Source organism: Pseudomonas sp. NPDC086566, assembly GCF_050280885.1.
GTDB lineage: Bacteria > Pseudomonadota > Gammaproteobacteria > Pseudomonadales > Pseudomonadaceae > Aquipseudomonas > Aquipseudomonas vlassakiae.
In genome coordinates this window covers 338,633-453,975 of sequence record NZ_JBNNWD010000004.1, presented here as the reverse complement: position 1 = coordinate 453,975, position 115,343 = coordinate 338,633, and the positions used below count along the sequence as shown (strand labels likewise).

At 63.0% G+C, this 115,343-nt stretch carries 97 protein-coding genes, 2 tRNA genes, 1 pseudogene and 1 riboswitch (2 of these 101 running past the window's edge); of the genes and pseudogenes, 32 read left to right on the top strand and 68 right to left on the bottom strand.

All coding sequences use genetic code 11. The features are described from left to right. Positions 1-49, top strand: partial view of a TetR family transcriptional regulator gene (locus ACQKPS_RS11985; protein WP_283724831.1) — the 3' end only. It extends 587 nt beyond the left edge of the window; 49 of the gene's 636 nt are visible here — the last part of the coding sequence; its start codon lies beyond the left edge, outside the window; it ends in the stop codon at positions 47-49. Positions 50-92: 43 nt separating this feature from the next. After that, positions 93-1,190: an AGE family epimerase/isomerase gene (locus tag ACQKPS_RS11980; RefSeq protein ID WP_427604164.1), complete on the top strand. Its 1,098-nt coding sequence runs from the start codon at positions 93-95 to the stop codon at positions 1,188-1,190. A gap of 27 nt (positions 1,191-1,217) precedes the next feature. Here ACQKPS_RS11980 and ACQKPS_RS11975 read toward each other — a convergent pair whose 3' ends face one another. The 6 genes from ACQKPS_RS11975 to ACQKPS_RS11950 all read right to left on the bottom strand — a co-directional run bounded on the left by ACQKPS_RS11975 (position 1,218) and on the right by ACQKPS_RS11950 (position 7,676). Then, a complete protein-coding gene (locus ACQKPS_RS11975; RefSeq protein WP_254482926.1) occupies positions 1,218-1,985 on the bottom strand; it encodes an SDR family oxidoreductase in 768 nt (255 codons plus the stop codon). 596 nt (positions 1,986-2,581) lie between these two features. Continuing rightward, positions 2,582-3,298: an ABC transporter ATP-binding protein gene (locus tag ACQKPS_RS11970; RefSeq protein WP_152956977.1), complete on the bottom strand. Its 717-nt coding sequence runs from the start codon at positions 3,296-3,298 to the stop codon at positions 2,582-2,584. Further along, a complete protein-coding gene (locus ACQKPS_RS11965) occupies positions 3,295-4,170 on the bottom strand; it encodes an ATP-binding cassette domain-containing protein (protein WP_427604161.1) in 876 nt (291 codons plus the stop codon). Before ACQKPS_RS11965 ends, ACQKPS_RS11970 begins: the two co-directional genes overlap by 4 nt. Continuing rightward, positions 4,167-5,468, bottom strand: a complete 1,302-nt coding sequence (livM, locus tag ACQKPS_RS11960) for a high-affinity branched-chain amino acid ABC transporter permease LivM (protein WP_254482922.1) — start codon at positions 5,466-5,468, stop codon at positions 4,167-4,169. Before livM ends, ACQKPS_RS11965 begins: the two co-directional genes overlap by 4 nt. 2 nt (positions 5,469-5,470) lie before the next feature. Next, on the bottom strand, positions 5,471-6,385 hold the full coding sequence (locus ACQKPS_RS11955; RefSeq protein ID WP_054887845.1) for an ABC transporter permease subunit: 915 nt from the start codon (positions 6,383-6,385) through the stop codon (positions 5,471-5,473). Between the two features lie 154 nt (positions 6,386-6,539). Further along, positions 6,540-7,676: a branched-chain amino acid ABC transporter substrate-binding protein gene (locus ACQKPS_RS11950; protein ID WP_085676782.1), complete on the bottom strand. Its 1,137-nt coding sequence runs from the start codon at positions 7,674-7,676 to the stop codon at positions 6,540-6,542. Positions 7,677-8,124: 448 nt separating this feature from the next. Between ACQKPS_RS11950 and pncB the strand changes: the two genes are divergently transcribed. After that, complete coding sequence (gene pncB, locus ACQKPS_RS11945) at positions 8,125-9,330, top strand: nicotinate phosphoribosyltransferase (RefSeq protein ID WP_254482920.1); 1,206 nt, start codon at positions 8,125-8,127, stop codon at positions 9,328-9,330. Positions 9,331-9,333: 3 nt separating this feature from the next. Beyond that, on the top strand, positions 9,334-10,161 hold the full coding sequence (nadE, locus tag ACQKPS_RS11940) for an ammonia-dependent NAD(+) synthetase (protein ID WP_176510013.1): 828 nt from the start codon (positions 9,334-9,336) through the stop codon (positions 10,159-10,161). 111 nt (positions 10,162-10,272) lie between these two features. Here the strand turns inward: nadE and azu are convergent, their stop codons facing one another. Continuing rightward, positions 10,273-10,719 (bottom strand): azurin, encoded by a 447-nt coding sequence (gene azu / locus ACQKPS_RS11935; protein WP_054887849.1) that lies wholly within the window; start codon positions 10,717-10,719, stop codon positions 10,273-10,275. A gap of 348 nt (positions 10,720-11,067) precedes the next feature. Here azu and ACQKPS_RS11930 point away from each other — a divergent pair, with 348 nt between their 5' ends. Continuing rightward, complete coding sequence (locus ACQKPS_RS11930) at positions 11,068-11,655, top strand: TIGR00730 family Rossman fold protein (protein WP_427604157.1); 588 nt, start codon at positions 11,068-11,070, stop codon at positions 11,653-11,655. A gap of 123 nt (positions 11,656-11,778) precedes the next feature. Here ACQKPS_RS11930 and ACQKPS_RS11925 read toward each other — a convergent pair whose 3' ends face one another. Further along, complete coding sequence (locus ACQKPS_RS11925; RefSeq protein WP_099814353.1) at positions 11,779-14,082, bottom strand: YgiQ family radical SAM protein; 2,304 nt, start codon at positions 14,080-14,082, stop codon at positions 11,779-11,781. Between the two features lie 573 nt (positions 14,083-14,655). Here ACQKPS_RS11925 and ACQKPS_RS11920 point away from each other — a divergent pair. After that, positions 14,656-15,810 carry a YcaO-like family protein gene (locus ACQKPS_RS11920; protein WP_427604155.1) on the top strand — a complete coding sequence of 385 codons (1,155 nt, stop codon included), beginning with the start codon at positions 14,656-14,658 and terminating at the stop codon, positions 15,808-15,810. Between the two features lies 1 nt (position 15,811). Next, positions 15,812-17,470, top strand: coding sequence for an ATP-binding cassette domain-containing protein (locus tag ACQKPS_RS11915; protein ID WP_427604153.1), 1,659 nt, complete (start codon positions 15,812-15,814; stop codon positions 17,468-17,470). A gap of 30 nt (positions 17,471-17,500) precedes the next feature. Here ACQKPS_RS11915 and dnaB read toward each other — a convergent pair whose 3' ends face one another. The 7 genes from dnaB to rnr all read right to left on the bottom strand — a co-directional run bounded on the left by dnaB (position 17,501) and on the right by rnr (position 24,622). Continuing rightward, complete coding sequence (dnaB, locus tag ACQKPS_RS11910) at positions 17,501-18,898, bottom strand: replicative DNA helicase (RefSeq protein ID WP_054887913.1); 1,398 nt, start codon at positions 18,896-18,898, stop codon at positions 17,501-17,503. Positions 18,899-19,009: 111 nt separating this feature from the next. Next, a complete protein-coding gene (gene rplI, locus ACQKPS_RS11905) occupies positions 19,010-19,456 on the bottom strand; it encodes a 50S ribosomal protein L9 (protein ID WP_054887852.1) in 447 nt (148 codons plus the stop codon). Positions 19,457-19,476: 20 nt separating this feature from the next. Beyond that, a complete protein-coding gene (locus ACQKPS_RS11900) occupies positions 19,477-20,340 on the bottom strand; it encodes a hypothetical protein (protein WP_054887853.1) in 864 nt (287 codons plus the stop codon). A 33-nt stretch (positions 20,341-20,373) separates the two neighbouring features. Beyond that, positions 20,374-20,604, bottom strand: coding sequence for a 30S ribosomal protein S18 (rpsR, locus tag ACQKPS_RS11895; protein ID WP_003249563.1), 231 nt, complete (start codon positions 20,602-20,604; stop codon positions 20,374-20,376). Positions 20,605-20,632: 28 nt separating this feature from the next. Further along, positions 20,633-21,058 (bottom strand): 30S ribosomal protein S6, encoded by a 426-nt coding sequence (rpsF, locus tag ACQKPS_RS11890; protein WP_013974420.1) that lies wholly within the window; start codon positions 21,056-21,058, stop codon positions 20,633-20,635. Between the two features lie 244 nt (positions 21,059-21,302). Beyond that, on the bottom strand, positions 21,303-22,049 hold the full coding sequence (gene rlmB / locus ACQKPS_RS11885; RefSeq protein WP_027920757.1) for a 23S rRNA (guanosine(2251)-2'-O)-methyltransferase RlmB: 747 nt from the start codon (positions 22,047-22,049) through the stop codon (positions 21,303-21,305). Then, positions 22,046-24,622: a ribonuclease R gene (gene rnr / locus ACQKPS_RS11880; RefSeq protein ID WP_254482914.1), complete on the bottom strand. Its 2,577-nt coding sequence runs from the start codon at positions 24,620-24,622 to the stop codon at positions 22,046-22,048. Before rnr ends, rlmB begins: the two co-directional genes overlap by 4 nt. Positions 24,623-24,894: 272 nt before the next feature. Here rnr and ACQKPS_RS11875 point away from each other — a divergent pair. The 4 genes from ACQKPS_RS11875 to ACQKPS_RS11860 all read left to right on the top strand — a co-directional run bounded on the left by ACQKPS_RS11875 (position 24,895) and on the right by ACQKPS_RS11860 (position 28,157). Next, positions 24,895-24,981, top strand: a tRNA-Leu gene (locus ACQKPS_RS11875). A gap of 87 nt (positions 24,982-25,068) precedes the next feature. Next, a tRNA-Leu gene (locus tag ACQKPS_RS11870) sits at positions 25,069-25,155 on the top strand. 423 nt (positions 25,156-25,578) lie between these two features. After that, positions 25,579-26,592, top strand: a complete 1,014-nt coding sequence (locus tag ACQKPS_RS11865) for an extracellular solute-binding protein (protein WP_099814351.1) — start codon at positions 25,579-25,581, stop codon at positions 26,590-26,592. Next, positions 26,592-28,157: an ABC transporter permease gene (locus ACQKPS_RS11860; protein WP_254482913.1), complete on the top strand. Its 1,566-nt coding sequence runs from the start codon at positions 26,592-26,594 to the stop codon at positions 28,155-28,157. Before ACQKPS_RS11865 ends, ACQKPS_RS11860 begins: the two co-directional genes overlap by 1 nt. Here ACQKPS_RS11860 and ACQKPS_RS11855 read toward each other — a convergent pair. From ACQKPS_RS11855 to ACQKPS_RS11750, 22 genes and pseudogenes are all read right to left on the bottom strand, one after another. Continuing rightward, positions 28,079-28,621 carry a hypothetical protein gene (locus tag ACQKPS_RS11855; RefSeq protein ID WP_427604148.1) on the bottom strand — a complete coding sequence of 181 codons (543 nt, stop codon included), beginning with the start codon at positions 28,619-28,621 and terminating at the stop codon, positions 28,079-28,081. The genes ACQKPS_RS11860 and ACQKPS_RS11855 overlap by 79 nt on opposite strands. A gap of 5 nt (positions 28,622-28,626) precedes the next feature. After that, complete coding sequence (locus ACQKPS_RS11850) at positions 28,627-29,364, bottom strand: SDR family NAD(P)-dependent oxidoreductase (protein WP_254482911.1); 738 nt, start codon at positions 29,362-29,364, stop codon at positions 28,627-28,629. A gap of 7 nt (positions 29,365-29,371) precedes the next feature. Continuing rightward, on the bottom strand, positions 29,372-30,145 hold the full coding sequence (locus ACQKPS_RS11845) for an SDR family NAD(P)-dependent oxidoreductase (protein ID WP_254482910.1): 774 nt from the start codon (positions 30,143-30,145) through the stop codon (positions 29,372-29,374). A gap of 10 nt (positions 30,146-30,155) precedes the next feature. After that, positions 30,156-31,295 (bottom strand): NADH:flavin oxidoreductase, encoded by a 1,140-nt coding sequence (locus ACQKPS_RS11840; RefSeq protein ID WP_254482908.1) that lies wholly within the window; start codon positions 31,293-31,295, stop codon positions 30,156-30,158. A 4-nt stretch (positions 31,296-31,299) separates the two neighbouring features. Continuing rightward, the gene (locus ACQKPS_RS11835) at positions 31,300-32,508 is read right to left on the bottom strand and encodes an AfsA-related hotdog domain-containing protein (protein WP_254482907.1); all 1,209 of its coding nucleotides are present in this window, start codon (positions 32,506-32,508) and stop codon (positions 31,300-31,302) included. Between the two features lie 18 nt (positions 32,509-32,526). After that, complete coding sequence (locus ACQKPS_RS11830; RefSeq protein WP_427604145.1) at positions 32,527-33,057, bottom strand: DUF2867 domain-containing protein; 531 nt, start codon at positions 33,055-33,057, stop codon at positions 32,527-32,529. Further along, the gene (locus ACQKPS_RS11825) at positions 33,054-33,650 is read right to left on the bottom strand and encodes an NAD(P)H-dependent oxidoreductase (protein WP_254482905.1); all 597 of its coding nucleotides are present in this window, start codon (positions 33,648-33,650) and stop codon (positions 33,054-33,056) included. Before ACQKPS_RS11825 ends, ACQKPS_RS11830 begins: the two co-directional genes overlap by 4 nt. Positions 33,651-33,688: 38 nt before the next feature. Beyond that, a complete protein-coding gene (locus ACQKPS_RS11820; RefSeq protein WP_254482904.1) occupies positions 33,689-34,309 on the bottom strand; it encodes an acyl-homoserine-lactone synthase in 621 nt (206 codons plus the stop codon). Positions 34,310-34,400: 91 nt separating this feature from the next. After that, positions 34,401-35,111: an autoinducer binding domain-containing protein gene (locus ACQKPS_RS11815; RefSeq protein ID WP_254482903.1), complete on the bottom strand. Its 711-nt coding sequence runs from the start codon at positions 35,109-35,111 to the stop codon at positions 34,401-34,403. A gap of 157 nt (positions 35,112-35,268) precedes the next feature. Beyond that, on the bottom strand, positions 35,269-35,973 hold the full coding sequence (locus ACQKPS_RS11810; RefSeq protein WP_427604265.1) for a methyl-accepting chemotaxis protein: 705 nt from the start codon (positions 35,971-35,973) through the stop codon (positions 35,269-35,271). Between the two features lie 201 nt (positions 35,974-36,174). Then, a pseudogene (locus tag ACQKPS_RS11805) lies at positions 36,175-36,387 on the bottom strand (methyl-accepting chemotaxis protein); the annotation flags it as partial. Between the two features lie 1,003 nt (positions 36,388-37,390). Next, the gene (locus ACQKPS_RS11800; RefSeq protein ID WP_003249542.1) at positions 37,391-38,683 is read right to left on the bottom strand and encodes an adenylosuccinate synthase; all 1,293 of its coding nucleotides are present in this window, start codon (positions 38,681-38,683) and stop codon (positions 37,391-37,393) included. A 56-nt stretch (positions 38,684-38,739) separates the two neighbouring features. Beyond that, entirely contained in the window at positions 38,740-39,927 is a 1,188-nt protein-coding gene (locus ACQKPS_RS11795; protein WP_283724846.1) for an ATP phosphoribosyltransferase regulatory subunit, read from the bottom strand. Between the two features lie 301 nt (positions 39,928-40,228). Further along, positions 40,229-41,098 carry a protease modulator HflC gene (gene hflC, locus ACQKPS_RS11790; protein ID WP_254482899.1) on the bottom strand — a complete coding sequence of 290 codons (870 nt, stop codon included), beginning with the start codon at positions 41,096-41,098 and terminating at the stop codon, positions 40,229-40,231. Beyond that, entirely contained in the window at positions 41,098-42,276 is a 1,179-nt protein-coding gene (gene hflK / locus ACQKPS_RS11785) for an FtsH protease activity modulator HflK (protein WP_254482897.1), read from the bottom strand. The genes hflC and hflK overlap by 1 nt, the downstream gene beginning before the upstream one ends. A 96-nt stretch (positions 42,277-42,372) precedes the next feature. After that, on the bottom strand, positions 42,373-43,674 hold the full coding sequence (gene hflX, locus ACQKPS_RS11780; protein WP_254482895.1) for a ribosome rescue GTPase HflX: 1,302 nt from the start codon (positions 43,672-43,674) through the stop codon (positions 42,373-42,375). Positions 43,675-43,687: 13 nt separating this feature from the next. Further along, positions 43,688-43,948, bottom strand: a complete 261-nt coding sequence (gene hfq, locus ACQKPS_RS11775) for an RNA chaperone Hfq (protein ID WP_027920748.1) — start codon at positions 43,946-43,948, stop codon at positions 43,688-43,690. Between the two features lie 92 nt (positions 43,949-44,040). After that, entirely contained in the window at positions 44,041-45,012 is a 972-nt protein-coding gene (gene miaA, locus ACQKPS_RS11770; RefSeq protein WP_254482893.1) for a tRNA (adenosine(37)-N6)-dimethylallyltransferase MiaA, read from the bottom strand. A gap of 1 nt (position 45,013) precedes the next feature. Continuing rightward, entirely contained in the window at positions 45,014-46,903 is a 1,890-nt protein-coding gene (gene mutL / locus ACQKPS_RS11765; protein WP_254482891.1) for a DNA mismatch repair endonuclease MutL, read from the bottom strand. Continuing rightward, positions 46,900-48,330: an N-acetylmuramoyl-L-alanine amidase gene (locus ACQKPS_RS11760; protein ID WP_254482889.1), complete on the bottom strand. Its 1,431-nt coding sequence runs from the start codon at positions 48,328-48,330 to the stop codon at positions 46,900-46,902. The genes mutL and ACQKPS_RS11760 overlap by 4 nt, the downstream gene beginning before the upstream one ends. Before the next feature lie 11 nt (positions 48,331-48,341). Next, positions 48,342-48,815: a tRNA (adenosine(37)-N6)-threonylcarbamoyltransferase complex ATPase subunit type 1 TsaE gene (tsaE, locus tag ACQKPS_RS11755; protein WP_254482888.1), complete on the bottom strand. Its 474-nt coding sequence runs from the start codon at positions 48,813-48,815 to the stop codon at positions 48,342-48,344. Continuing rightward, entirely contained in the window at positions 48,803-49,663 is an 861-nt protein-coding gene (locus ACQKPS_RS11750) for an NAD(P)H-hydrate dehydratase (RefSeq protein WP_427604139.1), read from the bottom strand. The genes tsaE and ACQKPS_RS11750 overlap by 13 nt, the downstream gene beginning before the upstream one ends. Before the next feature lie 64 nt (positions 49,664-49,727). Between ACQKPS_RS11750 and queG the strand changes: the two genes are divergently transcribed. Next, the gene (queG, locus tag ACQKPS_RS11745) at positions 49,728-50,789 is read left to right on the top strand and encodes a tRNA epoxyqueuosine(34) reductase QueG (protein WP_254482886.1); all 1,062 of its coding nucleotides are present in this window, start codon (positions 49,728-49,730) and stop codon (positions 50,787-50,789) included. A gap of 112 nt (positions 50,790-50,901) precedes the next feature. Here queG and ACQKPS_RS11740 read toward each other — a convergent pair whose 3' ends face one another. Together ACQKPS_RS11740 and orn are read right to left on the bottom strand one after the other, a co-directional pair. Continuing rightward, a complete protein-coding gene (locus ACQKPS_RS11740; RefSeq protein ID WP_054887870.1) occupies positions 50,902-51,513 on the bottom strand; it encodes a trimeric intracellular cation channel family protein in 612 nt (203 codons plus the stop codon). A 91-nt stretch (positions 51,514-51,604) separates the two neighbouring features. Beyond that, positions 51,605-52,147: an oligoribonuclease gene (orn, locus tag ACQKPS_RS11735; RefSeq protein WP_254482885.1), complete on the bottom strand. Its 543-nt coding sequence runs from the start codon at positions 52,145-52,147 to the stop codon at positions 51,605-51,607. 141 nt (positions 52,148-52,288) lie between these two features. Here orn and rsgA point away from each other — a divergent pair, with 141 nt between their 5' ends. Beyond that, on the top strand, positions 52,289-53,320 hold the full coding sequence (gene rsgA / locus ACQKPS_RS11730) for a small ribosomal subunit biogenesis GTPase RsgA (protein WP_054887872.1): 1,032 nt from the start codon (positions 52,289-52,291) through the stop codon (positions 53,318-53,320). 44 nt (positions 53,321-53,364) lie between these two features. Here rsgA and motB read toward each other — a convergent pair whose 3' ends face one another. Together motB and motA are read right to left on the bottom strand one after the other, a co-directional pair. Beyond that, positions 53,365-54,399: a flagellar motor protein MotB gene (gene motB / locus ACQKPS_RS11725; protein WP_254482884.1), complete on the bottom strand. Its 1,035-nt coding sequence runs from the start codon at positions 54,397-54,399 to the stop codon at positions 53,365-53,367. Between the two features lie 3 nt (positions 54,400-54,402). Next, complete coding sequence (motA, locus tag ACQKPS_RS11720; RefSeq protein ID WP_254482883.1) at positions 54,403-55,254, bottom strand: flagellar motor stator protein MotA; 852 nt, start codon at positions 55,252-55,254, stop codon at positions 54,403-54,405. 130 nt (positions 55,255-55,384) lie between these two features. Between motA and ACQKPS_RS11715 the strand changes: the two genes are divergently transcribed. From ACQKPS_RS11715 to asd, 3 genes are read left to right on the top strand one after another with little or no spacing between them, the layout of a single operon-like run. Next, the gene (locus tag ACQKPS_RS11715) at positions 55,385-56,920 is read left to right on the top strand and encodes an HDOD domain-containing protein (protein WP_254482881.1); all 1,536 of its coding nucleotides are present in this window, start codon (positions 55,385-55,387) and stop codon (positions 56,918-56,920) included. A gap of 44 nt (positions 56,921-56,964) precedes the next feature. Continuing rightward, positions 56,965-57,792, top strand: coding sequence for a rhodanese-like domain-containing protein (locus ACQKPS_RS11710; protein ID WP_254482880.1), 828 nt, complete (start codon positions 56,965-56,967; stop codon positions 57,790-57,792). Further along, positions 57,789-58,652 carry an archaetidylserine decarboxylase gene (asd, locus tag ACQKPS_RS11705; RefSeq protein ID WP_313200706.1) on the top strand — a complete coding sequence of 288 codons (864 nt, stop codon included), beginning with the start codon at positions 57,789-57,791 and terminating at the stop codon, positions 58,650-58,652. The genes ACQKPS_RS11710 and asd overlap by 4 nt, the downstream gene beginning before the upstream one ends. A gap of 56 nt (positions 58,653-58,708) precedes the next feature. On the opposite strand, the gene serB is transcribed toward asd, so the two are convergent. Beyond that, positions 58,709-59,923 (bottom strand): phosphoserine phosphatase SerB, encoded by a 1,215-nt coding sequence (gene serB, locus ACQKPS_RS11700; protein ID WP_283724851.1) that lies wholly within the window; start codon positions 59,921-59,923, stop codon positions 58,709-58,711. Positions 59,924-60,058: 135 nt separating this feature from the next. Between serB and ACQKPS_RS11695 the strand changes: the two genes are divergently transcribed. Then, complete coding sequence (locus tag ACQKPS_RS11695; protein WP_283724852.1) at positions 60,059-61,516, top strand: AhpA/YtjB family protein; 1,458 nt, start codon at positions 60,059-60,061, stop codon at positions 61,514-61,516. A gap of 71 nt (positions 61,517-61,587) precedes the next feature. Here the strand turns inward: ACQKPS_RS11695 and ACQKPS_RS11690 are convergent, their stop codons facing one another. The 9 genes from ACQKPS_RS11690 to ACQKPS_RS11650 all read right to left on the bottom strand — a co-directional run bounded on the left by ACQKPS_RS11690 (position 61,588) and on the right by ACQKPS_RS11650 (position 70,885). Beyond that, the gene (locus ACQKPS_RS11690; protein WP_254482875.1) at positions 61,588-62,298 is read right to left on the bottom strand and encodes a PqiC family protein; all 711 of its coding nucleotides are present in this window, start codon (positions 62,296-62,298) and stop codon (positions 61,588-61,590) included. Between the two features lie 175 nt (positions 62,299-62,473). Continuing rightward, positions 62,474-64,732, bottom strand: a complete 2,259-nt coding sequence (gene parC / locus ACQKPS_RS11685; RefSeq protein WP_427604133.1) for a DNA topoisomerase IV subunit A — start codon at positions 64,730-64,732, stop codon at positions 62,474-62,476. Between the two features lie 10 nt (positions 64,733-64,742). After that, positions 64,743-65,261, bottom strand: a complete 519-nt coding sequence (locus ACQKPS_RS11680) for a retropepsin-like aspartic protease family protein (RefSeq protein WP_427604131.1) — start codon at positions 65,259-65,261, stop codon at positions 64,743-64,745. Then, positions 65,258-66,244, bottom strand: coding sequence for an esterase-like activity of phytase family protein (locus ACQKPS_RS11675; protein WP_427604129.1), 987 nt, complete (start codon positions 66,242-66,244; stop codon positions 65,258-65,260). Before ACQKPS_RS11675 ends, ACQKPS_RS11680 begins: the two co-directional genes overlap by 4 nt. Then, positions 66,241-68,145: a DNA topoisomerase IV subunit B gene (gene parE, locus ACQKPS_RS11670; RefSeq protein WP_427604127.1), complete on the bottom strand. Its 1,905-nt coding sequence runs from the start codon at positions 68,143-68,145 to the stop codon at positions 66,241-66,243. Before parE ends, ACQKPS_RS11675 begins: the two co-directional genes overlap by 4 nt. Before the next feature lie 35 nt (positions 68,146-68,180). Further along, the gene (locus ACQKPS_RS11665; protein WP_427604125.1) at positions 68,181-68,789 is read right to left on the bottom strand and encodes a YqiA/YcfP family alpha/beta fold hydrolase; all 609 of its coding nucleotides are present in this window, start codon (positions 68,787-68,789) and stop codon (positions 68,181-68,183) included. A 143-nt stretch (positions 68,790-68,932) separates the two neighbouring features. After that, entirely contained in the window at positions 68,933-69,736 is an 804-nt protein-coding gene (gene cpdA / locus ACQKPS_RS11660) for a 3',5'-cyclic-AMP phosphodiesterase (RefSeq protein ID WP_427604123.1), read from the bottom strand. Positions 69,737-69,821: 85 nt separating this feature from the next. Continuing rightward, on the bottom strand, positions 69,822-70,274 hold the full coding sequence (locus ACQKPS_RS11655; RefSeq protein ID WP_054887887.1) for a DUF1249 domain-containing protein: 453 nt from the start codon (positions 70,272-70,274) through the stop codon (positions 69,822-69,824). Continuing rightward, positions 70,265-70,885 (bottom strand): NUDIX domain-containing protein, encoded by a 621-nt coding sequence (locus ACQKPS_RS11650; RefSeq protein ID WP_283724858.1) that lies wholly within the window; start codon positions 70,883-70,885, stop codon positions 70,265-70,267. The genes ACQKPS_RS11655 and ACQKPS_RS11650 overlap by 10 nt, the downstream gene beginning before the upstream one ends. A gap of 184 nt (positions 70,886-71,069) precedes the next feature. On the opposite strand from ACQKPS_RS11650, the gene ACQKPS_RS11645 reads away from it, so the two are divergent. After that, on the top strand, positions 71,070-71,816 hold the full coding sequence (locus tag ACQKPS_RS11645) for an RsiV family protein (protein ID WP_427604120.1): 747 nt from the start codon (positions 71,070-71,072) through the stop codon (positions 71,814-71,816). Here ACQKPS_RS11645 and cytX read toward each other — a convergent pair. After that, positions 71,785-73,068 carry a putative hydroxymethylpyrimidine transporter CytX gene (cytX, locus tag ACQKPS_RS11640; RefSeq protein ID WP_427604118.1) on the bottom strand — a complete coding sequence of 428 codons (1,284 nt, stop codon included), beginning with the start codon at positions 73,066-73,068 and terminating at the stop codon, positions 71,785-71,787. The genes ACQKPS_RS11645 and cytX overlap by 32 nt on opposite strands. A gap of 144 nt (positions 73,069-73,212) precedes the next feature. After that, positions 73,213-75,093 carry a phosphomethylpyrimidine synthase ThiC gene (thiC, locus tag ACQKPS_RS11635; RefSeq protein WP_427604116.1) on the bottom strand — a complete coding sequence of 627 codons (1,881 nt, stop codon included), beginning with the start codon at positions 75,091-75,093 and terminating at the stop codon, positions 73,213-73,215. Between the two features lie 153 nt (positions 75,094-75,246). Further along, positions 75,247-75,353, bottom strand: a riboswitch (TPP riboswitch). Between the two features lie 161 nt (positions 75,354-75,514). Here thiC and ACQKPS_RS11630 point away from each other — a divergent pair. Next, a complete protein-coding gene (locus tag ACQKPS_RS11630; protein ID WP_427604115.1) occupies positions 75,515-76,948 on the top strand; it encodes a TolC family outer membrane protein in 1,434 nt (477 codons plus the stop codon). 52 nt (positions 76,949-77,000) lie between these two features. Here the strand turns inward: ACQKPS_RS11630 and waaA are convergent, their stop codons facing one another. Next, on the bottom strand, positions 77,001-78,272 hold the full coding sequence (waaA, locus tag ACQKPS_RS11625; RefSeq protein WP_427604113.1) for a lipid IV(A) 3-deoxy-D-manno-octulosonic acid transferase: 1,272 nt from the start codon (positions 78,270-78,272) through the stop codon (positions 77,001-77,003). Between the two features lie 11 nt (positions 78,273-78,283). Next, complete coding sequence (locus ACQKPS_RS11620; RefSeq protein WP_254482853.1) at positions 78,284-79,174, bottom strand: LysR family transcriptional regulator; 891 nt, start codon at positions 79,172-79,174, stop codon at positions 78,284-78,286. Positions 79,175-79,261: 87 nt separating this feature from the next. Between ACQKPS_RS11620 and ACQKPS_RS11615 the strand changes: the two genes are divergently transcribed. Genes ACQKPS_RS11615 through ACQKPS_RS11600 form a run of 4 tightly spaced genes read left to right on the top strand, consistent with a single transcriptional unit; the run spans position 79,262 to position 82,646 of the window. Beyond that, positions 79,262-79,594, top strand: coding sequence for a DMT family transporter (locus tag ACQKPS_RS11615; RefSeq protein WP_054887895.1), 333 nt, complete (start codon positions 79,262-79,264; stop codon positions 79,592-79,594). Between the two features lie 46 nt (positions 79,595-79,640). After that, complete coding sequence (locus ACQKPS_RS11610; protein WP_427604111.1) at positions 79,641-80,816, top strand: NAD(P)/FAD-dependent oxidoreductase; 1,176 nt, start codon at positions 79,641-79,643, stop codon at positions 80,814-80,816. After that, positions 80,813-81,625: an aldo/keto reductase gene (locus ACQKPS_RS11605; protein WP_254482849.1), complete on the top strand. Its 813-nt coding sequence runs from the start codon at positions 80,813-80,815 to the stop codon at positions 81,623-81,625. The genes ACQKPS_RS11610 and ACQKPS_RS11605 overlap by 4 nt, the downstream gene beginning before the upstream one ends. 52 nt (positions 81,626-81,677) lie before the next feature. Beyond that, a complete protein-coding gene (locus ACQKPS_RS11600; protein WP_283724865.1) occupies positions 81,678-82,646 on the top strand; it encodes a metal ABC transporter ATPase in 969 nt (322 codons plus the stop codon). 26 nt (positions 82,647-82,672) lie between these two features. Here ACQKPS_RS11600 and hldE read toward each other — a convergent pair whose 3' ends face one another. From hldE to ACQKPS_RS11585, 3 genes are all read right to left on the bottom strand, one after another. Next, a complete protein-coding gene (gene hldE, locus ACQKPS_RS11595) occupies positions 82,673-84,094 on the bottom strand; it encodes a bifunctional D-glycero-beta-D-manno-heptose-7-phosphate kinase/D-glycero-beta-D-manno-heptose 1-phosphate adenylyltransferase HldE (RefSeq protein WP_283724866.1) in 1,422 nt (473 codons plus the stop codon). Between the two features lie 129 nt (positions 84,095-84,223). After that, the gene (msbA, locus tag ACQKPS_RS11590) at positions 84,224-86,032 is read right to left on the bottom strand and encodes a lipid A export permease/ATP-binding protein MsbA (protein ID WP_427604263.1); all 1,809 of its coding nucleotides are present in this window, start codon (positions 86,030-86,032) and stop codon (positions 84,224-84,226) included. Between the two features lie 15 nt (positions 86,033-86,047). Next, positions 86,048-87,223, bottom strand: a complete 1,176-nt coding sequence (locus ACQKPS_RS11585; protein WP_427604108.1) for an O-antigen ligase family protein — start codon at positions 87,221-87,223, stop codon at positions 86,048-86,050. A 101-nt stretch (positions 87,224-87,324) separates the two neighbouring features. Between ACQKPS_RS11585 and ACQKPS_RS11580 the strand changes: the two genes are divergently transcribed. Next, positions 87,325-87,930, top strand: a complete 606-nt coding sequence (locus tag ACQKPS_RS11580; RefSeq protein ID WP_254482845.1) for a toluene tolerance protein — start codon at positions 87,325-87,327, stop codon at positions 87,928-87,930. 2 nt (positions 87,931-87,932) lie between these two features. Here the strand turns inward: ACQKPS_RS11580 and ACQKPS_RS11575 are convergent, their stop codons facing one another. The 8 genes from ACQKPS_RS11575 to putP form a co-directional block, all read right to left on the bottom strand. Next, positions 87,933-89,024 carry a glycosyltransferase gene (locus tag ACQKPS_RS11575; protein ID WP_427604106.1) on the bottom strand — a complete coding sequence of 364 codons (1,092 nt, stop codon included), beginning with the start codon at positions 89,022-89,024 and terminating at the stop codon, positions 87,933-87,935. A gap of 61 nt (positions 89,025-89,085) precedes the next feature. Then, positions 89,086-90,042: a glycosyltransferase gene (locus ACQKPS_RS11570; RefSeq protein WP_254482843.1), complete on the bottom strand. Its 957-nt coding sequence runs from the start codon at positions 90,040-90,042 to the stop codon at positions 89,086-89,088. A gap of 37 nt (positions 90,043-90,079) precedes the next feature. Then, a complete protein-coding gene (locus ACQKPS_RS11565) occupies positions 90,080-91,483 on the bottom strand; it encodes a PIG-L deacetylase family protein (protein WP_254482842.1) in 1,404 nt (467 codons plus the stop codon). After that, positions 91,480-92,376 (bottom strand): antimicrobial resistance protein Mig-14, encoded by an 897-nt coding sequence (locus ACQKPS_RS11560; RefSeq protein WP_254482841.1) that lies wholly within the window; start codon positions 92,374-92,376, stop codon positions 91,480-91,482. Before ACQKPS_RS11560 ends, ACQKPS_RS11565 begins: the two co-directional genes overlap by 4 nt. After that, positions 92,376-93,506 carry a glycosyltransferase gene (locus ACQKPS_RS11555; protein ID WP_427604103.1) on the bottom strand — a complete coding sequence of 377 codons (1,131 nt, stop codon included), beginning with the start codon at positions 93,504-93,506 and terminating at the stop codon, positions 92,376-92,378. Before ACQKPS_RS11555 ends, ACQKPS_RS11560 begins: the two co-directional genes overlap by 1 nt. Further along, positions 93,490-95,247, bottom strand: coding sequence for a carbamoyltransferase family protein (locus ACQKPS_RS11550; RefSeq protein ID WP_254482838.1), 1,758 nt, complete (start codon positions 95,245-95,247; stop codon positions 93,490-93,492). Before ACQKPS_RS11550 ends, ACQKPS_RS11555 begins: the two co-directional genes overlap by 17 nt. Positions 95,248-95,334: 87 nt before the next feature. Then, the gene (locus tag ACQKPS_RS11545) at positions 95,335-96,171 is read right to left on the bottom strand and encodes a 23S rRNA (adenine(2030)-N(6))-methyltransferase RlmJ (RefSeq protein ID WP_254482836.1); all 837 of its coding nucleotides are present in this window, start codon (positions 96,169-96,171) and stop codon (positions 95,335-95,337) included. 106 nt (positions 96,172-96,277) lie between these two features. Continuing rightward, the gene (gene putP / locus ACQKPS_RS11540) at positions 96,278-97,756 is read right to left on the bottom strand and encodes a sodium/proline symporter PutP (protein ID WP_254482834.1); all 1,479 of its coding nucleotides are present in this window, start codon (positions 97,754-97,756) and stop codon (positions 96,278-96,280) included. A gap of 359 nt (positions 97,757-98,115) precedes the next feature. On the opposite strand from putP, the gene putA reads away from it, so the two are divergent. Next, entirely contained in the window at positions 98,116-102,069 is a 3,954-nt protein-coding gene (gene putA / locus ACQKPS_RS11535; protein ID WP_427604100.1) for a trifunctional transcriptional regulator/proline dehydrogenase/L-glutamate gamma-semialdehyde dehydrogenase, read from the top strand. A gap of 88 nt (positions 102,070-102,157) precedes the next feature. On the opposite strand, the gene ACQKPS_RS11530 is transcribed toward putA, so the two are convergent. Then, a complete protein-coding gene (locus tag ACQKPS_RS11530) occupies positions 102,158-102,550 on the bottom strand; it encodes a hypothetical protein (protein ID WP_427604098.1) in 393 nt (130 codons plus the stop codon). A gap of 953 nt (positions 102,551-103,503) precedes the next feature. Between ACQKPS_RS11530 and ACQKPS_RS11525 the strand changes: the two genes are divergently transcribed. From ACQKPS_RS11525 to yccS, 7 genes are all read left to right on the top strand, one after another. Further along, entirely contained in the window at positions 103,504-105,306 is a 1,803-nt protein-coding gene (locus ACQKPS_RS11525) for an acyl-CoA dehydrogenase (protein WP_427604096.1), read from the top strand. Positions 105,307-105,337: 31 nt separating this feature from the next. Next, entirely contained in the window at positions 105,338-106,780 is a 1,443-nt protein-coding gene (locus ACQKPS_RS11520; RefSeq protein ID WP_427604094.1) for a TldD/PmbA family protein, read from the top strand. Further along, complete coding sequence (locus ACQKPS_RS11515; protein WP_254482827.1) at positions 106,780-108,099, top strand: TldD/PmbA family protein; 1,320 nt, start codon at positions 106,780-106,782, stop codon at positions 108,097-108,099. Before ACQKPS_RS11520 ends, ACQKPS_RS11515 begins: the two co-directional genes overlap by 1 nt. Positions 108,100-108,175: 76 nt before the next feature. Continuing rightward, positions 108,176-109,603, top strand: a complete 1,428-nt coding sequence (gene mdtD / locus ACQKPS_RS11510; protein WP_254482826.1) for a multidrug transporter subunit MdtD — start codon at positions 108,176-108,178, stop codon at positions 109,601-109,603. 112 nt (positions 109,604-109,715) lie between these two features. Continuing rightward, positions 109,716-111,050 (top strand): ATP-dependent RNA helicase DbpA, encoded by a 1,335-nt coding sequence (dbpA, locus tag ACQKPS_RS11505; RefSeq protein ID WP_254485519.1) that lies wholly within the window; start codon positions 109,716-109,718, stop codon positions 111,048-111,050. 134 nt (positions 111,051-111,184) lie between these two features. Next, on the top strand, positions 111,185-112,366 hold the full coding sequence (locus ACQKPS_RS11500; RefSeq protein ID WP_254482825.1) for an NAD(P)/FAD-dependent oxidoreductase: 1,182 nt from the start codon (positions 111,185-111,187) through the stop codon (positions 112,364-112,366). A gap of 83 nt (positions 112,367-112,449) precedes the next feature. Continuing rightward, positions 112,450-114,633, top strand: a complete 2,184-nt coding sequence (gene yccS / locus ACQKPS_RS11495) for a YccS family putative transporter (protein WP_427604091.1) — start codon at positions 112,450-112,452, stop codon at positions 114,631-114,633. 62 nt (positions 114,634-114,695) lie between these two features. Here yccS and ACQKPS_RS11490 read toward each other — a convergent pair whose 3' ends face one another. Next, a protein-coding gene (locus tag ACQKPS_RS11490) for a substrate-binding periplasmic protein (protein WP_427604089.1) crosses the window boundary here: on the bottom strand, positions 114,696-115,343 show its 3' portion. Its footprint extends 90 nt past the window's final position; only the last 648 of its 738 coding nucleotides appear in the window; its start codon lies off the right edge, out of view; its stop codon occupies positions 114,696-114,698.

Sequence of the window (115,343 nt, the reverse complement as noted above, 5' to 3'; positions counted from 1 at the left end):
CTTCGTCGGCGCGCGCCACTGGCAAGGGCTGGGCAACCCGCAAGCCTAGTTCTGCTACCATGGCGCCCTGCCCGAATGCGACGAGCGCCAACATGCCCAACCCCCACCCCAACCAGCCCGAACTGGCCCGCTTCAACCAGCACTTCGCCGAACGCATCGTGCCGCTGTGGCAAGGCCCGGGCTGGAACGCCGACATGGCCCTGCCCTATGAGGCCCTGGACGCCCGGCACCGTCCGTTGCCGGTACAGCGCTACCGGGCCATGGCCTGTGCCCGTCAGCTGTACCTGTTCAGCAGCCGTATCGAGCAACCGGGGGCGGCCGAGCGGGCGGCGGCGCTGTTCCGTTCGTTGCAGAAGCACTTCCACGATGCCGAGCATGGCGGCTGGTTCTACAGCATCGACGCCGAGGGCAATCCGCTGGACCGGCGCAAGGACCTGTACACCCACGCCTTCATCGTGTTCGCCTGCGCGCACTACTGGGGCAAGGTCGGCGAAGGGCTGGTGGAAGCCACCCTCAATGCCGCCCTGGAAGTGATCGACGGGCAGTTCGCCCGGGATGACGGCCTGTATGAGGCCAGCCTTGGCGAAGACTGGGCCGACCTCGGCAGCGGCCCGCTGCAGAACCCGCAGATGCACCTGGCCGAGGCCTTCCTGCAGGTGCTGGCGGTACGCGAGGACGAGCACGTGCAGCAGTCGCTGCTGCAACTGTGCACAGCCCTGCAGGAACACTTCATCGAGCCGCAGCACGGGCTGATGCTGGAGAAGCCACGAGGCGCTGTGGATAACTGGTTCGAGCCGGGGCATCAGTTCGAATGGTTCTACCTGCTGAAAACCTCGCCGCTGCTGCGCGGGACCGCACTTCATGCCTCCATCGAGCGGGCCTTCGGCTATGCGGAGCTGTGCGGGGTCAACAATGCGGCGGTGCTGGCCATGCTCGATGTGGAAGGCAATGTGCTCGATGCGACCCAGCGGATCTGGGCACAGGCGGAATACCTGCGGGCGCTGGTGTTGCGCTCGGGCAATGAGGCGAAACTGCTGGTCCAGTTGAAGGCGATGGAACAGCAGTTTCTGCATGCCGGTGGCTGGTATGAGTGCCGGGATGGTGAAGGGGCGGTGAGCCGGCATGACATGCCTTCGACTACGCCTTATCACCTTGCTACCTGCCTGGAAGGTTTGCAGCGCCTGAGCTGACACCTCCCCTGTCGCAGGGCCCTCGGATCATCCCCTGGTGGAGCGGTCGATCGACAGCCCCGCGAAATCCTGGCGCACCGGCATCAGTTCGAGGCTGTTGATGTTGATGTGCGCCGGCTGATTGAGGATCCAGAAGATGGTCTCGGCGATGTCCTGCGGCTGGATTGGCTCGGCGCCCGCGTAGGTGGCGTCGTACTTGGCCTGGTCACCATTGTTGCGCACCAGCGAGAACTCGCTCTCGCACAGGCCCGGCTCGATGTTGCTCACCCTCACACCCGTGCCGCGCAGGTCGCAGCGCAGGCTCAGCGAGAACTGGCCGACGAAGGCCTTGGTGCCGCCATACACGTTACTGCCCGGGTAGGGGTAGTTGCCCGCCACGGAACCGACGTTGAGGATCGACGCGCCGCGACCATAGGCGATCAGGCGTGGCAGCAGCATATGGGTGGTATACATCAGGCCCTTGATGTTGGTGTCGACCATGGTTTCCCAGTCGTCCAGGCTGCAGTTCTGCGCAGCGTCCACACCCAGCGCCAGGCCGGCGTTGTTGACCAGGCCGCGCAGCTTGTCGAAACCGGCCGGCAGGCTGGCGATGGCCTGCTCCATGGCCTTGCGATCACGCACATCGACGGCCAAGCCGTGCACTTCGGTCTTGGCCGACAGCTCGGCGCACAGGGCATCCAGGCGTTCCTTGCGACGGCCGGTGAGCACCAGCTTCCAGCCGGCCTCGGCGAAACGGCGGGCGGTGGCCTCGCCAAAGCCGGAAGTGGCGCCAGTGATGAATACGGTGGACGTCATGCTCTGTTCCTCACGGTAGGTTGTCATCGACAGCCTTGCAGCATGCCCGCGCCGGACGCTGGCAGCAAGCCGTTCAGGCCGCTGTTCATTTTTTGTTCATATGTGGCAAACCCTTGTGGCAGACGGCTCGGCGCCAGCTATGCGCATGTTATCCACAAGGCTTTCCCCACGGATTGGGGGCAACTTGTCCACTGCGCGGAACCCTTTCAGCGCCTTGCAGTCGGTGGATATCTTTTCGGTGATGGCGCAACGCTTTCAAGCATGCCGTCTGCAGCGGACTGTCCAATGCTTTTTCACAGAGTTATCCACAGGCAATCAAGTGCAGTTTCCAGGGTTTGGCCTGTGGAGAAATGCCGAAAAAAACAGCCACCGAGACTAGCTGATCAAATTATGACCAGAGCCTCGCAGGCCTTGTAAATAAAGGGACTGCGCGAGATGCCACCCTGTTTTCCACAGGCGGTTCCACATTAATCGTGGAAAAAAATCGACCTGTGGAAACAAGGGCTTGCGAGGGGATCGTAGAGTGGCTCGAGAAAGATATGCGACAAGTTGTCCACATTGGAGCTGGGGGCTGCGTTGCAGCCCCCGGTTCCGACTCAGTGCCCGCCCAGGTACGCGTTCCTGACTTCTTCGTTGACCAGCAGCTCCTGCCCCGTCCCGCTCATGCGGATCTGCCCGTTGACCATCACATACGCCCGGTCCGACAACTTCAGCGCATGGTTCGCGTTCTGCTCCACCAGGAAGATGGTCATCCCGCTCTTGGCCAGTTCGCGCAGGGTCGCGAAGATCTGCTTGACCACGATCGGCGCCAGCCCCAACGATGGCTCGTCCAGCAGCAACAGCTTCGGCCGGCTCATCAGCGCCCGGGCAATGGCCAGCATCTGCTGCTCGCCACCGGACATGGTCATGGCCCGCTGGTTGCGCCGCTCCTTCAGGCGCGGGAACAGCTCGAACATGCGCTGCATGTCTTCAGCGGCATATTTGTCGCCGATGGGGATGGTGCCCATCATCAGGTTCTCTTCAACCGTCATGTCGGGAAACACCCGGCGCCCTTCCGGCGATTGGGCGATGCCATTGGAGGCAATGTAGTGCGACGACTTGCGGGTGATGTCGGTGCCCCGGTAGACGATATGCCCCGCCGCTGCCCGCGGCTGGCCGAAGATCGACATCAGCAGGGTCGACTTGCCGGCGCCGTTGGCACCGATCAGGCTCACCGTCTCGCCTTCGTTGATGTGCATCGAGACCTTTTTCAGCGCCTGGATCGGCCCGTAGAAGACGTCCAGTTCCTTCAGTTCGAGAATGGGTGCACTCATACCAGTTCCTCTTCGTCTGCACCCAGATAGGCGGCGATCACCGTCGGGTTGTGGCGGATATCCTGCGGCGCGCCTTCGGCGATCACGTTGCCGTGGTCGAGCACGACGATATGGTCGGAAATGCTCATGACCATGCCCATGTCGTGTTCGATCAGCACCACGGTGATGTCGTGCTCGTCACGCAGCACGCGGATCATCCGGCTCAGGGCTTCGGTTTCCTGCGGGTTGAGGCCGGCAGCCGGCTCGTCCAGGCAGATGATCTTCGGCCGTGTGCACATGGCCCGGGCGATTTCCAGGCGGCGCTGCTGGCCGTACGACAGTTCGCCAGCCAGGCGGTTGGCGCAGTCGACCAGGTCGACCACTTCCAGCCAGTAGAACGCATGGTCCAGGGCGTCGCTTTCGGCCTTGCGATAGGCCTTGGTGTTGAGCACCCCGGCCAGCAAGTTGCGGTTGACCCACATGTGCTGGGCCACCAGCAGGTTTTCCACCACCGACATTTCCTTGAACAGGCGAATGTTCTGGAAGGTCCGTGCCAGGCCGGCGCGGTTGACCAGGTGGGTACCGCCGAACATCTTGTAGTACAGGCGGCTGGCAAAGCGCGCAGGCGATCCGAAATCCGCAGCCTGGAAGCGCTCGCCAAGCAACTGGATGACGTTGGTGCGGCTGCCGCGCACATTCAGCTCGATACGCCCGCCACTGGCCTTGTAGAAGCCGGTCAGGCAGTTGAACACGGTGGTCTTGCCTGCACCGTTGGGGCCGATCAGGGCGAAGATCTGGTTGCGCCTGACCTTGAGGCTGACGTCGCTGAGCGCCTTGATGCCGCCGAACTGCATCATCAGGTTTTCGACCGAGAGAATGATTTCGTCGCTCATGGCGCCACTCCTTTACGCGGGGTCACACCGGTACGGCTGATGCGGATCAGCCCACGCGGTCGCCAGATCATCATCAGCACCATCAGCACGCCGAACAGCAGCACACGGTATTCCGAGAAGCTGCGCAGCAGCTCCGGCGCCACGGTCAGCACGAAGGCGGCGATCACCACACCGACTGTCGAGCCCATACCGCCGAGCACGACGATGGCCAGGATCAGTGCCGATTCGAAGAAGGTGAACGACGACGGGTTGACGAAGCCCTGGTAGGTGGCAAAGAACACCCCCGCAAGGCCCGCGGTGGAAGCACCGAGGGTGAACGCCGAGAGCTTGACCAGCACGTGATTCAGCCCCATCGAACGGCAGGCGATCTCGTCTTCGCGCAGTGCTTCCCAGGCACGGCCCACAGGCATGCGGGTCAACCGGTGCTTGATGTACAGCACCGCCAGCACGACGATGAACAGCACGACGTAGATGAACACGAACTTGAGGTTGGCGTTGTAGTCGATGCCGAGGAACTCATGGATCGGCACCCCTCCGTCCTTGGCCCTGCGGCCAAATTCCAGGCCGAAGAAGGTCGGCGACGGGGCCGGCATGCCGTTCGGGCCACCGGTGAACGACAGCCAGTTGTTCAACACCAGGCGGATGATCTCGCCGAAGCCCAGGGTCACGATAGCCAGGTAGTCACCGTGCATTCGCAACACCGGGAAGCCGAGTATGCACCCCGCCAGCGCTGCGGCGATGGCCGCCAGCGGCAGCACGCTCCAGAAGCCCAGGCCGAGGTACTGGTAACCCAGCGCCAGGCCGTAGGCACCGATGGCATAGAACGCCACATAGCCCAGGTCGAGCAAGCCGGCCAGGCCGACCACGATGTTCAGGCCCAGGCCCAGCAGCACGTAGATGAGGCCGAGGATGACCACGGTCAGCAGGTACTTGTTGGCAAAAACCGGGAAGATGATGGCGATCACCACCAGCGCCGGGATGATGTAGCGCAACCGCGACTTGTAGTCCGGGGCGTTGACGTGCACGCCCGACCCACCGCTGTCGAAGCCTTCGAGCATGCGCCGGCCGGCGGCGGTCTGCACGAAGAGGCTGAGCAGGAAGCGCCCGAGCATCACCCCGCCGACCAGCCACGCCACACGGCGTGGTTCGGCGTTGAAGGTGTAGCCGTCGAGCACCACGCCGACGATCGGGCCGAAGACGATGAGCGCCAGCAGGCCGGCGACGATGGTCTCCAGCAGGCTGCGTTTGATATCGAAACCTTGGGTTTCGGAGGCAGAGGCAATCTTGGCAATCGACATGTTCACACCTTAGCCACGAGCGGGCGACCCAGCAGGCCTTGTGGGCGGAAGATAAGGATCATCACCAGCAGCGAGAAGCTGAACACGTCCTTGTAGTCGGAGTTGATCAGGCCAGAGAACAGCGACTCGGAAATCCCCAGGATGATCCCGCCGAGCATGGCGCCAGGCAGCGAACCGATGCCGCCCAGTACGGCGGCAGTGAACGCCTTGATACCGATGATGAAGCCCGCGTAGAAGTCGAAGGTGCCGTAGTTGAGGGTGATCAGCACGCCGGCCAGCGCGGCCATGACCGCACCGATGACGAACACGTAGGAGATGACCCGGTCAGTGTTGATGCCGAGGATCGAGGCCATTTTGCGGTCTTGCTGGGTGGCGCGGCACATGCGGCCGAGCTTGGTGTACTTGATCACGTAGGTCAGCAGGCCCATGCCGACGAACGCCGCCACCAGGATGAAGATCTTGGTGTAGGTCAGTTGCACGAAGCCGGTGCCGACCTCGATGCGCATGGCGCCTTCGAGCAGGGTCGGCACGCCTTGCTGGCGGGCACCCTGGCTGATCTGTGCGTAGTTCTGCAGGATCAGCGAGATACCGATGGCACTGATCAGCGGTGCCAGGCGGGTGGAGTTGCGCAGGGGTTTGTAGGCGATGCGCTCGATGGTGAAGCCATACACGCCGGTGACGACGATGGTGAACAACAGCGTGCCCAGCATCAGCAGGGGGAACGACTCGATACCGAAGTAAGCCAGCAATGCCAGGCTGATCGCCGCGAGGTACGCGGAGATCATGTACACCTCGCCGTGCGCGAAGTTGATCATGCCGATGATGCCATAGACCATTGTGTAGCCGATGGCGATCAGGCCATAGACCGACCCGAGGGTCAGGCCGTTGACCAGTTGCTGCAGGAAAATACCATCCATAACGCAATCTCACCTGAGCGAGACTGCACGCGCAGTGACTACCAGATGCCACGGATGAAGCGGGACTGGCAGCGCAGAACCGTGCAGGTCTCCAAATAAGGACAGGTACCGCAGGGGCAATGGCCCGGACCGGCGTCCGGGCTAGCTGCCGTTATTATTTTTGTTTTTCCAGCTGGTGGTACTTGCCGTCCTTGTCCCACTGGTAGACCACGTAGTCGGAGACGGTCAGGTCACCCTTGCTGTCCCACTTCTTCTCGCCCATCACGGTCTTGACCGGGTTGGCCTTGAGCCACTTGGCGGCGTCTTCGCCCTTGTTCGACTTGGCGCCGTTGAACGCGGCGGCCAACGCCTGCAGCGAAGCGTAGGCGTACAGGGTGTAACCTTCAGGCTCGGTGCCGGCCTTGCGGAACTCTTCCACCACCGCCTTGCTGTCCGGCAGCAGGCGCGGGTCGGCGCCGAAGGTCATGTAGACGCCATCGACATACTGGGCGCCACCGGCGGTGGACACCAGTTCGTCGGTGACGATGCCGTCATCGGACATGAACTTGACGTCCTTCAGGCCCTGCTCGCGCAGCTGGCGCACCAGCGGGCCGGCTTCCGGGTGCAGGCCACCGAAGTAGACCACGTCGGCACCCGCCGCACGGATCTTGGTAACCACGGCGCTGAAGTCTTTCTCGCCACGGGTCAGGCCTTCATACAGCACCGGCTTGACGCCACGCTTCTCCAACTGTGCCTTGGTCGCATCGGCCAGGCCCTGGCCATAGGTGTCCTTGTCGTGCAGCACCGCGACCTTCTTGCCCTTGAGCACGTCGACGATGTAGTCGCCAGCGACGATGCCCTGCTGGTCATCACGGCCGCACATACGGAACATGGCGGAAAGGCCGCGCTCGGTCACTTGCGGGTTGGTGGAGCCTGGGGTGATGGCGATCACGCCAGCTTCGTCATACACCTCGGAAGCCGGGATGGTGTTGGAAGAGCAAAAGTGCCCGACCACGCCGATCACCTTGTCCTGGTCGACCAGGCGGTTGGCCACGGCCACGGCCTGCTTTGGCTCGCAGGCGTCATCGCCCTTCACCAGGACGATCTTCTCGCCATTCACGCCACCGGCGGCGTTGATCTTGTCGGCCGCTGCCTGCGCACCTTTCATGTACTGCTCGCCAAACGCTGCGTTGGCCCCGGTCATGGGGCCTGCGACGCCGATCTTGACGTCGGCCTGAACATACGAAGAAACACCCAGTGCCGTAGCTACGGCCAGAGCCAGGAAACCTTTCTTGTAAAACGTCTGCGACATGAGGTGGTGCTCCTAGAGTTTTTTTTGGTTGGCACTACAACTTCTCAGCCCTGTGCTCAGAGCAAGGGCCGTGCCATTGGTTTTGTCTTCCGGGAAAACACACTGTAAAGGTCGCCCTCAAGCGACCGACGGCCTTTCCTTTATTGAGCGTGCAACCGTCTGCCACGCGGCAGGCGCCACCACCCGTACAGACAAGGAGCAACCATCGAGTGCCATCATTGCAACCCTGGCAAGTGTTTACGTGCAACCGCCCTGTAACAGTGGACGTCACCGAAGTGCACACCGCTGGTGCGCGACTGCTACAGGCAGCACTGTTTGAAGGCTAGCTGGTGCACGGAAAAGTCTCCTGTTTTGGCTGTTAAGGCCTGTACAGAGGCCGGCGCAGACACAACAGGACCGAAAAGACTGGCACAATGTCCACCATTCGCCGTTTCCGGAGCCCCCTTTGATGAGCGAGAGCGCATTCGCCGAGCGCATCGTGCACAACCTGCTCGACACCGACTTCTACAAGCTCACCATGATGCAGGGCGTGCTACACAACTACCCAGACGCCGATGTCGAATGGGAATTCCGCTGCCGCAACGGCGAGGACTTGCGCCCCTACCTTGGCGAAATTCGCCATCAGCTGGAACGGCTCAGCGACCTGACGCTGGATGATGGCCAGCCGGCCTTCCTCGAACGCATCAGCTTCCTCAAGCCCGACTTCCTGCGCTTTCTGCGCCTGTTCCGCTTCAACCTGCGCTATGTGCGCCTTGGCATCGACAACGAGCAGCTGTTCCTGCGCCTGAAAGGCCCATGGCTGCACGTGATCCTGTTCGAAGTGCCGCTGCTGGCCATTATCAGCGAAGTGCGCAACCGCCATCTGCACCCGCGCATGCGCCTGGCCGACGCCCGTGATCAGCTGTACCGCAAGTTCGACTGGTTGCGCGCCAACGCCAGCGACGACGAGCTGGCCGAGCTGCAGGTGGCCGACTTCGGTACCCGCAGGCGTTTTTCCAGCCGTGTGCAGGAGGACGTGGTGCGGGTGCTGCGCGACGACTTCCCGGGCCGCTTCGTCGGCACCAGCAATGTCGACCTGGCCTGGAAACTGGATATCAAGCCGCTGGGCACCATGGCCCACGAGTGGATCATGGCCCACCAGCAGCTCGGCCCGCGCCTGATCGACAGCCAGATCGCCGCACTGGACTGCTGGGTCCGCGAGTACCGTGGCCTGCTCGGCATCGCCCTGACCGACTGCATCACCATGGATGCCTTCCTCAACGATTTCGACTTGTACTTCGCCAAGCTGTTCGACGGCTTGCGCCATGACTCGGGCGAGCCGGTGGCCTGGGCGGAAAAGGCCATCGCCCATTACCAGAAGCTGGGTATCGACCCGATGACCAAGACCCTGGTGTTCTCCGATGGCCTCAACCTGACCCGCTCACTGGAAATCTTCCGTGCCCTGCGCGGTCGCATCAATGTCAGCTTCGGTATCGGCACCAACCTCACCTGTGACATCCCTGGTGTGGCGCCCATGAACATCGTGCTTAAAATGACCGACTGCAACGGCTCGCCGGTGGCGAAGATCTCGGACGAGGCCGCCAAGACCCAGTGCCGTGACGACAACTTCGTCGCCTACATGCGTCACGTATTCAAAGTCCCCAGCAAGGAGTAACCCATGCAAGCGGTTCAGCAGGAAATTGCCCAGGCGCTGAAAGTACAGCCGCCGTTCGCCGACGCCGCTGCGCTCGAGGCCGAAGTCGCCCGGCGCGTGGCGTTCATCAAGGACTGCCTGGCCAATGCCCGGCTCAAGACCCTGGTGCTGGGCATCAGCGGCGGCGTCGATTCGCTGACCGCCGCCCTGCTCGCCCAGCGCGCCATCAACGAGCTGCGTGCCGAAACCGGCGACCAGGCCTACACCTTCATCGCCGTGCGCCTGCCGTACCAGGTGCAGCATGACGAGCACGACGCGCAGGCCTGCCTCGAGGTGATCAAGGCCGATGAAGTGCACACCGTGGACATCGCCCCGGCCGTGCGTGCGTTGGCGGCTGAAGTGGCGGAATTGAAGAACGGCTCGCCGACCCTGGTGGACTTCGTGGTCGGCAACGTCAAGGCCCGCACCCGCATGGTCGCCCAGTACACCATCGCCGGCGCGCGCGCAGGCCTGGTGATCGGTACCGACCATGCCGCCGAGGCGGTGATGGGCTTCTTTACCAAGTTCGGTGACGGCGCTTGCGACCTGGCGCCGCTCAGCGGGTTGGTGAAGAATCAGGTGCGGGCGATCGCACGCAGCTTCGGCGCGCCGGAGTCGCTGGTGGAGAAGGTGCCGACTGCCGACCTGGAAGACCTGGAGCCAGGCAAGCCGGACGAAGCGTCCCATGGCGTGACCTACCAGCAGATCGATGCCTTCCTGCATGGGCAACCGGTGGATCAGGCAGCGTTCGACATCATCGTCGCCACCTACCGCAAGACCCAACACAAGCGCGAACTGCCGTTCGCCCCTTGATCAGGCTGTAGAAGGACCTGTGGGAGCGGGTTTACCCGCGAATGCAATGGTGGATTCACCAAAGCATTCGCGGGTAAACCCGCTCCCACAGGGTTCGGCGTCAGGCTCTGATTACTTGACGACGACCTTGCCTTTCATCATCGAGATGTGGCCCGGGAACGAGCAGAAGAAGCCGTAATCTGTGCCAGCAACCAGCTTGGCCACATCAAACGTCAGCGAGTCTTTTTCACCTGCACCAATGATCTTGGTGTGGGCGATGACGCGCTCATCCCCGTCCTTCAGGTAGTTCTTTTCGATCCCGGCGGCCAGGCCGTCGGTGGCGATCGGCTGCATGTCAGCTTCCTTGCTGATGACCACGTTGTGGCCCATGACGTTCTTCGGCAGGTTGCCGGAGTGAGTCAGGTTGACGGTGAATGCCTTGCAGCTCTTGTCGACGACGATCTCCTTGGTGTTGAAGGACATCTGATCGGTCGAGTCGACAGTTACCGAGCACTCGGCTGCGAAGACAGAAGCGCTGGCGAGGGTCAGCAGGGATACCGCTACAGCTTTCGCAAACATCATGAATCTCCTTGGCAGGGTTTTATCAATTGCGAGACTGCCTGAAACCGTTCTACCCCCTGCTGATATGGGTCAAGGGGGTGTCAAGTGGCCAGCCAGTAGAATTGTTCAATTGATTGTATACAACCAATCTAAGGGCACATCATGCCCTTTTAATGGACGATGGGACAACCTCTCATTTAGGAGCAATCGCAATGACCCTTTCAAGTTTCATGAACAGCCTGCTCGCCGCCTATGCCCACGGGGCCACGGGTGCCAGCTGCGAATTCGCCCGTCCGGAGTGAAACCAGCATTGGAGACGTCAGACCATTCGCTTTACCCTGTCAGCGTTATGACTGGAGAAACACGATGTCTGTACGTTCCGTTTGTGTGTTCTGTGGCGCCAGTATCGGCGCCAACCCCGCCTACCGTGAGGCGGCCATCGCGCTGGGCCAAGCCATCGCCCGCCGCGGCCTGAGCCTGGTCTACGGTGGTGGCGCGGTCGGCCTGATGGGCACCGTCGCCGACGCGGCCATGGCGGCTGGCGGCGAAGTCATCGGGATCATCCCGCAAAGCCTGATGAACGCAGAGATCGGCCACAAAGGCTTGAGTCGCCTGGAAGTGGTCGACGGCATGCACGCGCGCAAGGCACGCATGGCCGCGCTGAGCGACGCCTTCATCGCCCTGCCGGGCGGCCTGGGTACGCTGGAGGAGCTGTTCGAGGTGTGGACCTGGGGGCAACTGGGTTATCACGCCAAGCCGCTGGGGCTGCTCGATGTGAATGGCTTCTATGAGAAGCTCGGCGGGTTCCTCGACCATATCGTCGAAGAAGGTTTCGTGCGGCCGCAGCATCGGGCCATGTTGCTGCTGGCGCAGCAGGCGGACGAGCTGCTGGACGGGATGGAGCGGTTCGAGTCGCCGGTTTTGCCGAAGTGGGTCGACAAGCAGCCTGACTGATCTCGATTGATGACTGAACACCTAACCTTGCGGGAGCGGGTTTACCCGCGAATGCGATGGTGGAGTTACCACAGCATTCGCGAGTGAACCCGCTCCCACAGGGTGCTGTATTCAGCCTGGAGGTTAGCGCGGGATTACCGGCTGACGCGGCTTCTTGCCCTTGCCGCCACCACCCTTGGCCGCTTCCTTGCGCTCTTTGGCCGCCTGCTGGTTGCGGGCGAACGCTTCGGCCTTGGCCTTTTCACGCTTGTCCCACGGCTTGCTGCCATCACTGCCCCGCGGTGGCAGGCCGGTGTGCTGGGTGAGGATCTTCTGATCCTTGCCCACCTTGTGGCTGCCAGCCGGGGTCGAGTTCTTGCGGCGCGCGCTCTGGTAAGTGTCGGTCTGCGGCTGGTGCAGCGGGATCAGCTGGTGCTTCCCCGGCCCGATCAGGTCGGCACGGCCCATGCGCTGCAGCGCTTCACGCAGCATCGGCCAGCCCTTCGGATCGTGATAGCGCAGGAACGCCTTGTGCAGGCGTCGCTGTTCGTCGCTCTTGACGATCTCCACCCCTTCGCTCTTGTACGTGACCTTGCGCAGCGGGTTCTTGCCCGAGTGGTACATGGCCGTGGCCGACGCCATCGGCGACGGGTAGAACGCTTGCACCTGGTCGGCACGGAAGCCGTTGCCCTTGAGCCACAGGGCCAGGTTCATCATGTCTTCGTCGGTGGTGCCCGGGTGCGCGGCGATGAAGTAGGGGATCAGGTACTGTTCCTTGCCCGCCTCCTTGGAGAACTTCTCGAACATGCGCTTGAAGCGGTCATAGGTGCCGATGCCCGGCTTCATCATCTTGTCCAGCGGGCCACGCTCGGTATGCTCCGGAGCAATCTTCAGGTAGCCGCCAACGTGGTGGGTGACCAGCTCCTTGACGTACTCCGGCGATTCCACCGCCAGGTCGTAGCGCAGGCCCGAGGCGATCAGGATCTTCTTCACACCCGGCAAGGCGCGGGCCTTGCGGTACAGCTCGATCAACGAGCTGTGGTCGGTGTTGAGGTTCTCGCAGATGCCCGGGAACACACAGGACGGCTTGCGGCAGTGCTTCTCGATGTCGTGGCTCTTGCAGGCGATGCGGTACATGTTGGCGGTCGGGCCGCCGAGGTCGGAGACCACGCCGGTGAAGCCCGGGACCTTGTCACGCATCTCTTCGATCTCGTTGAGGATCGACTCGTGGGAACGGTTCTGGATGATGCGGCCTTCGTGCTCGGTGATCGAGCAGAAGGTGCAGCCACCGAAGCAGCCACGCATGATGTTCACCGAGAAACGGATCATCTCGTAGGCCGGGATGCGCTCCTTGCCGTAGGCCGGGTGCGGCACGCGGGCATAGGGCATGCCGAATACGTAGTCCATTTCCTCGGTGCTCATCGGAATGGGTGGCGGGTTGAACCACACATCCACTTCACCGTGCTTCTGCACCAGGGCGCGGGCGTTGCCTGGGTTGGTTTCCAGGTGCAGCACGCGGTTGGCGTGAGCATAGAGCACAGGGTCGTTACGCACCTTCTCGAACGATGGCAGGCGGATCACCGACTTTTCCCGGGTCACGCTCGGGCTGTCGAGGATCTGCACCACCTTGGCTTCGTTCGGGTCTTCCTGTTCGCCCTTGGCCTGCTCGATGGCGCAGGCCTGGGTGTCCTGGGTGTTCACGTACGGGTTGATGATCTTGTCGACGCGGCCTGGGCGGTCGATACGGGTCGAGTCGATCTCGTACCAGCCTTGCGGCGTGTCACGGCGCACGAAGGCGGTACCGCGTACGTCGGTGATGGTTTCGATCTTCTCGCCATTGGACAGGCGCTGGGCCACTTCGACCACCGCACGTTCGGCGTTGCCGAACAGCAGGATGTCGGCGCTGGCGTCGATCAGGATCGAATGGCGGACCTTGTCCTGCCAGTAGTCGTAGTGGGCGATGCGGCGCAGCGAAGCTTCGATGCCGCCGAGCACGATCGGCACGTGCTTGTAGGCTTCCTTGCAGCGCTGGCTGTACACCAGGCTGGCGCGATCCGGACGGCTGCCGGCCAACCCGCCGGGGGTGTAGGCGTCGTCGGAACGGATTTTCTTGTCCGCGGTGTAGCGGTTGATCATCGAGTCCATGTTGCCGGCGGCCACGCCGAAGAACAGGTTCGGCTCGCCAAGCTTCATGAAGTCGTCTTTCGACTGCCAGTTCGGCTGGGCGATGATGCCCACGCGGAAGCCCTGGGCTTCCAGCAGACGGCCGATGATGGCCATGCCGAACGAAGGGTGGTCGACGTAGGCATCACCGGTCACGATGATGATGTCGCAGGAATCCCAGCCGAGCAGATCCATCTCCTCCCTGCTCATCGGCAGGAAAGGTGCTGGCCCGAAGCATTCGGCCCAGTACTTGGGATAGTCGTAGAGTGGTTTGGCTGCTTGCATGTCAGTGACCGGTTCTGGTGTGCAGGGAAATCGCGGGCGCGGAATATAGCACAAATTTTGACCAAATCCGACTGGATTCGTGGGATTTGGTGAGCTTGCCGACGTTTGGGAGGTGGCAAAAAAGACCAGATGGCTAATGGCCCTCTGCCCCGCTCAGGCCTGCAAAGCGAAAGGGATCCTCTCATTCTTTACAAAATATGTACCCACTTCTACCCACATTAAAAGCTAAGCGATTCTTTTCCATAATAGTTTTTCTGCCGCCTGCAACTTTGTAGGAACTGTACTTCAGCCATACGAAATATTTCCTACGCAAACTTACCGCCCCAAACCCGCCAAATAACTTGAGCAGACAAAAGTTCAAGTGATAAAACTTCCTTGCGCAGTAAAGCGCGACCACATCAACTTGAAAGGAGTAGAAACCACGGGACGTCGTCGTTCTGAAATCAACACCCTGCAGATCCCTCGCGCAGTGAGCTACGTGTTCACCGAGTCTGAGATCGACTTCCTCAACCTGCTGTAAGCGTTAAACCAGAAGGGGCCTCAACCCCTTCTGGTCACGTCAAGGAGAACAACATGATTACCGAGCGCGAACTAAATCCAGAGGAAGCCTACAACCGCCTGACAAGATTACATCACCGATTAGGCTTAAGCGCGAAAATAAGGCTATTAACCAAAAATGGAATGGTCGCCACCTGCCAGCTATACGACAAAGCTTATAGAGAGGTCTCTTGCGGAGCTGGAAAGGGAGAGCACTGTGAGCTAGGCGCACTTGCCGAAAGCCTGGAGCATTATTTTGTCGATTGCATTACTCCTGCCACGTTCGACAGTGACCAAATCTTGAAGTCAATAGCCCCATTTGAGGACTGGCTACTCAACTCCATCCCGCCGGACTGCGAAATACCCTGCTTCGCTCTTCAAGCTCTAAACAGCTACGACGAGATAAAAATACCAGCAATACTGATGGCCCCTTCATCCACGAACATTGATCAGATCGAGAAGACAGCGGCTGGTTTCCTTTCCAAATATGCCACCAACTCTGGCATGGCGCTCGGCTGCACTGAGAACGAGGCTCTGCTACACGCCATCAATGAAGCAATCGAACGGCACGCGCTTTCAGTTTTCTACCTCTCCCTTTGCGGCCTGACCTCCCCGCCGGACCTTTATCGTCCTTCCAATTCATTTTTGGAAGAGACCTTCGCCCATGACACAGAGCTTCTTCGTCACGCAAAGAGGCTTGAAATATTCTTGACCCATGATTTCTACGAGGTGGCGTTTTGCATTGCCATCTCTCCTGCCAGAAAAGAAGGCTCACTCAGCAGCGTAGGCTCCGGCAGTTCCGTCAGCCCATCCATTGCACTGTGCCGCGCCGTAACGGAACAGATTCAATGCGAGCAGCTTTACGGTCCTACAGAGAAAAACGAAGACCTCGCAGCTGAAAAAATGCTTGCTCACTCAGTCCGATTGGCCCCACTTATAAATCCCTGCCCTACGTATGCCGTACCCACGCGTCATCCACCGCGCACCGAGCTCAGCGTACGAGGACAAGTCAAGCGCACACTCGTCAATCTGGAAAAACAGAACAAGTCCGCCTTCTATCGCACACTTTATGAGCATCCGAATCTCGCTACGGTTGTGCAGGTTTTCATACCTGGGCTGGAGCGATTTCACCTGATCAGATCAGGTATTCCAGTCGCACCACAGAGCGCATTCAAAACCGAAAGGCAATGATATGCATATCTATCGTGGAGTCTTCGCCGCCTTGAGCGCGACTTTGGTCCTGAAAATCGCAACCGTTGTTCCTGCTCTTATCCTCGCCGACATCATTGACAATTTATCCACCTCGACCGCCTCCTCCCAGCTTTTGCTCGGAGCTTTCATATGTCTTATCGCGCTGCAAGCCTCAATGACCCCTTTGCAAGCCTGGTGCCTTGCTCGGCTCTGCCAGGAACGAGTGAAGCAACTCTCCATCCGTTGGTGCCGAGCGCTGTTGGACAAACGCTTCGAGGCTTATGGACAACTCCATGGAGGAGCACTGGTGAAGGTGCTGGATAGAGGCATTACCGCACAAGAGCGGTGGCTAGGCTTTCTGATTGGCTCGGCATGGCCAGTCTTAGCTGAAGCTGCAGTGCTGACTACACTCTTCGCATACCTGGGGGCCACTTCGGTATTGATCGGCCTTATCCCTCTGAGCCTGGCATATCTGTGGGCCAATAATCGTCTTGTGCGCTGGCGCCGACCACAGATCGAGGCAGTAAATGAGAGGGAGGACGAACTTGCTGAGCAATGGGTAGATACTTTCGCCAGCGCGGAAACGGTCAAGCTGGAGCAGGCCGAGGATGCGGCGATGCTTCCGGTCAACCAGACACTCTCGGACTACGCCGAATCAGCCGTGCGGGTAGCCCATAGTGGAGGCTGGGTTCAGGGCTTGCGCACTCTGTTCATTGGCCTGGGTAGCGGCGGTTTGCTGATGTGGGGCATGTACGATCAGTCTCAGGCAACACCACTGTTGAGTCTGGGCGAACTCGTCGCGCTCTTCACCTTGGTGAGCGGGTTGCTGGCGGGCGTTGCACAAGTAGCTGAGGCCTGGCGATTACTTGACCAGTTTCGGCTCGACAAACGCAAACTCGAAAACTGGCTTCAACTGCCCGTGTTCGGCTCGACACTTTCTGACGAAACCGAGCCCTACGATACAGACGCAGAGCTTCGCATCGCCCCTTGCCAGCTAAACACTCGGAATACAGCACAACTGCAGCTCAAAGACCCCTTGGTGGTACACAAGGGAGAGCGGGTCGCGCTGATCGGACCCAGCGGATGTGGCAAGTCGACACTTCTACATGCGCTGGCGGGAACCGTATTTGAGTTGCGCAATCATGTTCAATTACACGGCAGGTGCCTAGCTGCGCTCGATGCTTGTGAGCAGTTCAGTCATCTGCGACTCTGCCCTCAAGACGCGCACTTCATACCCGGCCCGCTGCCCCGTGCGGTTCTGTTCGAGCATGCTCATGATCGGGCTCAGATAGAGCGCTGGCTTGAGCGACTTGGCCTAAGCAAAGACTGGTACGAGCTTGATCTGGATGCACGCGCAGAATCCATCTCAGGTGGCGAGGCACGCAGACTCACGTTGCTACGCGTACTGAACCAGCCAGGGGAATTCAATTTCTTTGATGAACCCACAGCCGGCCTCGATGCTGTGACAGCTGAGCGCACCTGGGATTTATTGTTCGAAGCATTCCAAGGCAGAGGCTTGCTTTGCGTAACCCATGATCAGAGCGCCCTGTCACGTTTTGATCGGGTCATAACCATGAATGACGGGCGGATAGTCAGCCAAGCACGCGCGAAGAGCGCTCATAACGCAGAGCTTGCGGCCCCTTCCACAGACCCTTGCTAACTCAGCGGACTATCTGTAGCAGCGCGACCGTTATTCGTCGTCGTCGAAGTTGTACATGCCCGGTGCGAGGTTCTCGAAGCGGGTGTACTTGCCGATGAAAGCCAGGCGCACAAAGCCGATGGGGCCGTTACGCTGCTTGCCGATGATGATTTCCGCCACGCCCTTGTGCTCGGTCTCAGGGTGGTACACCTCATCCCGGTACACGAACATGATCACGTCGGCGTCCTGCTCGATCGCCCCGGATTCACGCAAGTCGGAGTTGACCGGGCGTTTGTTCGGGCGCTGTTCCAGGGAGCGGTTCAGCTGCGACAGGGCAATCACCGGGCAGTTGAATTCCTTGGCCAGGGCCTTGAGGGAACGGGAGATCTCGGAAATCTCGTTGGTCCGGTTGTCACCGGCCGAACCCGGAATCTGCATCAGCTGAAGGTAGTCGACCATGATCATGGCGATCTCGCCGTGCTCACGGGCCAGGCGGCGGGTACGCGCACGCATTTCCGAGGGGCTGATACCGGCGGTGTCGTCGATGAACAGTTTGCGATCGTTCAGCAGGTTGACCGCCGAGGTCAGGCGCGGCCAGTCGTCGTCATCCAGCTGGCCGGAACGCACCTTGGTCTGGTCGATGCGGCCCAGGGACGAGAGCATACGCATGATCAGCGATTCACCTGGCATCTCGAGGGAGAACACCAATACCGCCTTGTCGGTACGCAGTACGGCGTTTTCCACCAGGTTCATGGCGAAGGTGGTCTTACCCATCGACGGTCGGCCGGCGACGATGATCAGGTCGGCCGGCTGCAGGCCGCTGGTCTTCTCGTCGAGGTCGGTGAAGCCGGTGGATACGCCCGTGATGTCGCTGTCGGAGTTGAACAGCGTGTCGATGCGATCGATGGCCATGGTCAGCAGTTCGTTGACCCCCACCGGGCCACCGGTTTTAGGCCGCGCCTCGGCGATCTGGAAGATCTGCCGCTCGGCATCATCGAGGATTTCCTCGGCATTGCGCCCTTGCGGGTTGAAGGCGTTGTCGGCGATATCGGTACTGATGCTGATCAGCTGGCGCAGGGTCGCCCGCTCGCGAATGATCGCGGCGTAGGCCTTGATGTTGGCCACCGAGGGGGTGTTCTTGGCCAGTTCCGCCAGGTATGCCAGGCCGCCAACCTGTGACGAAAGGCCTTCCTTGTCCAGCTGCTCGTGCAGGGTCACCACGTCGAATGGCTGGTTGGCGTCGGCCAACTTGTGCACGGCACGGAAGATCAGGCGGTGGTCATGCCGATAGAAATCGCCATCCGAGACCTGGTCCAGTACTCGCTCCCAGGCGTTGTTGTCCAGCATGAGGCCACCGAGCACGGCCTGTTCGGCCTCGATGGAATGCGGCGGCACCTTCAGGGCAGCGGTTTGCAGGTCGAGCTGTTCGGAGTTGGTGATCTCGTTCATGGCCACGAAAAAATTCTGGAGGATGAAAAAGACAAAGGGCACGGCCTGAGTAAACAGGACCGTGCCCGATGTTAACCGGCTATCCCGTGAGGGACCACCAGTCAGCGCAGCTTAGGCAGCTACGACGACCACACGTACGGTGGCTTCAACGTCGCTGTGCAGGTGCACGGCTACGTCGTATTCGCCAACCTGACGGATGGTGCCGTTCGGCAGACGAACTTCAGCTTTAGCCACTTCAACGCCGGAGGCGGTCAGGGCGTCAGCGATGTCGTGGGTGCCGATCGAACCGAACAGCTTGCCTTCGTCGCCAGCGGTGGCAGTGATGGTCACTTCCAGCTCGGCCAGTTGGGCAGCACGGCTTTCAGCCGAAGCTTTACGCTCAGCAGCTGCTTTTTCCAGCTCGGCGCGACGCTCTTCGAACGCAGCCAGGTTGGCGGCGTTGGCAACGGTGGCCTTGCCGAATGGCAGCAGGAAGTTACGGCCGTAACCAGCCTTAACTTTAACTTTGTCGCCCAGGTTGCCCAGGTTAGCGACTTTTTCCAGCAGGATCAGTTCCATTTGGTAAAACCTCTTAACTTTTAACCTTCACCGTTCGCGGAGTCTTTCCCCGGAGGGGACTTGCGACCGCGAAAATCAATCAGGCTGTCGACAATGGCCAGGACCATCAGCAACGGGTAAATCAGCTGCATGATCAACGGCAACGTCACGTACATGCCCACCAGCCAGAAACCGGCCAGTCGCCCCTGTGCCACGAGGCCGTGCATCAAGGCGATGCCAGCCAGCACCAGTACCAGGCTCGACGCCGATGCCAGGATGATGAACTGCGACCCGATAAACGGAGCCACCACCATCACTGCCACCAAGACCGCCATGGTCTGTTTTGGCAACCTCAGTTCGCGAAACTCGCGACCGAAGCCTCCAGGGTTGTACAACGCTGCCTGCCAATAACGCGCCAGCACCAGGGCCAACACGCTGAACAACTGCACCGTCACTGCTGTGGAAGCGACCAGCACAGGGCGGATCAGCTCACCGGAGAGCACCGGCTCCCCTTCGATTTTCGGCATGGCTTCGGCAAACGCCTTGGCCAGCACATCGAAGGTCTGTGCCAATGCCATGTCGAGCACGAGGCTGAAAACCACGGCAAACACGGCACTGGCGACCAGCACACGGCTCCAGGGATGCTCGGCGCGCAACAGCGCGGCCAGGCCCAGGGCACCGGCGATCACCAGGAAGGTGATCGGATCGCCCATCAACCACACGGCCAGCCCGGCCAGCAGGCCGCCGGCGATGACCGTTGAAGCATCCTTGAACCCACGCCGCAGCAGCACAAGGCTGCCGGCAGCGGCACTCAACCAGAACAGCAGCGGCAGTACCGCGCTGATGACCACCACCAGGGTGGCCTGCACACGACCGCGCATGATGAAACTTGCTAACGCTCGCATGCTAATCCCTTACTGCTTGTCGACGACCCGGTCTCAGCGGCCGTGGCTGTCGGTGTAGGGCAGCAGGGCCAGGAAGCGGGCGCGCTTGATAGCGGTAGCCAGCTGACGCTGATAACGAGCTTTGGTACCGGTGATACGGCTTGGAACGATCTTGCCGGTTTCGGATACGTAAGCTTTCAGGGTGTTGAGATCTTTGAAGTCGATCTCTTTCACGTCTTCAGCAGTGAAGCGGCAGAATTTACGACGACGGAAGAAACGTGCCATTTAATAGGCTCCTCTAAAGGTCCGTGGATTACTCGTCAGCGTTATCGCTGGAGTCGCTGTCATTGCTGTCGTCGCCGTCGGCGGATTCAGCATGCTCAGGACGCTCACGACGCTCACGGCGCTCGCTGCGGTTTTCTTCAGCCTTCAGCATCTCGGACTGGCCGGTTACGGCTTCGTCGCGACGGATGACGAGGTTACGGATAACGGCATCGTTGTAGCGGAAGTTGTCTTCCAGCTCGGCCAGGGCCTTGCCGGTGCACTCAACGTTCAGCATCACGTAGTGAGCCTTGTGAACATTGTTGATTGCGTAGGCCAGTTGACGACGGCCCCAGTCTTCCAGGCGGTGGATCTTGCCGCCATCTTCTTCGATCAGCTTGGTGTAACGCTCAACCATGCCGCCGACTTGCTCGCTCTGGTCCGGGTGAACCAGGAAGATGATTTCGTAATGACGCATGAATGCTCCTTACGGGTTAGTAGTCTGCCAGCGAATCTGGTCAGACAAGGAGTGAATGACACTGTATGTCTTGCACGGAGGGGAGGCACATATGCGCCTGCCAGCTCGGCAAGGGGCGCAATTGTAGAGAAGGCAGGACGCACAAGCAAGGTGATTGGCGATTATTTGAACAGCCTGAAACATATTCACAAGCTACCGGCCCCTTCGCGGGTGAACCCGCGAAGGGGCCGGTACAGGCTGAAGATCAGCGTTTGGCCTGACGCTGGCGCACAGCCTCGAACAGGCAGACGCCTGTCGCCACCGACACGTTCAGGCTGCTGACGCTACCGCTCATCGGCAGTTTCACCAGGAAATCGCAATGTTCCCGGGTCAGCCGGCGCATGCCCTTGCCTTCCGCCCCCATGATCATCACCAACGGGCCGGTCAGGTCCTGCTGGTAGATCTCCTGCTCAGCTTCGCCAGCCGTGCCAACCACCCACAAGCCACGTTGCTGCAGTTTCTCCAGGGTGCGCGCCAGGTTGGTCACGGCCACCAGTGGAATCACTTCGGCCGCGCCGCAGGCCACCTTGCGCACGACCGGCGTCAGGGTTGCCGACTTGTCCTTGGGCACGATCACCGCCGTGGCACCGGCCGCATCGGCGGTGCGCAGGCAAGCGCCAAGATTGTGCGGGTCGGTCACGCCATCGAGCACCAGTATCAGCGGCGGCGTTTCGCTGCGCTCGAGCAGCTCTTCAAGCATCAACTCGCCCCACACCTGGCTCGGGCTGACCTCGGCAACCACCCCCTGGTGCACGCCCTCGACCCAGGCATCCAGCTCACGGCGCTCGGCCTGGCCGACCGGCACGCGGTTCTCCGCGGCCAGTTCCAGCAACGCCTGTATGCGTGGCTCGCTACGCCCTTCCGACAGCCAGATCTGCTTGACCCGCTTCGGATGGTGTTGCAGCAATGCCTGCACGGCGTGCACGCCGTAGATCTTTTCCAACTGACTCATGACTTGTTCTTGCTCTTGCGTGGCGCGCCGGACTTCGACGGGCCTTTACGGTGCTTGGTCGGCTTGCCGGACGGCTTGCCGCCCTTCTCCGACTTGCTGCTGGCGTGGCCGCCGCTGCGCGCCTCGCTCATCAGCGCCTTCTTCATTTCACGGCTCTTGCGCACTTCGGCGTTACGCTGCACGGCGTCTTTCGGGAAGTACGCTTCGGCGGTTTCGCTCTTGCGGCTGCGTGGCTTCGGCGTGGCCTTGGCCTCGACCGCTGGCTCGGACTTCCCGGCGACTGGCGCAGCAGCACCACGGCCCTTGCGACCGATCGGCGCACTGAGCTGCTGCTCGGAAACTTCGAAGTCGATCTTGCGCTCGTCGAGGTCGACGCGCATGACCTTGACCTCGATGGTGTCGCCCAGACGGAAGCTGCGCCCGGTACGCTCGCCCGACAGGCGGTGGTGCACCGGATCGAAGTGGTAGTAGTCGCCGGGCAGCGCACTGACATGCACCAGGCCTTCCACATAGATGTCGGTCAGCTCGACGAACAGGCCGAAACCGGTCACCGCAGTAATCACACCTGGGAAGGTCTCGCCCACGCGATCCTTCATGAACTCGCACTTGAGCCAGTTGACCACGTCACGGGTGGCTTCATCCGCCCGGCGCTCGGTCATCGAGCACTGCTCACCGAGCTGGTCGAGCGCATTCACGTCATACGGGTAGATGCGCGCCTTGGGAATACTCATGGCGCCTGCGCGCTTGACGTGCGGGGTATCGACCTTGGAGCGGATGATGCTGCGGATGGCGCGGTGCACCAGCAGGTCCGGGTAACGGCGGATCGGCGAGGTGAAGTGGGTGTACGCCTCGTAGTTCAAGCCGAAGTGGCCGTTGTTGTCGGTGCTGTACACCGCCTGGCTCAGCGAGCGCAGCATCACGGTCTGGATCAGGTGGAAATCCGGGCGCCCGGCAATGCTCGCCAGCAATGCCTGGTAGTCCTTCGGCGAAGGGTCCTTGCCCTTGTGCAGGGTCAGGCCCAGTTCACCGAGGAAGGCGCGCAGTTTTTCCAGGCGCTCGGGCGGCGGGCCGTCGTGCACACGGTAAAGGGCAGGCACTTCATGCTTCTGCAGGAACGCTGCGGTGGCGACGTTGGCCGCCAGCATGCATTCCTCGATCAGCTTGTGGGCATCGTTGCGCACGGTCGGGCGGATTTCCGCGATCTTGCGCTCGTCACCGAAGATGATACGGGTTTCCTGGGTCTCGAAATCGATGGCACCCCGGGCATGACGGGCATCCAGCAGCACCTTGTACAGGTTGTACAGGTTCTTGAGGTGCGGCAGGACTTCCTTGTACTCCTCGCGCAGCGCCTTGCCCTCACGGGTACGCGCATGCTCGAGCATGCTGCTGACCTTGTTGTAGGTCAGGCGGGCATGGGAATGGATCACCCCTTCGTAGAACTGGTAGTCGACCATCTGGCCGGCTTTGTTCATGGTCATTTCGCAGACCATGGCCAGGCGATCGACATGCGGGTTCAGCGAGCACAGGCCGTTGGACAGCTCCTCGGGAAGCATCGGCACCACGCGCTCGGGGAAATACACCGAGTTGCCGCGCTGCTGGGCTTCGTTGTCCAGGGCCGAGCCCAGGCGCACGTAGCTGGAGACGTCGGCGATCGCCACGTACAGGCGCCAGCCGCCAGAGAACATGCGCAGCTTGCCCAACGGTTCGCAATAGACGGCGTCATCGAAGTCGCGGGCATCCTCGCCGTCGATGGTGACGAACGGCAGGTGGCGCAGGTCGATGCGCTTCTCTTTGTCCTTCTCTTCGACTTCGGAGCGGAACTTGCGCGCTTCCTTGACCACATCGTTGGGCCAGACATGAGGAATGTCATAGCTGCGCAGGGCGACGTCGATTTCCATGCCCGGGGCCATGTAGTTGCCGATCACCTCGACCACATCACCCTGTGGCTGGAAGCGCGGCGTAGGCCAGTGGGTGATCTTGATTTCGACGAACTGGCCAATCTTGGCGCCACCGTTACGCCCGGCCGTCACCAGCACTTCCTGCTGAATCTTCGGATTGTCCGGGGTCACGTAGCCGATGCCGCCTTCTTCGAAGTAGCGGCCGACCACACTTTCATGCGCCCGGGAGATGACCTCGACCAGCACGCCTTCGCGACGACCACGACGGTCGACGCCCGAGACACGGGCCAGGCCGCGGTCGCCGTCGAACACCAGGCGCATCTGCGACGGGCTGAGGAACAGGTCTTCGCTGCCGTCATCGGGGATAAGGAAGCCAAAGCCGTCACGGTGACCAGAGACACGGCCACAGATCAGGTCCAGCTTGTCTACCGGGGCATAAGTGCCGCGCCGGGTATAGATAAGCTGGCCGTCACGCTCCATGGCACGCAGGCGGCGGCGCAGGGCTTCGATCTGGTCTTCTTCATAAAGACCGAACTCTGCCGCCAGCTCCTCGCGCGCGGCCGGTTCGCCACGGTCGGCGAGGCGCTGCAGGATCAGCTCACGGCTGGGAATGGGGTTGTCGTATTTTTCCGCTTCGCGAGCGGCCTCGGGATCGAGGGATTGCCAATCGGCCATCAGAAGGGGTTCACCTTGGGGTATATAGATAGGAATTCTGGCATGTGTGTATTGAAACCGGAAATGTCAGCCTTGGACAGCCCCCGCTGCAGTGTATAGAGAGGAGCAATAGGCCTTCGGAATCAACAAGTTGAATTTTTTGAAATTTTTTTCGCTTGGGGGGTTTACAGCCCCCAGGACCGTCCGTATAGTGCGCACCACAACGACGGACAAGCCCGAAGTTGTAGTAGAGATGAACGGCGCTGTAAAGCATCTTTTAATCTCGAATGTGTGCCCAGGTGGCGGAATTGGTAGACGCGCTGGTTTCAGGTATCAGTGACCGCAAGGTCGTGGAAGTTCGAGTCTTCTCCTGGGCACCAAAATTTTCTAGTAACAGATGACCAAGGATCTGTTACTACTGTGTGAAAGCGAACGATAGTCGCCTTCTCCAGATGATGTAAAGCTTTGCCCAGGTGGCGGAATTGGTAGACGCGCTGGTTTCAGGTATCAGTGACTTAACGGTCGTGGAAGTTCGAGTCTTCTCCTGGGCACCATACAAAAACCCACTAGCTTGCTAGTGGGTTTTTTCTTGCCTGCGATTTTTAATCGCCCTCCTCGCCTGGCGGGACAGCTGTGGCGCCTATGAAATCGAGCGCCGCCCGCGCGGCGCATCGCGGATGAATCCGCTCCTACAGTTGTTGCAACGTGGCCATGCCTGTGAGGCCATGGTTGTCAGCGATTTGCAAGACTCAAGACATGCACCAAGGCAGGCGACCATGGCGTAACAGGTTCGGCACGTTGCAACAAATGTAGGAGCGGATTTATCCGCGATGCGCCGCGCGGGCGGCGCTCGATCTCACAGGCGCAAAAAGGCCCGAGGCGATCCGCCCATGAATTTCTCGTCACCCGGCCACTTGAGAAACGATTTCGTTTACCATTGTTTCCGAATATGTAGCCGTAAGCGAGGAAGTACCCGCATGACGATCCGCCCGCAACCGCTGATGCGTACACTGGCTGCCGCAGTTCTGAGCCTGGTGATCGGCGCTCCGGCCGCCCTGGCAGATGAACCGGTCACGCTGACCATGTACAACGGCCAGCACAAGGAAATCGGCGAAGCCATCGCCAAGGCCTATGAGGCCAAGACCGGTATCCATATCAATATCCGCAAGGGCAGCAGCAACCAGCTGGCCAGCCAGATCATCGAAGAAGGCGACCGCTCGCCGGCCGACATCATCTATACCGAAGAGTCCCCGCCACTGAACAACCTGGGCGAACTGGGCCTGCTGGCGAAGATCGACGACGCCACGCTGAACATGCTGCCCAAGGAATACGTGGGCGCCAACGGCACCTGGATGGGCGTGACCGCCCGCACCCGCGTGGTGGTGTACAACCCGAAGAAAGTCGACGAGAAAGACCTGCCGACCACCGTGATGGACTTCGCCGGCCCTGAGTGGGAAGGCCGCGTCGGCTACGTGCCCACCAGTGGCGCATTCCAGGAGCAGGCTGTAGCCATCCTGAAGATGCACGGGCGTGAAGCCACCGAAGAATGGCTGACTGGCCTGAAAGCCTTCGGCAAGACCTACACCAACAACATGGTCGCCCTCAAGGCCGTGGAAAAAGGCGAAGTCGCCGCCGTACTGGTCAACAACTACTACTGGTATGCCTTGGAGCGCGAGCGCGGCAAGCTCGACTCCAAGCTGTACTACCTGGCCGACGGCGACGCCGGCAACCTGGTGACCATCTCCGGCGCAGCTGCGGTCAAGGCCAGCAAGCATCCGAAGGAAGCCCAGGCCTTGCTCAACTGGATGGCCAGTGAAGAAGGCCAGCGCGTGATCACCCAGACTACCGCCGAGTACCCGCTGCACAAGGGCATGGTCTCCGACCGTGGCCTGAAGCCGTTCGAGGACCTGCGCCCGCCGAAAATCTCGCCAGCCGACCTGGGCAATGCCGAAGAAGCGATCGAGCTTGAACGCGAGGTCGGTCTGCTCTGATGACTGCCGCCCTGTCCGAGCCGGTGCCGGTACGTTACGTGCCGCGCCGCAAGCGCCCCTCGATCTGGGTGCTGCTGCCTGTGCTGTTCCTGGTGGCGATGAGCTTGCTGCCACTGCTGTACGTCGCCATGAAAGCCTGGGAGGCCGGCTGGCGCGAGGCCCTGCATCTGCTCTGGCGCCCATTCGTCTGGGGGCTGATGCGCAACACCCTGATGCTGATGGCCGGAGTGACGCTGGCGTGCATGGTGGTTGGCCTGGCCCTGGCTTGGCTACTGGAGCGCAGCAACCTGCCAGGCCGCCGGCTGTGGGGCGTGGTGCTGTGCCTGCCGTTTGCGGTGCCGTCGTTCGTCAGCAGCTTCACCTGGGTATCGCTGAGCTCGGACTTCGAAGGCTTGGGCGGTGCGATTCTGGTCATGGCACTGTCCAAGTACCCGCTGGTGTTCCTGCCGGTGGCGGCAACCCTGCGCAACCTCGACACGTCGCTTGAAGAGTCGGCACGCACCTTGGGCTACAGCCGCTGGGGCGTGTTCCGCAAGATCACCCTGCCGCTGCTGTGGCCGTCGATGCTCGGCGGCGCACTGCTGATTGCATTGCACATGCTGGTCGAGTTCGGCGCCTTGTCGATCCTTGGTCTGCAGACCTTCACCACGGCGATCTACCAGCAATTCGAGCTGGAATTCAGCAACGCCAACGCGGCCATGCTTTCGGCCGTGCTGCTCGCGCTGTGCCTGCTGATGTTGTGGCTGGAACTGCGCGTGCGCGGCAAGGCCCGTCATGTGCGCATCGGCCAGGGCGTGGCGCGTCGCGGGCAACCGGTGCGGCTGCGCGGCTGGATGCCGGTGGCGCAACTGTTCTGCCTGGGCCTGGCGATTCTCGGCAGCGGCATTCCCCTGGCCATGCTGGGTTACTGGCTGAGCGTGGGTTCGTCGGCCGCCTTCCCGGTGGCGGCGATCAGCAAAGCGCTGCTGACTTCGCTGTCGGTGTCGCTGGGTGGTGCAGGCTTCTGCGTGCTGCTGGCGCTCCCGGTGAGCTTCCTGGTGGTGCGCTACAAAGGGCGCCTGGCATTGTGGGCCGAACGCCTGCCGTACCTGCTGCACGCCTTGCCCGGCCTGGTGATCGCGCTGACCCTGGTGGTGTTCTCGCTGCATTACGTGCCGGCGCTGTACCAGACCACCGCGCTGTTGCTGCTGGCCTACGCGCTGCTGTTCCTGCCACTGGCCCAGGCGCCGGTGCGCACGGCACTGAACAAGGCGTCGCCAACCCTCGAGGAAGCAGCCCGCACCTTGGGCGCCAGCAGCTTTGCGGCGTTCTGCCGGGTGACCTTGCCGATCATCTTCCCGGCCTTGGCGGCAGCCTTCGCCCTGGTGTTCCTCGACGCCATGAAGGAACTCACCGCGACCCTGCTGCTCAGCCCGACCGGCATGACCACGCTGGCTACTGAAGTCTGGGCGCATACCGCCAACGTCGAGTTCGCGGCAGCGGCGCCTTATGCGGCGCTGCTGATCGTGGTGTCGGGGTTGCCGGTGTACCTATTGACCACGCGGATGTACCTGAACAAGGCATGACCTGCGCGCCTGCCGGGGCGCAGGTCACCGGCCTGGCGCGAGAACACTGTGCGCTCACCTGCCCCACCCGCGGCGCCTGACGGGGCACGCAGCTCAAGCACGGCCAGCAGCAACAGCACCGCCGCCAGCCCCCAGAGGATCGGTGTGGCACCCTGGCTCAGGGCGAACAGCTGCAGCCCGATCACCAACAGGCGCAAGCCCGCGTTCAACTGGCCATTGCTGGCCGTCGGCTGGCGCCAGCGGGCAACGCCCCACGCCACATACGCCAAGGCCCCCAGGTTGATGAAGAACAGCGAAGTGGCATCCAGCGTGGCGAACGCGGTACCCAGACCCAGCCAGGCATCAAGGTCGGCGAAGGCCCGCAGGCACCACCCCGCAACCAATGGAATGGCGAATGGCAAGGTGGCGAGGATGTCGTATGCCGCACCGACACGGACGATATTTGCGTAACGAGACGGGTTCATGCTGTTCAAACCTCCATGTGTAACTGCTCGAGAAGCTGCCTGACTTCGTAGAATTGCCCCGACTGCAGCGCCAGCGCGTGGCGCTGGGCAAGCAAGGCGAGGATATGCCGTGCGCGGGCCTGGGCGCTGACAACGTAGCCAGGCTGTGCAGCACGCTCGCGCAGGGCGACCAGTTCGGGGAAGCGCTCATCCGCCTCCAGGATGGTGTGGGCGACCCGGGTATCGACATTGCAGAGGCCGAGGACGGCGAAGAACACCTGAGGATTTTCCAGGTGGTAGACCTTGGCCAGCGCATTGAGCGCCGCTTTTGACACACTGTAGGAAAGCATCCCGGCACGCTGTCGGATGCCCGACACCGATGCCGAGAACACCACCTGGCGTGGCTGCGTCGTGCGCGTCAACAGCAGGTCAAGCATCCACTTGACTGCCACTACGTTCAGCTCCATGACCGCGCGGAAGGCCTCCACCGGGGTGTTGCAGGCCAATTCCGGCGCGGCACCAAAGGTCCCGGCGTTGAGGTACACGGTGTCAAAACAGGTTTCGCCGAGAAATACCTGCAGGGCGGCCTCCGATCCCGAAGGCGCGCAAAGGTCCAGTGCCCGGTAATGAAAACCGGCCTTGTGCATCAGGTCCACGGGCGCATGGCGCGAAACACCCCACACCTCATCGCCGCGCTCCAGGTGCAAGGCCGCCAGCGCGTGACCGATACCCGTGCTGACCCCACTGATGAATACGTGATTCATGCCAGCCTCATTCGAACTTGCCGATGTGATAACCACCATCGACACTCAGCACACTGCCGGTGATATACGAAGCGTTCGCGCCCAGCAGGAACAACACCGCATCAGCGACTTCGTCGGCTTGGCCGAAGCGTTTCATGGCCGTGGCATTTATTTTGCGCTGGGTATTGGCAGGGCTGGCCGCCAGCCGCTCGGGCGAATTCATGCCACCGAGAATCGGCCCAGGCGCCACGGCGTTGATACGCACTGCATGACGGCCGTCACGATCCCTGGCATTTTCCATCGCTGCGACCTGCGTCAGGGCGTTCAACGCGGTCTTGCTGGCGACGTAGGCGGCCTGATTGGGCATGGCCATCACGCCAGCGCAGGATGAAACATTGACGATGGCACCCCCCGCCTGCCTGGCTACCAGGCGCAGCTGCTGCTGCAAGCAATAAAGCGGTCCGTGCAGGTTGATCCGCATCACCCGGTCCCAGTCCTCCACCTGCAGGTCGGCCACAGCCGCATAGGGCGCGGTAACACCTGCTGCGTTGACAGCGTGATCCAGCCCGCCGAAGCGCACCTCGATGTCGCCGAACGCGTCTCGCACGGTGGCTGCATCAGCCACGTCACAGGCAATGAACGCGGCCCGCTCGCCCAGCAGTTGCAGTGCCGCCCGGCCCTTTTCCAGACTGCGCCCCAGCACCACCACACGGGCGCCCTCGCTCACCAGCCGTTGAGCCACGACCAGGCCGATGCCGTTCGTCCCTCCTGTTACAGCGATGATCTTTCCCTCGAACAGCATTGCACTCTCCTTAGTCATATCGAACCGATGCGGGTCGCTTGTACTTCTCGTTCACGCAGCAATACACACGGTCCAGCTGCGGGTTGCTCTTGTCGCGGAAACAGTTGCCATCGAAGCGGCAGGCGTTGACGCTGCCCGGCTTGCCGGCCAGTGACTTGTTGACCAGGTCGTTGTCGGCAAACAGCGCCCGGCTCATGCCAACCAGATCGGCGACACCCAGCTCGAGCAAGGCCTCGGCCTGCGCGAGCGATCCGGTGAACCCGGCGAAGCCCACCGGCAACGAGGTGAGCTCGCGTATGTGCCGCACGCCGTGGACCAGCAAGGCGTGAACTCTGGGGTCGGCCTTGAGCATGTAGTGGAAGGTTTCCCGGATCGCTGCGGAGCACATCAGCGCGCTGACACCCGCCCTTTGCAAGGCCGGCACGACCTGTTCGAGCAGGGCTGGCTGCTGCCCCTTTTCGCCCAGGCAATCATCGATGCCAAGACGAACCGAGATGTCGACTTCGCCCTGGGTCGCCTCGGCAACCGCCTCGATCACCTCCAGAAGCAAGCGCGCACGGCGCAAGGGTGACCCTCCATAGCGGTCGGTGCGGCGGTTGCTGTACGGCGAGAGGAAACTGCTCAGCAGATACCCGTTCGAAGCCTGCAACTGCACCGCCCGCGCACCGGCCCGGCGGGCCAGCTGCGCAGCATGGGCGAACTGCCTGCAGACCGCGCGTATGTCCTCATGGGTCGCTACGCGAATACCGGGGCGGCTGCGGCCAGGCGCAAGGCGGCTCGGCGCCAGCAGCACGCCGCCGCTGCGGGCGCGATCGCCCTGCGCGCCGTAGTGCTGCAACTGAACAACCACCGGGCAGGCCTGTTGCCGGCCGTAATCGATCAGCGGCTCCAGGGCCTCGGCGTGTCGGTTGTCATACAGGCATAATCCGCCCGCATGCAAACGCGTGGAGGCATCGACCGCCGAGTTGGCCAGCACCACCATGGCGCACCCGCCATCGACGATGCCACGGTAGAAGCCGAACATTTCATCGGTCAGGCAACCCTCTCGCCCAAGGTCGATCCCCATCGGCGCGAAGTACACGCGGTTTTTCAGCTGCAGGTGCCGGCCCAGGTCGATGGGCTTGCGTGTCAGCGGGTAAGCGGAGGCCATGCGCTTAACCACTCTGCCGGCTTTGGGGGATGACCTGGCCGTCATTGCTCGCCCCGGCCGCTGCATACTCGAGCAGCGGTTCGTGGAAGCAGTGGCACTTGATGATCTCCTTGAGCGTCGACAGGGTGGCGCGATCGAGCTTGGCGAATACCGCCAGCTGCACTCCCTCTTGCCGCGAAGCCTGGCAGACTTCGACAGGGAAGCTGAGAAACCCGGTGTCCCTGACGTAGATCGACAACTGCTGCACCGTCGCGTCACTACCCTGGGCCGCTGCACTGAAACGCACGCCGCGCAGCGACAGATGCGCCAGTCGGCCCTCCCGGCTGGTCCCGTCGCTGAGGAACAGCAACACCTGTGGCAGCACCCGGTCTGACGGTGCAAACCAGTGATGCTCAGGAAAGTTGACCGTGCGCATGCGCTTGAAAAGCGGCATCTTCATGGCGCTACCGCGCAGCCGCAGCGTAGTGACCAGGTTGCCGTTCTGGTAGAACATCGCCGTCTTGTCGACGGTACGCGGCTGGTGCCGCTTCTGCCCGGCGCTATGTTGCACCACCACCTCGACGGCGTAGGTCGACTCGGTGTAACTGTTGAACGAGACCGAGAGGTCTTCGATCGAGATTGAAATATCGCCGCGCCGATAGCCAGAGTGGCTGTAAAAATAGTGATACATGGCCTGGCGGGCGACTTCGATGAGCATCAGCCCCGGCACATGCTCGTGGGGCTTGTTATAAAAAAAGTAATTATTGGTGTCGTTCATCACCGCGTAGGACGACAGGTTGGCTCGCGTCCAACCGGGCAAGGCATGCAACCGGTCGGCCAGTAGCGCCACCTGGGCCGGGTCCACGGCTGGCAGGCCGAAGTGCCGTTGCAGGTAGCATTCCACCTGGCGCGGCAACCAAGGCGCGGCAAGGTGGTAGGCAGTGTCACGCCACTCATAGAAACCTTGCACATTCATTTCGAAACCGCCCAGCGCGGCGAAATCGGCCTCGCAGATCACAACCGGCAGGCTGGCGAGCAGCCAATCGCCCGACGCATCCTGGCGGTAGGCATGATCCAGCGCGGCCAGGCCGATGCCGTCCAGCTCACCTTGCAACAGGCCCATTTCGCTCGGTGTGAGGCGGGCAGGCAAAATATCCTGAAAGCCAGACAGCAATACATCCTCCGCCGTGCCCTTGTGCAGCACCTGCGGAGTCAACGGTAATTGACGATCCATGTTGATCACCTAAAAGGGTTAGACGGGAAAAGCCACCACCGCGTTGCGCAGCATGCGCTTGACGATAGGCCCATGGGCCGGGCCGACCGGCAGCATGTACAAGCGCCCAAAGGCGTTGAAGCACTGCACCGAGGTAGTCACGCTCAGCCGCTGCACGCCCTGGTCAACCGGCTCCAGGTCCATGCTCACCATCACGGCCAGGTGGGTATCTCGCGAGGCCAGCACCAGCTGGCGGTCGCTGATCGCTTCCACGGTGAAAAAGTCCAGGCGCTCGCCAATGCGCGGAACCTGCTCAGGGCTGCGTGGCGAGAAACCCTGGATATCGGCAACGCCGAAGCGGCGTGAGATGAAATCGCGAACCCGGAAGGCTGCGCCCAGCCATTGCGGAATGTCCGCTGTCATCGCGCAATAGGCCTCCAGCGCTTGCACCGGCGAGGCCAGCTGTACGGCAGCGCTGTGCAGGAAGTCCAGACGGCTGGCAGGAGCGACCAGCCGCACCTGCTCGGGGAGCGCAGCCGCAAGCTCAGGCACGGCACGGCCAGGCGTCATTGCTGAAGCAGCGCAATGGCTGCCAGCTCGGCCTTGAGAAGCAATTTTTCGTATGCCTCGTCGGGCGATTCCTGGTTGCTGGTGATCTGGTCGGCGATCTCGCGAGCAGCCAGGTCCAGCGCCTCGTCGGCGATGAACACCGACTCGTACAGCGGGATCGGCGGCAGGTAGCGCCCTTTGACGTAGGCTACCGTCTGCTGGAACGGGCGCAGCAGTTCATCCAGGGTGAACCGGTTGAAACCACCCGCGCGGTAACCGGAGGCCGGCGCGCCGACGCTGGTCACGACCATGAATTCCTTGTCCTGCAGCTTGTCGCCGCCGCGAGCGTAGGCGAAACCTGGGGTGAACACTTCGTCGATCCAGCGTTTCATCAATGCAGGGCAGGAATACCAGTAAAGCGGGAACAGCAACACGATACGTTCGTGTGCGCACAGCAGTTTCTGCTCGGCGGCGATGTCGAAGCCGTCACTGCCCAGGGCTGCGCTTAGCGGATGCAAGGTCACCGCCCTGTCGCGCAGAGCCTCGACAATGGCCGCATTGGCGCGAGAAGTGCTGAGGTCCGGGTGACCGATGACGACCAGAATATTGTCCATGTTCAAAATCCTTGTGAGGTTGTCGCGTATTGGCAGAGTCAGGCAGCGCGGTGCATTGAACGACAGCCCTGGCCCTTTGTAACCTCACCTATTGTGTAGTCCTGAGTCGCCAGGTCGATCCAGCAGGCGAACAACCAGTGACTGCCTACACGCAACGGCGCCGCCGCACGGCGCGCACAGTAGCCGGCCCGTCGCAACAGCCGCTCGATGCCGAGCGGCGACACGGTAATCAGCTGCCGCGCCCCCTGCTCGGCAGCACAACGCAACACGGCCTCCATGAGCTGCACGGCAATCCTGGAGGAGAACTGGCCTGCCACCCGCTGGCCATCGCCGGCAAGGTCGACAGCCGCAAAACGGGAAAGCTCCCAGATCTCGGCGCTCTGCGGTAGCGCCTGGCCCGCCATCAACTGCGGGAAGACCTCCTTCAGCAAATAGGGCCGGTGGGTCGGCAACAGCCGCGCAGTGCCGATGATCTCGCCCCGGCCATTGCAGGCCAGCACGTAAAGCGTGTGCTCGTGGTCGAACTGATCGCGTTCGCAGTGTGGCTCGCAGGGCAGGTCCCAGCCCAGCGCTTCGACGAAGACGCGGTAGCGGTAACTGTCCATCTGCGCCAGCCTTGCAGCACCCAGTTGCTGCCGTGTACCGATGACGATCTCCAATGTCGCGCCCTCATGCCAGTGGGAAAGGACGCGTATTCGACTTCATGCGCAGGCGGCAGAAAACTCCACTATTTGGCAGGTCGCCCAGCTGTCAGCCCAGCAAACCCAGCAAAGCAGCCCTGGCGACCGCCGCGGTGCGGTTGGCAGCCCCGAGTTTCACCGCGGCATTGCGGGTGTGGAACTTCACCGTTTCCACCGATAGGCAAAGGATATCCGCGACCTCGCTCAGCGTCTTGCCATCTGCCGCCCAGCGCAGGACCTCGATCTCGCGGCAGGTCAACGGCGAGGACGGATTGGGTTGCCAGCTGGGGGACAACAAGCGGGAAAAGCCTTGATGAGCGACATTGGCAAGCCAGCGCATCTTCATCTCGCTGCTGCGCAGCTCTCGCTCCCCTATCGCTTCGGCTGAGCGGGCCAGGGTGAGCATGCCGCCGGCATTGCGTCCATCCAGGCAGGATTGCGCCCAACCGTAGCGCAGGCCGATCTGCCGGGCGTCGTCCCACAGCTGTGGCGCATCGTGAAAGATCCGGTCCCCCCAGACCACAGGGGTCGTGGACTGCTGGCAATGCCGTACGGTCGGGTCCGACTGCAGGTAATCCGAACGCCGATAATGTTCACACCAGGCGCGGCTGTAGGTGCTCAGCAACGTCACCCGCGGGTTGGTGACAGGAAGCGGCGCCTTCAGGCCATAGGCGCAATAATCGAAACCCAAGGTACGCGTGGCCATCTGAATCTTGTCCAGTAGCGCCCGCGCGTCGTCCGCTTCGAAAACCGCAGACAGCACATCCCCCATCCATTGCATAACCGGTCTCTCCCTGAGTCGCGAGCATATCCATGCCAACGTGCCGCTCGCGTGGCGCGCGAGTCTATTGTATTTCGCCGACATCCGGATTGAGCGATGTCAATAAGCTATCTACTGGACGAATCATACACCACGCGCGTTAGTCATCCGTTGGCCATCAGGCGCGGAACTGGCCCAGGCTGGCACGCAATTGGGCCGCCAGGTCGTCCAGCACCTTGCTGCTGGCCGTGGTCTGCATGACCACTTCGGCCGAACGCTCGGCCTGGGCATGGATGTTTTCCACCCGGCCGCGCACCGCCTGGGCACCATGGGCCTGCTGTTCGGCGGCACGGGTGGCCAGGCCGATGGCCGCGTGCACCTGCTCCACTGCCGCCTGCACCGACTGCTGGCGGCGCTCGTTATCGCGCAGTACCAACAGCCCTTCACTGGCCTTGAGCCCGGCCTGGCTGATGGTCGCCACCGCTTCCTTGGCACCTTTCTGCAGCGCGGCAATGTGCGCCTGGATGTCGCCGGTAGAGCTTTGGGTCTTGCTTGCCAGCGCCCGCACCTCATCGGCCACCACGGCAAAGCCGCGACCCGTCTCGCCAGCGCGAGCAGCTTCGATTGCGGCGTTGAGGGCCAGCAGGTTGGTCTGTTCGGCAATGCCATGGATGACGGTCAGCACCACTTCGATCTGCTCGCTCTGCTTGGCCAGGCGCTCGATCACCTGCGAGCCGGCCTCAACCTGCCCGGCCAGGTTCTCGATCAGGCTCGCCAGTTGCGTCGAGGATCGACTGTTCTCATCGGTTGCCTGGCGAATGTCCACCACCTGCTGCAACGCCGCCTGCATGGCATGGCTTTCGGCCTGGGCCTCGTCAGCCATGCTCGACAGGTCGCGCAGGCTGGCGGCCACTTCGTCACGCTGCAAGGCCGCCGCCGCATCGGCACCGGCATTGCGCTGGGCCATGGTGCCAATCTCGACGCCGGTACGCTGGGCCACCTCACCGGCCTCGCGGACGATGGGCTGCAGCTTGTCGACGAAGCGGTTGACCGCCGACGCCATGTCACCGATCTCGTCGCGGCTGTCGAGGGTCACGCGCTTGGTCAGGTCGCCTTCACCCGCAGCCAGATCGTTGAGGGCAGCGATCAGCAGGCGCAGCTTGCTGAGCACGCGGCGCCCCAGCACCACGGCGACCACCAGCAGCACCCCCAGGCCGACCACCACCAGGCCCAGGCCAATCCGCCAACGCAGGTCCGCAGCCGCATCGCGCACGGTCTGCGCAGTGTTGGCTTGCATTGCGGTGGCGCTGGCCTGCGCAGTCTCCAGACGCTCACGCAGGGCTTTACCACTGTCGGCGGCGGCCGCGCCAAGGCTATCACCCACCAGTTGCTCGCCACTAGCGATCAGGGCGCTGAAACGTTGGTCGAGGGCCTTGAGTTCCTGATCAACGCCAGCGGTGGAAACGCCCATCAGCACTTTGCCGATCTCGGCACCGTTGGGATTGATGGAAGCTTCGACGAAATATACCGATGGATCGCGACGCGCGGCATCGAGCACCTTATCCAGCGCCCGCTCGCCCTGGCCCTTCTCGATCAAGGCCTGGTTGATCGGGTTCTGCCGGTTCAGGTAGCGGGTCAGGTGCTGGCCCTGGGCATCGTCATAAATCACGAACAGCACGTTGGGGTTGCGCTGGGCGCGGCGGGCGAAGTCGGAGAGCATCGGCACATCGTTGTCCCAGATCGCCCGCGGGGCGACAGAGGCCAGCAGCTCGGCCATGTCGTTGGCCGAGTCCTTGAGGTTTTTCTCCAGGGTGGCACGCAACTGCTGCTGTTCGTCCTGCAGCCGCGTGGAAAGGCCCGCGCTCAAGCGCTGACGGGTGCTGCTGGAGAGGCTTTCCAGGCCCCCGCGCACATCTTGCCCGGCCTGCTCCAGCTCGCTGGCGAGCTGGCGGCTGTCTTTGCCCAGACGCTCCCCTAGGTCGGCCTCCAAAGCCGTCACGGTGCTGCGGGTCAGCGCAACGGCCACCAGCACTTGCACCAAAAGGGCGATACCAAGGGCAACAAACACAGGCCGCAAGAGGCGGCTTCGTAACAGTGAAAGGATGGCAGACACGGTGTAACCCTCGTGTTTTCTGGCGCCACTATTTTGATGGCATCTACAGAAACTTCTTACAGCAAGGGTTGTGCCGTATACAGCAGGGATAAGTGCCAAGGTCTAGCAATACCGCCAGCACGCGCCACAAATGAAAACGCCGCAGCCCCTTTCAGGACCGCGGCGTCAGATCAGCCTGGAGGGCAGATCAGGCGAACGGATGACGCAGGACGATGGTCTCGTTGCGGTCCGGGCCGGTCGAAATGATATCAATCGGCGCGCCTACCAGCTCTTCGATGCGCTTGATGTAGTCACGCGCAGCCTGCGGCAGCTCTTCCAGGGTTTTCACGCCCAGGGTGGATTCGCTCCAGCCTGGCATCTCTTCGTACACCGGCTCCAGGCCGATGTAGCTGTCGGCATCGGACGGGGCGTCGATGACGGCACCGTTCTCGTTCTTGTAGCCAACGCAGATGTTGATGGTTTCCAGGCCATCCAGCACGTCCAGCTTGGTCAGGCAGATGCCCGAGATGCTGTTGACGTCGATGGCGCGACGCAGGATGACGGCATCGAACCAGCCGCAACGGCGGGCACGGCCGGTGGTCGAACCGAACTCGTGGCCACGCTTGGCCAGGGTAGCGCCGGTCTCGTCGAACAGTTCGGTCGGGAACGGACCGGAACCCACGCGAGTGGTGTAGGCCTTGGTGATGCCCAGAATGTAGTCGAGGTACATCGGGCCCACGCCAGAACCGGTGGATATACCGCCAGCGGTGGTGTTGGAGCTGGTGACGTACGGGTAGGTACCGTGGTCGATGTCCAGCAGCGAACCCTGGGCGCCTTCGAACATGATGTCCTTGCCAGCGCGACGCAGGTTGTGCAGCTCGGCGGTCACGTCGAGCATCATCGGCTTGAGCTGTTCAGCGTAGGCCATGCACTCGTCCAGGGTCTGCTGGAAGTCGATGGCCGGCTCTTTGTAGTAATTCACCAGCTGGAAGTTGTGGTAATCCAGCAGCTCACCCAGCTTGGCAGCGAAACGCTCGCGGTGGAACAGGTCGCCGACGCGCAGGCCGCGGCGAGCGACCTTGTCTTCGTAGGCTGGGCCGATGCCGCGGCCGGTGGTGCCGATCTTGGCTTCGCCACGGGCTTTTTCACGCGCCTGGTCCAAGGCCACGTGGTACGACAGGATCAGCGGCGCAGCCGGGGAGATGCGCAGGCGCTCGCGCACCGGTACGCCCTTCTCTTCCAGCTTGGTGATTTCACGCATCAGGGCGTCCGGCGCAACGACCACGCCGTTGCCGATCAGGCACTGTACGCCTTCACGCAGGATGCCCGAGGGAATCAGGTGCAGAACGGTCTTCTCACCGTTGATCACCAGGGTGTGGCCCGCGTTGTGGCCACCTTGGTAGCGCACTACGGCGGCAGCATGTTCGGTCAGCAGATCGACGATCTTGCCTTTGCCCTCATCACCCCACTGGGTGCCCAGGACGACGACATTCTTACCCATTACATTGGTCCTCATTCACGCAAACTTGGTTGCCGGCCTACTGCCGACGCAGAAACTCACTGGGCCAGCGGCAGAACCTGCCAGCGCCCGTCTTGCTGAATCAATTGCCGATCACAATCCGCCTCGAGAGCAGCACTCAACGGCTGGCCAGGCAGAGCCTGGACCACACGCTGGCCCTCGTTGCGCAACTGGCAGACCTGCTGCCAGAGGGCCGCGTCGCCACTGTCCGGCATCCAGATGCCGCCAGTTGGCAATACGACCTCCGCTCGCCCCAGTGTGACCAGGGTCTTCAAATCCGTGGAGAAACCGGTGGCCGGGCGTGCCCGGCCGAAGTCGGCACCGATGTCGTCATAGCGGCCGCCCTGGGCGATCGATTGACCTTCGCCCGGGACGAACACGGCGAACACCACGCCGGTGTGATAGTGATAGCCGCGCAGCTCGCCGAGGTCGAAATACAGCGGCAGGTCCGGGAAGCGCGACGCCAGGCGATCGGCGATCGCCAGCAGGTCGTCGAGCGCCGCCAATACGCTGGCCGGGGCACGGCCCAGGCGCACACGGGCTTCGGCCAGCACTTCACGGCCACCGCACAGCTCGACCAGGGCGCGCAGCATGTTGCCCAGGTCCTTCGGCAAATCGGCAGTCAGCGCCTGCACTTCATCAACCGATTTACGCTGCAGGGCGTCGAACAACTGCTGCTCGACCGCGCCCGACAGGCCGGCGGCACGGGCCAGGCCGCGGTAGATTCCGACGTGGCCAAGGTCCATGTGCACGTCGGCAACGTCCGTCAGCTGCAGCGTGGCGAGCATCAGGCTGATCACTTCGACATCGCTGGTCGGGCTGGCGTCGCCGTACAGCTCGGCACCCAGCTGAATCGGGCTGCGCGAGGTGGACAGGGCACGCGGCTGGGCGTGCAGCACGCTGCCGGCATAGCACAGGCGGCTCGGGCCTTCACGGCGCAGGGTGTGGGCGTCGATGCGCGCGACCTGCGGGGTGAAGTCGGCGCGGAAGCCCATCAGGCGACCGGACTGCGGGTCGACCACCTTGAAGGTGCGCTGGTCCAGGTCCTGGCCGGCGCCGGTGAGCAGCGACTCCAGGTACTCGATATGCGGGGTGACGACCAGTTCGTAGCCCCAACTCTGGAACAGGTCCAACACCTGGCGGCGCGCGATCTCGATACGCGCAGCCTCAGGTGGCAGTACTTCCTCGATGCCATCTGGCAGCAGCCAGCGGTCTACCGTTGCCATTACGCCATTTCCCCTCTGGTCCGGGCGGCTTGCCAGCTGGCGAGCCGTCAGTAAAGCCGGTATCGCGCACAGCAGCGGGCAGCACTGATCCCAGCGCAGCCACCGTACCCGATACCCTCAAATTGCCTTGCGACCTGACCAAACCGTCAACTGGCGCTTTGCCAATAGACCTTGCAGACGCAAAAAAGCCGGGAAATTTCCCGGCTGCCTCATCATACACCCCTTTTCATACAGGATGCACCCCGCCTGGTGTTTTAGCTGCCAGGCGGGGGCCATCTGCATGAATATCAGGGCCTGAGCATCACTGTTTGCTCTTGTCCAGGTAGCGGAAGAACTCGTTCTTCGCGTCCAGGACCAGCACGTCGCTCTTGCTCGAGAAGCTTTCGCGGTACGCCTGCAGGCTACGGTAGAACGCATAGAAATCGGCGTCCTGGGTATAGGCCTTGGCGTAGATGGCGGCCGCCTGGGCATCGCCGTCACCGCGGGTTTCTTCTGCTTCGCGGTAGGCTTCGGCCAGCAGTACACGGCGCTGGCGGTCGGCATCGGCGCGAATACCTTCGGCCAATTCGTTACCTTTGGCGCGGTGCTCGCGGGCTTCGCGCTCACGCTCGGTACTCATGCGGTCGAACACGCTGCGGTTGACTTCCTTCGGCAGGTCGATGGCCTTGACGCGAACGTCGATGACCTCGATACCCAGCTCCTTGCTGGCCATGCGGTTCAGCGATGCGGTGATGTCAGCCATCAACGCGTCACGTTCACCGGAAACCACCTCGTGCAGGGTACGTTTACCGAACTGGTCACGCAGGCCGCTTTCCAGACGACGCGACAGACGCTCGTCGGCAATCTGCTTCATGCCGGAAGTGGCGGTATAGAAGCGCTCGGCATCCTTGACGCGCCACTTGGCGTAGGCGTCGACCATCACCGCTTTCTTCTCCAGGGTCAGGAACCGCTGGGTCGGGGCGTCGAGGGTCATCAGGCGTGCGTCGAACTTGCGCACCTGGTTCACGTACGGAATCTTCACATGCAGGCCCGGCTGGACATCCGCCTGGACCACCTTACCGAAGCGCAGCAGCACTGCACGCTCGGTCTGGGACACGATGTAGAAGCTGTTCCAGGCCACAATGGCCAGAACCACGGCGGCGATCAGGGCGATCAGCGATCGGTTGCTCATCAGCGGCTCTCCCTTGTACGCAGTGGCGGCTGTTGCTGTTGCAGGTCTTGCGCTGCACGCGTGGCCGCATCGTTGACCGACGGGCTGACGCTGGCGCCTGGCGCGGCCGTGTTACGGCTGCCTTCGACCATCTTGTCCAGCGGCAGGTAGAGCAGGTTGTTCTGCCCATCCTTGGCCGTGACCAGGACCTTGCTGGAATTGCTGTAGACCTCTTGCATCGTCTCCAGGTACAGGCGCTGACGCGTCACTTCAGGTGCCTTGCGGTACTCGCCGACCAATTTGCTGAAGCGGTCAGCCTCACCCTTGGCGCGGGCGATGACTTCGTCGCGGTAACCGTTGGCGTCCTCGATGATGCGCTGGGCCTGACCGCGGGCTTCCGGCACCACGCCATTGGCGTAGGACTCGGCCTGGTTACGGGCACGCTGCTCATCTTCGCGGGCGCGGATCACGTCGTCGAAGGCTTCCTGCACTTCACGCGGGGCTGCCGCGCTCTGTACGTTGACCTGGGTGACGGTGATACCGGTGCGGTAGTTGTCAAGGAACCGCTGCAGGCGCTCGCGGATATCCACGGCCATCTGCTCACGGCCTTCGGTCAGCACCTGGTCCATCGAGGTGGAACCCACCACGTGGCGCAGGGCGCTGTCGGTCGCATGCTGCAGGCTGACCTCTGGCTGGTCGACGTTGAGCACGAAGTCCTGCAGGTTGCTGATCTTGTACTGGACGGTCAGCGGCACCTCGACGATGTTCTCGTCTTCGGTGAGCATCTGCCCCTGCTTGGTGTAGGCACGCTCGCGCGTGACGTTCTCCATGTACTTGCGATCAATTGGCGGGAAGTAGATGTTCAGGCCGGGACCGACCGTCTCATAGTACTTGCCGAAGCGCAGCACCACGGCCTGCTCCTGCTCATCGACCACGTACACGGCGCTGTACAGCCAGATTGCAGCGAGCACCGCCAGGCCGATGCCCAGCAGGCCGTAGCCGCCACCCTTGCCGACATTGCGGTCACCGCCGCCACGTTTCTTGCCACTGCCGAACATGCCGTTCAGGCTGTCCTGCAGCTTGCGGAAGGCCTCGTCCAGATCCGGCGGACCCTTCTTGTCGCCACCACCGCCGCCACCGCGACGGCCGCCCCAGGGATCCTGATTGTTCGAGTTGCCACCCGGCTCATTCCAAGCCATAGCGCTCTCCATCTGATAAAGCAAAGACGCGCCCACGGCGCGCCGTCCAATGCTACAGAATGCCTGCCACTGCTGCCCGGCGACCTCACCGGGCATTTATTGCAAAGTGTGTTGCTCGACAAACACTTGCGGCTCCATGCCTTCACGACTGACCAGGCGATTCAACTCGACCCTGGGCAGGCGAACACTCAGCAGGCTGCGCCCTTCTTCGTCATGCTCTTCACTCTGCACGGCACCCAGGGCAAAGAATTGCGCGCGCAAGCGGGCAAAACGCTGCTCAAGGCACAGGGTACCGACAAACAGATCATCCCCCAGCAACTCGGCAATCGCCTGGCCGACCAGCTCCAGGCCACGTCCTTCTCGTGCCGACACCCAGACCCGCTGCGGCTTGCCATCGGCATCGCGCTGGATCTGCGGCTCGACATCTTCGAGCAGGTCGAGTTTGTTATAGACCTCAAGGATCGGCAAGCTTTCGGCACCAATCTCGCCCAACACGGCCAGCACTTGCTCGATCTGCTCCATGCGCTCTGGCTCATGGGCGTCGATCACATGCAGCAGCAGGTCCGAGTTGCTCGATTCTTCGAGCGTAGCCCGAAATGCCTCGACCAGCTTGTGCGGCAGGTGGCGAATGAAACCCACGGTATCGGCCAGCACGATCGGCCCCAGGTCGGGCAACTCGAGCCGGCGCAAGGTCGGGTCGAGGGTGGCGAACAACTGGTCCGCCGCGTAGACCTCGGATTGAGTCAGGGCATTGAACAGCGTGGACTTGCCAGCGTTGGTATAGCCGACCAACGACACCGACGGGATATCCGCACGCTTGCGGCCACGACGGGCCTGCTCACGCTGGCTGCGCACCTTTTCCAGGCGCCCCTTGATCTGGCGGATACGTACCCGCAACAGACGGCGGTCGGTTTCCAGCTGGGTTTCACCCGGGCCACGCAGACCAATCCCCCCCTTCTGCCGCTCAAGGTGGGTCCAGCCGCGCACCAGCCGCGTGCTCATGTGGTCGAGCTGGGCCAGTTCGACCTGCAGCTTGCCTTCATGGGTACGCGCCCGCTGGGCGAAGATATCGAGGATCAGCCCGGTACGGTCAAGCACGCGACACTCGAAGACTCGCTCGAGGTTGCGCTCCTGACTGGGCGTGAGGGTGTGATTGAAAATCACCAGGTCTACCTGCTCGGCTTTGACCAGGTCGCGCAACTCTTCGACCTTGCCGCTGCCAATCAGGTATTTGGCCGTAGGCTGATGCCTGGCTACCGTGGCCAACGAGACGATGTCGGCTCCGGCCGACAGTGCCAGTTCCTGAAACTCCTGCGGGTCTTCGCGCGCCTCAGGGTTCTGACCTTCCAAGTGAACGAGCAACGCTCGCTCACCACCACCGTGGCGCTCAAAGAACAATGCAGGCTCCTAATCAGGCGTTGCCTGGCTCGCTGTCGCCGTGTTCGGAATCGGACGGGCTTGGCAGGCGAACCGGACGGGCAGGAACCACGGTCGAAATGGCGTGCTTGTAGACCATCTGGCTGACGGTGTTCTTCAGCAGCACCACGAACTGGTCGAAGGATTCGATCGAGCCCTGCAGCTTGATCCCGTTGACCAGATAGATCGATACCGGGACCTTTTCTTTTCTCAGTTGGTTCAAGTAAGGGTCTTGTAGCGAATGCCCTTTTGACATATGCCGCACTCCTGTAAGGATAAATAGAAAAATCAGAAAAATTGATAAGTCAGGCCGCCCCTTCGCAAGAATAGACGGCAATCAGCAGGGACTCAGCTCAATATGGAGACCGCCCCAAGGTATTTCAAGGTGCGGGACAGATTGTCGCAGGCCAGGCTGTCAAGCCACTGCACGCCAGGCCAGCCACGCAACCAGGTGAACTGCCGCTTGGCCAGCTGTCGAGTGGCAATGATACCGCGTTCACGCATCTCATTCTCAGTCAGCTTGCCGTCGAGGTAGTCCCAGACCTGTCGATAACCCACTGCCCGTATAGACGGCAGTCCGGCGTGCAAGTCACTTCTGGCTCGCAACGATCGGACCTCATCGACGAAGCCCTGTTCCAGCATCTGCGAAAATCGTAGCGCAATTCGCTTATGCAAAATGTGACGATCCGCAGGCGCAATCGCCAAACTCGCGACAGTATAGGGCAAATGCCCGCCAGCGCCTGCGTCTGCGGCGCTACTTTCCGCGAATTGACGCTGGCGATGGGCTGTCATGCTCTCGCCACTCACCCGGTAGACCTCAAGCGCCCGAATCAGCCGCTGTGGGTCGTTGGGGTGAATGCGCGCCGCCGATTCGGGGTCGACCTCGGCCAATTGCCGGTGCAACTCGGCCAGGCCCAGCGCCGCGGCCTGGGCCTCGAGTTCTGCGCGCACGGCGGCATCGGCCGCCGGCATGTCTGCCAGCCCTTCGGTCAGCGCCTTGTAATACAGCATGGTGCCACCGACCAGCAGCGGAATCTTGCCCCGTGCAGTGATATCGGCCATCGCTTCCAGGGCATCAGCGCGAAACTGCGCGGCCGAGTAGCTTTCAGCAGGGTCACGGATATCGATAAGCCGGTGCGGGTAAGCCGCCAGAATCGCTTTGGAAGGCTTGGCCGAACCAATATCCAGGCCGCGATAGACCAGCGCCGAATCAACGCTGATCAGCTCGCAAGGCAGGACCTTGGTCAGCTCGATGGCGAGGTCGGTCTTGCCGGCCGCCGTCGGGCCCATGAGGAATATCGCAGGGGGTTTGCCGCTCATTTCATCGACCGCGCAGGAATAGTTTGTCCAGGTCGTCCAGGCCCATCTGGGTCCAGGTCGGACGGCCGTGGTTGCACTGGCCGCTGCGCTCGGTGTTTTCCATGTCGCGCAGCAGGGCGTTCATCTCGGGAATGGCCAGGCGCCGGTTGGCGCGAACGGCGCCATGGCAGGCCATGGTGCCAAGCAGTTCGTTGAGGTGCGCCTGGATGCGGTCGCTGGTGCCGTACTCCATCAGGTCGGCGAGCACATCCTGAACCAGGCGATTGGCCTCGGCCTGCTTGAGCAGCGCCGGAATCTGACGGATCGCCAGCGTCTCGGGGCCCAGGCGCTGCAGCTCGAAACCCAGGCGCTGGAACCACTGGCCGTGCTCCTCGGCACAATCGGCCTCGCGCTGGCTCAATGCCAGGGTTTCCGGCACCAGCAGCGGCTGGCCGCTCAGGCCTTCGCTGGCCATCGCCACCTTGAGGCGCTCGTACATGATGCGCTCGTGGGCCGCGTGCATGTCCACCAGCACCAGGCCGACGGCATTCTCGGCGAGAATATAGATGCCCTTGAGCTGCGCCAGGGCATAGCCCAGCGGCGGGATGTCCCCTTGGCTTTCCGGCAGCGCCGAAGCAGCTGGCGCACTATCGTTCAGTGGCTTGTAGAACTCGCGGTAGACCGCCTGGGACTCGGCGACCGGCAGCGGCTGCGCCGGGCGCGGGGTGTACTGGTACTGGTACCCGGCGCCATTGCCGCCATTGGAAATGGAACGCTGCGGCTGCTCGAGCACTGGCGAGGCCAGGCGCATTTCACCCTGCGGGCCGAACTCGCCGGCTTGCAGCCCTGTCGGGCGAACCACTTCAGGCACGGCAGCAGGCGCGGCCAGCTGATCTTCAGGGCGCACGTCAGCCAAGGCACGGTGCAGCGTGCCATAGAGGAAGTCATGCACCGAGCGGCCTTCACGGAAGCGCACTTCGTGCTTGGTCGGGTGCACGTTGACGTCGACGCCGTTCGGCTCGAGTTCTAGGAACAGCACGAACGTCGGGTGTCGGCCGTTGAACAGCACATCGCGATAGGCCTGACGCACGGCATGGGCGACCAGTTTGTCGCGCACCGCACGGCCATTGACGAAGAAATACTGCAAGTCGGCCTGGCTGCGCGAGAACGTCGGCAGACCGACCCAGCCCCACAGTCTCAGGCCATTGCGCTCGACGTCGATGGGCAGCGCCTGCTCCATGAAACCCGGGCCGCAAATCGCCCCCACCCGCCTTGCACGGGCAGCTTCGTCATGCGCCTCATGCAGGCTGAGGATGCTCTTGCCGTTGTGGCGCAGATGGAAGCCGACATCGAAGCGGGCCAGGGCCAGGCGGCGGATGACTTCCTGCAGGTGATCGAATTCGGTCTTTTCGGCCTTGAGGAACTTGCGGCGGGCCGGGGTATTGAAGAACAGGTCGCGCACTTCCACCGACGTGCCGACCGGATGCGCGGCGGGCTGCACACGCGGGGTCATGTCGCGGCCTTCTGTCTCGACCTGCCAGGCCTCGCTTGCGCTGGCGGTGCGCGACGTGAGGGTCAGGCGCGCCACCGAGCTGATCGATGCCAGCGCCTCACCCCGGAAGCCCAGGCTCAATACGCCTTCAAGGTCTTCCAGTTCACGAATCTTGCTGGTGGCGTGACGGGCCAGGGCCAGCGGCAGGTCATCGGCGGAAATGCCGCTGCCATCGTCACGCACCCGGAGCAGTTTCACACCGCCCTGCTCGACCTCCACGTCAATGCGCCGGGCACCGGAGTCCAGGCTGTTTTCCAGCAGTTCCTTGGCCACCGATGCCGGCCGCTCGACGACCTCGCCCGCGGCAATCTGGTTAGCCAGCCGCGGGCTGAGCAGCTGGATGCGCGAACCACCACTCATTGCGAAGCCAGCGTGGTAGCGGGAATGTCGAGGTGCTGGCCGACCTTCAGCTCATCGGTCTTGAGGCTGTTGGCGCTGCGCAGGCTGGTCACGCTTACCTGATAGCGCACTGCGAGCATCGCCAGGGTTTCCCCGGGCCTTACCGTGTGCTCGCGCGGCCCCTGGGCAATCTTGCCGCTATCACGCAGCCAGGCGATATAGGTGCCTGGCGGCGGGTTCTGCTGGAAGTACTGGCGCACACCGGTATGAATCGAACGCGCCAAGGCCTGCTGATGGCTGGCGGTGGCCAGCTTGGCGGCCTCGTTGTTGTTCGAGATGAACCCGGTTTCGACAAGGATCGACGGGATGTCCGGCGACTTCAGTACCATGAAGCCTGCCTGTTCCACCCGTTGCTTGTGCAGCGAGGTCACACGCCCCATGTTGCCGAGCACCTTTTGCCCGACGTTCAGGCTGGAGCTCAACGTGGCCGTCATCGACAGGTCAAGCAGCACGCCCGCTAGCATACGATCCTTGTCGTCGAGGCTGACGTTGCCGGCGCCACCGATCAGGTCGGAACGGTTTTCCGTGTCGGCCAGCCAGCGCGCGGTCTCGGACGTTGCGCCACGGTCGGACAGGGCGAACACCGAGGCGCCAAAGGCGGCGCGCGACGGTGCGGCGTCGGCGTGGATCGAGATGAACAGGTCGGCACCCTTCTTGCGGGCGATCTCGGTACGCTTGCGCAGCGGGATGAAGTAGTCACCGGTGCGCGTCAGCTCGGCGCGGTAGCCCTTTTCGGTGTTGATCTGGCGCTGCAGCTCCTTGGCGATCTGCAGCACGATGTCTTTTTCGTGCTGGCCACGCGAGCCGGATGCACCCGGGTCTTCGCCGCCGTGGCCGGCATCGATGGCGACCACGATGTCACGCTTGCCACTCGGCACCGGCGGCAACTTGATTGCTGGCTGAGCCGGGCTCACCGGTACTGCGGGCGTGGTTGCCGGGGTCTGCACCGGCGTGGGCGGCGGGGTCGGTGCAGTGGCGGCAATGGCGTCGGCTTCCTGGTCGTACAGGTCGACCACCAAGCGGTTGCCGTACTGGGCATTGGGCGCCAGGGTAAAGCTCTTGGGCGTGACCGACTTTTTCAGGTCGACCACCACACGCAGGTCGGTAGGGGTACGTTGGGCCGAGCGCACGCTGCTGATCGGGGTATTGGCGGTCGACACGTTCAGCGGCGCGGCCAACGTCGCGCCATTGATGTCGATCACCAGGCGATCGGGTGCGCTGAGGGTGAAGACGCTATGCTGCACGGGGCCGGACAGATCGAAGACCAACCGCGTGTTGTCCGGCGCGCGCCACAGGCGCACGCTCTTGACTTGAGTGACGGCCAGAGCGTCAACGGCCACCGCTGTCAGCAGCAATCCAACGACAGCGACCAGTGCGCGTATGCGCATACCTACCCCACTTACTGTTTATAGTGTTCGGCCAGTGCAATGCACCAGGCCTCGCCGCGAGCCCCCTGCGGCGTAAGGTCAAGCGAGCGGCCGCTCGCTTGGGGGCTTATGGTAATGGTCAGGTCGGGCTTTGGCAAAACGCCCGCACCCTTTTGTGGCCATTCGAACAGGCACAGTGGATCGCCCTCGAAATAGTCACGAATGCCCATGAACTCCAGCTCTTCCGGATCGACCAGGCGATACAGGTCGAAATGGAAAGCGCGCACTTCACCGATTTCGTAGGGTTCTACCACGGTGAACGTCGGACTTTTCACTGCACCAGTATGGCCCAGCCCACGAATCAGGCCACGCGAGAGGGTGGTCTTGCCCGCCCCCAGGTCGCCTTCCAGGAAAATCACGCCGCGACCGCCGGTCACCTCGGCCAGTTTTGCGCCAAAAGCGACCGTGGCCGCTTCATCGGCCAGCAACAGGGTTAAGCCAGACACGCAGAATGCTCCTCCAACAACTCACGAATGGCCGGCGCCAGATCACTGGCTGCCAGGCCTCTACCTTTGACGCCCAGGCGCTCCCCTGCACAGGCGTGCAGCCATACGCCCAGGCCCGCCGCGCTCCAGGCGTCCAGCCCTTGGGCCAGCAACGCCGCCAGCACGCCGGTCAGCACGTCGCCCAGCCCGGCACCGGCCATCGCCGGATGCCCCCGCTCGCACAACGCCAGTTCACCAGTCGGCGCCGCCACCAGGGTGCCGGCGCCCTTGAGCACGCAGACACTGGCATAGCGGCGCGCCAGCTTGCGCGCCGCACCTGGGCGATCAGCCTGTACTGCCTCGGTGGATATGCCTAGCAGCCGCGCCGCCTCGCCCGGGTGCGGGGTGAGGATGCTGCCGCTGGGCAGCGCCAGTGGCGTGCGTGCCAGCAGGTTCAAGGCGTCGGCATCCCACACCTGCGGCCGCTCGGCATTGGCCACCGCAGACAACAGGCTGCGGCCCCAGGCGGCCTGGCCCAGACCGGGGCCCACCACCAGCACCGAAGCACGCTCCAGCACACCGATCAACTGATTGGCCGACTCGACCCCCAGGCACATGCTCTCGGGCATGCGCGCCAGCCCGGCCACCACGTGCTCCGGGCGTGTCGCCACACTGACCAGCCCGGCACCGCAGCGCAGCGCAGCCTCGGCACTGAGCAGCACGGCACCGCCGGTGCCCAGGTCGCCACCGACGACCAGCACATGGCCGAAGTCGCCTTTATGGACCTGCGCATGACGCGCCGGCAGGTGTGCGACGGTCACACTGCTGAGCAGTTGCGGGGCATTGCTGGGGTGTTTGGTCTGCGCCATGGGGTCAAAGGCTCCAATGTCTGGCAGAATTATACGCACCTGAGCCCGTATTGCCTGCCTATCCATGTCCGCCTGTACTCCTGACCTCGCCCAACTGGCCCAATCCATCAAGATCTGGGGCCAAGAGCTGGGTTTTGCCCACGTTGGTATCGCCGGGGTCGACCTTGGCGAACATGAACAGCACCTGCAACGCTGGCTCGACGCCGGCTACCAGGGTGAAATGGAGTACCTCGGCGCCCATGGCAGCAAGCGCGCACACCCTGACCAGCTGATTCCAGGCACGGTACGCGTGGTCTCGCTGCGCATGGACTACCTCCCTGGCGACACGCAAATGGCACAACGCCTGGCCCAGCCGGAAAAGGCCTACGTGTCGCGCTACGCCCTGGGCCGCGACTACCACAAGCTGGTGCGCAAGCGCGTGCAGTTTCTGGCAGACCGCATCCAGGAAGCGATCGGCCCGTTCGGCTACCGCGCCTTCGTCGACAGCGCCCCGGTGCTGGAGAAGGCCATTGCCGAGCAAGCCGGGCTGGGCTGGATTGGCAAGAATACCCTGCTGCTCAACCGCAAGGCCGGCAGCTACTTCTTCCTGGCCGAACTGTTCGTCGACCTGCCGCTGCCGGTGGACGAGGCGCACGGCAGTGAACATTGCGGGCGCTGCCAGGCATGCCTGGACATCTGCCCGACCCAGGCTTTCGTCGGCCCCTACGTGCTGGATGCTCGGCGCTGCATCTCTTACCTGACCATCGAGTTGCGCGGGCCGATTCCTGTGGAATTGCGTTCGATGATGGGCAATCGCGTGTTTGGCTGCGATGACTGCCAGGTGATCTGCCCGTGGAACCGCTTTGCCAATTACAGCCAGGAGCAAGACTTCCAGCCGCGGCATGGGCTAGAGAATGCCGACCTCGCTGAAATGTTCCTGTGGGACGAGCGCACCTTCCTGCGCAAGACCGAGGGCGGGCCGTTGCGGCGGGCGGGGTATGAGCGGTTTTTGCGCAACCTGGCAGTGGGGCTGGGCAATGCGCCTTCGACGATTCCGGTGATCGAGGCGCTGAAGGCGCGGCGGGAGGACGAATCGGAGCTGGTGCGCGAGCATGTGGAATGGGCGCTGACGCAGCACGGGCTCTGATAGCCAATCTCCCCCTGTGTGCGGGTTTACCCGCGAAAAAACCACCGCGACAGATGGCACGGGCTTCGCCCGTGTTCGCGGGTGAACCCGCTCCCACAGGATCGCATCAAGGCTACTGCTGGTCGTTGTAGTGGAACTTGGGCATTTCCCAATGGAAACGGATCGCCAGCAAGCGCACCAGGAAGCCGCCGAACAAGGTCAGCAGCATCGCCTGCTCCGCCGGTAGCTTGAAGTAAACGCAACCCAGGTAGAACCACGCCGCCGCGAACGACACACTGGCATACAGCTCGCGACGGAACACCAACGGAATGTCGTTACAGAAGATATCCCGCAGGATCCCGCCAAACACCCCGGTGATCACCCCGCTGATCGATGCCACCAGCATCCCCTGCCCCATCTCCAGCGCGGTCATGCAGCCAATCAGGGTGAAGGCCACCAGGCCCAGGGCATCCAGCACCAGGAACAGCGAACGCAAACGGCGCATCATCGGCGCGATGAAAATCGTCAGCAGCGCGGCAAAGCTGGTGAGCACCAGGTATTCCGGGTGCTTCACCCAGGTCAGCGGGTAATGCCCAAGCAGCACGTCGCGCACCGAGCCGCCACCCAGGGCAGTCACGCAGGCGATCAGCACGACGCCAAACCAGTCCATGCCGCGACGGCCGGCGGACAGGGCACCGGTCATGGCTTCGGCGGTGATGGCGATCAGGTAGAGCATCAACAACATGGCGCGGGTCCGTACGGAAAAGGCGCGCAGTCTAACCAGTTGCCCGAGGCACCAAAAGAGGGCGCAAGCACAATATCTGCGCCCTTTCGGCTCATACCTTGATGAAATGCTCGCGGTAGTGACGCAGTTCGGCGATCGACTCGCGGATATCGTCCAGCGCCAGGTGGGTGCTGCCCTTCTTGAAACTGTCACGCACATCCGGCGCCCAGCGCGCGGCCAGCTCCTTCAGGGTGGAAACATCAAGGTTGCGATAGTGGAAGTAGTTTTCCAGGCCGCGCATGTGCCGGTAGAGGAAGCGGCGATCCTGGCAGATGCTGTTGCCGCAGATTGGCGACTTGCCTTTGGGCACCCATTGTTCGAGGAAGGCGATGGTCTGCGCTTCGGCTTCGGCCATGCTGATCTTGCTGTCACGCACGCGCTGGGTCAGGCCCGAGGCGCCGTGGGTGCGGGTGTTCCAGTCGTCCATGCGCGCCAGTACTTCGTCACTGTGGTGGATGGCGATGACCGGGCCTTCGGCCAAGGTGTTCAGCTCGCTGTCGGTGACGATGGTGGCCATCTCGATGATGACGTCGTGGTCCGGATCCAGGCCGGTCATTTCCAGATCGATCCAGATCAGGTTCTGTGGGTTCTGCATGAAGGGGCTCCTCGTATAGGCCGTCATATTAGCCTAGCGACGCCGGCCTGCGCATGCGCGGCGCAAAGGTAACCAGAATGGTCTGCGAGCGGGCGTGCTAAACTGCCTGCCGTTTTCAACTTGCCCCACCTTGGAAGGTCCATGGCCAAACGCCAGCTCAATCGTCGCCAGAACTGGCGTATCGAAAAAATCCAGAACGAACGCGCCGCTCGCGCCGCCAAACGCGAGCAGCACGTGCTGCAAGAGCTGGAAGGCGGGGACCTGGGGCCGGAACAACTGGGCCTGGTGATCGCCCACTTCGGTGTGCAGGTCGAGGTAGAAGCCCAGGACGGCGAAGCCGCCGGCCAGGTATTTCGCTGCCACCTGCGCGCCAACCTGCCGGCGCTGGTCACTGGCGACCGCGTAGTCTGGCGCGCTGGCAACCAGGGCATCGGCGTGATCGTCGCGCAGATGCCGCGCAGCACAGAACTGTGCCGGCCGAACAACCACGGCCAGCTCAAGCCGGTCGCGGCCAACGTCGACCTGATCGTGATCGTCTTCGCCCCGGCACCCGAGCCGCACCCGAACCTGATCGACCGTTACCTGGTGGCTGCCGAGCACGCCGGCATCCGCCCGCTGTTGCTGCTGAACAAGGCTGACCTGATCGACGACCAGAACGGCCCTGGCCTGCATGCGCTGCTAGAGGTCTACCGCGAGCTGGGCTATCCGCTGCTGGAGGTCTCCGCACATCACGGCGACGGCATGCAACGGCTGCAGCAGATGCTCGACGGGCACATCAGCGTGTTCGTCGGCCAGTCGGGGGTGGGCAAGTCGTCGCTGGTCAATAGCCTGCTGCCAGATGCCGGCACCCGCGTGGGCGAACTGTCCGAATGGTCTGGCCAGGGCCAGCACACCACCACCACGGCACGCCTGTATCACTTCCCTAACGGCGGTGACCTGATCGACTCGCCGGGCATCCGCGAATTCGGCCTCGGCCATGTCAGCCGCGACGACGTGGAAGATGGCTTCATCGAGTTTCGCGATTTGTTCGGCACCTGCCGCTTCCGCGACTGCAAGCATGATCGCGAACCGGGGTGCGCGCTGCTCAAGGCACTCGAAGAAGGCCGTATCAAGCCACAACGGATGAACAGCTACCGCTCGATCATCGCCAGCCTGCCGGAAGACAGCTTCTGATCTGCACGCCTGGAGGCACCTGAGGGCACTCTGTGCCCCCAGTGCTACTGATCCTTTTGCTCATCCATCTTCAAGGTCCCATCCTCGAAGATATTCAGCTTCTGGCGCAGCTCACGCGGCTGCATCGGCGCCTGGGCAGCAGCATCACCTGTCGCCGGGGCTGCCGGGGCCGCCGCCCCAGGCGCTGCACCGGCAGGCGAAGCGGGTTGCGCTGGCGTCTCGGGCGCGCCTTGCTCACCCTCGATGTTGCGCTGCGCCTTCTTGGTCAGCACGATGATGTCGATACGGCGGTTGACCGGGTTGAACGGATTCTTGCGGTCGAACAGCGACGACGAGGCATACCCCACCACCCGCGCCACCTGGCCGTCCGGGTAGCCACCGGCAACCAGGGCTCGACGTGCGGCGTTGGCGCGATTGGCCGACAGCTCCCAGTTACCGAAATCGCCGGTGCCGGAGTACGGCTTGGCATCGGTGTGGCCGCTGATGCTGATCTTGTTCGGCACCGCCTTGATGGTGTCGGCCATGGCCAGCAGGATGTCTTCGAAATACGGCTGCAGGCGCGCACTGCCGATGTCGAACATCGGCCGGTTCTCGGCATCCATGATCTGGATGCGCAGGCCGTCCTGGGTGATCTCGAACAGGATCTGGTCCTTGAACTTCTGCAGCTGAGGGTTTTCCTCGACCTTGTTCTGCAGCTCCTGCAACAGCAGCTCGAGGCGCTCGCGCTCGACCTGTTCGGCCATGGTCTCGACCTGGTCCTTGTCCAGCTGGATGCTGGTATCAGGCGTAGGCTCGGACTTCATTTCCGGGTTGATGGTCTTTTCCGGCGCCATCTGCGGCGAGCCGCCAAGGTCGATGACGTAAGGCGTGCCACTCTCGGAAAAACCGATCGGGTCCTTGAAGTAGCCGGCAATGGCGATCTTCTGCTCAGGCGTAGCCGTGGATAACAGCCACAGCACCAGGAAGAACGCCATCATCGCCGTGGCAAAGTCGGCGAAGGCGATCTTCCAGGCACCGCCATGGTGCCCGCCACCGAAGCGCTTGACGCGCTTGATGATTATCGGCTGATTGTTCTCCATGACTCAGCGACCGCGAACCGCTTGTTCCAGCTCGGCGAAGCTTGGGCGATGCTTCGGATACAGCACCTTGCGCCCGAACTCGACGGCCAGCGAAGGCGGCATGCCGGAAGCCGAGGCCACCAGCGAGGCCTTGATCGACTCATAGAGATTGAGCTCTTCCTTGGCATCGTGCTCAAGGCACTTGGCCAGCGGGCCGAAGAAACCATAGGCGGCGAGAATACCGAAGAAGGTACCGACCAGCGCCGCACCCACGTGCAGGCCGATCGACTTCTGGTCACCATCACCCAGCGATGCCATGGTCACCACGATACCCAATACCGCCGCGACGATACCGAAGCCGGGCATGCCATCGGCGATACCGCTGACGGCGTGAGACGGGTGCTCGAGCTCTTCCTTCATGCTCAGCAGCTCCATGTCGAACAGGCCTTCGAGCTCATGGGGCGCCATGTTGCCGGTGGACATGATGCGCAGGTAGTCGCAGATGAACGCGGTCATGCGCTCATCGCCCAGCACTGCCGGGTACTTGGCAAAGATCGGGCTGGCGGCGGCGTCTTCGATATCGCTCTCGATCGCCATCATGCCTTCGCGGCGGCTCTTGTTGAGGATTTCGTACACCAGGCCCAGCACTTCCAGGTAGAACGTATGGGTGAAGCGAGAGCCGAACATCTTCATCGACTTCTTGATTACATGCACGGTCATGTAACCGGGGTTCGCCTGCATGAAGGCGCCAAAGGCTGCACCGCCAATGATCAGCACTTCGAACGGCTGGATCAGCGCCGCGATCTTGCCGTGGGAGAGTACATATCCGCCGAGCACGCTCGCGAATACGACGATGATGCCGATAATTTTAGCCATAGGATCAAAGCACTTGCTGTCGTGGTCAGGGAGAGGGACGGGAGCTTTAAAACTCTTCTTCTACTTATCGGCAGAACTGCGCCAGACTATAGCCACTCAAAGCGAAAAGCCAGTTCGGACTGATGCCAAAATGCCAATGGAATCCAAGGTGCCCACTCAGAATCCGCGTACCCTAGAGGCCTGGGTCAAGCTGCTGGACGGTGTTCGCGTACCGGTACCCAAGCAGAGTTACGACCGGGTAATGGCCGCGATCAACGACAGTCGCCGCTCCTTGCGCGACATCGCCGAACTGATGCAGGACAGTCCCGCCCTGGTGCTGTCAGTGATGCGCGAGGCCAACCACCCCGCCAACGCCAGCCAGGCCGAACCGGCTGAAAGCCTGGAAATTGCCCTGAACCGCCTGGGCCTGGCACGTAGCAGGGAACTGCTGATGCGCCTGCCGGCCGTACCGGAAGACGACATCCCGCCTGTGCTGCGCCAGTTCCTGTTGATCAGCCAGCATGCCGCACAACAGGCCAGCGGTCTTTTCGCCAGCCGCCTGGCGCGCCTGTGGCAGGAAATCCACTGGGGCAGCCTGCTGTTCCTCGCCCCGCTGTGGCCACTGGCCCTGGCCTACCCCAAGCTGCTTGACGCCTGGGAGCTACGGGTCATCCACAAGGGCGAAACCGCGGCCGATGTGGAGCAGGAGCTGTTCGGCGTGCGTATCTTCGCCCTGTGCCAGGCGATGGCCGAACACTGGCGCCTACCCAAGTGGGTGACCCAAGGCTATCGCCTGCTGCTCGAAGAACGCGACCAATTGGCCTTGGTACTGAGCATCGCCCGTGAAGAAGACCTGCTCAACCAGCAGCATCGCCTGGACGAGGCGCCCGGTTTGCGCCGCTGGTTCAACGAACCAGCCAACACCGTACTGCTGGCCAACAACCTGGCGCTGGCTGCCCAGGTCGGCTGGGACAACCCTCATTTGCTGCGCTGGCAGTTGCTCACCGCGCTTTACCTGCAAACCTCACTGGAAGACGTGCAGCAGCAGGTGCACCAACAAGCCGCCGCCAGCGCCCGGCGTCATGCCAGGCATGCACTGTTCCACCCGGCCGAAGCGCTGATCTGGCCTTGGCAGCAACGTCGCCCGCACCCGGACATGCTCAAGCCGCCACCGCCTTCCAGCGACGACCTCGGCCGCTGGCGCAAGCTGTGCCAGACGTTGTTGGCGCAACCCAGCCCGTTCACCAACGCCGTGCACCTGGCCACCCAGGCGCGCGAAGCCATGCTTGCCTGTGGCATGCAGCGCATCATGCTCCTGACGCTGGACCGTGCCAGCGACCACCTGCGCGTGCAGCAGACCGCCGGCCTGCCCCAGGAGGCCGCCGCCATGGACTTGCCCCTGGCGGAGAATAAACTGTTGCAAAAGCTCATGAGCAAAGCCGGCCAGTTGCGCCTGACGCCCGACAATCACGCCCAGTTCTCGGCACTGCTACCCGCACCGTTGCAGGCACTGTTCCGCAGTGAGCATCTGCTGCTGCGGTCGCTGGCAGTCAGCGACCAGGTGCTGATGCTGGCCGTGGCCGACCAGGGCGGCAAGCCACTGGCCGATGTCAGCGTGCAGGCCTTTGGCAAGACTTCGCAATGTATCGAGCGTGCGTTGGCGGTGTTCGCCAACCGCGGTGCCTGAGCCTTGCGCTACAATCGCCCCTCTTTCCACACTGGAGACCGTGGATGACTGACTTTTCCAGCCTGCCTTTGGTGATCGAAGCCACAGACCTGCTGCCGCGCCTGGATTCACCCCAGTTGATCCTGGTCGACCTGAGCAGCGCCAACCGCTATGTCAGCGGCCACATCCCTGGCGCCCGCTTCGTCGAAGGCAAGCGCACCCAGCTCGGCCAGGCGCCGGCCCCCGGCCTGCTGCCGGCCCTGGGCGACCTGGAAAAGCTGTTCAGCGAACTGGGCCACCGTGACGATGCCGTCTACGTGGTATACGACGACGAAGGTGGCGGCTGGGCCGGGCGCTTCATCTGGCTGCTTGATGTCATCGGCCATTCGCGTTACCACTACCTCAATGGCGGCATCCAGGCCTGGCCGGCGGACAAGCTCTCCACCGACGTGCCAACGCCGGGCACTGCCCCGGTGCACTTGCAACTGCATGGCGAACCGACTGCCACGCGTGAGTACCTGCAAAGCCGCCTGGGCGCTGACGACCTGGTAGTCTGGGATGCCCGCGCCCCGCAGGAATTCAACGGCGAAAAAGTCCTGGCCGCCAAGGCCGGGCACATTCCCGGTGCCGTCAATTTCGAGTGGACGGCCGGCATGGACCTCAACGACCATCTACGCATCCGCAAGGACATCGCTGAAGTCTTGCAACAACTGGGCATCACGCCGGACAAGGAAGTCATCACCCACTGCCAGACCCACCGCCGCTCCGGTTTCACCTACCTGGTGGCCAAGTCCCTCGGCTACCCACGCATCAAGGCCTACGCCGGTTCGTGGAGCGAATGGGGCAACCACCCGGACACGCCTGTCGAAGTTCAAGGACCATCAACCCAATGAAATCCCGTCTGTTCATCCTCAGCCAGTACTTGCTGCCGCACCATCTGCTGTCGCGCCTGGCTGGCTGCGTCGCCGAGTGCCGTGCGCGCTGGTTCAAGAACGCCTTCACCGCCTGGTTCGCCAAGCGTTACCAGGTAAACATGAGCGAAGCACTGGTCGAAGACCTTACCGCCTACGAGCACTTCAACGCATTCTTCACTCGCGCCCTGAAACCCGGTGCACGCCCGCTCGACGAAACCCCGGGCGCCATCCTCTGCCCGGCCGATGGTGCGGTCAGCCAACTGGGCCCGATCGAACACGGGCGTATCTTTCAGGCCAAGGGCCACAGCTTCAGCGCGCTCGAGTTGCTCGGCGGTGACCCGGCACTGGCCGCGCCGTTCATGGGCGGCGAGTTCGCCACCATCTACCTGTCGCCGAAGGACTACCACCGCGTGCACATGCCGCTGGCCGGCACCCTTCGCGAAATGGTCTACGTGCCAGGCCGCCTGTTCTCGGTCAACCAGACCACGGCCGAAAACGTTCCTGAGTTGTTTGCCCGCAACGAGCGCGTAGTGTGCCTGTTCGATACCGAGCGCGGCCCGATGGCCGTGGTGCTGGTGGGTGCCATGATCGTCGCTTCGATCGAAACCGTGTGGGCTGGCCTGGTCACCCCGCCGAAGCGCGAGCTGAAGACCTTCCGCTACGACGAAGGCAGCCGTGCACCGATCCACCTGGAAAAAGGCGCCGAACTGGGCCGCTTCAAGCTGGGCTCGACCGCGATCGTGCTGTTCGGGCCTGAGCAGGTGAAATGGGCACAGACCCTGGGCGCAGGTTCCGCTGTGCGCATGGGTGAGCTCCTGGCGGGTCCTGCCCAGGCTTGACCCTGAGAATAAAAAGGCCCTGCATGCGCATGCAGGGCCTTTTTTTTTACCGCGAATCAGCCACGGCCGTCGCGATCGCGCAGGCCCAGCAGGTACAACACGCCATCCAGGCCCAGGGTGGAAATCGCCTGCTTGGCCGACTGGCGTACCAGCGGCTTGGCACGGAAGGCCACGCCAAGGCCGGCCAGCGACAGCATCGGCAGGTCGTTGGCGCCATCGCCCACGGCGATGGTCTGTTCCAGCTGCAGGCCTTCTTCACTGGCCAGCTGTTGCAGCAAGTCAGCCTTGCGCTGGGCATCGACGATCGGCTCCACGGCCACGCCGGTCACCTTGCCATCGACCACTTCCAGTTCGTTGGCGAACACGTAATCGATGCCCAGGCGCGCCTGAACCTGTTTGGCGAAGTATGAGAAGCCGCCGGACAGGATCGCTGTCTTGTAGCCCAGACGCTTGAGTTCGGCAAACAAGTTCTCGGCACCTTCGGTCAGGCGCAGGGAAGCACCGATTTCGTCGAGTACGCCGACATCCAGGCCCTTGAGCAGCGCCATCCGCTCCTTGAAACTGGCACGGAAATCCAGCTCGCCGCGCATGGCTCGCTCAGTGATCGCAGCAACCTGCTCGCCCACACCAGCGGCCTTGGCCAGCTCGTCGATGACTTCCGCCTCGATCAGCGTCGAGTCCATGTCGAATACCGCCAGGCGGCGATTGCGGCGGAACAGGTCGTCCTTCTGGAACGCGATGTCGATGTTCAGCTCTTCGGACAATGCGAAGAAGTCAGCCCGCAATGCCTGAGCGTCGCTCGGCACGCCACGCACGGAAATTTCCAGCGCCGCCTTGCTCTTCTCGCTCGAAGCATTCAAGGCAACCCGCGCCGACAGGCGCTCGATACGCTCGATGGTCAGGCCATACTGGCTGATGACTGCGCTGACGCGTTGCAACTGCTCGGGGGTAATCTTGCGGCTGAGCAGAGTCACGATATGACGTGCTTCGCCCTGGGCATCGGCCCAATGCTGGTAGTCGGCCTCGGAGATTGGCGTGTAACGCGCTTGCAGGTTCAGCTCGTGGGCTTTGGACTGCACGCTCTGCAGCAGGCTGGTAGCCACTTCGTTATCCGGGATATCGACCAGAATGCCGAACGACAGCGTGCCGTGCATGACCGCCAGGCCGATGTCGAGGATGTTCACACCGCCCTGGAGCAGGACGCCGGTAATGGCGGCGGTAAGACCCGGGCGGTCCTCACCGGTGATGTTGATCAGAACGATTTCGCGCACAACCTGGCTCCGACTTCGATGAAAAATGCGCATTCTACCGATTTTCCATGACCATCGGGCGCGAACTCTACTTTGCCGACAAAACACTGCTCGCTATACTGCCCAACACTTTTATGCCATTAAGAGCCGCGCTCTGTGAACCGGCCCACGCCCGTCAAAACCGACAATTTCTTCATAATGATCTTCCGAGCCCTGCGCCAACGTCGCGTGCCACTGGCATTGCGTATCGCCACCACCAACATTTTCCTGGTGGCGCTGGCGCTGGTGATCTATGCCTGCGTGATGGGCCTGCAGTTCAAGCAGGCCATGCACGAGCAGGCCGACGCCCTCGGCCAGAGCCTGACCACCCAGACCGCCACCTCGGCAACCGAGCTGCTGGTGTCCAATGACATCCTCAGCCTCAATGTGTTGCTAGGCAACCTGGTGAAGAACCCGCTGGTGGCCCATGCGGCCATCTACAGCGTGGATAACCGTATCCTCGCCGAGGCTGGCCAGCGCCCGCGCAACAGTCTGCTGGGTGAAGCCGAAGGCCTGTACCAGACCAAGATCACCTTCCAGGACGTGACCGCCGGTCAGCTGCGCATCAGCCTGGACATGAGCCAGTTCCAGCAGCCGATGCTGATCAGCCTGCAGAGCATGGGCATCCTCGCCGCCATCCTGCTGGCCTTGGCACTGAGCCTGAGCCTGCGCCAAGGCCGCCACATCACCCTGCCGCTGCTGCAACTGCGGGTGTGGCTGCGTGACCCGCACCCTTACACACCGGCCATCGATCGCCAGGACGAGATCGGCGACATCGCTCGCCAGCTTCATGCACGCCTGGCTCCACCACCGCCGCCAGAGCCGGAACCGGAGGAGGAAGAAGACGAGTTCGACGACCTGCACGACGAGGCGCCGGCCAAGCCCGCACAGCGTGCCAAGGCCGTGGTCCAGGCGGACGAGGATGACGACGAAGCCTTCGCCGGCCTGCTGGACGACGAGGAGCAACCTGCTGCCAAGCCTGTCCTGGCCGAATCCGACGAACCGCAAAACACTGCCGTACTGGCCGTTCAACTGGGCTCCCAGGAGCAACTGCGTCGCCTGCCTCGCACACGCCTGACCGAGCTGCTGGAACGCTATCGTGGCTGCCTGGAGCAGGCTGCCTCGCTGTATGAAGGCGACATCCACACACTCAACGACGGCAGCACCCTGGTCCTGTTCCACAGCCGCGATTGCGGTGAGGACTACCTGACCAACGCCATCTGTTGTGGCGAGTTGTTGCGCGCGCTGGGCCACGCCCTGCAGATCGAAGTGGCCGACAGCGGCATCACCCTGCAATTGCAGCTGGGCCTGGCCCTGGGCGATGACCTGCAAGGGCTGGAGCAGGTCGACCTGCTGATGGCCGAAAAGGCCCAGGACGCGCTGGCGCTGTCTCAGCACAGCCGCAATCTGCTGCTAGTCGAGCGGCAGATCAGTGATGACGAGCTGATCCGCAAGCGCGCCCGCATCCGGCCGATTGCCAGCCCTGAAGGGGCGTGCTGTGTGGAGCGCCTGTTGGAGCCTTACCCATCGATGCTGGAGCGCCAGTTGGCGCGGATGCACGAACGCCGGGCCTGACAGGCGCATACAAAATCTTCAGCCACAAAAAAGCCCGCAACATGCGGGCTTTTTTGTGGCTGGCGGTTCGATCAGAAGCGATAGACTTCCATATCGGTACGAATCGGCGAAGCCATCGGGATCTTGGACTTCTCCGGTTCTTTCTTGACCTGTACCGGCGCCGCCTGTTTCTTCGGTGCTTCTTCAACAACCGCAGGCTGATTGGCAAGCGGCTTGACCGCTGTGCTCAACTGCTCGGCAAGCTTCTGCAGCAGCTGCCCCTGGGCTTGAACCTGAGACGACTCGCTGCCCTCATGGTGCTGCTCGAGGTGAACGATGCGGTTGTCACGCACACGGCCACGACGATCGAGCAGGCGCCATTGCGCATCGAGAATCGCAGGCTGGTTCTTGCCCGAGTCCAGGCGAGTGATCGACAACAGCACCTGCACGTCCGGGGTGAAGCCGGCGCTGGCCGGGGCCAGCACTACGCGCTGGCTGTCGAGGCGCCACGCCAGCTGACGTACCAGCAACTGATCGATGTCCGCTGACAGGCTACCCGCCCAGCGACCATCGGTCGCCGAACTCAGGCTGCCATCGGCCTGACGTTGCAAGAAGGTTTCACGCTGCAGGTAATCGGCTATCGACACCGGGCCGAGTACCACGGCCATGCCCGCACTCTGTGAAGGCTGGCCAGGATCACCGCTGTCGAGTTGGTACAGGGCAACCGGCTGATGCATGCTGCATCCGCCCAGTCCCAACAAACCCGTCATCAACAGCGCAAATGGAAGGCGCAGGAATTTCATTCAACCCATCCAGGCGGTCGCCACCAGGCAAACCGCAGTGATACTGATAGAGATTCAATCGGGCACACGGCCACGCCGGCACCGCAGGGGCACTATCATCCGCGAAATATTGGCGCGACTCCAGCATTTCTGCCTGGAACGGCGCTGAAATTGCCGTTCCAGACATTTCGTCGGATTATGCCGGCGCTTCCACCTGCATTCCGTCGACCCGCTGGAACCCTCGCGGCAACTTGCTGCCGCGGCGGCCACGTTCGCCCTTGTAGTGCTCCAGGTCATCCGGCTTAAGAGACAGGGTACGCTTGCCGGCCCGCAAAACAAGGGTCGAACCCTCGCCAATCACCGCCAGGTCGGTGACAAATTCTTCACGACTGGCGACCCGATCACCGGGCACACCGATGATCTTGTTGCCCTTGCCTTTGCCCAGTTGTGGCAGGTCGGAAACCTTGAACACCAACAGGCGACCTTCGGTGGTCACCGCTGCCAGCCAGTCCTGGTCACGGTCGGCCACCGGGCGCGGGGTCATGACCTTGGCGCCGTTGGGCAAGCTGAGCAAGCCTTTGCCAGCCTTGTTCTTGGCCTGCAGGTCTTCGCCCTTGACCACGAAGCCGTAACCGGCATCCGAGGCCACTACATACAGCGCCTCATCGTCAGGCAGCAGCACGCATTCGAACGTCGCCCCGGGCGGTGGCGCCAGACGGCCGGTCAGCGGTTCGCCCTGGCCTCGCGCCGAGGGCAAGGTATGCGCGGCCACCGAATAACTGCGCCCGGTGGAGTCGATCAGCACGGCAAACTGGTTGGAACGGCCCGCAGCAGCAGCCTTGAAGCCGTCGCCGGCCTTGTAGGACAAGCCGGTTGCGTCGATGTCGTGGCCCTTGGCGCAGCGCACCCAGCCCTTTTCCGACAACACCACGGTGACCGGCTCGGTCGGCATCAGTTCGTTTTCCGACAGGGCCTTGGCTTCGGCGCGCTCGACGATGGGCGAGCGGCGGTCGTCGCCATAGGTTTCGGCATCCTTGATCAGTTCGCTGCGCACCAGCTTGCGCAGCTTGGCGTCGCTGCCCAGCAGGGCCAGCAGCTTGGCCTGCTCCTTGAGTAGTTCGTCCTGCTCGCCACGAATCTTCATCTCTTCCAGGCGCGCCAGCTGACGCAGGCGGGTCTCGAGGATGTAGTCGGCCTGGATCTCGGTCAGCTGGAAGCGCTCGATCAGGGCCTGCCTGGGGTGCTCTTCGGTACGGATGATATGGATCACTTCATCCAGGTTGAGGAACGCGGTGAGCAAGCCTTCCAACAGGTGCAGGCGCTTCTCGACCTTGTCCAGGCGGTGCTGCAAACGGCGGCGAACGGTGTTGGTGCGGAATTCCAGCCACTCCAGCAGCAGCGCCCGCAGGTTCTTCAGTTGCGGGCGACCGTCGAGGCCGATGATATTGACGTTGACCCGGTAGCTGCTTTCCAGGTCGGTGGTGGCAAAGAGGTGCTGCATCAGTTCGTCGGCGTCGACGCGGTTGGAGCGCGGGATGATGACGATGCGGCACGGGTTCTCGTGGTCCGACTCGTCACGCAGGTCAGCGACCATCGGCAGCTTCTTGGCCTGCATCTGCGCGGCAATCTGCTCGAGCACCTTGGCCCCGGAGACCTGGTGCGGCAGCGCGGTGACAACGATGTCGCCATCCTCGACACGGTACACGGCGCGCATGCGGATCGAGCCACGACCGCTCTCGTAGATCTTCTGGATTTCCGCACGCGGGGTAATGATCTCGGCTTCGGTCGGGTAGTCCGGCCCCTGGATGTGTTCGCACAGCTGCTCGATGGTGGCCTTGGGCTCGTCGAGCAGGCGCACACAGGCGCTGGCCACTTCCCGCAGGTTGTGTGGCGGCACGTCGGTCGCCATACCCACGGCGATACCGGTGGTACCGTTGAGCAGGATGTTCGGCAGGCGCGCCGGCAGTACCGCAGGTTCCTCCAGCGTGCCGTCGAAGTTCGGCACCCAGTCGACGGTGCCTTGGCCCACTTCGCTGAGCAGCACTTCCGAATAGCGCGACAGGCGTGCCTCGGTGTAACGCATGGCGGCGAACGACTTCGGGTCGTCCGGTGCACCCCAGTTGCCTTGACCATCGACCAGGGTGTAGCGGTAGCTGAACGGCTGTGCCATCAGCACCATGGCTTCGTAGCAGGCCGAATCGCCGTGGGGGTGGAACTTGCCGAGCACGTCGCCGACGGTACGGGCAGACTTCTTGTGCTTGGCGTCGGCATTGAGCCCCAACTCGCTCATGGCATAGACGATGCGTCGTTGCACCGGCTTCAGGCCGTCGCCGATGTGCGGCAAGGCCCGGTCCATGATCACGTACATGGAATAGTTGAGGTAGGCCTGTTCGGTGAAGTCAGCCAGCGAGCGGCGTTCGACGCCGTCCAGGCTGAGTTCCAGTGAGTCGCTCATGCGGGCCTCGTCATTTCAGGTTCTGGCGCAGCAGCATGGTGCCGCCGCGCTGGGTAAATTCAAGTTGTTTCAGGGCGCTCATGCCCAGTAGCACGGTCTGCCCGTCCAGGCCAGGCACCACCAGGGCGCGCACGTTCTGCAGGCGGATATCGCCCAACTGCAGGGTCGTCAGCCGGGTGCGGTAGCCTTCGGTGCGGCCGTTGGCGGTGCTCAGCACCACCGGGCTGCCGCGCTGCAGGGCCAGGTCGTTGGCCAGTGATTCCGGGATCGCCACGTCGGTGGCACCGGTGTCGAGCATGAGATGCACAACCTCGCCGTTGATCGCCCCGTCCAGCACAAAGTGGCCCTGGCCATTGCTCAGCAGCCGCACTTCGATGAAACCGTCGCCATGGGACGACTGTATCTGGGTGTTCGGGTTGCGCTCATGGTCCTCCCACTGCCCGAAGAATCGCGTGGCAAGGAACAGCCCCGCCGCCCAGGCAACGACCATCAGGACCTTGCCAGCGCGCTTGCCCGGTGCCGGGGTCATGGGTTGGCGCTCCAGCCGCCCTGCGGCGCTTCGAAGCGCCAGACGATCGGCCGGCTTTCGCCATCGGCCCGGTCACCGTTGTTGTTGTCCAGGCCGACCCAGGCGCCCTTGGCATCGATCACCAGCGCTTCAGCCAGGCCATACGGCTGATCGTAGCGGCGCTCCGGCACCAGCGCCTCGGCGGCGAATGACCAGCACTGCTCCACCTTGCCGCTCGCAGCGTCGCGCCGGCACACACGGTAAGCGTTGCGTTCGAGGGTAAACAACTTGCCCTCGAACCAGGCCAGGTCGGCGAAATCGCGTGAAAGCGCCCGGGGGTTGGGCATTTGTGGCGGCTGCATCTCGACCCCGGCTTCGCTCAGCAACACACAGCTGCGCCCGCACGTCCATACCGACTGCTGGCGCTCGATGGCCACCAGGCCGCGCCGCTCGCGCTCGGCCGCCAGCCACAGGCGGTCACCTTGCGGGTTGATCGCCAGGCCTTCGAACAGGGCATTGAAGTTGAGCAGCATGCCGCTGGCCCGAGCCTGGCGGACCATCGCCGGGTCGATCTTCAGCCACTCCGGCTCACCGTCGGCAGGCAACTGCAGCACGGCCGCGTGGGCCTCGCTGACCAGGAAGAGGTTGCCCGCCTGGTCACAGGTGATGCCCTCGTAATCCAGCTCGCCACCGCGCACAAAGGACGCCGCCCAGTTACGCGATTTCAGCCCCCACGGCAGGCCGCTCTCGGGTACCGAAGGTGGTGTGAAGGTCAGCGGCTGCGCGCGCCAGACGGCGCTCTGCTGGTCGAAGCGGTAAATACGGTCGTCATCCCGATCGGAAACACCCCACAGCCCGCCCCGGCACTCGGCCAGGCCGGACAGGTTGCCGCCGCGCATACCCTCGATCGGGTGCTCGGAGGCCAGCTTCAGTTCCGGCCAATTGCCCGCCAGGCCCGGCAGGGCAACCAGGGTCAGGCAGGCCGCGACCAGCAGACGAATCAAACCAGAACCTCAGCCAGGTTACCTTTGGTTTCCAGCCAGTTCTTGCGGTCACCGGCGCGTTTCTTGGCCAGCAGCATGTCCATGATCTCGGTAGTGCCCTGCACGTCGTCCAGGGTCAGCTGGACCAGGCGCCGGGTGTTCGGGTCCATGGTGGTTTCCCGCAGCTGCGGCGGGTTCATTTCACCCAGCCCCTTGAATCGGGTGACCTGCGGCTTGCCGCGCTTCTTCTCGGCCACCAGGCGGTCGAGAATGCCGTCACGCTCGGCTTCGTCGAGGGCATAGTAGATTTCCTTGCCCAGGTCGATGCGGTACAGCGGCGGCATGGCGACGTAGACGTGGCCGGCCTCGACCAGCGGACGGAAATGCTGGACGAACAGTGCGCAGAGCAAGGTAGCGATGTGCAGGCCGTCGGAGTCGGCGTCGGCGAGGATGCAGATCTTGCCGTAGCGCAGCTGCGACAGGTCGGTCGCGCCCGGATCGACACCGATGGCCACGGCGATGTTGTGTACTTCCTGGCTGGCCAGGACTTCACCGCCATCCACTTCCCAGGTGTTGAGGATCTTGCCACGCAGCGGCAGGATGGCCTGGTATTCCTTGTCACGCGCCTGCTTGGCCGAACCACCGGCGGAGTCACCCTCGACCAGGAACAGTTCGGCACGCATCGGGTCCTGCCCGGCGCAATCGGCCAGCTTGCCTGGCAATGCCGGGCCCTGGGTGATGCGCTTGCGCTCGACCTTCTTGCTGGCCTTGAGGCGACGACCGGCGTTGCTGATGGCCAGTTCCGCCAGCTGCATGCCCAGCTCCGGGTGGGCGTTGAGCCACAGGCTGAAGGCGTCCTTGACCACGCCCGAAACGAACGCTGCTGCCTCTCGGGACGAGAGGCGCTCCTTGGTCTGGCCGGAAAACTGGGGTTCCTGCATCTTCATCGAGAGGACAAAGGTGATGCGTTCCCAGACGTCTTCCGGCGCCAGCTTGACGCCACGCGGCAACAGGTTGCGGAACTCGCAGAACTCGCGCATGGCATCGAGCAGGCCCTGGCGCAGGCCGTTGACGTGGGTTCCCCCCTGGGCGGTGGGGATCAGGTTGACGTAGCTTTCCTGAACGCTGTCTCCGCCTTCGGGCAGCCACAACAACGCCCAGTCGACGGCCTCCTTGTTACCCGCCAGGCTGCCGCAGAACGGCTCGTAGGGCAGGCGCTGGAACTCGCTGACCGAGTCGACCAGGTAGGAACGCAGGCCATCTTCATAGTGCCACTCGACCTTCTCGCCGCTGGCCTTGTCCTCGAAGCTGACCAGCAGGCCCGGGCACAGTACGGCCTTGGCCTTGAGCACGTGTTTGAGGCGGCTGATGGAGAACTTCGGCGAATCGAAGTACTTCGGGTCCGGGCTGAAATACACGCTGGTGCCGGTGTTGCGCTTGCCGACCGTGCCAACCACCTCCAGCTCGCTGGCCTTGAAGCCATCGGCGAAGGTCATCTGGTACTCGTTGCCGTCGCGCTTGACGCGCACGCGCACCTGGGTCGACAAGGCGTTGACCACCGAAATACCCACGCCATGCAGGCCGCCGGAGAACTGGTAGTTCTTGTTGGAGAACTTGCCGCCGGCGTGCAGCTTGGTGAGGATCAGCTCGACGCCCGATACCCCCTCTTCAGGGTGGATGTCCACCGGCATGCCACGGCCATCGTCGCTGACCTCCAGCGAATGATCGGCATGGAGGATGACCTGCACCGAGCGGGCATGGCCGGCCAGGGCTTCGTCGACACTGTTGTCGATGACTTCCTGGGCCAGGTGGTTGGGCCGGCTGGTGTCGGTGTACATGCCCGGGCGTTTACGCACCGGGTCGAGGCCGGAGAGGACTTCGATGGCGTCTGCGTTATAGGCGCTAGCGCTGGGATTGGCCATGGATTCTCGTCGTCAGTCTGGTGAATGCAAAAAGATCAAAATACAGAAAAATCGAGCGCCGCATACTGCTGCCGGGCAATGCCGGCGAACGCCAACAGGCCTGGCAACTGCGCGGCAAAGCCCTGGAAGCTGTGATCGCCACCGGCCTGGATGCGCAGGGCGCACGCCCGGTAATAATGCTCGGCGTGGCGGTAGTCCAGGGTTTCATCGGCGGTCTGCAGCCACACCTGGTAGCGGCCAGGGTCGGTCGGCGCCGGCACTTCCAGTTCGGCCAGCGCCTGCACATGATCCAGCGTCAGCTCCCAGGCCTCGCCAGTGTAGTGGTTGCGCTGGGTCCCCAGATAACCGTCGAAACGCTTGTGCGGGGTGACCGCCGGGTTGACCAGCAGGGCCTTCAGCCCATGGCGTTCGGCCAGATGGGTGGCATAGTAGCCGCCGAGCGAACTGCCGACCAGCAGCGGCGCATCGAGCTCGGCGATGGCGGCTTCGAGCTGGGCAATCGCCTGGCGTGGGTGGTGATGCAACTCCGGGATGCGCAGCTGCTGCGCCAGGCCCAGTTGCTGCATGACTGCCGCGAGCTGGCGTGCCTTGGTGGACAGCGCCGAGCTGTTGAAGCCATGGATATAGAGGATGGAACCCGACATGCTGACCCCGGAATCTGTGGCTTCGCACCCGATCGAGTGGGCGCAGGGACGCGCAGTGTATCGCGTTCGCCGAGCTTTGGCGCCGCGGCAGGGATTTGGCAACACATTCTTCGAAGCGCTGGGCCGCGGCGTGGCTCGAGTCTTCAATATCCCGCGCTATTGAAGTCGAGGTTCACTGCAAAATCAGCGGCCCGCTCTACCCCGGTCTCCACCCGCCCATCGGCATGCAGGCGCAACCAGCGATATCCAGGCTGTTCTTCGCTGACCTTGAAGTCCTCGCTGCCCGCCGCGAACTGGATGCAGGTCGACGGCGTGGCCAGCAGGCGCACGCCATCGCGCTGTTCATCCCACTCCTGGTGAATGTGCCCCCACAGCAACACTTTCACCTGTGGATACCCCTTCAGGCGCCGCAGCAGCTGATCGGCATTGCGCAGGCCGATCGGGGCGATCCAGGCGCAGCCGATATCCACCGGCTGATGGTGGCAGCACACCAGGCAATGGCGCTCGCCGGCCGAGGCCAAGGCTTCATCGAGGATCGACAACTGGTCCTGCCCAAGCAGCCCATGGGTAGCGCCCGGTACCGCCGTGTCAAGCATGACCACGCGCCAGCCTGCTATATCCGTCACCGACTGCACCAGCTCTGGTGCAACCTGTGCCATGACCTTGGCTTCATCATGGTTGCCCGGCAACCAGCGGGTCGGCACGGCAATGCCGCCGGTCAGTGCGCGGAAAGCTTCATACGACGCGACACTGCCATCCTGAGACAGGTCACCCGTGCACAACAGCAGGTCGACACGCGGCTGCTCGCGGCGTACCTGGGCCACCACATGGCGCAGGCTGTCGCGGGTATTAAGGCCCAGCAAGGTACCCGCCGGGTTGGCGAACAGATGGGCGTCGGTTAGTTGCACCACATGCACGGGCGCAGGGCTAGGGTCTAGGTGCGGCAAGGGCCGTCTCCTCGAACGGATTCTGCACGAATTATGGCGCTGGAACGGTTACGAGCAAACACTCGAAACCGACCCAGGTCACATTTCAGCGCACACTTGCCAGTTCGTGGCCACAGGCCAGGCAATGGCTGAGCCATTCGCCAAGGAACAGATTGAGCTGCGCCTTCTCGTCCGGCTGGTGCATGGCCTCGTTAGGGTACGGATAAATGCTGCGCAGGCGGCGGGTGTGCTCGGCGCTGATCACTTCGGCCATACGTGCATCGTGATACACCTGCACTTCCAGGTGCGGCACCGGCAGCCAGGGCAGGCTGTGCTCCTGGCGCACACGCAAGGTAGTGGTATAGGGGCAGGCCAGCAGCACATCGAGCACCAGCACGCCGAGCATCTGGTCGCCCTGGGTCATGCCGATGCGCCGCGAGCTCTGGGTGGTGCGCATATCGGGCAGCAGGCGCATGAGCCGGGCATAGTTGGCCTCGCAGGCTGCCTGCAGCCCGGCCAGATCGACCCGATAACGCTCACGCAACAGGTTCACTTCCACATACCTCGAACTTCATCTTTGTTCAGCGCCAGCCACTGCAGGCTGATGATGGTCGCCGCGTTGCAGATTTGACCATCGCGTACAGCCTGCATTGCATCGTCGAACGACCAGACGCGCACGCGGATGTCCTCGGCCTCTTCTTCCAGGCCATGCAGGCCGCCCGCGCCTTCACTGCTGCAGCGGCCAAGATACAGGTGCACGTACTCATCACTGCCGCCGGGCGAAGGGAAATAGCGGGTAATCGGCCACAGGGCGCTGATGGACAGCCCAGCCTCCTCTTCGGCTTCGCGGTGGGCCACTTCTTCCGGCTCCTCGGATGCCTTGTCGATCAGCCCGGCGACCATCTCGATCAGCCAAGGGTTATCGACTTTGCCCAGGGCACCGACACGGAACTGCTCGATCAGCACCACCTCATCGCGCAACGGGTCATAAGGCAGCACACAGACCGCATCGTGACGCACGAACAGCTCACGGCTGATCTCTCGGCTCATGCCGCCTGCGAACAGTTCATGGCGCAGGTGCACCTTGTCGAGCTTGTAGAAGCCCTTGAAGCAGTTGGCCCGCTCGACGATCTCGACCGCCCTGGGCACCGAATTCAACGTGTCTGACATGGAAATCCTCATCACCTCATTACCGCATCGCGCCATCCTACTCTGCACGGTTGCCCGTTTCACCCCTTTCCGGCAACCGTTCGCGCACTCGGGACAGTCCGTCTTCACTCTGTTAGCTTAGTGGCGAACTGAAGGCCGCGCAGACGGTCAAAGGCCGACTTTTCCCTGTTCTGCAAGGATCACCATGACACTTGTCAAACTGACTTCCGTGGCCGTGATGGCACTCGCTCTGGGTGCCTGCCAGAGCCTGTTCGCACCCAATTACCGGACCCCGCTCGAGGTCAAGCGTGATGCCTGGGAGCACATCAAGCCAGGCTGCAGCGCAAGCGACTGCCCGCTGGTGAACATCGACACCGTCCACTTTCCGGCCCAGCCCAAGCTCGATGCCATCGTCGAAAAACGCCTGCTGCAGCTGACCGAAGACAATCAGCATGGCACCGCGCCAAGCACCCTGCAGGCTTACGAGCAGCAGTACCTGGCCAGTGCCGACAAACGCAACAGCAGCTACCTGCAAGCCAAGGTACGCGAGCAGCATGACGGGCTGGTGATCATCGAGCTGTCCAGCTACCTCGACAGCGGCGGTGCCCACGGCATGCCGGGGCGCGGCTTCATCAACTATTCACGCAAGCTGGACAAGGTGCTGACCCTGCAGGACATGCTGGTGCCAGGCCAGGAGGAAGCCTTCTGGAAGACCGTGGAGGAATCGCACCGGGCCTGGTTGATCAGCGTGGGCATGGACAAGGACGCCGAGTTCGTCAAGACCTGGCCCTTCAAGCGGTCGCCGCACATCGCCCTGACGTACGGCGCGCTGGTGGTGAAGTACGAGGTCTACGCCATTGCGCCCTACTCCATGGGCCACGTGGAATTGAAGATCCCTTACCCGCGCCTGAACGGCGTGCTCAAGCCTGAGCTGTTTCCCGGCCGCGGCTGAAGCTCAGCAGGCCATGCAGCCCGCCTGCCAGCAGCAGTGCTGGCAGGGTAGCCCCCAGCTCCGGCGCCTTGGCGGCGATCAGGTGATAGGCCGCCACACCCACCACCCAGGCCAGCAGCGCCTGCCAATGCAAGCCATTGACCTGCGCCGGCAGGCGACGGCGGCGAATCACGTAGTGATCCATCAGCACCACGCCGAACAGCGGTGCGAACACCGAACCGATCAGCAGCAGGAAGTTCTCGTACTGGGCCAGTGGCGCCAGCATTGCGATCAAGGTGCATAGCACACCAATGGCCAAGGCCAGGTGCTCGACCTTCAGGGGCAACAGCACGCCCGTAGAAACGGCAGCCGAGTGAATATCGGCGAAGGCCTTTTCCGACTCGTCCAGCAGGATCAGCAGCAGCGGGATGCCCATCCCGGCGCCCGCTAGGGCCAGTAGCAGCGCATTGACCTCGCCGCTGGCGGCAAAGGCCAAGGTGTAGGCTACGCCCAGGCTCATCAGCCAGGTGTTGCCGATGAAGTAGCCGACAACGGTGCCGCCGAACACAGATTTGCCGTTACGGGCGAAACGCGAGTAGTCGGCGATCAGCGGCAACCACGACAACGGCATGGCGATGGCGATGTCGAAGCCCACCGCCAGCGACATCGAACCATCACCGGCACGGTTCCACAGCGCCGCCAGGTCAGCCTTGGCGAACAGGTTCCAGGTCAGCCACAGGCACGCGCCCAGCAGCAGCCAGATACCCCAGGCACGCAGCACCTTGCGCACGAACGCCAATGGGCCGCTGACCGCCAGCAGGGTGGCCAGGCCGCCGAAGCACAGCGTCCACAGCATCGGGCTGTTCCAGGCGCTGGCCTCGCCGAACGCTCGCGCGCCCAGCAGGCTGGCGGCGTCGCGCATGACGATGAGCTCGAATGCGCCCCAGCCCACCAGTTGCAGGAGGTTTAGCAGTGCTGGCAGGCGCGCGCCATGGCTACCCAGGCTCAGCTTCAGGGTGCCCATGGCCGACAGCCCTGTGTCACTGCCGATGACCCCGGCAGCACCGAGCAGCAGCACACCGACACCGGTGCCAAGGGCAATGGCCAGGACCGCGCCGGCCAGGCCAAGGCCAGGGGCAAGCATGGCGCCGACCTGCAGGACCATCAGGCCGATGCCGAGGGAGAACCACAGCGAGAACAGGTCGCGGGCGCCGAAGATGCGCTGGTGGGTGGGGACCGGGTGGTCGGGGGAGAATTGGCTGGGTGATGTCATTGTTATGTTCGCAGGAAGAATGTTGAGTTGCATGCAGCACCCTGTGGGAGCGGGCTCGCCCGCGAACACCGGCAAAGCCGGTGCCATGCACCGCGGTGCTTGCTTCGCGGGCACGCCCGCTCCCACAGGGTAAGGTGCCGCGTCTTAGACCTTGTGGTACAGCTGGCTGCCTTCCTGGCGGAACCGTTCGGCCTGCTCACGCATGCCTTGCTCGACCGTTAGATCCACGGCCTCGATCTTGGCCGCGTATTCACGTACTTCCTGGGTGATCTTCATCGAGCAGAACTTCGGCCCGCACATCGAGCAGAAGTGTGCGACCTTGGCCGATTCCTTCGGCAGGGTTTCGTCGTGGAAGGCTCGCGCGGTATCCGGGTCCAGGCCCAGGTTGAACTGGTCTTCCCAGCGGAATTCGAAACGCGCCTTGGACAAGGCGTTGTCACGAATCTGCGCGCCTGGATGGCCCTTGGCAAGGTCGGCCGCATGGGCGGCGATCTTGTAGGTGATGATGCCGGTCTTGACGTCATCCTTGTTCGGCAGCCCCAGGTGCTCCTTGGGCGTGACATAGCAGAGCATGGCGCAACCGAACCAGCCGATCATTGCCGCACCAATACCGGAAGTGATGTGGTCGTAACCTGGGGCGATGTCGGTGGTCAGCGGGCCGAGGGTGTAGAACGGCGCCTCGTCGCAGCACTCCAGCTGCTTGTCCATGTTCTCCTTGATCAATTGCATCGGCACGTGGCCAGGGCCTTCGATCATGCACTGCACATCGTGCTTCCAGGCGATCTTGGTCAGCTCGCCGAGGGTTTCCAGCTCACCGAACTGGGCGGCGTCGTTGGCGTCGGCGATCGAGCCAGGGCGCAGGCCGTCGCCTAGCGAGAAGCTGACGTCGTAAGCCTTCATGATTTCGCAAATCTCATCGAAGTGCGTGTACAGGAAGTTCTCTTTGTGATGCGCCAGGCACCACTTGGCCATGATCGAGCCGCCACGGCTGACGATCCCGGTGACCCGCTTGGCAGTCAGCGGCACATAGCGCAGCAGCACACCGGCGTGGATGGTGAAGTAGTCCACGCCCTGCTCGGCCTGTTCGATCAGGGTGTCGCGGAACAGCTCCCAGGTCAGGTCCTCGGCGACGCCGTTGACCTTTTCCAGGGCCTGGTAGATCGGCACGGTACCGATCGGCACCGGCGAGTTGCGGATGATCCACTCGCGGGTTTCGTGGATATGCTTGCCAGTGGACAGGTCCATGACAGTGTCCGAGCCCCAACGGATACCCCAGGTCAGCTTGGCCACCTCTTCCTCGATCGAGGAACCCAAGGCACTGTTGCCGATGTTGCCGTTGATCTTCACCAGGAAGTTGCGGCCAATGATCATTGGCTCCAGTTCCGGATGGTTGATGTTGGCCGGGATGATCGCGCGGCCACGGGCGATTTCCTGGCGAACGAACTCCGGGGTGATTTCTTTCGGAATGTTGGCACCGAAGCTGTGGCCGGCATGCTGCTCGTTGAGCAGGCCGGCAGCGCGGGCTTCTTGCAGCTTCATGTTCTCGCGGATGGCCACGTATTCCATCTCGGCGGTGATGATGCCCTGGCGGGCGTAATGCATCTGCGAGACGTTGGCGCCAGCCTTGGCCCGGCGCGGGTTGCGCACATGGGCGAAGCGCAGCTTGGCCAGTTCCGCATCGTTCAGGCGCTGCTGGCCGAAGTTGGAGCTCAGCCCGCCCAGGCGCTCGGTGTCACCGCGTGCCTCGATCCAGGCCGAACGCACATCGGCCAGGCCCTTGCGTACGTCGATGATGACGTTGGGGTCGGTGTACGGGCCAGAGGTGTCGTAGACCAGAACTGACGCATTGCTTTCGCCACCGAAGTCGGTGGGCGTGTCGTCCAGGCTGATTTCGCGCATGGGTACGCGGATGTCCGGGCGCGAGCCTTCGACATAGACCTTGCGCGAACGCGGGAACAGCTGCACGGACTGCTGATCGACTTGTGCCGATTCGCTGAGGTTGATCGTTTTTTCTTGTTTGGTCATCACAGGCTCTCCAGACGGCTTCCTAGCAGGGGAATGTCGGGGTGAACCTGAAAGACGTGGACGCACCCGTTGACGGGTGCAGTGCCGGATGGGGGTGCCTGAAGCTGCATGCAGCTGCGACATTCCCGGACCTGGCACAAGAGGCTCCCCGGGAAGGCGAGCAATCTTGTTCCCTACGCAGGCGCTAACCTGATCAGGTTCAACGGGATCCGCACCTCTGCGATCTCAGCCTTTGCTTCAAGGCACCCCGACAAGAACATGCGCAGTCTAGACTGGAGTGGTCGGCAAAGCCAAGCGGGTAAAACGCAGGGGAGATGAAAGGCGCAACCTATGATTGTTGGCGGATGCGCATGGCACTACACTGGCCCGTCGCTCGATACTCAACAGTTCAGTAATTAAATTTCGTACAAGGATTGCCTCTATGCTGCGCAAACTTTCACTGGCGATAGCCGTGTCTTGTGCGTCCAACGGAATGGTCTGGGCAGCGGACATGCCCACGACGGTAAGGACCGATCTGGTCAGTGTTTACCAGGAAGCGGTTGATAACAACGCCGATCTTGCTGCTGCCCGTGCCGATTATGGCGCCCAGAAAGAAGTGGTGCCGCAGGCGCGTGCCGGCCTGCTGCCAAACCTCTCGGCCGGCGCCGAGATGATGAATGCCCGCACCAAGATCGACCAGCCGTCCGCCACCACCAACCGCAGTGGCAACACCTGGAGCGCGACCCTGGCGCAACCGATCTTCCGCGCGGACCGCTGGTTCCAGCTGCAGGCTGCCGAAGCGGTCAACGAGCAGGCGGCGCTGCAACTGTCGGCTACCGAGCAGAACCTGATCCTGCAGACTGCGCAGGATTACTTCTCCGTGCTGCGCGCCCAGGACAACCTGGCAGCGACCAAAGCTGAAGAAGCCGCCTTCAAGCGCCAGCTGGACCAGTCCAACGAACGGTTCGACGTCGGCCTGTCGGACAAGACCGACGTGCTGCAATCCCAGGCCAGCTACGACACCGCCCGGGCCAACAGGATCATCGCCGAACGCCAGGTGCAGGATGCCTTCGAGGCCCTGGTCACCCTGACCAACCGCGAATACACCGCAATCCAGGGTGTGGTCCACACGCTACCGGTGAAGGTGCCGACGCCCAACGACGCAAAGGCCTGGGTGGAAACCGCCGGCCGCCAGAACCTCAACCTGCTGGCCACCAACCACGCGGTTGCCGCCGCCGAAGAAACCCTGCGCCAGCGCAAGGCCGGCCATGCGCCGACCCTCGATGCGGTGGCCAAGTACGAAAAAGGCGACAACGACAGCCTGGGCTTCACCAACCCGTCGCCGTTCGGCCAGCGCTACAGCGGGGATGTCGAGCAGACCAGCATCGGCCTGCAGCTGAACATTCCGATCTACAGCGGCGGCTTGACCAGTTCGCAGGTACGCGAGGCCTACCAGCGCCTCAGCCAAAGCGAACAGCAACGGGAAAGCCTGCGCCGCCAGGTGGTGGAGAACACCCGTAACCTGCACCGCGCGGTGAACACCGATGTGGAGCAGGTGCAGGCGCGCAAGCAGTCGATCATCTCCAACCAGAGCGCCCTGGAAGCCACCGAAATCGGCTACCAGGTCGGCACCCGTAACATCGTCGACGTGCTCGACGCCCAGCGCCAGCTGTACACCTCGGTACGCGACTACAACAACAGCCGCTATGACTACATCCTCGACAACCTGAGCCTGAAACAGGCGGCTGGGACCTTGAGCCCGCAGGACCTGCAGGACCTCAAGCAGTACCTGAAACCGGACTACAACCCGGACAAGGACTTCCTGCCACCGGATTTGGCGGCCGCTGCTGCGAAGAACTTCGAGCGCAAACCTTGAGACCGGTGTTGGCTGCTTCGCGGGTTTACCCGCGAAGAAGCCAGCACAGAAATCAGCTGAGCAGCTTGCCCAGCCCATCCAGCAAGCGCTGCAAGGCGCCCTGGTTGGCCCGCATCACCGCCCTGCCCGCCTCACCCATGCGTTGCGCATCCTGCGGCAATTCGATCAACCGCCGCACCGCCCCGGCCAGCCCTTCGACATCATCGACCTGCTGCAACGCCCCTGCCTCGCGCAACATCGCGCTGATTTCAAGGAAGTTGAAAACATGCGGCCCCATGAGCACCGGCAGGGCCAGTGCTGCAGGCTCCAGCGGATTATGGCCGCCCGTTGCCACCAGGCTGCCACCGACGAAGGCGATGTCGGCCAGGGCATAGAGGAACAACAACTCGCCCATGGTGTCGCCAAGCAACACCTGCGTGCGGCCATCCACCAGTGTGCCGGCAGAGCGGCGCACCGTGGCAAACTGCCCGGCGCACAAGGCATGCACGGCCTCGAACCGCTCAGGATGACGCGGCACCAGAATCAGCAGCGCATCACCATGCACCTGCAACAACTCCCGGTGCGCCTGCAGGATCAAGGCATCCTCACCCTCATGGGTGCTGGCAGCGATCCATACCGGACGCTGGTCGGCGCCCCACTGCTCGCGCAGTGCCGTGGCACGGGGCTGCAAGTGCTCATCGATCTTCAGGTCGAACTTGATCGAGCCGGTTACCTGCACGCACTCAGGGCGGGCTCCCAGCTCGCGGAAGCGTTGGGCCTCGGTTTCGGTCTGCACGGCGATCAGGCTCATCTCACTCAGCATCGGCCGGGTCAGCCTGGCAAAGCGTCCATAGCCACGGGCCGAGCGCTCGGACAGCCGGGCATTGGCCAAGGCCACCGGAATGCCGCGCCTGGCGCACTGATGGATGTGGTTGGGCCACAGTTCGGTTTCCATGATGATGCCCAGCCGCGGGCGCACATGGTCAAGAAAGCGCCCGGCCGCCCATGGCAGGTCATAAGGCAGGTAACAATGCTGGACGCGTGGCTCATCGGCGAACATCGCGCGAATGCGCTCGGAGCCGGTCGGGGTCATGCAGGTGAGCGTGATCGGCAGGCCCGGGTAGGCCTTGAGCAGCGCACGCACCATCGGTGCCGCGGCAATGCTTTCGCCGACCGACACCGCATGCACCCAGATCCCTCCCGGACGCATGGCCGGCAGGTTATAGGCAAAGCGCTCGCCGATGCGCTGGCCGTAGGCCGGTGCCTTGCGAGCACGCAGGTACAGGCGCAGCGCAACCAGCGGCAGGCCCAGATGAAACAGCAAGGTATAGAGTGTTCTGTTCATGGCCGCGGAGTTTACCCGATCGCACGCAGGTGCACTGCAAAGCGCTCGGCCAGCCATTGCGCAGCCGGGCCCAGCGGTTCATCGCGGCGCCAGGCCAGTTCGGCCACCAGTGCAGGCGGGCGCCATTCGCTGTCGAGCTCGACCATGTGCGCCTGGTAGGTCGGGTATTGCACCACATGCCGCGGCAGCCAGGCCCAGCCCAGGCCACGCATCAGCAGCTCGGCCATGGCGTAGAAGCTGTCGGCGCGCCAGACCTGCGGGCTGATCGCTTCGCCGCCGGGGTAGCCGCTTTGCTGCGGAGTGATCAGCAGTTGCCGGTGACGGGCCAGTTGCTGGCGGGTGACCTGGCCTTCGCGGGCAAGTGGATGACCTGCCGCGCACACGGTGACCATTTCCACGCTGCCCAACGCGCGACGCTCCAGTGAGGGCGGGATGCTCTCGTGGTGGAAGAACAGCCCAAGGTCCGCACGGCGCTCAGCCAGCTTGCGCGCCACGTCACCCTGGGCGCCACTGGCCAGCTGCACTTCCAGATAAGGGTAACGGCTGGCCAGCTCGTCAAGGCTGTCAATCACCGGCTGATAGGGCATTGCCTCGTCCTGGGCAACCCGCAACAGGGCTTCCTGCCCCCGCATCAGGGCCAGGGCACGACCATCCAGGCGTTCGCACTGGCGTAAAAGTTCGCGGGCATCCTCAAGCAAGGCGGTGCCATTTTCGGTCAGTTTCGGCTGGCGCCCGCTGCTGCGCTCGAACAACGTGACACCCAGGTCGGTCTCCAACAGGGCGATGGCATTGCTGATGGCCGACTGGGCCTTGCGCTGTTCGCGGGCCACCGCGGAAAACGAACGCAATTCGGCGACACGCAGAAAGGTCCGTAATTGCTCCAGATTCCATTGCTCAGCCATCAACCTATCTCTCAAATGGATGGGTAATGACTTTACCGCATCCGGGTAGCCTCTAGAATGCCCAGCCAGTAACCGGAGGATCCTGCCATGAACGCTTATACCTATCTCGCCATCGCCATTTGCGCCGAAGTCATCGCCACCGCCTCCATGAAGGCCGTGAAGGGTCTGAGCACGCCGTTGCCGTTGCTGTTGATGGTGGTTGGCTACGGGATCGCGTTCTGGATGCTGACCTTGGTGGTGCGCAGCATCCCAGTGGGCATCGCCTACGCGATCTGGTCGGGCCTTGGCATCGTGCTGATCAGCGTGGCGGCACTGGTGGTCTATGGGCAGAAGCTGGATGTACCGGCCATGTTGGGCATGGCGATGATCGTGGGTGGGGTGGTTGTGATTCAGCTGTTTTCCAAAACTGCCGGGCACTGAGGCAGCCTGTATACTTGCCAGCTGTCCCAGTCTTCGAGGTACCGCCATGCCAACCGCCATTAACACTGACGTACTGATCGTCGGCGCCGGGGTCGCAGGCCTCTGGCTCAATGCCCGCCTGCGTCGCCTGGGTTACTCGACAGTGTTGGTGGAGCGCGCCAGCCTCGGTGGTGAGCAGACCATCAAGTCCCAGGGCATCATCCATGGTGGCACCAAATACGCCCTGCATGGCGCCCTGACCGGTGCCTCGGAAGCTATTGCCGACATGCCGCGACGCTGGCGCGAAGCGATCAACGGCAGCGGCGAACTGGACCTGACCGGCACCCGCCTGCTTTCCGACGCGCATTATCTCTGGTCGCCCGGCACCCTGGCCGGCAACCTGACCAGCTTCTTTGCCAGCAAGGCGGTGCGCGGCCGGGTCGATCAGGTAAAGGGCGAGCAATTGCCGCCGGCCCTGCAGGATCGTGGCTTCAAGGGCAAGGTCTACCGCCTGGCAGAGCTGGTGATCGACGTGCCGAGCCTGCTTGCGAACCTGGCCGAGCTGGCCGGCGACAGCCTGCTCGCGGGCGAACGGATCGAACCGCTGCGCGAGGGGGAACAGCTGGCTGGCCTGCGCATCGACGGCCGCGAAATCCGCGCCCAGCGCATCGTCCTCAGCGCCGGCGCTGGCACCGAACAGCTGCTGCATGCCCTGGGCCTGGAGCAACCCGCCATGCAGACCCGGCCGTTGCACATGGTCCTGGCCAAAGGGCCGAACCTCAAGCCGCTTTATGCACACTGCCTGGGCGGTGGGCCGAAGCCGCGTGTAACCGTCACCACCCACCCGGCCGCCGACGGCCAGTGGGTCTGGTACCTGGGCGGCGATCTTGCCGAAGCCGACGGCGTAGCCCGCGAGCCTGCCGCGCAGATTGCCGCCGCGCAGAAGGAAATCGCCAGCCTGCTGCCATGGGTCGATCAAAGCCAGGTGCGCTGGGCGACCCTGCGCGTCGATCGCGCCGAGCCTGCGCAATCCGGCCTGGTGCGCCCCGACAACGCCTTCCTCGCCGAACAGCAGCGCCTGCTGGTGGGCTGGCCGACCAAACTGGCACTGGCACCGGACTTCAGTGACCGCGTACTGGCCAGCCTCGAACGCGATGGCGTGCGCCCGACAGCGCAGGCCGACCTTTCCGGCCTGCCGCGCCCGGCGCTGGGTGTACCGGCCTGGGAGCAACTGCTGCCATGACCTTGCCTACCTTGCATGGCTTGCACCGCCCATTGGGCAGCACCGGTTTCAAGGTTTCGCCACTGGGCCTGGGCACGGTCAAGCTGGGCCGCGACCAGGGCGTCAAATACCCCAATGGCTTCACCATCCCCGGCGATGACGAAGCCAGGCTGTTGCTGGCCCAGGCTCGCGAGTTGGGTATCAACCTGATCGACACCGCCCCAGCCTATGGCCGCAGTGAAGAGCGCCTGGGGCCGCTGCTGCGCGGCCAGCGCGATGAATGGGTAATTGTCAGCAAGGTGGGTGAGGAATTCGAAGACGGCCAGTCCAGCTTCGACTTCAGCGCCGCCCACACCCGCCGCTCGGTGGAGCGCAGCCTGCGCCGCCTGGAAACCGACCACATCGAACTTGTGCTGGTGCACTCCGATGGCAATGACCTGGCAATCCTCGAGCAGCAGGAGGTCTACCAGACCCTGGCCGCGCTCAAGCAGGAAGGCAAGATTCTCGGCTATGGCCTTTCCGGCAAGACGGTCGCCGGTGGCTTGAAGGCGCTGGAGCAAGGCGATTGCGCCATGGTCACCTACAACCTCAACGAGCAGGCAGAACGCCCGGTGCTGGACTACGCTGCCGAACACGGCAAAGCCATTCTGGTGAAGAAGGCACTGGCCAGCGGGCACATCTGCCTTGCCCCGGGTGTCGATCCGGTGCAAGCCAGCTTCGAGCTACTGTTCGCCCACCCGGGCGTGAGCAGTGCTATCGTCGGCACCATCAATCCGTTGCACCTGGCCCACAATGTGGCCACTGTCGCCCGCATCCTGGGCCAGCATTGAGTTGCCCCAGGCCCAAGGGCCTGGAGACTGACCCGACGCAAGGAGGAGCCTCGTGGCGCGAACGCTGATCCGCAAGAACCCGAGCAACTTCAAGACACTGCCGCTGCATGTCGAGGCTACGCCCGAAGGGCTGATCTACCAGAGCATCGGCATGCCACTGAACTTTGCCCAGACCCAGCAGCGGCGCAAGGCCATCCAGCTGCCCGACGCACAGCGCTTCGTGGTCGAACTGGCCAACCTGGGCGTGTCGGTGCGACTGACCCTGCATTGGCAGAACCGCGATTACTGGGTGCTGGTGCGCCAGCGCCGGCAAGACCGTGGCGATGTAGTGCTGAAGCTGATTTCCGGCTATGTGCCGGCGCAGGAGCTGAACCTGCCGTTGCACACGGCCGTGCAGGAAGTGGCCGAGGAATGCCTGCTGGAAACCCCGGAAGGCTGGCTGGGCGGGCGCTTCAACGACACCTGGCTGCCGGTGCCCTACGCTGCCGCCCTGCACTACCGCGAAGCCCCGCACTTCGTGCTGGCCCCTGAGTCCGGTGCGGCCCGCCCGGTACATTGCGGCAAGCTGATGCTGCTGGAACGGCCACGGGCCTATGTACACTTGCCCACCGCCTCGCTGCAACTGATCTACGACATGCGCCTGCAGGTACCCCGGGAGGCCAAGAAGCTCAGCCTGTTCCACGTTGATGAGCGGCTTGAGGGCGACCAGCTGGTGGCGCGGCTCAACCGCAAACGGCCGGACCTGTACCTGATGCCGTTGAAAGACGGCCAACCGCTGGCTGAGCTGTATACCCTGAAGAAGGACGAGCTGGTGCCGGCGAGCACGCGCGGGCTGTACCTGGCCGAGAGCTTTGCCCGGCAGGAAGGCTGGGTGGTGACGGACGAGCGGGTGCGCTGGAAGGAGTGGCTGAAGCAGCAGGGGTTGGTGGAGAGCAAGCCGGTGCGGGCGTCGCACCTGCAGCGGTTTGGCGACAAGGCGCGAGCGCTGCTGGAGCGGGCGCGTACCTCCCTGAACAAATGATTGGGGCCGCTATGCGGCCCCAATTATTAGTTCTTGCGAATTTTCTCGACAATCGCCGTGGTCGAGCTGTTCTCGACCAGCCCCAGCACCTTCACGGTGCCGCCATAGCCCTTGACGATATCGGCACCCACCACCTGGTCGATACCATAATCGCCACCCTTGACCAGCACATCCGGCCTAACCTGGCTCAGCAGGTTTTCCGGCGTGCCTTCGGGGAAGCTGATCACCCAGTCCACCGCCCCCAGCCCGGCCAGCACGGCCATGCGCCGATCAACGCTGTTGATCGGACGGCCCGGGCCCTTCAGGCGGCTGACCGACGCATCGTCGTTGACGGCGACGATCAGGCGATCACCTTGCGCACGCGCCTGCTCGAGGTAGGTGACATGCCCGGCGTGCAGAATGTCGAAGCAGCCGTTGGTGAAGACGATCTTTTCTTTGTGCGCCCGCGCATCGTCGATAGCCAGCAGCAGTTGCTCCAGGCCCAGCACGCCTCGCTCGGAGCCTTCCTCGCGCTGGATCGCCCGGCGCAGTTCCGGGGCACTGATTGCGGCGGTACCCAGCTTGCCGACCACGATGCCTGCAGCCAGGTTGGCCAGGGCCACCGCGTGGGGCAGGTCTTCACCTGCGGCAATGGCAGCCGCCAGGGTCGAGATGACGGTATCGCCGGCACCGGTCACATCAAACACTTCGCGAGCGCGGGCTGGCAGGTGCAGCGCCGGCTGACCGGTGCGCAGCAGGGTCATGCCGTGCTCGCCACGGGTCACCAGCAGCGCACCAAGGTCCAGGTCCTGCAGCAATTGCAGGCCTTTGGCGACCAGTTCGGCCTCATCGGCGCAGCGGCCGACAATGGTCTCGAATTCGCTGAGGTTCGGGGTGATCAGGCTGGCGCCTCGGTAGATTGAAAAATCCTTGCCCTTGGGGTCGGCCAGCACGGGAATGCCTTTGGCACGTGCAGCCTGGATCAGGCTCTGGTGGTTCTTCAGCGCCCCCTTGCCGTAGTCGGACAGGACCAGGACCTTGACGCCTTCGAGCAACGTGTCGACTTCCGCCCCAAGCGACAGTGGGTCGGTGGCGAACGGCTCTTCGAAATCGATGCGCAGCAGTTGCTGGTGACGGCTCATGACCCGCAGCTTGACGATGGTCGGCTGGTGCGCGATGCGCTGGAACACCGAACGCACGCCAGCGGCCTGCAGGCTGTTGGCCAGGCTGTCGGCGGCCTCATCCTGGCCGGTGACACCGATCAGCGAGGCAGGCGCACCGAGGGCGGCGATGTTCAAGGCAACGTTGGCCGCGCCGCCAGGGCGATCCTCGATCTGATCGACCTTGACCACCGGCACTGGCGCTTCAGGCGAGATACGCGAAGTACCGCCATGCCAGTAGCGGTCGAGCATGACATCGCCGACCACCAGTACCGGGGCTTGATCGAAACGCGGCATGGACAACTTCATGGGCAACCCATATGGAAATAATGAACAGGGGCAGGATATTAGCACAGGGTAGTGGACGGCTTTACGGCCAGATGCACCCTGGAAAATTCCCGTGACAATCGGGGCCGATACGGCCCCGATCAAGGCGGGTCAGGTGATATCGGCCTTGGCCGGTTCATCCAGGCCCATGGCATGCAGGCGGGCATAATGGCCATTGGCCGCGAGCAATTCGGCGTGGGTACCGCGCTCGACCAGGCGGCCCTGGTCCATTACCAGGATCTGATCGGCCTTCTCGATGGTTGACAGGCGATGCGCGATCACCAGCGTGGTCCGGCCTTCCATGACATGGTCCAGGGCGGCCTGGATATGCCGCTCGGACTCGGTATCCAGCGCCGACGTGGCTTCGTCGAGGATCAGCAGCGGGGCATTCTTCAACAGTGCCCGGGCAATCGCCAGGCGCTGACGCTGGCCACCGGAGAGCAGCACGCCGTTTTCACCGACTTCGGTGTCGAAACCTTTTGGCAGGCGCTCGACGAATTCCTTGGCATAGGCATCTGCGGCAGCCGCTTCGATATCGGCACGCGGGGCGCCAGCCAGGTCGCCATAGGCGATGTTGTTGGCCACGGTGTCGTTGAACAGGGTGACGTGCTGGGTCACCTGGGACACATGGCGACGCAGGTTGCGCAGGCGATAGTTCTCGATCTCCACGCCATCGAGCAGGATCTGCCCTTGGTCATGGTGGTAGAAACGCGGTATCAGCGCCGCCAGGGTCGACTTGCCGCTACCCGAACGCCCGACCAGCGCGATCATCTGCCCAGGCTCGGCGATGAAGCTGATGTCGCTCAACACCTCGCGCTCGGTGCCAGGATAGGTGAAGCTCAGGTTACGCACTTCAAGCCGGCCCTCCACACGATCCTTCTCGACGGTGCCAGTGTCGATCTCCGGCTGTTCGTCCAGCTGCTCGAAGATGCTCTCTGCACCCGCCAGGCCCTTCTGGATGGTCGAGCTGACTTCCGACAGCTGGCGAATGGGCTTGGGCAGCAGGCCTGCCGCGGTGATGTAGGCCACCAGGTCACCGGCAGTGGACTCACCGCGCAGGAACAGCACAAGAAACATCAATGCTGCCATGGCGGTGTAGATCACCAGCTGCAGCAGCGGCGTGTACAGCGAGCCGGTCTTGGTCATGTGCAGCTGCTTGTCGGTGTTGCTCTGGCTGGCATTACCGAAGCGCTGCCGCTCGTAGGCTTCGCCGCCGAAGCTGCGCACCACGCGGTAACCCTGGATGGTTTCGGACGCGACATGCGTCACGTCGCCCATGGCAGACTGGATTTTCTTGCTCTGCTTGCGGAATTTCTTGCTGGCAACGCTGACCATCACCGCGATCACCGGCAGGATGGCGACCATCACCAGGGTCAGGTGCCAGTTCATCCACAGCAGATAGCCAAACAGGAATACCACCGTCAGGCCTTCACGGATAACCACCTTGATCGCATCGGTGGCAGCCCCGGTGACCATGGTCACGTTGAAGGTGATCCGCGAAATCAGGTGGCCCGAGTTGTGGTTGTCGAAGTATCGATTGGGCAGCACCAGCAGCTTGTTGAACAGTTCAACGCGCAGGTCGTGCACCAGGCACAGGGAAACCTTGGCCAGAAAATAGTTACCCAGGAACGAGCCCAGGCCTTGCCACGCCGCGATCAGGATGATCAGCAGCGGCACCGCCTGCAGCAACTGCAAGTCGCGCAGGTAAGGGACATTGGGGAACAGTACCGCTTCCGGGTTGCTCAGCCCGTCGACGAAATACTTGAGAATCCCGGCCAGCATGGGCTGGGTCGAAGCAAAGATCACAAAACCGACAATGCTCAGCAGGAAAATGCCGACATAGGGTTTCACGTAGCTCAGCAGCCGGAAGTAGATCTTCAGGCTGGAGCTGTGCTCCGCCGGTAGCGGTGTTTCGGCCATCATCAAGCTCGCTGTTCAGGTTGAACCGGAAATTTTACCACAGGCGTTATTTTCGGCACGTATCCATGGCAACCACATGACCAGAGCAACCGGCAGCCAGCTGACGAACCACTCGGCGCGCGGCGTGGCCGTCAGGCTGGCCGCATCGAACTGCATCGCCATGGTGGAAAAGACCCACAGACCAAGCAGGATCTTGCCGATCGCGCTATGCCGGGCTCGCACGATCTCACCCAGGGCGAATAGCCAGACTGCGGTCCACAGCACCATACCGGGCAGTCCCAACTCCAGGGCGACGTGAGTGAACATGTTATGGGAGTGATCGAATACAAGGCCCACAGCGCTCACACTGTATGCGGAGCCAAGGCCCAGGCCCCCCCATGGGTGTGCGCTGATCATGCCCAGCACCACCTCGAAGATCTGCGGCCGAAAAGACGTTCCGCGAGCGGTCAGCAGGTCGTACATGACACAAATGGCCAAACCGAGTGTGGCAATTGCCATCACTGCGATCACGCGACTGAGCCGGTCACGGCACCACAGCGGTGCCAGCAGCACGGTAAACAGCAAGGAGAGCACTGCACCGCGACTCTGACTGAGCACGACGAAGGCACCCAGACAGGCCAGTGCCAGCAACCAACCCACTTGGGCAAGCCGTTGCCGAGGCATCTGATACAACAGCAGCAACGCTCCGGCTGCCACCACATAGGCTCCGAGTATCGGGTGCGAAATGCCACCGATACCGGCCAGCCGCCCAGTCAAAGGCATGGCCTGCATGACATAGAAATGCACGATCGACAGCAACGCGGCGAGAGCCAGTAGAGCCCCCCCCAGCTGCAGCAACTGCCGGACACGCGCACTGCCGGCCTGCGCCAACACGGGAAACGCCAGCAGGAAGACGAGAATGTACAGCAAGCGCTTGGCCTCACGGCCAGCATCTTCGGCAGAGGTCCAGGCCAAGCTGATCAGCCCCCACACCATCAGCAAAACGATGCTGCCCCATAGTGCCGGCTGGCGTCGCCAGGCTTCGACCAGTACCCGCCGAGCCGGCCATGCCAGCAGCAGCATCGGTACCCAGAGGAATACGACCAGGCCTTGCTGATAAAGCTTGTTACTGGGCGCCAGGGCAATCGCCCCCAAGAACCACACCAGACCAAAACCCAACCAGGCCTGAACCCAGCTTTTTTCGTAGACCATAGGCCCCCTCGGTCAATCATCGACACCATGCATTGGTGCTTCAGCATTATTTTCGGCATTATTGCCGGTCAATCTGTTCGCCAGACGACAAGGCTCAACTCATGCAATGCTCCCGGCTCTCCCAGGTCGACTTCGATCAGCTGACACTTGGCGCCCAGATACTGGAGGCTGACAGTCATGGCGCCAAAGTCTACCTGCTTGGCGATGGTAATTTCCTTAAAGTGTTTCGCCGCAAGCGTCTGATTTCATCTGCGCTGCTGCGCCCCTACTCACAACGCTTCGTGGACAACGCCGCACGCCTTGCACAACTGGGCATCCCTACCCTCGAGGTCATCAGCCAGCACAAGCTCGACGTGCCGGGCAGAACAGCGGTGCTTTATCGCCCGTTGCCAGGGCGCACTTTGTTGCAAATGTCTCGCGACGCTGGCTTCAGCTGGGGCCATTACCTGCCCCGCCTGATCGAGCTGATTCGCCACCTGCACCGCAGCGGCATCTATTTCCGATCCCTGCATCTGGGCAATGTCGTCGTCACCCCTGACCAACGCCTCGGCCTGATCGATGTGGCAGACATGCGTTTCCTGCGTGCGCCGCTATCCGCCCGCATGATCCGCCGCAATGTGCAGCACATGGTGCGTTACATCGAGCGAGAGAAACTGGGTGACCGTTTCCCCCTTGCCGAATTCGAAGCCGCTTTGCTGGCGCGCTGACCTCAACCGCGCAGCAAGTGGTGCGAGCCATCGCAGAACGCCCGCCATGCCGCCTCTGGTGACAGCGTCTGCCGCTGCCGGGCGGCCACGGCCAACGCACGGGGCGCATCACAGCGCGCAATCTCGTGCGCCCAGGCTTCTACGTCGCCCACCGGCAGGTAGCAGCCCGACGCCTGCAGCTGCTCCCTGAACACCGGCAAGTCGCTGCAGACTACCGGCACGTCCGCTATGACCGCCTCTTGCACGACCAGGCCCAGGCCTTCGGCACGCGAAGGTACCAGGAGCCAGTCAAACGCGCGGTACAGCCGCTGCAAATCATCATGATGGCCGCAAAGATGCACGCTATCGGCGAGGCCCAGCCCATCAATCCGAGCCTGCAGGCTCGCCCGTAACGGGCCATCGCCAACAATTGCCAAGCGCATGCCTGGCTGGAACTGCGCGGCCTTGGCAAATGCTTCGACAAGCATCTCGAAACCCTTGCTGTCGACAAGGCGCCCCACGGCGCCGAGCACCACGCCACCGGTGTGCGGCAACGCCAGTGCCTTGCGCGCCTGCTCACGCATGAGCAGCGGGCGGGTGAAGGCTTGAGGGTCGAACGCCATGCGCAACGTCTGCACAGGCCGGCCAATGTCCTGCTCCAGAGACCGCGCGAGGGTTTGCGAGACCGCCGCGATGGTCAAGCGCTCGGCGGGCAGTCGGTTCAACACGCTGACATCACTGGCAGTCAGGCGGGTCATGCCATGGAACAGCACCTTGGCCCGAACTTCAGGGATCTTTTGCAGCACGGGCAACACCAGCCGTGCGACCCCGATGCCGTCGAGCAAAACCACGTTGGCTCCGGCCGCCTTCAACGCCATTAGCAAGCGCAGGCGCAGCCAGGGCCGCAACAGGCGCCACAGGTGCTTGCCCTTCAACGCACGCTGCGGCATGTGCCATACGCGCGTGTGACCGTGCCCATGGCACAGCTCACCGCCAAGCAGCAGCCAGTTGCTGATGCGGGCGTCAGCCCCCGCTTGCGACAGTACCTGTTGATGCACTTTATGGATGGACATGTACGGAGAACCGCCTGCCCACATCATGTTGACGATATTCATGGGGATAGCGCTGCTCTCCCGTGCAAGCCATATGCCTCCAGCCTAGGCTGGAATATTCAGATCAAAATCCCAGTTTCAGGCGCAAGCGCTGCCATGCAGACAGCGGCGGCCGAGGCCTGAGCGCCGGGAGCATATGCTCGACGATGCTTCGCCCGACAGCCGCAAAACTGAACCGGGACACCGCCAGTTCACGCCCGTTTCTGGCGATCTGCCGTGCCAGCTCGGGATCATCGCGCAGGATGCGCAGCTTCGCCTGCAGCGTCGGGATGTCACCATAAAAGACGACGTTGTGCATGTCCTGCAGGCCCAATGCGCGATTCTCTGCTTCGCCCTGGTCGTAGGCCAGCAGCACACAGCCGCAGGCCATGGCTTCGAAGTTCTTGATCATGTACTCGCCCATGCCCACATCGGCGCTGACGAAGTACTGGATACGGTTGAGCGTGTTGCAGTAATCCTCGCCGGACTTGGTGCGGGTCACCACCAGGTTCTCGACCTGCCCCAGTTCGTCCAGCAGCGCCTTGCGCCCGCTGTACGCAACACTGTTGGTGCTGCCGACGAATGCCAGTTCGATATCGCGCTCACGGCCCTGGTCGGCCAGTAGTTGTTCATCGTAGCCCTTGGGCACGAACACCGCGTCGAAGCCCTCCTGGCGCAGGCGCTCGCTGACCGTGTAGCCCGAGCTGATAACGCGCGCCCACGGCATCTTGCGGTAATGCGCGCTGAACTTGCCGGTGTACTTGCAAGGGATGTAGTTCTGGTAAGCGTCATGCTCGAGAATGACCAGGTTTGGCACCGTACGGATGAAGGCCGCCTGACGGATCTCTTGCTTGAAGCGCAGGAAGAAGACTATGCGGTCATAGCGCTCGGCCTGCACTTCACGCTTGAAGTAGCGGCGCAGGTTGCGCTGGTCTTCGCTGGTCAGCCAGCGCAGGTCGCATTCGCAGTTGGCCGCGACGCCGTCGTACAGGCGATCGAGGATCGCGCGCTGTTCCTTCTGTACCAGAAATAGGACTTTCATTGCTTTCCTTGGGCGCTCTGCGCCATCGCGGTCGGGTTTACAGCTCACGCCGCCAGAACAATTCATGCCGGCGCACAGCCTTGCGGAAGAACTCGTTCTCTCCATAAGGCGACGGCTGGCGCCCTGCCAGCCAGCGCTGCAGCACGCGACGCAGGCGGCGCTTGAACGGTGCAGGGGGCTGCAGGTCGTGCATCATGCCCAAGGCCATGGCCTTGTCGCGCTGGGTAGCGATATCCAGCAGCAGGGCACATGGGGCCCAGGCCTGCCCGGCAGTCAGTTGCGGCGGCAAGGCTACGCCATCGCCGCTGTCGCCCATTGGCCAGCGGTCGTTGTCATGCAGATGGTTGGCGTAACACAGCAGCGTCTGCGGCTGCCAGTCGAGGCCCTGCAGGGCCTCGATGACGGCCGCCTGGGCGCAGATATGGTCGGGGTGCGGGTCAAGTTGCGGATGCGGCATGACCAGCACTTCAGGCCTGGCCATCTCCAGCAGGGCCCGCAGGTCGGCAAGCAGGTTTTGCCAGGTTGGCGCACCATCGCGGTCGGCAGGCAGCGAGAACGGGTTGAACTGGCGGAACGGGCGGATATCGGCCATGTCCGCTTCGCGGGACGCAGCAGGCTGATCAGGCGCAGCTTGCATGGCCGGCAGTTGCAGGCAGAAATACCCCAACTGCACGCAACGTGACTCGGGTACGCCGGCCCAGCGCGGTACGGCGATGCTGTCCCAGGCGCGCAGGCGCCCCTTCAGGCGGGCAGCCTCCGTCTTGCCCAGGCCCATCTGCTGATAGTGCTCGGCTTCGATTTCACCTGCGGTCAGGGTCACTACCCAGGCTTCGTCCGCCTGGCTGTACAAGCCATAAGCCGCCAGCTCGGCATCATCGGCATGCGGCGCGATGACCATCACGCGGCGGCGCTGAAGCGCGACGCTGGGGGTTACCCACAGGCGGGGTTCACCCTGCAGCTGGCAATGGCGCCCGCGCAGACGCAGCGTGCCCGCCTGGAGGGGGGCCGCCAGCCCGGTAAGGTTGAGGAAACGCACCCCATCGACACCACGCTCGAAGGTTTGCCGATCCCTGCATTCGCTGCCGTCCAACTCGACCCGCGGATCGAGGAAGCGTCCCAGCCAACCACTTTTCACCCGCACTTCAAGCACCAGGGTTTCATCACCCTGCAACGCCGCGTCCACCTTGAGCAACCCGTCGCGCAGTACGACCGGCGCTTCCTGGCTCAGCTCGCCGAAGCGGTAGGCGTAATCCTCGCCGGGCGCATAGAACAGGTGGTCGGCGAACCAGGCCTCGTGCGCGGCCCAGAGCAATGGCAGCAGCAACAGCGGGAGCCACCACCAAGTGAAGACGCCCAGCGCCAGCAGCACGACCAGACTGGCCAGCAAGCCCAGGCGCTTGTTGCGCCGATGGCGCTTGAGCAACTGCTGCTTGCGGCTCACGACTGGTACACCGGCACAGGGTTGCACCACCGATCCTTGTACTCCCGGTCGGCGCGGCCGAACGAGAAGCGCAAGGGCTTGTTGCGCGCATTGGCGTCTTCCCAGGCCGCCTGGGTATTGAGGAAGCTCAGCACGCTACCCGGGCTGAACGCCTTGGTTTCGGGATCGACACCACCGTTGATGTATTCGACGCTGATCCACTCAGGCGCTTCAACGCGATACACCAGCTGGATGGCAATGGGTTTGTCGTCAAGCATCAGTACCGAGCCGATCAGCAGCTCGCGCAGGCGTTCCAGCACTTCGGCCATGCGCTCGGCACCGGTGGCCGGGAAGCCCCAGCGGCGCAGGAACAGGTCGCAGTACATGGCGGCGATCTGCTGCGCGGTGAAGTCGCTGATCGGTCGCACCACGCCGCCTGCCTCTTCCAGCAGGCGCAATTCGCGGCGCTGGTTGTAGCGGAACTTCTTCGACAGGTCTTCATGGGGGCGGGCCATGGCCAGCTGCTCTTTCTGCACCTTGAGGCCGCTGAAGCGGCCCTGGTTCAGTTCGGACAGGTAGCGTGCGCCATGGCGCAACGGCGCGCCGGCATCAGCCGCCGCCGGCAGGATGATCTCGGCATTGCCAAGGTCGAACAGGGCCTTCTTGCCGACACGCTTGAGCACGTCTTTGGACAACGCCAGGTGCCGCCCCCAGGTCGGGATGGCAGCTTTCAATTCGTCTGCCTGGTACCAACCCAGGTAACGCACCGGCACCTGCGCCAGATCCGCCAGCTGCTCGACCACCAACGGGTGCGTCGCGACGCTGCCACCGAATCGCGCCCACGCCTCGGCGTAGGCAGGTGCATCGATGGCCTGCCAACCGCGCTCGCGCAAGGCCCGGATATGATTGAGCATCACGCCTTCCCCGCCAGCGCACGAACCTGTGGCAATTGCCAGAACGCCTCGCGCACGGCCTGGTCGGAAAAACGCTCGTGCAAGCGCCGCAGCATGTGCGCGGCGCAGGCTGAACGTTGCTGTTCATCCAGCGCAGCCATGTGCTTGAGGCCCTGCGCCAGTTGCCCGGCGTCGGCCAGCGGGAACAGCACACCAACGCCTTCCACGACTTCGCGCGCACCACCGCAGGCCGTGGCCAGTACGGGCACGCCAGCGACCATGGCTTCGAGCAGGACCATACCGAACGGCTCATGGTCGGAGCTCAGCGCAAACACGTCGAAGGCCCGGAAATAGCGACGGGCATTCGGCACCTGACCGAGGAAGTCCACCTGGGCGGCAATCCCCAGTTCGGCAGCCTGTGCCTTGAGCTTGGCTTCCAGGCGGCCCTTGCCAAGAACAGCCAGGCGAGCACTGGCCGGCAGGCCCGGCAGCGCCTCGGCAAAGCCACGCAGCAAGGTCGCCTGATCCTTGTCCGGGTGCAGGCGACCGACATTGCCGACCACCCATGCCTGGGCATCCAGGCCCAATGCCTCGCGGGCCTCGGCACGGGGTAGCAGAGCGGCCTGCAGGGCGTCGATGTCGATACGGTTGTACAACGTCTGGATACGCTCGGCCGGCCACTGCGGCAAGCAGCGGCGCATGTCGTCCCGTACCGCATCCGACACACCCAGCAAGCTCAGGCGCTTGCTGAACAGGTTGGCGAACAGGCGCCGGCCCTTGCGCTCATAATCGCCAAACGCATGGTGCACGCCGATCACCGGCAAGCCGGTCGCCAGCAGCGCGACATAGATCGGCTTGAAACGGTGAGCGATGCAGAAGCTGAAATCGCGTTCGGCCGCGATACGCCGCAGGGCGCGTATTGCACCGAGCTTCAGACCACGCACGGCCTTGGAACTGAATTCGAGAAACAGCACCTCGTCCGACGCGCAGCCAGCCGCAACCTGCGGGTCGGCGGCGCCGGTGAGGAACACGGTGGTGACCTTGTAGCCGCTGCCCTGGAACAGGCTGGCGTACTGACGGGCGCAATCGAGGAACGGCCCGTCATAGCCATGGCAGAACTGCAGGACCCGCGCTTCAGAGCGGCTGGTCATAGGCGGCGGCGCCGTCCTTCACGACCAGGATGTCTTCCATGATCAGGTACTGCAGGTCCGAACCGAAGAACATGTTCAGCGCGTCGGTCGGCGAGCAGATCATCGGCTCGCCACGGCGGTTCAGCGAGGTGTTCAGCGACACGCCGTTGCCAGTCAGGTCTTCCAGCGCCTTCATCATGTCGTAGTAGCGCGGGTTGTACTCGCGCTTGAGCACCTGGGCACGCGAGGTGCCGTCCTCGTGCACCACTTCCGGCACACGGGTCTTCCACTCTTCAGCCACTTCGAAGGTGAAGGTCATGAACGGCGCCGGGTGGTCGACCTTGATCATTTGCGGGGCGACGGTGTCGAGCATCGACGGGCAGAAAGGTCTCCAGCGTTCGCGGAACTTGATCTGCTCGTTGATGCGGTCGGCCACGCCCGGCACGCTCGGGCAGCCGATGATCGAACGACCACCCAGGGCACGCGGGCCGAACTCCATGCGGCCCTGGAACCAGGCCACCGGGTTGCCCTCGACCATGATCTTGGCGATACGCTGCGGCATGTCGTCGAGCTTGCGCCATTTCGGCGCGTTCGGGTGACGGGCGCAGGCAGCGATCACGTCTTCGTTGGAATAGGAAGGGCCGAGGTAGACGTGTTCCATCTTCTCGACCGGCACGCCACGGGCGTGGGAAACGTAGGCAGCCGCACCGACGGCGGTACCGGCGTCACCGGAAGCCGGCTGGACGAACAGCTCCTTGACGTCAGGACGGGCAATGATCTTCTGGTTGAGCTTGACGTTCAGCGCGCAGCCGCCGGCGAAGGCCAGCTTGCCGGTTTCACGCAGGGTGTCGCCCAGGTAGTGGTCGATCATCTGCAGGGCGATCTTTTCGAACAACGCCTGCATGCTGGCCGCATAATGGATGTACGGCTCGTCGGCGATGTCGCCTTCGCGCTTGGGGCCAAGCCATTCGATCAGCTTCGGCGAGAAGTAGAAGCCCTTGCCCTTCTCTTTATAGCGACGCAGGCCGATGACGTTGGCGTACTCGGTATTGATCACCAGTTCGCCGTTCTCGAAGCTGGCCAGGCGGGAGAAATCGTACTTGCTGGCGTCGCCGTACGGCGCCATGCCCATGACCTTGAATTCACCGTCGAGCATCTCGAAGCCGAGGAATTCAGTGATCGCGCCATACAGGCCACCCAGCGAGTCCGGATCGAAGAACTCCTTGATCTTGTGAATCTTGCCGTTTTCGCCGTAGCCGAAGAAGGTGGTGGCGTACTCACCCTTGCCGTCGATGCCGAGGATCGCGGTCTTTTCCTTGAAGCCCGAGCAATGGTAGGCACTGGAGGCGTGAGCCAGGTGGTGTTCGACCGGCTCGATCTTGACCTTTTTCGGGTCGAAGCCCAGCTGCTCCAGGCACCAGACGATCTTCTTGCGGTAGCGCTTGTAGCGGCGGTTGCCCATCAGGATGGCGTCGAGGGCACGGTCCGGGGCGTACCAGTAGCGCTTGGCGTAGTGCCAGCGGGCCTTGCCGAACAGGCTGATCGGGGCGAACGGAATGGCCACCACGTCAACGTCGGACGGTTTGATGCCGGCTTGTTCCAGGCAGAATTTCGCCGACTCGTAGGGCATGCGGTTCTTCGCATGCTTGTCACGCACGAAGCGCTCTTCTTCGGCGGCGGCAATCAGCTTGCCGTCAATGTACAGGGCCGCGGAAGGGTCATGGCTAAGGGCGCCGGACAGGCCAAGAATCGTCAATGCCAAGGGATTAGCCTCTTCATTCGGTAGAGATGCGCCAGCGGCCTCATGGGCGGGTGGCGGCTAAAGGGCGAGATTATAACGCAGCGCCGTTTATTCGGCGATCAGCCAGTCCATGCGGAAGCTGCCTGCCGTCTGCGCCAGCTCCTTGGCCAGCCATGGCAGCAATTCGCGCAGTTCCTCTTCCAGCCCCCAAGGCGGGTTGGCGATCGCCAGGCCCGAACCGTTGAGGCCCTGCGGACTGTCCTGATGATGCACATACAGTTCGACCCGCAGCAGCTTCGGCGCGCCGGTGCTGGTCAGGTCCTGGTAGAAGCGGGTCAGGGAGCGCTGGTCCTTGATCGGGTACCAGATGGCCACGACGGTCTGGCGCATCCGGCCAATCGCTTCTTTCATCGAGGTGGTGCAGCGCTTGAGTTCGTCTGCCTGCTCGAACGGCGGGTCGATCAGCATGATGGCGCGCTTTTCGTGCACGGGCAGCAAGGCACGCGGGACATGCCAGCCTTCTCCCAGGTGCACGGCCACACGCGGGTCTTTTTTCATGTTTTCTTTGAGCAGCGGCCCGTCTTCCGGATGCTTCTCGTTGAGCAGAGCACGATCCTGCTGGCGCATCAGGCGACGCGCAAGCTCGGGTGAACCCGGGTAGTAGCGCAGCTCACCGTCGGCATTCAGACGCTTGATGATGCGCAGGTAGTCGGCGGCCATCGCGGGCAGGTCATCCCGGTTCCACAGGCGGGCGACGCCTTCCAGGTACTCGCCGGTGCGGGTCGCCTGATCGCCTTGCAAGTCGTACAGACCGAGGCCGGCATGGGTGTCGATGTAGGCGAACGGCTGTTCCTTGCGCGACATCAAGGCGATGAGGCGGGTCAGCACGATATGTTTGAGGACGTCGGCATGGTTGCCGGCGTGGAAGGCGTGACGATAGTTCATGGCAACTCCTGCGGGGCTGGCAAGTTTACCTTGCCTTGCAGGCGGAGTCAGGCCTGACTGCTGATCGGCGACACCTGCCAGGCAGGCGCCGCCGAATCAACGGGAATTACTTGTCAGCGTGATACGCCGCATCAGCAGTTTCGAAGCGCTGCACCATCGCCTGCGATGGGCTGCCCAGCTTGCTCACCAGAACGATGGCAATGCTGGCGAACAAGAAGCCAGGGATGATTTCGTACAGGCCGAGCGTGTCGAAGTTCTTCCACAGGATCACCGTCAACGCACCCACCACGATACCCGCCAGCGCGCCGTTACGGGTCATGCCTTTCCACAGCACCGAAATCAGTACTACCGGGCCGAAGGCGGCACCGAAGCCGGCCCAGGCATAGGCCACCAGGCCCAGCACGCGGTTTTCCGGGTTGGCCGCCATGGCAATGGCGATCAGGGCCACGGCCAGCACCATCAGGCGGCCGACCCACACCAGCTCGCCTTGCGAAGCGTTCTTGCGCAGGAAGGCCTTGTAGAAATCTTCGGTCAGGGCGCTGGAGCAGACCAGCAGCTGGCAGCTCAGGGTGCTCATCACCGCAGCCAGGATGGCCGACAGCAGAACACCGGCGATCCACGGGTTGAACAGGATCTTGGCCAGCTCGATGAATACGCGCTCATGGTTCTCGGTGACCGGGCCCGCCACATCAGGGTGCGCCGAGAAGTAGGCGATGCCGAAGAAGCCGACGGCGCAGGTGCCGGCCAGGCACAGGATCATCCAGGTCATGGAGATGCGACGGGCGTTGGCAATCGACTTCACCGAGTCGGCGGCCATGAAGCGCGCCAGGATGTGCGGCTGGCCGAAGTAGCCCAGGCCCCAGCCCATCAGCGAGATGATGCCAACGAAGGTGGCGCCCTTGAGCATGTCGAAGTTGGCCGGGTTCTGCGCTTCGATGGCCAGGAAGGTGGTATCGAAGCCCCCCGTGGAGATCAATACGATCACGGGCGTGAGGATCAGCGCGAAGATCATCAGCGAGGCCTGCACAGTGTCGGTCCAGCTCACCGCCAGGAAGCCACCGACGAAGGTATAGGCGATGGTCGCGGCGGCACCGGCCCACAGGGCAGTCTCATACGGCATGCCGAAGGTGCTTTCGAACAGACGGGCACCGGCAACGATGCCGGAGGCGCAATAGATGGTGAAGAACACCAGGATCACAATCGCCGAGATGATTCGCAGCAAGCCACTTTGGTCTTCGAAGCGGCTGGAGAAATAGTCCGGCAAGGTCAGCGCGTCGCCGTTGTGCTCTGTCTGCACACGCAGACGGCCAGCGACGAACAGCCAGTTGAGGTAGGCGCCGACGGTCAGGCCGATGGCGATCCAGGCTTCGGAAAGGCCGGAGAAGTAAATGGCGCCCGGCAGGCCCATCAGCAGCCAGCCGCTCATGTCGGAAGCACCGGCAGAGAGTGCCGTGACCACGCTGCCCAGGCTGCGACCGCCGAGGATGTAGTCGGAAAGGTTGTTGGTGGAGCGATAGGCTGCGAAACCGATCAGCACCATTGCCGCGATATAGATCACGAAGGTGATCGTGAGTGGATTGCCCATGCGTGTGCCCTGGCGTTTGTTTTTATCTCATGCACAACCTTCTTCGCAGACGGTTGCACCCAGGCGGCGAATGCTATGCAACAACGCAAAGCTGGTGCAACCATTTTTCATTTGCAAGTTGCACCTTGCTGTGCGCTTCGCGGGAAACCCCATCGTTTGCTCCTTTTGGGAGCAAGAACGTAGTTTTTCATAAAAAAATGCACCGTTATGAGCGCTTTTTAAGCTGTAGGAAACGCCCTCAGACGAGTTGCACCTTTTCATCAAAAAATTCGGGTTGCACCTGGTTGCACCCGAAAACGGCTACAGCTAATCTTGGCGCAGCTTAAGCCACACCCGTGGCAATAATGAGGATAAGAAAATTGGCGACGACCACCCTTGGGGTCAAACTTGACGACCCGACCCGTGAGCGACTCAAGGCAGCTGCGCAGTCCATCGACCGCACGCCGCATTGGTTGATCAAGCAAGCGATCTTCAACTACCTGGAGAAGCTCGAGGGTGGCGCCACCCTGACCGAACTCAACGGTCACGCCAGCAACATGGCCGATGACGCCGGCGAAGTCCAGCCAGACCACGCCCACCAGTGCTTCCTCGAATTTGCCGAGAGCATCCTGCCGCAGTCGGTACTGCGTTCGGCGATCACCGCCGCCTACCGCCGCCCCGAGCAGGAAGTGGTGCCGATGCTGCTGGAGCAGGCGCGCCTGAGCGCTCCGCTGGCCGAAGCCACCAACAAGCTCGCCGCGGGTATCGCCGAAAAACTGCGTAACCAGAAGAGTGCTGGCGGCCGTGCCGGCATCGTCCAGGGCCTACTGCAGGAGTTTTCCCTGTCGTCCCAGGAAGGCGTCGCCCTGATGTGCCTGGCCGAAGCCTTGCTGCGCATACCCGACAAAGGTACCCGCGACGCCCTGATCCGTGACAAGATCAGCAACGGTAACTGGCAACCGCACCTGGGCAACAGCCCGTCACTGTTCGTCAACGCTGCCACCTGGGGCCTGCTGCTGACCGGCAAGCTGGTCTCCACCCATAATGAAGCCGGCCTTACCTCCTCGCTCACCCGCATCATCGGCAAGAGCGGCGAGCCGATGATTCGCAAGGGCGTCGACATGGCCATGCGCCTGATGGGCGAGCAGTTTGTCACTGGCGAAACCATCGCAGAGGCCCTGGCCAACGCCAGCCGCTTCGAAGCCAAAGGCTTCCGCTATTCCTACGACATGCTCGGTGAAGCCGCACTGACCGAGCACGACGCCCAGAAGTACCTGGCTTCCTACGAGCAGGCGATCCACTCGATCGGCAAGGCCTCCCATGGCCGGGGCATCTATGAAGGCCCGGGCATCTCGATCAAGCTGTCTGCTCTGCACCCACGCTACAGCCGCGCCCAATACGAACGCGTGATGGAAGAGCTGTACCCGCGCCTGCTGTCGCTGACCCTGCTGGCCAAGCAATATGACATCGGCCTGAACATCGACGCCGAAGAGGCCGACCGCCTCGAGCTGTCCCTCGACCTGCTCGAGCGCCTGTGCTTCGAGCCGGCCCTGGCGGGCTGGAACGGCATCGGCTTCGTCATCCAGGCCTATCAGAAGCGCTGCCCGTACGTGATCGACTACGTCATCGACCTGGCCAAGCGCAGCCGCCACCGCCTGATGATCCGCCTGGTGAAAGGCGCCTACTGGGACAGCGAGATCAAGCGTGCCCAGGTCGAAGGCCTGGAAGGCTACCCGGTCTATACCCGCAAGGTGTACACCGACGTGTCCTACGTCGCCTGCGCCCGCAAGCTGCTGGCCGTACCGGAAGCCATCTACCCGCAGTTCGCCACCCACAACGCGCACACACTGTCGGCCATCTACCACATCGCCGGCCAGAACTATTACCCGGGCCAGTACGAGTTCCAATGCCTGCACGGCATGGGCGAGCCGCTCTACGAACAGGTGGTAGGCAAGGTCGCCGACGGCAAGCTGAACCGCCCTTGCCGCGTGTACGCACCGGTCGGCACCCACGAGACACTGCTGGCCTACCTGGTCCGCCGCCTGCTGGAAAATGGCGCCAACACCTCGTTCGTCAACCGCATCGCCGACCACTCGATTTCCATCCAGGAACTGGTTGCCGACCCGGTCGCCAGCATCGAACGCATGGGCGCCCAGGAAGGCAGCATCGGCCTGCCGCACCCGCGCATCCCGCTGCCACGTGAGCTGTATGGCAGCGAGCGGGCCAACTCGGCCGGCATCGACATGGCCAACGAACACCGCCTGGCGTCGCTGTCCTGCGCCATGCTGGCCACTGCCAACAACGACTGGAAAGCCGCCCCGATGCTGGCCTGCGCTGCCAGCGAAGCCGCTGCCGTGCCAGTCCTGAACCCGGCGGACCACCGCGATGTGGTCGGCCACGTGCAGGAAGCCACCGTCGCCGACGTCGACAATGCCATCCAGTGCGCCCTGAACGCTGCGCCAATCTGGCAAGCCACCCCGCCCGCCGAGCGTGCCGCAATCCTTGAGCGCACCGCCGACCTGATGGAAGCAGAGATCCAGCCGTTGATGGGTCTGCTCATCCGCGAAGCCGGCAAGACCTTTGCCAACGCCATCGCCGAAGTGCGCGAGGCCGTGGACTTCCTGCGCTACTACGCAGTGCAGGCACGCAATGACTTCAGCAACGACGCCCACCGCCCGCTGGGCCCTGTGGTGTGCATCAGCCCGTGGAACTTCCCGCTGGCGATCTTCACCGGCCAGGTTGCCGCTGCCCTGGCGGCCGGCAACCCGGTACTGGCCAAACCTGCCGAACAGACCCCGCTGATCGCCGCCCAGGCCGTGCGCCTGCTGCTGGAGGCCGGTATTCCGGAAGGCGTGCTGCAACTGCTGCCAGGCCGCGGCGAAACCGTCGGTGCCGGCCTGGTCGGTGACGAGCGCGTCAAAGGCGTGATGTTCACAGGTTCCACCGAAGTTGCCCGCCTGCTCCAGCGCAATGTCGCTGGCCGCCTGGACAACCAGGGCCGCCCTATCCCGCTGATCGCCGAAACCGGGGGCCAGAACGCCATGATCGTCGACTCCTCGGCCCTGACCGAGCAGGTGGTGATCGACGTGGTGTCCTCGGCCTTCGATAGCGCCGGCCAACGCTGCTCGGCACTTCGCGTACTGTGCCTGCAGGAAGACTCCGCCGACCGCGTGATCGAAATGCTCAAGGGCGCCATGGCCGAAAGCCGCCTGGGCTGCCCGGACCGCCTGGCCGTGGACATCGGCCCGGTGATCGACGCCGAAGCCAAGGCTGGTATCGAGAAGCACATCCAGGGCATGCGCGAGAAAGGCCGCACGGTCTATCAAGTCGCAATCGCCGATGCGGCCGAGATCAAGCGTGGCACCTTCGTCATGCCAACCCTGATCGAGCTGGACAGCTTTGACGAACTGAAGCGTGAAATCTTCGGCCCGGTACTGCACGTGGTGCGCTACAACCGCCGCAATCTGGACCAGCTGATCGAACAGATCAATGCTTCCGGCTACGGCCTGACCCTCGGTGTGCACACCCGCATCGACGAAACCATCGCGAAGGTGGTTGAAACCGCCAACGCCGGCAACATGTACGTCAACCGCAACATCGTGGGCGCCGTGGTGGGCGTGCAGCCGTTCGGTGGTGAAGGCCTGTCCGGCACCGGCCCGAAAGCGGGCGGCCCGCTGTACCTGTATCGTCTGCTGTCGACCCGCCCGGCCGACGCCATTGGCCGTCACTTCCAGCATCAGGACGGCGAAGGCCAGCCGGACCGTACCCTGCACGACCAGCTGATCAAGCCGCTGCACGCTCTGAAGGCCTGGGCCGAGAGCAACCAGCACGCCGACCTGGCCGCCCTGTGCAGCCAGTTCGCCGGCCAGTCGCAGAGCGGCATCGCCCGCTTGCTGCCAGGCCCGACCGGTGAGCGCAACACCTACACCATCCTGCCGCGCGAGCACGTGCTGTGCCTGGCGGACAACGAGACCGACCTGCTGGCGCAATTCGCTGCCGTCCTGGCAGTGGGCAGCTCGGCGGTGTGGGCTGACAGCGAGCCAGGCAAGGCCCTGCGCGGCCGCCTGCCGCGTGAGCTGCAGGCCAAGGTCAAGCTGGTGACTGACTGGAGCAAGGATGAAGTGGCATTTGACGCTGTGATCCACCATGGCGACTCGGACCAGCTGCGCGCCGTATGCCAGCAGGTGGCCAAGCGCGCCGGGGCCATCGTCGGTGTGCACGGGCTGTCCAGCGGCGATCACCAGATTGCACTGGAGCGCCTGGTGATCGAGCGGGCGGTGAGTGTGAACACTGCAGCGGCGGGTGGTAATGCCAGCCTCATGACTATTGGCTGAGGCCATGGGTGGTTGATGAAAAAGGAGAGCTTCGGCTCTCCCTTTTTATGGGCGTTTCTTGGGGAGTATTACGGCCCCCTGCCCCCCACTAACACTTCAGCGGTTTAACCTGACGACGCAACCACCATAGACTCCAACCTTTGACGGCCTCTGAAGAAAACAGCAATCCCCCCCATAGCCAATTATTGACTTCAGCAGTGATCATCGGCAGAAGCAAGATTGCCGAAATTGACGGAACAATAAAGAAATATCTAAATGGCAACTGCATCATCGCCAAATAAACAACCCACTTCTTCCTTGCATAAAAACCGATGCACGAGACGGCTACCGAGCCCTGCAGAACCAGACCGGCCCATATCAGTGCTTCCGGCCCGCCCCAACTACGCACAACATCAAGACCACTTTCAAAATCCGACCAGAACGGCACCCCTCCACGGGCGGCGCTGCGCAGAGAATACAAAAAAATGTAAAACGCATCCATGCCAGCCCAAACCAGGAACAAGAATTGCTGCAGCCTATCCTTTGACTCATTCAATATGCACCTTCCCGAAACTCATATACCTCGTTAGCCACCACAGGGCGCCAATGCCAAGATTGGCCACTTATCGCCCACTCATCACTGGCCTCGACAAAATATTGCGTTGTTCTCCGCACAGTTCCATAGCGGTGCACTGCTGACAACCTGGCGAAATCACGCTCATTAGCTTTCAACGGCACCCACCTCTGACTCACAACGCGCCTGGTATTGGCATAGTCTTTACCCTCGCTTGCAAAAAGACGCCCTTCGTCACCTCGCGAAGTTATGAAGTTTGCCGCGAAGGCTACGCTGGACCAGAGCCGGTCTGCATCAATACTAAAAGTGCTCCATTTACCAGGCCCCACAGCCTCCTCATATCTACTTTCATGCAACTGACAATCAGTTTTTGATGGCGCCCACTTCAACGCGGGATAACACGACACGTCAATGGGACAGCGTACCTCCTCGCGAACAAGAAACCATCTTCCCTCACCCATCAATTTCGAAGCTCGCTCTATTTCATCGCCGAGCAATGCTCGCCCCACAGGCAAACTACAATCTTTAAGGAATTCGCTCAGCCCGCGCAGCTGAGTATTTCTCTGCAGTAAATCTCGGACTATGGACTGGGCAAAGAAAGGATCTTCAGTCCTGCTAATCTCTTCTTCCCAAATATCATGCCAATGACAAATTCTATCCACAAGACTTCCTCCCTAGCAAAGAACAACATCTACCTCTTTTTTCATTGCTATGGTTGTAGGAGTTTTCCGCGATGGATGTAGGCATATTCCTATCTTGCGAAGAGCTAACGGGCGCTCCTGGCACCTAGATGACTGCCTCATCATCACCCACGCTTATTAACCTGCCCTTCACTTCATTATTCCGCCAGACTCGCAGCATCCCGCCCAAGGACCCCTACCATGCCCGAGACCCTGCTCAGCCCCCGCAACCTCGCCTTCGAACTCTACGAAGTCCTCGACGCCGAAGCCCTGACCCAACGCCCGCGCTTCGCCGAGCACAGCCGCGAAACCTTCGATGCGGCTCTGACCACCGCGCGCACTATCGCCGAAAAGTACTTCGCCCCGCACAACCGCAAGGCCGACGAGAACGAGCCGCGCTACGTTGATGGCCGCGCCGAGCTGATTGCTGAGGTGAAGCCCGCCGTCGAAGCCTTCCTCGAAGCCGGTTTCCTCAACGCCAACCGCGATTTCGAAGTCGGCGGCATGCAACTGCCCAGCCTGGTCTCACAGGCCTGTTTCGCCCACTTCCAGGCGGCCAACGCCGGCACCACGGCCTACCCGTTCCTGACCATGGGCGCGGCCAACCTGATCGAGAGCTTCGGCACCGAAGCGCAAAAGCGCCTGTACCTGCAGCCGATGATCGAAGGCCGTTACTTCGGCACCATGGCGTTGACCGAGCCCCATGCGGGATCGTCGCTGGCCGATATCCGCACCCGCGCCGAACCCGCTGGCGATGGCACCTACCGGCTCAAGGGCAACAAGATCTTCATCTCCGGTGGCGACCACGAACTGTCGGAGAACATCGTGCACATGGTGCTGGCCAAGCTGCCGGACGCGCCGCCCGGCGTGAAGGGCATTTCGCTGTTCATCGTGCCGAAGTACCTGGTCAACGAAGACAGCAGCCGCGGCCCGCGCAATGACGTGCTGCTGGCCGGGCTGTTCCACAAGATGGGCTGGCGCGGCACCACCTCCACCGCACTGAACTTCGGCGACAACGGCCAGTGCGTCGGCTACCTGCTCGGCCAGCCCAACCAAGGCCTGGCGTGCATGTTCCAGATGATGAACGAGGCGCGCATCGGCGTTGGCATGGGCGCGGTGATGCTCGGTTACGCCGGCTACCTCTACTCCCTGGAGTACGCTCGCCAGCGCCCTCAAGGCCGATTGCCGGACAACAAGGACCCGCACAGCCCAGCCGTGCCGATCATCGTGCACACCGATGTGAAACGCATGCTGCTGATGCAGAAAGCCTATGTCGAGGGCGCTTTCGACCTGGGCCTGTATGCCGCGCGGCTGTTCGACGACAGCCACACCGCCAGCGACGAAACGGCCCGCAAACAAGCCCTGGAATTGCTCGACCTGCTGACCCCGATCGTCAAGTCCTGGCCCTCGGCCTTCTGCCTCAAGGCCAACGAACTGGCGATCCAGATTCTCGGTGGCCACGGCTACACCCGCGAGTACCCGGTGGAGCAGTACTACCGCGACAACCGCCTGAACCCGATCCACGAAGGCACCGAGGGCATCCAGTCGCTCGACCTGCTGGGGCGCAAGCTGGCGCAGAACAACGGTGCCGGCCTCAAGCAGCTGATCCGCCTGATAGCCGCCACCGCCGAGCGCGCCAGCCATCACCCGAGCCTGGACACTCTGCGCCAGCCGCTGGAACAGTTGGTCAATCGCCTGCAATCCGTCACCCTGGCGCTGCTCGGCGACTTGGCCGAGGGCAAAGTTGCAGGCGCCTTGGCCAACTCCGCCCTCTATCTCAAGGCCTTCGGCCACTGCGTGATCGGCTGGCGCTGGCTGGAACAGGCGATCCACGCCGAGCTCGGCCTGCTGAAAGGCCATGCCGCCGACCGCGACTTCTACCTCGGCAAGCTGCAAGCCGCGCGTTATTTCCTGACTTGGGAAATCCCCGCCTGCCATAATGACCTGGCATTGCTCGAGGCGCGCGACGACACTTGCCTCGCCATGCAAGAAGGGTGGTTCTAGGGGGAGCCACCGTGAAAACGGAGGCTTCCAGATGTTCGATTCCAGCGCCCTGCTGCGCCAGCGCTTTGCCGCGCTGCGCAGTACGGCCGACATGTTTTCCCTGCGCCATGTGAAGCAGTCGCACCAGGCGCTTTCGGTTCGCCGCAATGTCGCCGAACCACCGTCCTTCAGCCACGACGAAGGTGCCATGCTCACGGTGCGGCTCAACGGCGTGGAGGCCTATGCGGCGACTGCCGACCTGTCCCAGGCTGGCCTGCAACGAGCGCTGGAACAGGCCGAGGCCCTGGCGCGACAGATCGCCCCGTACAACCTGCTCGACCTGCGCCAGCAGCCGGTGACAAGCGCTCGCCACGACCACATCTCGCCCCAATTAGACCAGCCGGTACCAAGCCTTGCCGACTGCCTTGGCCTGCTCGCCGCCGAATCGGCCAGCGTGCCCAAGGACAGCCGCCTGGTGGACTGGCAGGCCAGCCTGGGCCTGAGCCTGGTCGAGCAGACCTACCTGAACTCGGCTGGCGCCGAACTGCGCCATGCCCAGCGCTTCCTGTTCCCGGGCCTGAGCGTCACCGCCAGCGACGGCCAGGACAGCCAGAGCCGCAGCCTGGGCCGAGACAACTTCGGCCAGCAAGGTGGTTTCGAAATCGTCGAGCGCTGTGGCCTGGTCGGCGCGGCCCGTCAGGTCGCCGATGAAGCCTTACAGCTGCTGCTGGCGCCCAACACCCCTGGCGGCGCGCGCGACCTGCTGCTGATGCCCGACCAGATGATGCTGCAGATCCACGAATCCATCGGCCACCCGCTGGAAATGGACCGCATCCTCGGCGACGAGCGCAACTACGCCGGCACCAGCTTCGTCAAAGCCAGCGACTTCGGCCACCTGCAATACGGCTCCAGCCTGCTCAACGTGACCTTCGACCCGACCATCGGCGAAGAGCTGGCCAGTTACAGTTTCGATGATGACGGGACCGCCGCCAGCAAGCAGTTCCTGATCCGCGATGGCCTGTTGGTGCGCCCGCTGGGGGGCGCCCTGTCGCAGTTCCGCTCGGGCCTGGATGGTGTTGCCAACAGCCGCGCCTGTGGCTGGAACCGTGCGCCGATCGACCGCATGGCCAACCTCAACATCGAACCGGGCGACCAGTCCCTCGACCAGCTGATCCAGGGCATCGAGCACGGCATCCTGATGCGCACCAACCGCTCCTGGTCCATCGACGATGCACGCAACAAGTTCCAGTTCGGCTGTGAATGGGGCCAGCTGATCGAGGATGGCGAGCTCAAGGGCGTGGTCAAGAACCCCAACTACCGTGGGCTCTCGGCTCAATTCTGGCGCAGCCTCACGGCGGTCGGCGACCGCAGCACCTTCAAGGTCCTGGGTACGCCCAACTGCGGCAAGGGCGAACCCAACCAGGTGGTACGGGTCGGGCATGCTTCGCCCGCCTGCGTGTTCCGCCAGATCGACGTATTCGGAGGAGACGCCTGATGAAACCGGTGTTCGAAGCCCTGCTCGCAGATGTGCGCCACGCCCTGCAAGCCGACGAGCAATTCACCTTCGGCTACAGTGCCGAACAGTCGCAGTTCGTGCGTTTCAACCATGCCAAGGTGCGCCAGGCCGGCGAAGTAAGCCAGGCCAGCGCGCAACTGCGGTTGATCCGCGATGGCCGCCAGGCGGAACAACACGTGACCCTGAGTGGCGACCCGCAGCTTGACCGGCAACGCCTGATCGCAGCGCTCGAGCAGTTGCGCCAGACCTTGCCATTGCTGGCCGTCGACCCGTACCTGAGCCTCGACGAAAGCGCGTGGCACAGCCACAGCCAGCAGGAGCAGCCGTTGCCCGAACTGAGCGAAGTGCTGGCCCTGCTCGAACACGAGGCCGGTGACCTGGACCTGGTCGGCATCTACGCCGCCGGCCCGATCTTCCGGGGCTTCGCCAGCTCGTTCGGGGCCATTGGCTGGCATCAGGCCAACAGCTTCAACTTCGACTGGAGCCTGTTCCACGAAAACGGCGAGGCGGTGAAGGCCAACTATGCCGGTCAACTGTGGAACGCCGACGACTTCAGCGCCCGCCTGCGCCTGGCACGGGAACAACTGGGTTTCCTTGGCCGCCCGGCAGTGACCCTCGCGCCCGGCAGCTATCGCGCTTACCTGGCACCTGCGGCCATGGACGAAATCGCTGGCATGCTCTGCTGGGGTGGTTTCTCCGCGCAGGCCCTGGCCACCGGCAATAGCGCCCTGCAGCGCTTGTACCACGGCGATGCGCAACTGCACCCGCTGGTGAACTTCAGCGAGCAGGTCAGCGGCTCGCTGAGCCCGGCATTCAGCGACGAGGGTTCACCGCGCCTGGATGTACCATTGATCCAGCAGGGTCACGCGATGCAGCGGCTGGTCAGCGCCCGCAGCGCAGCGGAGTTCGAGTTGCGGGCCAATGGTGCCGACAGCTACGAGTCGCCGTGCGCCCTGAGCCTGGCGCCCGGTGGCTTGCCCAGCGAGCAGATTCTGGAGCGGCTCGGTACCGGGCTGTACATCAGCAATCTGTGGTACCTGAACTACTCTGATCTGCCGGCGGCACGCATGACCGGGCTGACCCGCTTCGCTACTTTCTGGGTGGAGAACGGTGAGATCCAAGGGCCGGTGAGCACCATGCGCTTCGATGACAGCCTGTACAGTCTGCTTGGCAGCCAGCTGGAGGAGCTGACGCGTGAGCGCGAGATGATCCTGTCGACCAGCACTTATGGGCAGCGCAGTACCGGGTCGAGTCATCTGCCGGGGGCGCTGGTCAAAGGACTGACCTTGACATTGTGATTGGCAGTACCGGCCTCTTCGCAGCTAAAGCCGCTCCCACAGGGGATCGAGGCCAGAACAGACAAAAGAGGACGTCATGCCCGATCGAGCACCGCTGGACCCGACCACCGCCCGCTGGCTGCCCTGGGTGGTGGCCATCGCCTTCTTCATGCAATCCCTGGACGGCACCATCCTCAATACCGCCCTGCCGGCCATGGCCCGCTCGCTGGCTGAAGACCCCCTGCGCATGCAAGGCGTGATCATCGCCTACATGCTCACCGTGGCCCTGCTGATCCCCGCCTCCGGCTGGATCGCCGACCGCTTCGGCACCAAGCGCATCTTCTTCAGCGCCATCATGTTGTTCAGCTTCGGCTCGCTGTTGTGCGCCACGGCCAACAGCCTCGGCTTCCTGATCTTCGCCCGCGTCGTGCAGGGCCTGGGCGGCGCGCTGATGCTCCCCGTCGGGCGCCTGGTGGTGCTGCGCGCCTACCCGCGAACCGAGCTGGTGCGGATCATGAGCTTCATTACCATCCCCGGCCTGCTCGGCCCGCTGCTGGGCCCGACCTTGGGCGGCTGGCTGGTGGAAATTCTCAGCTGGCACTGGATCTTCCTGCTCAACCTGCCAGTCGGTGCGCTGGGCTGCTATGCCGTGTGGAAGTTCATACCCGACCTGCGCGGGGCCGAGCGCACCCGCTTCGACGGCCCTGGCTTCATCCTGTTCGGCGCGGCGATGGTGCTGATCACCATCGCCATGGAAGGCCTGGGCGAGTTGCACCTGCCACACCTGCGGGTGATGTTGCTGCTGTTTGCTGGCATGGCCTGCCTGGCGGCCTACTGGCTGCGCGCCGGGCGCGACCCGGAGCCACTGTTCTCACCCAGCCTGTTCCGCGTGCGCACTTTCGCCATCGGCATCCTGGGCAATCTGTTCGCACGCCTGGGCAGCGGTGCCCTGCCGTTCCTGGTGCCGTTGCTGCTGCAGGTGGCGCTGGGCTATTCGCCGGCCCAGGCCGGCATGAGCATGATTCCGCTGGCCGCCTCGGCGATGCTCGCCAAGTCGGTCGCCCGCTCGCTGATAGAGCGGCTGGGCTATCGCATCGTGCTGACCGGCAACACATTGCTGCTGGGCATCCTGCTGGCCAGCCTGGGCCTGGTCGACGAGCAGACGCCGTATGCGCTGCTGCTGGTGCAGTTGGCCCTGCTCGGCGCCGTCAACTCGATGCAGTTCACGGCCATGAACACAGTGACCCTGATCGACCTCGACGACGCCAGCGCCAGCAGCGGCAACAGCCTGCTGTCGGTGGTCGCGCAGTTGTCGTTGAGCCTCGGCGTGGCCTGTGCCGGCGCCCTGCTCGGCGGCTTCACCGCGGCGGGCAGCGCCGACGGCGTGGAAACCACGCTCGGCGCGTTCCAGCTGACCTTCGTCACCATCGGCGTGATGGCCATGCTGGCGGCGGCAATCTTCCTGCAACTGTCGCCGACGGACGGAAGGCGTGCCCGTCGTCCGGAACAACACATGGAGTCGTAGGGCGAATGGCCACGAGGCTGGTAAACTGTGCGGCATTTTTCGCTTCGCACCGCAGGCCCGCCTCGTGACCACCGAATCCACCGCCTTTGCCACCTTGCCGCTGTCCACCGCCATGCTGGCCAACCTGGACGCCCTCGGCTATGCCTCGATGACGCCGATCCAGGCCCAGAGCCTGCCTGTCATCCTGCGCGGCCAGGACCTGATCGCCCAGGCCAAGACCGGCAGCGGCAAGACCGCCGCCTTCGGCATCGGCCTGCTCAACCCGATCAACCCGCGCTACTTCGGCTGCCAGGCGCTGGTGCTGTGCCCGACCCGCGAGCTGGCCGACCAGGTCGCCAAAGAGCTGCGCCGCCTGGCCCGCGCCGAGGACAACATCAAGATCCTCACCCTTTGTGGTGGCGTGTCGCTGGGCCCGCAGATCGCCTCGCTGGAGCACGGCGCGCACATCATCGTCGGCACCCCGGGGCGCATCCAGCAGCATCTGGACAAGGGCACCCTGGTGCTCGACGGCCTGAACACGCTGGTGCTGGACGAAGCCGACCGCATGCTCGACATGGGTTTCTTCGACGCCATCGCCAGCATCATCGGCAAGACCCCGGCGCGTCGCCAGACCCTGCTGTTCTCGGCCACCTATCCGGCGGGCATCGAGCAATTGGCCGCCGACTTCATGCGCAAACCGCAGCAGGTCAAGGTCGAGAGCCTGCACGCCGACAATCAGATCGAGCAGCGTTTCATCGAGATCGACCCGCAGCAACGCCTGGAAGCCGTCACTCGCGTGCTTGGCCACTACCGCCCGCAATCCTGCGTGGCTTTCTGCTTCACCAAGCAGCAGTGCGAGGACGTGGTAGCCCACCTGACCGCCAAGGGTATCGTCGCCCAGGCCCTGCACGGTGACCTCGAGCAGCGTGACCGAGACCAGGTGCTGACCCTGTTCGCCAACCGCAGCAGCTCGGTACTGGTGGCCACCGACGTGGCCGCCCGCGGCCTGGATATCGACGGCCTGGACATGGTCATCAACGTCGAACTGGCACGCGATGCCGAGATCCATGTGCACCGAGTCGGCCGTACCGGCCGTGCCGGTGAGAAAGGTGTGGCAGTCAGCCTGGTGGCGCCAGCCGAGGCCCATCGTGCCCAGGCCATCGAAGCCCTGCAGAAGCGTCCGCTGCACTGGGATCAGCTGGACAGCCTGAAGCACAAGGGCGAACCGTTGTTGCCGCCGATGAGCACGTTGTGCATTGCCGCGGGGCGCAAGGACAAGCTGCGCCCGGGCGACATCCTCGGTGCACTGACCGGCGATGCCGGGATCCCGGGCAAGCAGGTGGGCAAGATCGCCATTTTCGACTTCCAGGCCTTTGTGGCTGTGGAACGGGCGCTGGCCAAGCAGGCCATGCAGCGCTTGAACAGCGGCAAGATCAAGGGCCGGTCCCTGAAAGTCCGTATCGTCTGACCTATTTTGGGGCCGCTTCGCGGCTCTTTCGCGACACAAGGCCGCTCCTACAGGGATCGCATATTCCTGTAGGAGCGGCCTTGTGTCGCGAAAGGGCTGCAAAGCAGCCCCGGTAATTCTGAAGAGGTAACACCGTGCACTCCACCGACGTGATCATCCTCGGCGCCGGCGCCGCCGGCCTGATGTGCGCCCAGCTCAGCGCTCGCCGCGGCCGCCGGGTGTTGCTGCTCGACCACGCCAACAAGCCCGGCAAGAAGATCCTGATGTCCGGCGGCGGGCGCTGCAATTTCACCAACCTGTACACCGAGCCGGCCAACTTCCTCTCGCAGAACGCGCACTTCTGCAAGTCGGCCCTGGCCCGCTACACCCAATGGGACTTCATCGAACTGGTGAGCAAGCATGGCGTGCCGTACCACGAGAAGAAGCTCGGCCAGCTGTTCTGCGACAACAAGGCCAGCGACATCCTCGACATGCTGTTGGCCGAATGCGACGACGCGGGGGCCGAAATCCGCATGCACACCAGCATCGAACATATCGAGAAAACCGAAGCAGGCTACCTGCTGCAGACCAGCGGCGGCCAGTTCGCCTGCCAGTCGCTGGTGATCGCCACTGGCGGCCTGTCGATCCCGACCCTGGGCGCCACCGGTTTCGGTTACCAGGTGGCCCGCCAATTCGGCCACACCCTGCTGCCAACCCGCGCCGGGCTGGTGCCGTTCACCATTACCGAGCCCCAACTCAAGGCAATGTGCACCGAATTGTCGGGCACTTCGCTGGACTGCACTGCCAGTTGCAACGGCACCAGCTTCCGCGAAAACCTGCTGTTCACCCATCGCGGCCTCAGCGGCCCGGCGATCCTGCAGATCTCGTCGTTCTGGGAAGCCGGCGATACAGTGGAAATCAACCTGCTGCCCGATCGCGATGCGCTGGCCTGGTTGCAGCAGATGCAGGCCGAACGTGCCAACGCCGAACTGAAGACCGTGCTGGGCGAGGTGTTCACCCGCAAGCTGGCCAACCTGCTGGCCGAGCAGTGGTTCGAGTCCCGCCCCATGAAGCAGTACACCCCGGGGGAACTGGCGCAGATCGCCGAAAAACTGGCGAACTGGCAAGTGGTGCCGGCCGGCACCGAGGGCTACCGCACGGCGGAAGTGACCCTCGGCGGGGTCGACACCCGCGAAGTGTCATCCAAGACCATGGAATCGCTGAAAAGCCCCGGCCTGTATTTCATCGGCGAGGTGCTCGACGTTACCGGCCATCTGGGCGGTTTCAATTTCCAGTGGGCCTGGGCATCCGCCAACGCCGCTGCGCAGTTCGTGTAGAGTAGAATCCATTCAGCAGCACGGAACGCTTCTTGCTGGCCGTGCTGCAATGCATTCATTCGATCACTGCCTAGCAGGCCATCATGTCATCGAGTTCGTTCAGTCAGTCACTGCGTCGCCTGTGGGGCCAAGACAAGTTCAGCTACAGCATCCGGGTCACCATCGCCCTCACCGGCAGCCTGGCCCTGTGCTGGTACCAGAACGAGATGGCACTGCTGATTCCACTGTTCCTCGGCATCATCGCCAGCGCCCTGGCCGAGACCGACGACAGTTGGCAAGGCCGCCTCAGCGCCCTGGCCGTTACCCTTCCCTGTTTTGCCATCGCAGCGCTGGCTGTCGAGCTGCTGTTCCCCTACCCGTGGATCTTCGTCGCCGCGCTGGCGTTGGCAGCGTTCGGCCTGACCATGCTCGGCGCCTTGGGCGAGCGCTATGGCGCGATTGCTTCGGCGACGCTGATCACCTCGGTGTACACCATGATCGGCGTGGACCAGCGTGGCGGCCAGGTCAGCGACTTCTGGCACGAGCCGATGCTGCTGGTGGCAGGCGCCGCCTGGTACGGCCTGCTTTCGGTGCTGTGGCAGGCGCTGTTTTCCAACCAGCCGGTGCAGCAGAGCCTGGCCAAGCTGTTCTTCGAACTCGGCAGCTACCTGAAGCTCAAGGCCAGCCTGTTCGAGCCGATCCGCAACCTCGATGTCGAGGCCCAGCGCCTGGAACTGGCCCGGCAGAACGGCAAGGTGGTGGCGGCGCTCAACGCGGCCAAGGAAATCATCCTGCACCGGGTCGGCAACAGCCAGCCGAACTCCAAGGTCAGCCGCTACCTCAAGCTGTATTTCCTGGCCCAGGACATCCACGAACGGGTCAGCGCTTCGCACTACCCTTACAACGCCCTGACCGAAGCGTTCTTCCACAGTGATGTGATGTTCCGCTGTCAGCGCCTGCTGCGTAAACAGGGGGCCTCCTGCCAGGAACTGGCGCGCTCGATCCGCCTGCGCCAGCCGTTCGTATTGGCCAGTGGATTCGCCGAGGCCCTGGAAGATCTCAACGCCTCGCTTGAACACCTGCGCATCCAGAGCAACCCGGCCTGGCGCAGCCTGCTGCGTTCGCTGCGCGCCCTGGCTGGCAACCTGGCGACCCTCGACCGCCTGCTCAGCGCTGCCAGCAACCCAGACAGCCTGGCCGACGCCAGTGACAGCAGCCTGCTCGACCGCTCACCACGCAACCTGAAGGACGTGTGGACACGCTTGCGCACCCAGCTGACACCGACCTCACTGCTGTTCCGTCACGCCCTGCGCCTGCCGCTGGCGCTGTCGATCGGTTACGGCATGGTGCACCTGATCCACCCGACCCAGGGCTACTGGATCATCCTCACCACGCTGTTCGTCTGCCAGCCCAACTATGGCGCCACCCGGCGCAAGCTGGTGCAACGGATCTTCGGCACCGCGATCGGCCTGACTGTCGGCTGGGCGCTGTTCGACCTGTTCCCCAACCCGGTCATCCAGTCGCTGTTCGCGGTGGCTGCCGGGGTGGTGTTCTTCGTCAACCGCACCACCCGCTACACCTTGGCCACCGCAGCGATCACGCTGATGGTGCTGTTCTGCTTCAACCAGATCGGCGATGGCTACGGCCTGTTCCTGCCACGCCTGTTCGATACCTTGGTCGGCAGCCTGATCGCCATCCTCGCGGTGTTCCTGTTCCTGCCCGACTGGCAGGGCCGCCGCCTGAACAAGGCGCTGGCCAACACCCTGGCCTGCGCCAGCGTGTACTTGCGCCAGATCATGCAGCAGTACGCCCATGGCAAGCGCGACGACCTCGCCTACCGCCTGGCCCGGCGCAACGCCCACAACGCCGATGCGGCGCTGTCGACCACCCTGGCCAACATGCTCATGGAACCGGGGCATTTCCGTAAGGAGGCCGATGTGGGCTTCCGCTTCCTGGTGCTGTCGCACACCTTGCTCAGCTACCTGTCAGGGTTGGGCGCGCACCGCGACACGGCCTTGCCGGCAGAGGTGCAGGAGCAGTTGATCGATGGTGCTGCGCAAAGTCTGGCCAATAGCCTGGACGAGATTGCCAATGGCCTGGCTGCACGGCTGCCGGTTGCGATTCACAGTGATGCCGAAGAATCGCTGGCCGCCGCCCTGGAGCAGATGCCGGAAGAACTGGATGAGCACCAGCGGTTGGTGCAGACACAGCTGGCCTTGATCTGCCGGCAGCTGGCGCCGTTGCGGACCTTGGCCGCCCACCTCGTCAAAGAGGCACCGTCAGCCTGAGTTTTCCTGTGCCGGCCTCTTCGCGGGCAAGACCGCGAAGGGCCCAGAACAGGCGGTAGAGGTCAGAAGCCATGCTGGCGTAGCAGCCGCGCATAGCTACCATCGGCCTTCATCCCTGCAATGGCCTGCTCGAACCGTTCGACGATCTGCTGGTGGTCGGGGTGTTTCAGGCTCACCAGAATATGCAGGGTATTCTCCGCCAGCGGCGGCTCCACCAAGGTCACGCCATCGCGCACGTCTTGCGGCTCGCGCTGCAGGTTGTAGCGCGCCACGTATTCGTCCTCCACGGCCAGGTTCACTCTGCCGGCTGCCAGCATGCGCACCGCGGTGGAGAAGTTGCGCACCGCCACCTTGTGCAAGCGGGCATCACCGTCGAAAGCGGGTGAATAGGCGTAGTCGCGCACCACCGCGATGCTGTAGGGATAAAGATCGCCCTGACTTTTATAGCGGAACGTGTCGCCCTTGCGCTTGAGCAGGCGAATGCGGTTAGTCAGGTAACCCTTGGAAAACTGCCCGATCTGCTGGCGCGCGTCGTTGTACCAAGCGTTGATCAGCACGTCGTAGCGCCCTTCGCCGATGCCCATCAACGCTCGCGCCCAAGGCACTTCCTCGTAGCTGCTGGCGTACCCCGCGCGGGCCAGCGCCGTTGTGACCAGGCTGGTCGCCAGGCCGCCACCTGGCATGGCGCTGTCGGTGAACGGCGGCCAGGT

Coding starts and splice junctions, on each gene's coding strand:
- azu (WP_054887849.1), bottom strand. CDS start 10,719: ATGTTTGCGAAAGCTGTAGCGGTATCCCTGCTGACCCTCGCCAGCGCT.
- ACQKPS_RS11515 (WP_254482827.1), top strand. CDS start 106,780: ATGAAACCGGTGTTCGAAGCCCTGCTCGCAGATGTGCGCCACGCCCTG.
- hfq (WP_027920748.1), bottom strand. CDS start 43,948: ATGTCAAAAGGGCATTCGCTACAAGACCCTTACTTGAACCAACTGAGA.
- ACQKPS_RS11520 (WP_427604094.1), top strand. CDS start 105,338: ATGTTCGATTCCAGCGCCCTGCTGCGCCAGCGCTTTGCCGCGCTGCGC.
- ACQKPS_RS11965 (WP_427604161.1), bottom strand. CDS start 4,170: ATGAGCGACGAAATCATTCTCTCGGTCGAAAACCTGATGATGCAGTTC.
- ACQKPS_RS11795 (WP_283724846.1), bottom strand. CDS start 39,927: ATGGCAACGGTAGACCGCTGGCTGCTGCCAGATGGCATCGAGGAAGTA.
- orn (WP_254482885.1), bottom strand. CDS start 52,147: ATGCAGAACCCACAGAACCTGATCTGGATCGATCTGGAAATGACCGGC.
- ACQKPS_RS11750 (WP_427604139.1), bottom strand. CDS start 49,663: ATGGCGCAGACCAAACACCCCAGCAATGCCCCGCAACTGCTCAGCAGT.
- ACQKPS_RS11930 (WP_427604157.1), top strand. CDS start 11,068: ATGTCTGTACGTTCCGTTTGTGTGTTCTGTGGCGCCAGTATCGGCGCC.
- ACQKPS_RS11580 (WP_254482845.1), top strand. CDS start 87,325: ATGCAATGCTCCCGGCTCTCCCAGGTCGACTTCGATCAGCTGACACTT.
- ACQKPS_RS11915 (WP_427604153.1), top strand. CDS start 15,812: ATGCATATCTATCGTGGAGTCTTCGCCGCCTTGAGCGCGACTTTGGTC.
- ACQKPS_RS11830 (WP_427604145.1), bottom strand. CDS start 33,057: ATGACGCCTGGCCGTGCCGTGCCTGAGCTTGCGGCTGCGCTCCCCGAG.
- ACQKPS_RS11680 (WP_427604131.1), bottom strand. CDS start 65,261: ATGACCCCGGCACCGGGCAAGCGCGCTGGCAAGGTCCTGATGGTCGTT.
- yccS (WP_427604091.1), top strand. CDS start 112,450: ATGTCATCGAGTTCGTTCAGTCAGTCACTGCGTCGCCTGTGGGGCCAA.
- rsgA (WP_054887872.1), top strand. CDS start 52,289: ATGGCCAAACGCCAGCTCAATCGTCGCCAGAACTGGCGTATCGAAAAA.
- pncB (WP_254482920.1), top strand. CDS start 8,125: ATGAGCGAGAGCGCATTCGCCGAGCGCATCGTGCACAACCTGCTCGAC.
- ACQKPS_RS11690 (WP_254482875.1), bottom strand. CDS start 62,298: ATGAAATTCCTGCGCCTTCCATTTGCGCTGTTGATGACGGGTTTGTTG.
- ACQKPS_RS11860 (WP_254482913.1), top strand. CDS start 26,592: ATGACTGCCGCCCTGTCCGAGCCGGTGCCGGTACGTTACGTGCCGCGC.
- ACQKPS_RS11950 (WP_085676782.1), bottom strand. CDS start 7,676: ATGTCGCAGACGTTTTACAAGAAAGGTTTCCTGGCTCTGGCCGTAGCT.
- ACQKPS_RS11865 (WP_099814351.1), top strand. CDS start 25,579: ATGACGATCCGCCCGCAACCGCTGATGCGTACACTGGCTGCCGCAGTT.
- rnr (WP_254482914.1), bottom strand. CDS start 24,622: ATGGCCGATTGGCAATCCCTCGATCCCGAGGCCGCTCGCGAAGCGGAA.
- livM (WP_254482922.1), bottom strand. CDS start 5,468: ATGTCGATTGCCAAGATTGCCTCTGCCTCCGAAACCCAAGGTTTCGAT.
- ACQKPS_RS11630 (WP_427604115.1), top strand. CDS start 75,515: ATGCTGCGCAAACTTTCACTGGCGATAGCCGTGTCTTGTGCGTCCAAC.
- ACQKPS_RS11845 (WP_254482910.1), bottom strand. CDS start 30,145: ATGCTGTTCGAGGGAAAGATCATCGCTGTAACAGGAGGGACGAACGGC.
- ACQKPS_RS11900 (WP_054887853.1), bottom strand. CDS start 20,340: ATGCGAGCGTTAGCAAGTTTCATCATGCGCGGTCGTGTGCAGGCCACC.
- ACQKPS_RS11525 (WP_427604096.1), top strand. CDS start 103,504: ATGCCCGAGACCCTGCTCAGCCCCCGCAACCTCGCCTTCGAACTCTAC.
- miaA (WP_254482893.1), bottom strand. CDS start 45,012: ATGAGCGGCAAACCCCCTGCGATATTCCTCATGGGCCCGACGGCGGCC.
- ACQKPS_RS11760 (WP_254482889.1), bottom strand. CDS start 48,330: ATGCGCATACGCGCACTGGTCGCTGTCGTTGGATTGCTGCTGACAGCG.
- ACQKPS_RS11710 (WP_254482880.1), top strand. CDS start 56,965: ATGACTGACTTTTCCAGCCTGCCTTTGGTGATCGAAGCCACAGACCTG.
- ACQKPS_RS11975 (WP_254482926.1), bottom strand. CDS start 1,985: ATGACGTCCACCGTATTCATCACTGGCGCCACTTCCGGCTTTGGCGAG.
- hflK (WP_254482897.1), bottom strand. CDS start 42,276: ATGGCTTGGAATGAGCCGGGTGGCAACTCGAACAATCAGGATCCCTGG.
- mutL (WP_254482891.1), bottom strand. CDS start 46,903: ATGAGTGGTGGTTCGCGCATCCAGCTGCTCAGCCCGCGGCTGGCTAAC.
- ACQKPS_RS11825 (WP_254482905.1), bottom strand. CDS start 33,650: ATGGACAATATTCTGGTCGTCATCGGTCACCCGGACCTCAGCACTTCT.
- ACQKPS_RS11740 (WP_054887870.1), bottom strand. CDS start 51,513: ATGTTGTTGATGCTCTACCTGATCGCCATCACCGCCGAAGCCATGACC.
- thiC (WP_427604116.1), bottom strand. CDS start 75,093: ATGACCAAACAAGAAAAAACGATCAACCTCAGCGAATCGGCACAAGTC.
- motA (WP_254482883.1), bottom strand. CDS start 55,254: ATGGCTAAAATTATCGGCATCATCGTCGTATTCGCGAGCGTGCTCGGC.
- mdtD (WP_254482826.1), top strand. CDS start 108,176: ATGCCCGATCGAGCACCGCTGGACCCGACCACCGCCCGCTGGCTGCCC.
- ACQKPS_RS11815 (WP_254482903.1), bottom strand. CDS start 35,111: ATGCAATGGATGGGGGATGTGCTGTCTGCGGTTTTCGAAGCGGACGAC.
- ACQKPS_RS11835 (WP_254482907.1), bottom strand. CDS start 32,508: ATGGATCGTCAATTACCGTTGACTCCGCAGGTGCTGCACAAGGGCACG.
- rpsR (WP_003249563.1), bottom strand. CDS start 20,604: ATGGCACGTTTCTTCCGTCGTCGTAAATTCTGCCGCTTCACTGCTGAA.
- hflC (WP_254482899.1), bottom strand. CDS start 41,098: ATGAGCAACCGATCGCTGATCGCCCTGATCGCCGCCGTGGTTCTGGCC.
- cytX (WP_427604118.1), bottom strand. CDS start 73,068: ATGACATCACCCAGCCAATTCTCCCCCGACCACCCGGTCCCCACCCAC.
- ACQKPS_RS11715 (WP_254482881.1), top strand. CDS start 55,385: ATGCCAATGGAATCCAAGGTGCCCACTCAGAATCCGCGTACCCTAGAG.
- ACQKPS_RS11970 (WP_152956977.1), bottom strand. CDS start 3,298: ATGAGTGCACCCATTCTCGAACTGAAGGAACTGGACGTCTTCTACGGG.
- nadE (WP_176510013.1), top strand. CDS start 9,334: ATGCAAGCGGTTCAGCAGGAAATTGCCCAGGCGCTGAAAGTACAGCCG.
- dbpA (WP_254485519.1), top strand. CDS start 109,716: ATGCTGGCCAACCTGGACGCCCTCGGCTATGCCTCGATGACGCCGATC.
- ACQKPS_RS11925 (WP_099814353.1), bottom strand. CDS start 14,082: ATGCAAGCAGCCAAACCACTCTACGACTATCCCAAGTACTGGGCCGAA.
- putP (WP_254482834.1), bottom strand. CDS start 97,756: ATGGGCAATCCACTCACGATCACCTTCGTGATCTATATCGCGGCAATG.
- ACQKPS_RS11855 (WP_427604148.1), bottom strand. CDS start 28,621: ATGAACCCGTCTCGTTACGCAAATATCGTCCGTGTCGGTGCGGCATAC.
- ACQKPS_RS11530 (WP_427604098.1), bottom strand. CDS start 102,550: ATGGATGCGTTTTACATTTTTTTGTATTCTCTGCGCAGCGCCGCCCGT.
- ACQKPS_RS11850 (WP_254482911.1), bottom strand. CDS start 29,364: ATGAATCACGTATTCATCAGTGGGGTCAGCACGGGTATCGGTCACGCG.
- ACQKPS_RS11605 (WP_254482849.1), top strand. CDS start 80,813: ATGACCTTGCCTACCTTGCATGGCTTGCACCGCCCATTGGGCAGCACC.
- ACQKPS_RS11665 (WP_427604125.1), bottom strand. CDS start 68,789: ATGTCGGGTTCCATCCTCTATATCCATGGCTTCAACAGCTCGGCGCTG.
- ACQKPS_RS11620 (WP_254482853.1), bottom strand. CDS start 79,174: ATGGCTGAGCAATGGAATCTGGAGCAATTACGGACCTTTCTGCGTGTC.
- rpsF (WP_013974420.1), bottom strand. CDS start 21,058: ATGCGTCATTACGAAATCATCTTCCTGGTTCACCCGGACCAGAGCGAG.
- msbA (WP_427604263.1), bottom strand. CDS start 86,032: ATGGCCGAAACACCGCTACCGGCGGAGCACAGCTCCAGCCTGAAGATC.
- ACQKPS_RS11980 (WP_427604164.1), top strand. CDS start 93: ATGCCCAACCCCCACCCCAACCAGCCCGAACTGGCCCGCTTCAACCAG.
- waaA (WP_427604113.1), bottom strand. CDS start 78,272: ATGAACAGAACACTCTATACCTTGCTGTTTCATCTGGGCCTGCCGCTG.
- hldE (WP_283724866.1), bottom strand. CDS start 84,094: ATGAAGTTGTCCATGCCGCGTTTCGATCAAGCCCCGGTACTGGTGGTC.
- rplI (WP_054887852.1), bottom strand. CDS start 19,456: ATGGAACTGATCCTGCTGGAAAAAGTCGCTAACCTGGGCAACCTGGGC.
- rlmB (WP_027920757.1), bottom strand. CDS start 22,049: ATGAGTCAGTTGGAAAAGATCTACGGCGTGCACGCCGTGCAGGCATTG.
- parC (WP_427604133.1), bottom strand. CDS start 64,732: ATGAGCGACTCACTGGAACTCAGCCTGGACGGCGTCGAACGCCGCTCG.
- ACQKPS_RS11615 (WP_054887895.1), top strand. CDS start 79,262: ATGAACGCTTATACCTATCTCGCCATCGCCATTTGCGCCGAAGTCATC.
- dnaB (WP_054887913.1), bottom strand. CDS start 18,898: ATGAACGAGATCACCAACTCCGAACAGCTCGACCTGCAAACCGCTGCC.
- ACQKPS_RS11570 (WP_254482843.1), bottom strand. CDS start 90,042: ATGAAAGTCCTATTTCTGGTACAGAAGGAACAGCGCGCGATCCTCGAT.
- ACQKPS_RS11560 (WP_254482841.1), bottom strand. CDS start 92,376: ATGCTCAATCATATCCGGGCCTTGCGCGAGCGCGGTTGGCAGGCCATC.
- motB (WP_254482884.1), bottom strand. CDS start 54,399: ATGGAGAACAATCAGCCGATAATCATCAAGCGCGTCAAGCGCTTCGGT.
- parE (WP_427604127.1), bottom strand. CDS start 68,145: ATGGCCAATCCCAGCGCTAGCGCCTATAACGCAGACGCCATCGAAGTC.
- ACQKPS_RS11555 (WP_427604103.1), bottom strand. CDS start 93,506: ATGACCAGCCGCTCTGAAGCGCGGGTCCTGCAGTTCTGCCATGGCTAT.
- queG (WP_254482886.1), top strand. CDS start 49,728: ATGTCCGCCTGTACTCCTGACCTCGCCCAACTGGCCCAATCCATCAAG.
- ACQKPS_RS11920 (WP_427604155.1), top strand. CDS start 14,656: ATGATTACCGAGCGCGAACTAAATCCAGAGGAAGCCTACAACCGCCTG.
- asd (WP_313200706.1), top strand. CDS start 57,789: ATGAAATCCCGTCTGTTCATCCTCAGCCAGTACTTGCTGCCGCACCAT.
- ACQKPS_RS11650 (WP_283724858.1), bottom strand. CDS start 70,885: ATGTCAGACACGTTGAATTCGGTGCCCAGGGCGGTCGAGATCGTCGAG.
- ACQKPS_RS11955 (WP_054887845.1), bottom strand. CDS start 6,385: ATGGATGGTATTTTCCTGCAGCAACTGGTCAACGGCCTGACCCTCGGG.
- ACQKPS_RS11645 (WP_427604120.1), top strand. CDS start 71,070: ATGACACTTGTCAAACTGACTTCCGTGGCCGTGATGGCACTCGCTCTG.
- ACQKPS_RS11840 (WP_254482908.1), bottom strand. CDS start 31,295: ATGGCCTCCGCTTACCCGCTGACACGCAAGCCCATCGACCTGGGCCGG.
- ACQKPS_RS11810 (WP_427604265.1), bottom strand. CDS start 35,973: ATGGCTGACGAGGCCCAGGCCGAAAGCCATGCCATGCAGGCGGCGTTG.
- ACQKPS_RS11610 (WP_427604111.1), top strand. CDS start 79,641: ATGCCAACCGCCATTAACACTGACGTACTGATCGTCGGCGCCGGGGTC.
- ACQKPS_RS11585 (WP_427604108.1), bottom strand. CDS start 87,223: ATGGTCTACGAAAAAAGCTGGGTTCAGGCCTGGTTGGGTTTTGGTCTG.
- ACQKPS_RS11800 (WP_003249542.1), bottom strand. CDS start 38,683: ATGGGTAAGAATGTCGTCGTCCTGGGCACCCAGTGGGGTGATGAGGGC.
- ACQKPS_RS11575 (WP_427604106.1), bottom strand. CDS start 89,024: ATGAATATCGTCAACATGATGTGGGCAGGCGGTTCTCCGTACATGTCC.
- ACQKPS_RS11545 (WP_254482836.1), bottom strand. CDS start 96,171: ATGAACTATCGTCACGCCTTCCACGCCGGCAACCATGCCGACGTCCTC.